Below are 115,343 nucleotides of genomic sequence, written 5' to 3' on the forward strand. Positions count from 1 at the left end.
TCGTCGGCGCCAATGCTGCTCGCATGGCCATCGGTCTTCGCGCGGATGTCACTATTCTTGATCGCAACGTTGATACACTACGTCGTCTAGACGAAGAATTCCAGGGTCAAGCAAAAGTAATTTACTCAACTGAAGATGCGATCGAAAAACACGTCCTTGATGCTGACTTGGTCATAGGTGCTGTGCTTATCCCTGGTGCAGCGGCTCCTAAACTTGTCACCAAAGAACACATTGCCAAAATGAAGCCTGGTTCTGCGGTCGTTGACGTAGCAATCGACCAAGGTGGCTGTTTCGAAACTTCGCACGCAACCACTCACGCAGAACCCACTTACATTGTTGACGATGTGGTTCACTACTGTGTTGCGAACATGCCAGGTGCTGTTGCACGCACTTCTACTTTCGCCCTTAATAACGCAACACTACCTTATATTGTCAAACTAGCCAACAAAGGTTATCGCGAAGCACTTCTTGAAGACAAAGGTTTCCTTGAAGGTCTGAACGTTATTCACGGCAAAGTGACGTGTAAAGAAGTCGCAGAAGGCTTTGGTCTGGAATACGTCGAACCGGAAGCTGCGATTGCAATGTTCAGCTAGTTGGGTTATCCATAAATGACAAAAGCGCCTTATTAAAGGCGCTTTTTTGTTTGCTTTGATAACACTCAGAACCAGCGTTCTAGAGATGATTTGTCGAGTTGTCTGAATGCGCTATTGAGAATGCGTGCCAACTCTTTGTATCGAGGGCGAGATTTAATCGGCTCAACCGCACTGCCACTTTCCACAATCTTTTGATGAATTTCTCGATACCAACCCGCTAATGATGGGGGTAACTGGGTGTTCGCCCTATTCCCTAGCCACCATATACCTTGAATCGGCATGCTGATCGCAAACAGGGCGATGATGACCGATTGAGGCATTGAGCTGTAGTTATCAAAAGCCATCTGAGTCAAAACACTGATGGCGGCGATCGCTGGCATTACTTTCACCCCAAAGCGAGTCGCTTTGATGATGCGCTGCTCAGGAAACAATAAGTTGAGCTCTTTACGCATAGGCCAGGTATCCATGTACTTCTGCCCATCTCGTAGGCTATGAACTAATCCGACTTTATTACTCATACGACTCTCTCACTTAATAGCTTCAGGTCTTAATTAAAATTTAATTGAAACATTCAACTTTAAACGCAAAAAAATGATAAAAGTTAATATTCTTTCAAATTTTTTTTGTTATCATTAGCGCTTATCGCTATTCTTTGCAGACCCACAATCTCATTGTTGCCGTTATTTACCAGATAAGCAACTCTTGAGACCTATCTGCAAGGATGCAAACGCGGTGATTTGGAGTCACCACGTTCATAATTATACGGAATTCGAAGTTTTTTTGACCAAGATTAGTACGCGCTATTTTCAGCATCGACTATTCTTGTGATTAATTTTCATCCTTACTGATTTTGTAATCAGACGAATAACAGGTAGTCACTCATGTCTAAGCTAGTTTTAGTTTTAAACTGCGGTAGTTCTTCTCTTAAGTTCGCTATTGTTGATGCAGCAAATGGCGACGAGCACCTAACAGGTCTTGCTGAATGTCTTCATCTTCCTGAAGCACGTATCAAGTGGAAACTTGATGGTAAACACGAAGCACAACTAGGCGAAGGCGCTGCACACGATGAAGCTCTATCATTCATCGTTGAAACTATTCTTGCTTCTAAGCCAGAACTTGCTGAGCAACTAAAAGCAATCGGCCACCGTGTTGTACACGGCGGTGAAAAATTCACTAAGTCAGTACTGATCGACGATGCAGTAATCAAAGGTATCGAAGACTGTGCAACTCTAGCACCTCTTCACAACCCAGCTGCAATCATCGGTATCAAAGCGGCTCAAAAAGCGTTCCCTGGCCTACCAATGTCTGCAGTATTTGACACTGCATTCCACCAAACAATGCCAGAAGAAGCGTACCTATACGCACTTCCATACAACCTTTACAAAGAGCACGGTATCCGTCGTTACGGCATGCACGGTACTTCTCACCTATTCATCGCTCGTGAAGCGGCTGAGCGTCTAGGTAAACCAGCAGATGAACTTAACATCATCAACTGCCACCTAGGTAACGGCGCATCTGTTTGTGCAATCAAGAACGGTAAATCTGTAGACACTTCTATGGGTCTAACTCCGCTTGAAGGTCTTGTAATGGGTACTCGTTGTGGTGACATCGATCCTGCGATCATCTTCCACCTACACGACGCACTAGGTTACTCTGTTGAGCAAATCAACACGATGCTAACTAAAGAGTCAGGCTTACAAGGTCTAACTGAAGTGACTTCTGATTGTCGTTTCGTTGAAGACAACTACGGCCAAAAAGAAGAAGCAACTCGTGCAATGGACGTGTTCTGTCACCGTCTAGCTAAGTACGTTGCTGGTTACACTGCGACTCTAGAAGGTCGTCTGGACGCTATCGTATTCACTGGCGGTATCGGCGAGAACTCTGGTCCTATCCGTGAAATGGTTCTAAACCGTCTTGGCGTATTCGGTATCGAAGTTGATGGTGAAGCTAACCTTAAAGCACGTTTCGGCGGCGAAGGTACTATCACAACTGCAGAGAGCCGTATCCCAGCAATGGTTATCTCTACAAACGAAGAGCTAGTTATTGCAGAAGACACTGCGCGTCTAGCAGCTCTTTAATTGACTCAACCGGTTGGCAGTGAGCCAGCCGGTTCTCTTTAGTGGGGCTTAACTCCTATTCCACGCCAAGGAATACGCAGTTGAGCTTTTATCCCAATAGCAAAAGGTACTCTACGAATGTCTCGTACTATTATGCTTATCCCTGCAAGTGCTGGTGTTGGTCTTACTAGCGTAAGCATGGGTGTTCTTCGCGCTATGGAGCGCAAAGGCGTTAAGGTTTCTTTCTACAAGCCTATCAGTCAGCCACGCAGCGGTGGCGATCAACCAGATCTCACTTCAACCATTATCGGCGTTAACAGCGATATTAAGATCGGTGAGCCTATGCCGATGTCAGTTGCAGATTCTCTAATCGGTAACGACAAAATGGACGAGCTGTTAGAGACAGTGGTTGAGCGTTACAACCAAATCAACAAAGATGCAGAAGTAACACTGATCGAAGGTCTTGTACCAACTCGTAAGCACCCATTCGCTAACCAAGTGAACGCGGAAATCGCGGCGACACTAGGCGCAGAAATCGTATTGGTTGCCACTCCGGGTACTGACAACCCAGCTCAACTTAAAGAGCGTATCGAAGTAGCTTGTTCTAACTTCGGTGGCACTAAGAACAAAAACATCTCTGGCGTTATCATCAACAAACTGAACGCTCCAGTCGATGAAGCAGGCCGTACTCGCCCTGACCTATCTGAAATCTTTGACGATGCAGATAGCGCGAAGCAGAACGAGATGAAAGTGATGGAGATCTTCAACACATCTCCAATCCGCGTTCTAGGTTGTGTGCCGTGGAGCATCGACCTAATCGCAACTCGTGCAATCGACATGGCGAAACACCTTAAAGCGGAAGTCGTTAACGAAGGTGAAATCAAAACTCGTCGTATCAAGAGCATCACATTCTGTGCGCGTTCTCTACCGCACATGATTGAACACTTCAAGCCGGGTTCACTGCTTGTAACTTCAGCTGACCGTCCAGACGTTATCGTTGCCGCTTCTCTAGCTGCAATGAACGGCGTAGACATCGGTGCAGTATTACTTACTGGTGGTTACGACATCCCTGAAGAGATCGCTGGTCTATGTAAGCCTGCTTTCGACACAGGTCTGCCAATTTTCAAAGCGCACGGTAACACATGGCAAACGTCTCTGAACCTACAGAGCTTTAGCCTAGAAGTACCAGCTGACGATAAAGAGCGTATCGAGTTTATCAACGAGCACGTGGCAAGCCACATCGACGGTAACTGGATCGAGTCAATGACGGAAGGCACTCAGAAGTCTCGTCGTCTAAGCCCACCAGCATTCCGTTACCAGCTAACTGAGCTTGCTCGTAAAGCTGGCAAACGTATCGTTCTTCCTGAAGGCGATGAGCCGCGTACAGTAAAAGCAGCGGCTATCTGTGCAGAACGTGGTATTGCAGAATGTGTGCTTCTCGGTAACCCAGCAGAAATCAAACGCGTTGCGGCGCAGCAAGGTGTTGAGCTAGGTGCTGGCGTGCAAATCATCGACGCTGATGCGATCCGCGAAAACTACGTTGCTCGTCTAGTTGAGTTACGTGGCGCGAAAGGCATGACAGAAGTGGTTGCTCGCGAGAAACTACAAGACTCTGTATTCCTAGGTACTATGATGCTTGAGAACGACGAAGTTGACGGTCTAGTGTCTGGTGCGGTTCACACCACAGCGAACACTATCGTTCCTCCGTTCCAAATCATTAAGACTGCACCTAACGCGTCTATCGTATCTTCGGTATTCTTCATGCTTCTGCCTGATCAAGTACTGGTTTACGGTGACTGTGCAATCAACCCAGATCCAACAGCTGAACAGCTGGCTGAAATCGCTATCCAATCTGCAGATTCTGCAGCGGCATTCGGTATCGAACCTCGCGTTGCAATGATCTCTTACTCTACTGGTGAATCTGGTAAGGGTGCAGACGTTGATAAAGTACGTGAAGCGACCAAACTGGCTCAAGAGAAACGTCCTGATCTAATCATCGACGGTCCTCTTCAATACGATGCTGCGATCATGGAAAACGTTGCTGCTTCTAAAGCGCCAAACTCTCCAGTAGCGGGTAAAGCGACTGTATTCGTATTCCCAGACCTAAACACTGGTAACACGACTTACAAAGCGGTACAGCGCTCTGCAGACCTCGTCTCTATCGGTCCAATGCTGCAAGGCATGCGTAAGCCTGTAAACGACCTGTCTCGTGGTGCACTAGTAGACGACATCGTATACACAATCGCGCTAACAGCAATCCAAGCGACTCAAGAGCAGAAGTAATTCTCTCGATTGGATAAATAAATTGAAAGCCCTCGACTCAGTCGAGGGCTTTTTGTATCACTTACATTAGTTAAACCATCAAAATAAACACCGCAGCCCCCGTCAGGACACTCAGCAGCATCGCAGGGGCAATTCTGCGCGCCAAAGACTTATCACCTAAAACCACCACCATCCCCATTTTGACTAAAGTATTTACCGAAGCGGCAATCACAATGCCTAGTGCTGCGGTAGATAGAGAGAGCGTTTGAGTACTCTGCCTCGCTAGCGCAAGTGAGATAGCATCCACATCGGTAATCCCTGAAAGCGCAGACAAAATCAGCGTACCGGCATCACCAAACCAATCAGATAACGCATGTGAGAGCAGCATTATCATCGCCAGCACAAGACCAAAAAACACCGCGGATTGCAGCGCAAGTGGGTTCTTCTGCTTATTGTCCGGCTCAATATTTTCGATATCGACTTCGCGCCATATCCGCCAGGCCATGAAATACATCGCCACCATCATAGATAAAATGATTGGCCACAGCAGTTTCACCAATGGCGGATTTAACACCGTCAGTACCACGATCAATCTTGGAAACATGGTGCCACAACTCAGCAAGATGCCACTCGCCAACAGCGGACTGATCCTTGGTTGTTCTTTGGATAGCTGAGAAAACTGCAAGGTAAGCGCGGTTGAGGAACTGAGTCCAGCGAAAACGGACGTGAAGAGAATGCCTCGCCGTTCACCACCGATTTTTATCGCAAAGTAACCAACAAACGAAATGCTGGCGATCAACACCACCATCCACCAGATTTCATAAGGGTTCAGCGCGTTCCAAGGCCCATAAGTTTGGTTGGGCAGCATTGGCAACAGAACAATCGAGATCAACAATAGCCTTAACGCTGCATCCAGTTCGTACTCTTGCAGCTTTTGCAGCGCGTCGTGCAGTTCTCGCTTGTTATCCAGCACTAAGGCCGTAATCACAGCAGCAGATGCCGCTAAGACCGCTTGCCCAGATGCGGCAAGGCTACCGATGACAAAGGTAATTAACAGGCTGACTATGCCGGTAATACTTAGATCTTCACTGATTCGCTGACGTACAACAAACGCGACCCCGGCGAGACAAACAAGTGCAATAAGGGCAAATCCGAGCAATAAAGGCGTATACAGCTGCGAAAGCACAGCAACTAAACCGCCAAGTAGTCCGACTAACGAGAAAGTACGAATACCAGCGACTCGGCTGCCTTCGACACCGTGACGCATCACCCAGCCCCGCTGAGTACCTATAATCGCGCCTAATAGTAGTGCGATAAGCAGATTCCAGATGTGATTGTCACCGCTGACAAACTCACTGATGTCCATGTTCCACCAAAAGTTATAAGCCTAATCATAAGTTTAAGCGCTTTTGGCTATTTATCTGTGAATCAGGCAAAACAATTGTGATTAAAAAAGCCCAAAGCAATTTTCGCTTTGGGCTTTCTCCAATTGGCTTTAAACCTTATCTCGGCCGTGCGGGGAATCGAGATCTAATTCCGGACCGACTGGCACAATTTGCGTCGGGTTGATTCCAGTATGGCTGTAATAATAATGACGTTTGATATGGTAAAAGTCTGTGGTCTGTTTGACCCCTTTCACTTGGTACAACTCTTTTAGATAGCCTTGCAAGTTGGCGTAATCCTGAATGCGTTGCTTATTACACTTGAAGTGACCGACATAGACTGCGTCAAAACGGATCAAAGTGGTGAATAAACGCCAATCGGCTTCTGTTAGCTTATCGCCTGCCAAGTAACGGTTTAGCGCCAAGTGGCTATCTAACTTATCGAGCGCTGAGAACAGGTCCTCAAACGCTTCTTCGTAAGCATCTTGAGAAGTCGCGAACCCACAACGATAGACACCGTTGTTAATGTTTGGGTAGATAAACTGGTTCCACTCTTCAATCAGACCATGAAGCTCTGCTGGATAGTAGTCATCCGTATTCCCAGTGATATGGTTAAACTCTGAATTGAACATGCGGATGATTTCTGACGACTCATTGCTGACAATCGTGTTGTGCTTTTTATCCCACAATACAGGCACAGTCACCCTGCCCGTGTAGTCCGGCTTAGCGTGTGTGTATAGTTGGTACAGGCGCTTATAACCAAACAGCGGCTCAGGCAGCCCCATTTGCCACCCTTCGCTCAACATGTCAGGACACACAACCGTAACATCAATGTGCTCTTCCAGACCTTTTAACGCACGAAAAATCAGCGTTCGATGCGCCCATGGACAAGCTAATGACACGTAAAGATGATAACGGCCTGATTCCGGTTGGAATTTGGCATTAGGTTCATTCTTAATCCAGTCACGGAAACCAGCATCTTCGCGAATGAATTTACCACCCGTGGTTTTTGTGTCGTACCAGACATCATGCCAGATGCCTTCTACTAACTTACCCATCTCGTTAACCTCGTTAGATTTTAATTTAGAGTAAGTATAAAAAATATCGTCGCGTTCTAGCCCCAAGTCTTTTGTCTTAGTTGTTCGAATTATCTGAATGACAAAAACACATTGAGCTCATCAATTTATTTTCATTGAAAAACAGTTAGTTAAAATAGTGCTTACACGAAGGCTAGAGGCATAAAAAAAAGCGCGGTCCCGAAGGATACCGCGCTTAAGCCCGTCACAGGCTGAATGATTTACACTTGTACGTGCAGACAAGATACCGCGTGTACATCGTTACCTTGGATTGTCGGTTTGGTTTTCGCACACTCTTCCGTTGCTTGTGGACAACGAGTACGGAATACACAACCCGACGGTGGGCTGATTGGTGATGGAAGATCACCTTCCAGCATTTGGATTTTCTTACTGCGCTCGATCTTTGGATCTGGAATCGGTACCGCCGACATCAACGCGCGAGTGTATGGGTGTTTTGGATCAGCAAACAGTGCTTCCGCTTCACCAAGCTCCACTGCGTTACCTAGGTACATAACCAGTACGCGGTCAGAGATGTGTTTTACCACTGACAAGTCGTGCGCGATGAAGACCAAAGAAAGACCTAGCTCTTTCTGGATTTCTTTAAGCAGGTTCACGACCTGAGCCTGAATCGAAACATCCAGTGCCGATACAGGTTCGTCACAGATGATCATCTTAGGCTTGAGGATAAGCGCACGTGCAATACCGATACGCTGACACTGACCGCCAGAGAATTCGTGTGGGTAACGGTTGATCACGTTTGGTAATAGACCAACTTTTGCCATCATCTCTTTAACGCGGTCTTTGACTTCCTGCTTCGATAGCTCTGGGTAAAAGGTCTCTAGCGGCTCAGCGATGATGTCACCGACAGTCATACGCGGGTTAAGCGACGCCAGTGGATCTTGGAAGATCATCTGGATTTCTTTGCGCGTTTCACGGCGCTGCACGCTTTTCATTTTCGTCAGATCTTGACCCAACCAAACAACTTGACCGTCGGTTGCTTCAACCAAACCAATGATGGCGCGGGCAAACGTCGACTTACCACAGCCTGACTCACCTACTACGCCTAGCGTTTCACCTTCGTAAAGACGAACGTTAACACCGTCTACTGCTTTAAGATTCGAAGGCTTAGACCAAGGCCATGCCGATTTTGATGCGATGCTAAAGTGAACTTTAAGATCTTTAACATCTAGTAGTAATGATTTATCTGCACTCATTTCTTCCAAGCCTCCCATTCAGAAAAACATGCGCGCTGACGACCATCACCAAATGGTGTCAGGATTGGCGCTTCTTGCTTACAACGGTCCATCACGCGATGGCAACGTTCCTGATAAGGACAGCCAGGTGGTAGGCGAAGTAAGTTAGGCGGGTTGCCCGGGATAGTTGGCAGAATTTCGCCTTCTGTATCAAGGCGAGGGATTGCTTTCAGCAGACCTTCCGCATATGGGTGGCTTGGGTTGTAGAAGATTTCATCAACCGTGCCGTATTCCATTGTACGACCTGCGTACATGACCAAGACTTTGTCACATGAACCCGCAACAACACCTAGGTCGTGTGTGATCATGATGATAGCCGTGTTGAATTCGTCTTTTAGCTCGTTCAGCAGGTCCATGATCTGCGCTTGAACCGTTACGTCTAGTGCCGTGGTTGGTTCATCCGCAATTAGCAGTTTAGGACGACACAGTAGCGCCATTGCGATCATTACGCGCTGACGCATACCGCCTGAAAACTCGTGCGGATACATAGTAATACGCTTACGTGCTTCAGGGATTTTTACCGCTTCCAGCATACGTACTGATTCTTCAAACGCTTCTGCTTTGCCCATGCCTTTGTGCAGCATTAGCACTTCCATCAACTGGTCACTGACTTTCATGTACGGGTTCAGCGACGTCATTGGGTCTTGGAAGATCATCGCGATTTGTTCAGCACGAACTTTGTTCAGTTCTTTTTCAGACAAATTTAAGATTTCTTTGCCTTCGAACTTCGCGCTACCAGAGATAATACCGTTTTTAGCTAGTAGACCCATGATAGCGAATACTGTCTGAGATTTACCTGAGCCCGATTCACCTACGATACCTAGGGTTTCACCTTGCTTCAGAGAGAAGTTCAAATCGTTTACTGCGGTGACGATACCATCTTGGGTGGTAAATTCGACACGCAGATCTTTGACATCTAATAAGCTCATCATTGCTTCCTTAATCTTATCTTTTAATTATCTGTCTTTTGGATCCAGCGCATCGCGCAGGCCATCACCAACGTAGTTGAAGCAGAATAGAGTCACAACCATGAACGCCGCTGGGAATGCCAGCTGCCAAATTGCTACTTCCATTGTCTGTGCACCTTCTTGTAGAAGTGCGCCCCAACTTGTCATTGGTTCCTGAACACCAAGACCAAGGAATGATAGGAATGATTCGGTCAGAATCATGCTTGGGATAAGCAGCGTTGAATAAACCGCTACGATGCCCAATACGTTCGGTACGATATGGCGAGTAATGATCTTCCAGTTACTGACACCACAAACGTGCGCCGCTTCGATGAACTCTTTACTACGTAGGCTGAGTGTCTGACCACGTACGATACGCGCCATATCCAGCCATGCGATTGCACCAATCGCAACGAAGATAAGAATAATATTACGGCCGAAGAAGGTGACTAGTACGATAACTAGGAACATGAACGGCACTGCGTAAAGGATCTCTAGGATACGCATCATAATGCGGTCAACTTTACCGCCAATGAAGCCAGATGCCGCGCCGTAAAGCGTACCAATCAGTACCGCTACGAATGCGCCCATCACACCCACCATTAGCGAGATACGACCACCGATTAGAGTACGAACGTACAGGTCACGACCTAAACTGTCGGTACCAAACCAGTGCTCTGCGCTTGGCGCCACGTGCATCGCGTACCAGTCAGTGTCGTCAAATGTGTACGGTGCAATCATCGGCAGAATAATCACTGCCAATGTCATTAAAACAAGAATGAATAAGCTCACCATCGCCGCTTTGTTACGCATAAAGCGGATACGAGCATCTTGCCAAAGACTACGACCTTCAATCTCCAAGTTCTCAGAGAATTTTTCAATCGCTTCTAGGTTTTCTTTTTTCGTCAACATAACCAAACTTCCCTGTTAGTAGCGAATTTTCGGGTCAATCATTGCAAGTAGAATATCTACAATCGCGTTGAATAAGATAAATAGGAAACCAATCAGAATGGTTACACCCATTACTAGCGAGTAGTCACGGTTAAATGCAGCGTTAACGAATAACTTACCGATGCCCGGTAAACCAAAGATGGTTTCGATAACAACTGAACCTGTGATGATACCTACGAATGCAGGACCCATGTAAGAAACAACAGGTAGTAGTGCTGGTTTTAGTGCGTGCTTAATGATGATGTAACGGTAGCTTAAACCCTTCGCACGAGCGGTACGGATAAAGTTACTGTTCATCGTTTCGATCATCGAGCCACGCGTAATACGTGCGAATGTCGCGACATAGAGTAAAGACATACCAATAACTGGCAGTACTAGGAACTTAGCACTACCGTCTTGCCAGCCACCCGCTGGGAAGATATTGAGATGCAGAGAGAATAGATAGATTAGCGCTGGCGCTAATACGAATGATGGCATTACCACCCCGAGCATTGCGGTAGACATGATCGTGTAGTCTACCCAGGTGTTTTGCTTCAAGGCGGCGATCGTCCCGACCGTTACCCCCATAATGACGGTAAAGATGAAAGCGATAAAGCCTACTTTTGCAGAAACTGGCAACGCCACTGAGATCAGCTCATTCACTGAGTAATCTAGATACTTGAATGATGGTCCGAAGTCACCTTGGACAACGTTAAACAAGTAAGTTGTGTATTGCTCGAATACTGGCTTATCTAGGCCGTATTTAGCTTCGATGTTCGCCATAACTTCTGGTGGAAGAGGACGCTCGGTCGAGAATGGGTTTCCCGGCGCAAAGCGCATGAGAAAGAAAGATACGGTGATCAAAACCAACATAGTTGGGATCGCCTCAAATATCCTTTTTGCGATGAATTTAAGCATAAACTCACTCTTTCAGTCTGTGACAATATAAATTAAAGAGAATAGTCCAAATTTGTTTGGACTGAACATAGGCGCTACATGCAATTTCTCACATGCAGAGCCTAATTTTTATAGTTCTATCGAGTTAAGAGTTACTCTGTGATGTAAAGATCTTTAGAGTAAATTTTCTCTTCTGGGTTGTTAGCTGGGAAGCCACCAACTTTCGGAGACAGTAGACGTGATTTCACGTACTGGTAGATAGGTGCGATAGGCATATCTTTAGCCATTAGCGCTTCTGCTTCTAGGTAAAGAGCGTTACGTTCTTCTTCAGAAGTAGAGTTAAGCGCTTTGTCGATGATCTCATCGTAAGCTTTGCTATCGTAATGGATACCGCCAGTGGTGTTGTTGCTCTTCATTAGAGTTAGGAATGAAGATGCTTCGTTGTAGTCACCACACCAACCTGCACGAGCAACTTCGAAGTCACCAGAGTCTTTCGTTGATAGGTAAGTTTTCCACTCTTGGTTTTCTAGAGTTACGTCTAGACCCAGTGTTTTCTTCCACATAGAACCTAGAGCAACCGCCACTTTCTTGTGGTTCTCTGAAGTGTTGTATAGAAGGTTGAATTTCAGTGGGTTGTCTTTACCGTAGCCTGCTTCTTCTAGAAGACGTGCCGCTTCCGCGTTACGCTCTTCCTGAGTCATCTTGCCGTATGCTGGCATTTCTGGGTTGAAGCCCGCTGTGATTTCAGGAGTTAGGAAGTAAGCTGGTTTTTGGCCTTGGCCCATGATCGCATCACTGACGATGTCACGGTCGATCGCGTAAGAGATCGCTTTACGTACACGTACATCATCAAATGGTGCTTTCTTGGTGTTGAAGATGTAGTAGTAAGTACATAGGTTACCCACTACTGAAAGTGATTCTGGGTGCTCTTTCTTCAGACGTTTGAAGTGCTCTACCGGCACGTCGTAGCTGATGTCGATTTCACCCGCTAGGAAACGGTTCATCTCTGCAACTTGGTTTTCGATCGGTAGGAACGTAACCTTGTTTAGAGTAGTGTTTTCGTTATCCCAGTATTGTTCGTTACGCTTAAGAACGAGACGCTCGTTCACAACCCAGTTGTCTACAACAAACGCACCGTTACCTACAAAGTTCTCTGGTTTCGTCCATTGATCACCGAACTTCTCAACTGTTGCTTGGTGCACAGGCTTCACTGTTGTGTGGCCCATCATCATCACGAAGTAAGGTACTGCTGTATCCAGCTCAACAACCAATGTGTGGTCGTCTACCGCTTTAACACCTAGCTCGCTCTTGTCTTTCTTACCAGCAACGATGTCTTTGGCATTCTTCATCTTGGTGTATTCCATATACCAAGCGTATGGAGAAGCGGTTGCAGGATCGACTGCACGCTGGAAGCTGTAAACGAAATCACCAGCAGTCACAGGATCGCCGTTTGACCATTTAGCATCTTTGCGTAGGTGGAAAGTAAAGGTTTTGTTGTCCGCAGTTTCCCAAGACTCAGCAACGCCAGGAACGGTATTACCGTTTTCATCTTGGTTCACTAGACCTTCTAGAAGATCACGAATTACGTGAGACTCTGGAACACCTTGAGATTTGTGTGGGTCAATTGTCGCTACTTCAGTACCGTTACCGCGCACAATTTCTTGAACTGCTGCTAGTTTTGGTGCTTGAGAATCAGACTTAGCTTCTGGTGCAGGAGCTGGGGCTGGTTGAGTTGCTTGCTTTTCTTCTGGTTTATCGCCACAACCAGTAAGAGCTAGAGAAAGGCCCGCGCCGATAAATAACGTGCGCGTGATTTTGTTCTTATACATGCGTAAAACTCCAAGTTTTTCATTTGCATCCATGACTTCTTTGCAGGTTCACTAGAACGGACAGTGATTTAGGTTTTTTTAGCACAAAAAGTAGGCATAAAAAGCTAAAACCATACAAAGATTGCGGCACACATTATCAATCATTGAAGCAATTTGCCATAAAAATGTAGCAAAAAGTCGTATAATCCACCGATAACTTCAACATTTTAGATGATAATGCTAATCAGGCTATAAAAGTTAGTATATCTGAGTAACTCACTCCCTAGAGATAGAGCGATATGCCACATTATCTAAAAAGACACCGCATTTTAGCATCTTGTGCTAGAAATTATGCAAAAAAATTAACAATAACTGTGCACAACCGCTAACAATTCGCGACATCCATCTCATCTGATGAGGCATTTTGTGACCTTAATCACTAGTATGGAACGGCGTTTTAATCTTTCCACTCAACAACAGAATTATCAGTAGATAGGCAGTTCATCTCACTATTTTCGTTGAGTAGATGGCAGAACTACATCAAAAATGGAATGACAAAAAGCGGATGATACGACCAAAGTCGTAGAGCTATTTCCTAGCGCTAATTTGCGGAAATGAAACAAGTTCGAACTGGTCGTTTGAGCAGGTTATTCTTTATCGAAGCTGTCTACCACGATTGCTCCCATCGACGCGGGCATTGAAATTACAATGATTCGTTTAAAAGCAACGAGAGGCTCACTAAACAAAGGGAGTTTGTCGAGGCAGAGCAAAACCAGCGCCACCACGAAAGTCGTCATTAGGTAGGCAATGACAATTCTGAATATGAACACCCATTGTCGAGACTCAATATTCTTCTGAAACACGCTTTCATAGGTATAAAGGCCAAGAAAGGTAATCGAAAGAATGAACAGAAGCGTAAGATTAGACGGAGCAAGGGTCTCCCCCAACTTCCACGCTTCTTCAGAAAATGAAATAGGCACAGCGAGTGCGAACGCACCAACAAAAATTTGGCTGGCATCTTCGATATTAAAACTTAACTTCATAAACGCACTCGCTTAATTTATCTGGCGATCAAACCCTACTGCTTCGCCTCCAGCGCAGGGCTAGAGGCTTGCGTTGACGGCTGAGCAACTAACTTAGTCACGCCTTTCTGTAGGATCAAGTTATTCGGGTAAGTAATGATGTTACCGCTACTATGACGAAGAATAACGTGGAACATTGTGATATCGATGATTACTCCACTAATGTCTTCGTCTTTTTCCGCAACTTTAACGCGATCCCCAATGCGATAAGGGAACACAAAGAAGATCAGTACACTTGCAGTCAAGTTGCTCAAGATTGACCACTGAGCAAACAACGCCACACCTAAAACAGCAAAAATCGACGAGAGGAATATCGATACATCCCCAAACCCAACATCCAAAATAATCAGGAAAAAGGAGATGAACAGACCAAATGCGATGACATTAAACGCCTTGACGACAAACTGAGTGCGCTTAAACGACACTCTTTTGTTGTCCGCCAAAGCTTCAATCCAGCGACGCCCTAGTCTCTTAATAACGAGATAACCGAGAATCAGCAAACAACCGAATAAAATCTGTTTAAACAGCATGTTGGTTTGAATAAACTCAACCATCAAATAAACCTTAACTTCTTAAGAATCACAACTTCAACCGCGACGATAGCCAACAAGCTTACACAAAATAGCGCAAACGCAAATGGGCTTTCTGTTCCAGGAATACCACCAATATTGACCCCAAGTAGCCCAGTAAAGAATCCCGCCGGTAAGAATATCCCGGCAATCACAGAGAACAGATACGTATTTCGGTTCATTTTTTCCGCTTGCTGCTGATTGAGGTTCATTAGATACACTTCAATCTGGTCAATGTAAAACTCTACCGACTCGTTAATACGCGCCATCATATCTAAACAGTTCTTTAGTTCATTCTGCTTGTTATCCATCACTTTAGGATGGGTTGCTAAGATATCTTCCAACACATACTTCTGCGGCTTTAGGTAACGTTTTAGACGCAGTAGGCGGGTGTGAACCGAGTTTAAGCTTTTCAGCTCAACGTCTGAATCCAAACTTAGCGAGTCCAGCATCTCTTCAACGGGAACAAGGAACTCAGAAATGTTGATGTTGATTCGGTTAACCATAGCCAGAATCAAATCTTGTAACGTACTTGGCCCCTGCCCTTGCTCAAGCTGATTGAGTAACGACGTCACCGCTCGTGAAGGCACTTTTCGAGTCGAGATCACCGCGCCTTTATACCAAAGGATACGCAGACTGAGCATATCGTCTGGCTCTGCACCTTGGTTAAAATTGATGCCGCGCAAGATGATCAGAAAACAATCTTCAGAGTATTTCTCAAAGCGTGGTCGAGTATCGTCCGCAAGCAATGAGTCAACAATAGCAGTAGAGACACCATTTCGGTTCAACCACTCCTTTAGACCTGACGCATCACGTTGGCAGTGATACCAAATCGCAGGCATGATCGAATCATCGCTTGGCTCATTTTTCTCCACCTTGTCGGTGTCGAAACGCCAACTCGTAATCAAAAACTCTTCCATATCCTGACCTTTATTTCTTTTGTTGTGCGTGAATACGACTTCACTTTTATATTAGCTTAATTTATCAGAGGCTTACGTAAAAGCACTCTATCGAATAAGCCGTTAAAGTTTCATACGGTACAAGCGTTACGCTCATACTCTGAGTGCGGCGAATAATCAACGAGCTTTCAGAGATTAGAAAGAAAAACATTGTGATGTTAACGATAGAAGAATTTTATGGAATGTAGACAAGATGATGCGACAGCGCTGTTAGGCTGCCGCGTCTTTGTGTTCGTTAATTTTCTCTTTAACTTGTTCAATCAAGGCTAACGCGCGGTCGAAATCATAACTTGAGACGGCATCAAGCAACTTACCGTTTAATTCCGGGCTGAGTTGCTCAAAACAATGCTGGTGCTGTGAATAGAAGTGCTCTGATTCTAAATCGCTTTCTTTTAGTAACACTTCCAACTGCAGCACTCTTTGTTCAAACTCTTGTAAATTCTCCGCATTGCATTCCATCACCTGGTGGACTTGGTGCACAGAGTCGCTCTCCGAAACTTCTTTGTTTCGCGCAGGCGCACGTACACCAGAATGATCGATGCTGAGTTCAATTGTGAATAAGAAAGTACTGCCAATCCCACATTCACTCTCAACTTCGACCGTCCCTCCCATAAGGGCCGCGATACGCTTGCATATAGTTAAACCTAAACCTGTACCACCATATTTTCGCGTTGTTGAAGCATCGGCTTGCTGGTAACTCTCGAAGATTTTAGCTTGCTCATCGAATGATAAGCCAATGCCTGTATCCGCGACACTAAATTGAATCCGAGCTTTGTCGTTAGACTGGCTCAGTAACTCTACATTCAGTGCGATTCCGCCTTCTTCGGTAAATTTAATCGCGTTGCTCACGTAATTGAGCAAGATTTGCTTAATTCGCAGCGGATCACCGACCAACACTGGAATATCACTTTCAACGCTGGCGACGAAGGAAATACCACGCATACTCGCTTTATAGTCAAACAAGTCGTACACATCTTGTATTAAGTGCTCAACTTCAAACGGGATGTATTCGATATCCACTTTACCTGCGTCCAGTTTCGATAAATCGAGAATGTCATTAATCAGAGACAACAGATGTTTGGCGGATTTATCGATCTTCAACAGATGACTTTTGTGTTCGTCACTGAGGTTAGAGTTGAGTAACACATGCGATAAACCCAAAATCGAGTTCATCGGCGTTCGTACTTCGTGACTGACATTCGAGATAAACTGACTCTTTGCGACGTTTGCTTTTTCAGCTTCAAGTTTCGCATGCTTCAGCTCTGCCGTGAGGGTATCTAACTCCTCCCCCATCAGTATGATTTCATTGGCAGTTTCGTTCAGCTCTTTGAGCCGAAAACCATCGTGGGAAAGCTTGAAATCACCGATACTCGCCCTATGTACCATGTCTTGAATCTGGCTAAGTGGCTCAGCGATAAAATTGCTCATCTTTTTCGATGATGTCCAGATAAAGATCAAGAACAGTGTATAGAACGCCACCAAGCCAGCAATCATCAAATAACCGATGTTCTGGTACTTCTGCTCCAACTGCCTGGACGCGGCGTACATCTTGTTCTCGTCGACAATCAATAGCAATCGCCATTGAGTTTCGGGAATGGTTGACCAAGCCACCAGTTTATTCGCGTTATCCAACTGTACTTGCATTAAACCATCGACACTTTGCAATAAGCTCTGGCTCAATGCTGCAGTGTCTTCACGTTTCATTAAGTTAAACGCTTCCGGTTTGAAAATTTCTTCAGTTATCGCCTGCTGGTAGCTGTAATCGGTTAACTCTTTTAGGCCAAAGTCCTGCTCCCCTTGGGGTGGCAAAGCCATGATGGTCCCGTTGGCGCTGGCGAGCACTGCATACCCTCCCCATGGCACTGCGAGACTTTGGATACTATCTACAATCGCGCTCACGGTAATGTCCAACCCAACCACACCTTCTAGTACATTGTTGTTGTACACAGGCGCTATCGATGAAGCCATCCAACCATTTCCTGCTGGATCAATATAGACATCAGTCCAAACGTTGTTCTGCTCTGGATTGTGTTGCGAGTCCGCGAGGTAATAGAAGTTATAGTCAGGGATAACCATATCCGTCGGATATTGCTCTAAGGTATTAAACCAAGGGTAGATTCGGTTATATGAGTCCCAACTGTTGAAGTACACCGATGCAACCAAGTCATTATTGTCAACCAGTTGCTTCATCAAAGGGTCAAGACGCGATAACTTGCCCACTTTGTCCCAATCTTTATTCTCAGTGTGAGCCGAATAAAACGACGCCGCACCACCTAAGTTTTGTTTAGAGTACATGACACCACTCTCGCTCACGGCAAGGTTGGCCTGCTCCTCAGTGGAGTTAGATAGCGGCTCTTGAAGAACTCTGGCGGTTTCGTTGCGATAAAGCATTGTCATACCCGCTACTGATTTGAGCTTCTCACGGATAACACCAGACTCTCTAAGCGCGGAAATTTTCAGTTCTTCATCCACTTGAGTACGAATGTACTGCATGTTGTCTCGGTTGATGAAATGGTTACTGAGCAAATAGGCAGCGATAAGCACCGATTCAACTAAGATCAGAGGAATAATTCCGGTTTTAACCATCGAGCGCCATACCCAAGCGCGGGTGGTTATCTTATTGGCTCGCATGTTTTGTCCAATCAATTTAACTAGCGTCATGCTCTTTTAGGCTCATGTTTTGCATCGCTATTTGATAAAGCTCATCAGCGATATCAACAAAGGCATCAATGATTTCGGGATCAAACTGAGTACCTTTGCCAGACAAAATGATTTGTACCGCATCCCGGTGAGTAAATGCGGGTTTGTAGATTCTTCGGCTAATCAAGGCGTCATACACATCTGCAATAGCCATTAAACGAGCCGAAAGGGGAATTTCATCACCGACAAGCCCTTGCGGGTATCCGTTTCCATCCCAATGCTCGTGGTGAGAATGGGCAATCTCTTTGGCGTATTTAAGAAAGTCCATCTGCTGACCACTAACTTTTTCCGCATTGCTGATCGCGTCATAGCCAATCGTGGTATGGGTTTTCATGATTTCGAATTCGTCTTCTGTCAGATTGCCTTTTTTCAGCAAGATATGATCGGGAATACCGATCTTGCCAATGTCATGCAGTGGCGCGGATTTACAAATTAGCTTAATAACATCATCGCATAACTGACTGGCATAACGTGGGTTTTGACGAAGTTTCTCGGCTAAGTGTTTTATGTAGGTTTGAGTACGTAAAATGTGATTGCCGGTGTCGTTATCTCGCGTTTCAGCCAGAGATATCATCGCATAGAAAGCCACATCCTGAATTGCATGCAGCTCTTCTTGTTGTTTTATGGCTTCGCAAGTTCGGCGCTGGACCTCTTTCTCCAACGCTTCGTTTTCGCCTTTTAACATCTCTGACGAGAGTTTAAGCGATACATGTGTTTTGACTCGAGCTTTGACGATTTCGGGATTGACCGGTTTGGTAATGTAATCTGCCGCACCTAGCGCGAGTCCTTTTTGTTCGTCGATTCGTTCAGATTTTGCGGTTAAGAAGATGACGGGAATATCACGGGTAGACGGCTGAGATTTGAGTCTTTTACATACCTCATACCCATCCATCTCGGGCATCATAATATCGAGAAGAATTAAGTCTGGCTTCGCAGACTCTGCTAAAGCGATCCCCCGAGCCCCACTGTTTGCACCTTTTACGCGATAATCATCTTTTAAGAGTTGATACATCAACGTCAGGTTTTCCGGGATATCATCAATAACAAGTAAGATTGGCTTGGAAGACGACATTGCGTACATCCTCTCCTCCTTGAACATCCAAAAGCATCCGTTTCAGATATCTAGCATTCACTATAGCTTCAAAAGCAAAAGGGCGTTCCTTTGCTTAATTATTATTTTTTTAGTCACTTCTAATATAGTAGACGCACATCTAAAAATCAGCGCATCAATCTAATCAGAGCAACTTTGTTGTTTACTGTCCAGATAACCTAATCTAATAATCTACTGAATTACAAGAACAAAATAGGGCTAATCAGAACTTTTGACTGCTTTCTCTTCGTTAAAGAACCATCGCTGAAAAAGTAAGACAAATATTTCGCTAGAATGTGACGAGAGAGTGCTCTACCCCGTTGTCATAGATTTCGGTACTGTGTATTGCGAGAACAAAAAAATCGCCCACAGGATGCAGGCGATTGAGAGTGAACTTACATAGAGCGATCGGTTGGTCTATCCATCTTGCCCGGCGTCTTGAGCGATACTCCAATCCCCGCCAAGCGATTTATACAACGCAATAGTCGCCTGTGCGGTTTGCAGTTTCGCCGCAACTCGTTGGTCTTGCATCATTCGTTGCTGGCGCTGTGCATCTAGTACAGACAAATGGTCAATTAGCCCTGCGCGATAGAGTGATTTTGCTTTGCTTACCGCTTTATCGGTCGCGATCATCGCTTCATCAATACGGCGCTGGTTTTCCTGGCTTCTACCATAAGCAAACAGCGTCGATTCCGTTTCCGCCAATGCAGCGTCAACCGTGTGTTGGTAAGACAATTTCGCCGAGTCAAAACGTGCTTGATTGATTGCCTCCATTGCATCCCCTCGACCACCATCAAACAGGTTCCAGCTAACCCCCGCTGCGCCCATCCAACCAAAAGAATCACTACTGAATAGGTCATCAAAGCTAGATGCAGAGAGATTAGGCGAACCCGTTAAGAAAAACTTAGGGTATTGGTCGGCAATACTCGCCGCCAGTTCTTCATTTAACGCGGCCATTTCACGCTCAGCCAAGCGAATATCGGTACGACGCTTTAGCAAATCTGACGGTAAACCCACCGGTACCATATCTTGCATCACTGGTACGCTCTGAGTCTGCGCCAAACGAATTTCTACTTTTGTTAGCGGCTCACCAAGCAATACCGCTAAACGATGCTTGTGTGTCTGCTGCGCGATCTCGAGTTGAGGAACGATCGATTCCATCGCCGCCAACGTCGCTTTTGCCTGTGCTAAGTCGAGCTCTGAGCCATAACCGCTGCGCACAACTTTCTCGACTAGATCGAGCGTACGTCTTTGGTCTTCCAGATTAGATTTCGCTATCTCAAGGCGCTCGCTCGCGCCTTGGTATTGCAGATAGTTGTGAATCAAATCAGCAGTAATCACCGTTGTTAAACCGCTTTGGTAAATCTCCGCTTGTTCGATACGAATCTGCGCTGCGTTTGCTTGACGGTCAATGCGACCAAACAAGTCGATTTCCCACGCAATACTTGCGCCTGCGAACACACCATCATGCTGGTTGTCCATCAACGTGATGTTACCCACTTGCGGCGGCAAACCAGAGACCGAATCGCTTAACGGGTTCAATATCGGGCCAAGCGAAGAGTCGTTCTTACTCATCTGATAGTTCACATAGCCAGCCCCTAAACTCACGGTTGGAACTTTGAATGACTCCACCATGGTCTTGTAGCTGTTAGCCATTTTTACGCGTTCCGTCGCGACTTTCAGTGGAATACTCTGGCTCTGCATATCTTGAATCATCTGATTCAGAACGGGATCATTAAATTCTGTCCACCAATATTCATTTTGTTGTGCTTCGGTACTAAGCCCGGATTCTTCCGCGTTCAAGTAAGTTTCTGCCATGCTGGTGCTTGGCTCTTGGTAATCAGGGCCAACCGCACAACCGGTTAAACTCAATGCCAGAACGATTGGCGCTAGGATGAACTTTTTCATGATGACGCCTCCTCTAACTTAGCGTTTGTTTCAGTTGATGGTTGTTCGTCTTTGTACGCTAAGCGATACAATGCTGGCATCACAAACAGAGACAATACCGTTGCCGCTGCTAAGCCACCGATAATGGTTGCTGCCATTTGGTCAAACAGCAGGTCTGTCAACAGTGGAATCATACCTAGTGCGGTAGTCAACGCGCCCATTGAGATCGCCATCGTACGGTTAACCGTCGCCTCTTTAATCGCATCAGACAAACTCATGCCATTGGCTCTTTCCAGCTCAATTTGGTCCATTAATACAATACCGTTTTTAATGATCATCCCCGTTAGCGTGATGGCACCGATGATCGCCATAAAGCCGAACGGTTTATCAAACCCAAGCAACGCAAAGGCTGCGCCTGACGCCGCTAGTGGCAAAGTCGACAAGATAATGATTGGCTGCTTAAAGCCGTTAAACATCGCCACCAAGATGATCACCATGATTAACATCGCTTTCGGCTGCTGCTTCATAATGTCAGTAACGGATTTGTTCTCATCATAATATTCACCACCCCACTCCATGCTGTAGCCCGCTGGTAGCTCAATCGCTTCAATTTGATCTTTAATCGCATTTCTTACGTTTGCTGGTGTCGTTTCGCGGCTTACACCTGCCTGTACTGTGATGGTTTTTACTCGGTCACGACGCCAGATCATGCTTTCTTCGGTCACCAGTTCAAATCCATCAACGACCTGACCTAGCGGTACACTGTTAAAGCCAATCAGAGAACGAACTGGCAATGTTTCCAGTGACGCCATGTTCTGTGACGTGCCACGCAGATGGATTGGGATAAGCTCATCATTGAGATTCATTTGCCCCAGTGGCATGCCGTCTGATGCGCGTTTCAGAGCAAAGGCGACATCGGCACGGTTAATACCCGCGTGGCGCATCTTGTCTTGGTTTAAGATTGGTTTGAGCACTTTGCTCTCTTGGCGCCAATCATCACGGATGTATTTCGCATCAGCTTGAGAAGCAAAGACAAGTTTCGCTTGTGCTGCTAACTCATGCAGTACGGCTTCGTCAGGACCAGAGAAACGAGCTTCAACCGCAAACTTGTCTTTTGTTGCCAACTTCAGAGCACGGAAGCGTGGCTCTGCGTCAGGAAACTCTTGCTTTAACCATTCATCACCACGGGCAACCAATTTGCTGATGCTCGGGTAGTCGACGGTATTGATCAGCACCTGACCGTATGCCGGATCTAGCGGTTCTGGTTCTACCGTTACCGAGAAACGTGGCGCACTCGTACCAACATAGCTAGAGATATTTTTTACCTCTGGCTGCGCGACTAACCATTCTTCAACTTTGCGCATGTCTGCTGAAGTTTGTTCTATTTTCGCGCCATTCGGCAGCCAGTAATCTAAGAACACGATCGCACGGTCTGATTGCGGAAGAAAGTTCACCGCAACAGAAGGGATGACCAACGCGGTAGCAACGATTAACGGAACCAAAGCCGATAGCGCTTTGCGCGGATTATCTACCGTCCAGAAAACCAGCTTCTTGTAACGGCTCGGTTTTACTTCTTCACTGCCCGCTTTAGGCTTAATAAACATCCAAGACATCAGCACAGTAAACGTCATCGCCACAATCCAAGAGAGCAGCAAGGACGACGCCATAATGTCGAATACTGAACTGGCAAATTCAGCCGAGTCTGTTTGAGAAAACAATACTGGGCTCGCACCCATGATCGCAATGACCGTTGCGCCAAGTAATGGAATGGCTGTTTCTTTGACTGAATCAATCGCCGCTCGTGTACGTTCGATACCCTTGTTGAGCTTCACTATCATCATGTCAGTGATAACAATCGCGTTATCCACCAGCATGCCGAGTGCCAAAATAAAAGTACCGAGTGAAACGCGGTGCAAATCGATACCCGCAATATTCATGTAGCTGAGCGTGAGCAAAATCGTTAGCAACAAGCTCGCGCCAACAATCGCTGCGCTCTTAAAGCCCATAAATACCAGCAAGACAACAAAGACGATCGCCACACTTTCAAGCAAGTTTCCGACGAAAGCGTCGATAGACTTTTGCACTTCCTCCGGCTGGTACGCAACCGTAGAAATATCCACACCTAGTGGTAGCGTCTGCTGAAAATTCGAGATAATTTCTTGAATTGTGTCACCCAGAGAAACAACGTTGATGCCCTGTACCGGACTGACCGCTAAGGTAACCGCAGGCTCACCGTTGTAACGGTTTTCCGATAATGCAGGCGTCTTGTAACCCATTGAGATATCTGCGATATCCCCTAAGCGAATCAAACCAGATCCAAGATCGCCCGAACCACCATTGATCACCAGATTACGAATATCTTCTAAAGACTGAAATTCACTGGTTTGCGCGATACGAATGCGCTCTGTACCCGCATCGAATTTACCCGCTTCAAACGTAGTATTTTGCGAGTTCAATTGGTTCCAAACTTGAGCGATAGACAGACCGTACTGCGCCAAGCGTTCATCTGGCATATCGATGTTGACTACGCGTGGTTGAACACCGTGCAACTCGATTTTCTTAATCCCATCTACAGCTTTGATTTGGCGTTGTAGTTCTTCCGCGTAACGACGCAACTCTTCTGGCGCGGCATCTTCACTGTGGATAGAGAAAAGCATGCCATACACTTCTGAGAACTCATCTTGAACGATGCTGATCTGCGCCGATGACGGCAGTTGCAGTTTCACATCGTCCACTTTGCGTCTTAGCAAGTCCCACTGTTGCGGCAATGCTTTCGAGTTGAGGCTCTCATTAAGATCGATAAACACCATCGACATACCTGGACGCGACAGGGAACGTAAACGCTCTAACTCGGCCATTTCTTGCAGTTTCGTCTCGACAGTGTCCGTCACTTGTTGTTCGACTTCTTCGGCGGAGGCGCCCGGATAGAGCGTCACTACCACCGCAGTTTTAACCGTAAAGCTAGGGTCTTCCAATTTACCCAGGTCAAAGTATGAATAAACGCCAGCAATCGCGCTAAGGACGATAAAGAACAATACGAACTTGCGCTGACGAATAGCGAATTCAGCTAAATTGATCATGGATTCGCACCTACAGGGTCTTAATGGTTAGATTTGGGGTGAAATCACCCTCACTCAGGTAGTGACTGCCGCTGATGACGACATAATCACCTTGAGCAAAATTGCCAGTCACGCAGGCTTGGTATGCATCGATAGACTCAAGGTTTACTGATTCTTCATGCACGACTTCGTCACGAACAACATTGACGTGTAAGCTGGCTTTTTCACCAAGCAGAGCAGAATATGGGAAACAGTGGCTAGACGCGTGCGGCGCGAACTGTGTATTGACCGTTACCGCTTTGCCGTTGAAGAGTTCAGCAGACGCAGAATCAACATCTAACGTCACGGTATAGGTTTGTTTTAATAGGTGTTTCTTAGGTGCAATTTCACTCACCACCGCTTGATACGGTTGATCTGAGCCGTACCAAGTCAATGAAGCTTTTTGACCGAGAGTGAAATCTTGGATCATGTTTTCTGGTACATCGATATCGACTTCCCAGTTGCCATCCTGTTGCAGCGTAACAACAGAGAAACCCGGTGAGGTTTGCTCAAACTGCTCGACATTCACTTCACCGATAATGCCTGAGAACGGCGCGCGAAGCTCGGTGTAACCCAACGCATCTTTTGCACGCTGGATATTCTTCTCGACAACTTTCACCGCCGATACACTGCGCTCGTAGCTGCTGATGGCACGATCTAAGTTCACGCTTGCAATCGCATCATCAGACGTCGCTTGCTTTACGCGCTTCAATTCGGCTTTCGCTAACTTATGAGAAGATCTCGCTTCTAACATACGCGCCTCAAGCTCATCAAGTGACACTTGATAATCATGCGGGTCCAAACGCGCAATGACTTGCCCGCGATCCACATGGTCGCCTTTGTTTACCAAGACGCTGGATAAAGTACCCGGTACACGGAAAGAGAGTTCGGCGATCTCTTTCGCTTCTACAATTCCACTGAATGATTTGTTTAGTGCGCGGTTGTCGCCATCAACTTCAATCACTTGGATTGGACGTGATGCCGTTGTTGAGTCTTCAAGAGGTTCTTGTGTTTGGTTACAACCAAACAAAGCGAGTGCAACGGTACTTAACGCTGCTGTTTTTATAATTTGATTCATAAGATAGCTCCATAAGTTCGGCGCTATCTTATAATTGTACAGTGTTCAAATAATTACTCTTCTACATGAATCACTGTCATGAATATTATGACAATAAATTTTAACCTAAACGAGTTTGGGGGTTTCTTCGATAAGCTTATTGATCAGCAAGCGGCTAGCTTGGCTAAGCGTTTTAGGTTGTGGGTAGAGTAACCACCCAGTCTCTTGTGTCAGGGTAAGTTCGGTAAGTATTTGCACTAACGCGCCACTTTCAAGCTCTTTGCGAATAAGCAGTTTGGGAATAAAACCAATACCACGGTCGAGCACCGTTGCGTTCTTTACAAAACCTATGTTGTTAGAAATCAGTTTAGGGTATAGCTCAACACTCTCATCCTGAAACTGCCAAACGTTGTCGATTTCACCGCTCGGCCAGCGAGAACAAACGATATGGTGATCTTTCAACTCTTGAACGGTTTTAGGTTCACCAAACGTTTTTAGATAGTTTGGCGAAGCAACGATGCATTTATCCAGCATCAAAAGTTTGCGGGCAACTAAGTCAGAATCGAAAAGCTCACCGCCATGAAACGCGATATCCAAACCCTGTTTGAACATATCGGTGAATCCATTATTGATATTACGGATATCGAGCTCGACATGAGGATACTTATCTTGGAAGTCGAACAATATCGGCTGCACCAGTTCATTAGTTTCTGGCAGTAGACCAATTTTAATCTTGCCACGAACTTCATTGTTTTTATTGCTCACTTGCTCATTGGCAAAGTCCAAAAGATCAACAGCTTTTTGCAAGTTCTCAACGTAGCCTTCTCCGCTAGTCGTTAATGACAAGCTGCGTGTTGTGCGGTGGAATAATGGCGTACCTAAGGATTGTTCCAGCTCACCAATACGTCGACTTACGTTCGCTCGAGGAAGATCCAGCGCGTTTGCCGCCGCGGTAAAACTTCCGAGTTCAACCACTTTCAAGAACAACTTGAGGTCATCTACTTTCATTTAATTATCAACCTGTAGATATAAGTTGGCATAAATGTGAACCATTCGTTTTGTTTTGGCAAGGTGATAGATCGAATGGTTTAGTGATTGGTGAAAAATGATACAGCGCGGCAATACAAACATTTTTTGATTTATGTATTCACCATTCAACTGACAGAGCAAGGGCAATAGTAGGCATTACACCTGCAATGGTTAACCAAAGCTCATTGTATATTCTGGTTGGCTGGTGTGCTCGTCGGCTTGCTCACTCATCACTTTGAAGCCCTGAGACAAATAGAACTGGTAGCTGGCGTGGTTTTGTTTGTAGACAGACAGCGTAAGCTGAACTCGTTGTTGCTTGGCATGGTCGAGTAGCTGCTTGCCAAACCCTTGCCCTTGACGCTCAGGCGACACGAATATCGCCGCCAAGTTGCTTTCATAAAGCGCATAAAAACCGATAACTTCACCCTGATGTTCAAACACATAAACATTAGAAGCAGGCAAATAGATATCGCGCATGCTACCTAGCTGCGACTGCCAAAAGTCTGCTGGCACAAAGTCATGCGCTTTCACTGACGCGGTTAGCCATATGTTTAAAACAGATTCAGTATCGTTCTCGGTATAGTTTCTAATCATGGTATCGCTCTGAATTATTTGTTGCCGTTAGGGCGCGTCGACTAGCTATAAAACACAGCCAACCAAACAGTAATCTGATCTGGTGCGGTGCTCTGCACTTTGTGTTTGACGCCAGCATTGATATTGATGTGGTCACCTTCGGAGAGCGTAATCGTTCGTCCATCCTCAAACTCTAAAACGCCTTGCCCTTTCAGTACCAGAACCCACTCATTTTCACTTTGGTCGTACCAACCAACTTCGGGCGAACTATGGCCATAAGAAAGAATGCGTTCTATACGAAGATTACTAGTAGAAACAATATCTTCAAACACCTCATTGGGCAGTGACTTTGGCAGATTAGCGTAGAGATTCGTCATTACGTCTTTCCTTGTGAACGACAGTTATTGCACATTTTTAATGCTAACGTCCTTCATTTCCTCGACATATTCACATGTCCCATCTTCCAAATAATGACCACATTTATAGAACTTATTATCCCAGAGAATTTTCTCTGGATTCCACATACGTTTGTTATTAAAAACACACGTACACGGCTTGTCTCCTGTTCTTTCTCCCACTTTTCGGCTAGTTTGTGAACGTTTCTTTAGCTGTTCAAGTTTGTTCTTAGCTTCCAGATAATTCAGCTCCGCGCGTTCAGCTTCTACTCGTAACTGTTCCACCTTCATCTCAAGCTGCTGTATTTCGTCACTGGAATTAGCTGAAACAAAAGTAGACATAGGAAGAAGAATTGATACCAAAATAAGCCATCGTTTCATTGCAAACCTCTACATTACTATGAGTCAACTGAAGAAACATCATATCAGTGCTAACCCACTCGTCGATTAATACACTAACTTTATACCGAATAAAACCTCGTCCACCCGACTAAAAGTAGGAACGCAAATGCGACCCAAACTGCGGATGCCAGCGATAGAGTCCAAGTTAGGCTGTACTTGTAACTGAAGAAATAGACCGCGATTAAATACGCCGCATAAGGGATCAAAGAATACAAACCAAATAACGCTGTGACACGCAAATCAGCCATTGTTCTTTCTGTCCCAACTATATAGTGGGCGATTAACGCAAAAGTAGGAAATAAAGGAACCAAGCCCGAGATAAAGAAGCTTCGGCTTTTTGACAACAGCGCAATCAACAACACCGCGAGTGCGCCAAGTAAACACTTCAAGAACAAAGAAATCATCAACCTATATCCCTACTGATGCGAAAGCGACCCACTCCAAATGCCGCTACTCAATTATCCTGCCATAAACCCTTTCACTAAACTTTGAACAAAGCCGCTGAAGCCAAAGAATCATGCAGTGATGGTCGAACGACTTAAACAATACGTTTTGAGTAACTCTCTCGCTCCATATCGACCACTTCGACAGTAAGAGAAGCATCAGTTAACCCAAGTGTTGCTAGCCCGCTCAGCACCGACTGAGACAATTTGAGTTTGGCGTCATCGTTACGGCCAGAAAGAATACGCAACGTTACGTGAATGAAATCTTGTCGCTGAGTACCAGTTTGAAAATGGTCATACGCAATGCTGCGAACTTTGATATCGCGGCCATCTGCTTCAAATAATTGAGATTCTAAAGCGCCTTGAAAGACAACTTGATTGAGTTCACCCGCGTTTAGAGAGGATGAGTGTTCGATAATACAATGAGGCATTTTTACTCCTTAAAAATACGCCACATTTAGGGAAAGTAACGTTGTCACTTAATGAAACCGCGTGCATTTAGACGCAATCGTTAAGATTAACAAACGTTGAGTATTCAACCTATCTGTTTTCTAAAACATTTTCTCAATTGAATTCAGCCAGTTCGGTACATTTTCTCTGTACCAGTTAATGTAAATTGATAACTCTGGCTTGTTACGGCGCACCAAGAGGTTCGTGACTTCTACCACAAGCCAGCTTTTAGCAATCATTAACTGCTTTTCCAAAATCTCTCCCGGCGATATCGAGCTGTGTCGAATATACTTTTCCACAATGGATGTATAGTCTGCAGGTGAACCCAGACGAGGAACTAACGGTGCTAGATCAATTGCAGGACTTCCATAACCGAAACGCTCCCAGTCAAAAAGTACTAACTCGCCATTTTGCCTTGTTCCCCAGTTCCCATCGTTCGAATCTCCAGAAATGAGATTGGAGTTTAGGAATAGCGGCTGGCTGAGCGATTGAATATGGCGCAAAGCCGCGTTGCTTACTTCTGGAAGCTTCAGACCAGAAAGGGCAAATTCTGTTGCGTTGGATGTCCAGCAGTGCTGTTTTACGGGGAAGTTAGGCCGATACGGAGAATGGTGAATACTCGCTAACTGTTCAAACGTGCTTTCACTCGCGAGTAATTCACTTAAACTTACACGGTTTGGAACATGTTCAATATATAAATCACGCCCTCGAACTCCAAGCAGTTTGGGAGTGTTTACTCCGCTTAAGTTTTGGGCTGCGTATTGATAGAAGTTGAGTTCTACCTCAGACGCATCTTGCTTATGAATGCAGGTGGATCCATTACATTCATAAACGGACACTTTGGCTGCGCCCATTTTAGTGAGTTCATTGCTCATACTAATCCCTAAATATGTAAATCCTTTTAATCCAAATAGTCAGGCGTTTCTAAGTAAGTACCGCATTGATTGCATTTGTAATCACCATTGGTTTGATTGGACAAAAATAAAGCCGACAGTACTCTCTCTATCAGTCCTTCATCTTTTGGTGACTGGACTTTTTGGCTAGCAAACATCGTATATCGATGTAGTGTGACGTCTTTGCAGTTACAACAAAATGCTCTAGTCTCGTCAGTGCCATACATTCGTTTATTCTCAGTTTGAAGATGATGTAAACATCATACCGTTCAATAATTTAAACCATTAGCATCACACATTAAGAATGATTATTTTATGTGACTTTTGAATTCTTCGATACACGAACTTGTTAGTCATATACCTAACGAAAAACGCCACAGCTGTTTAGCTGTAGCGGTATTGACGACGAGCTTATTTGTATCAAGCAGACACTTTAATGGTTGCTGTTTGCTCCTTACGCTGTGGATAGAGCACTAACCCGATACCGAGTAAAAACGCACTGCATGAAATCCACTGCGCCCACGATAGTTGCTCGTCGTAAATCACGTAGCCGCTCAGTAACGCGAATACAGAAACCAGCAATGTCATAGGGGCGAGTTGGCTCATCGGATACTTGAGGATCATTTTGTTCCATACCCAATAGCCAAATAACGTAGTTGGATACGCTTGAAACAATACTGAAATCCAAGCGTTGCGGTTCCACTCTTGGTAGGTTGTCGCCAATACGTCCCATCCGTTCATGCCGATACTCAGTGCAATCAAAGGCAGTGGCGCAAACAACATCCCCCAAATATTAAAAGCGAAAGCAGAACGTGTTCCGGACATCCGTACTATCACGCCCGCCAAAGGCCAACAAATGGCCGATATCATGATAAACACAACGCCAGTCAAGGTGACATTACCATTGGTGTAGATGATCGACACGACCAAGCCGACAACCGAAATGATGATACCTAATGCCATACGAGGCGAAATGACTTCCTTATAGAGCAGTACTCCAACTAATACAGTGGTTAATACGTCGGTTTGGAGCAACACCGACGCCATACCTGACGATAACCCGAACGTAATCGAACACGATGCCATCCCCCAGATACCCGTACCGAAAACTAGACCATAAGCCATTAAGTATCGCCATTTCACATCCGGCTTGCGGATAAAGAAAATAATTGGAAACGTCGCGCAAAAGAAACGAGCTGCCGCAATCAACAGCGGGTCCATCTCACTGACACCAAGTTTTATCATTGAAAAGTTGAAACCCCAGATCGCCATTACCACGACGATGAGGAAAATATCTCGTCCCTGCATGTTTCTCTCCTAGCACTTTGCATTCCTCATTAGTGTTGCTTGCAGGCACAAAACAGTACAGATACAATTTTTAACTAAATGACCAGTACAATTTGGACGTACTATGGCGCGATACAAACAATTAGCTGAAAAATTTATCCACGATATTGAGGCAGGAAAGCTGATCCCCGGAGATCGTATGTTGTCGCTACGGCAGTTCGCACAGCAGCACGGCATCAGTGTATCGACCGCGGTGAGTTGTTATTCAGAATTGGAATCGCAAGGCTGGCTTATCGCAAGGCCACAAGCGGGCTTTTTTATCGCAGAGCAACCCAGCGTTAACTCGCCTATTTGGCATTCTTTTGCCAGCCGTGTAACCACGCCGTCTCATCAACGTAGCGGGACAATTGCAACTGGTGGGCCACTAGGCACCTCACGACTGCAATTAGATAAACCAACCCAGCAAGCGCTTGAGCGCAGTCTGCGTCGAGCATTAAAGCGGGTCGCAGATAAAGTGACGTATTATCCAACGCCACAAGGAGAACCCATACTCTTACAAGCTTTGGCGAGCCATTTCACACACAACGGATTTCCACTCAATAGTGATGAACTAGTCATTACCCATGGCTGTATGGATGCAGTAAAAACCGCGCTACAAGTCTGTACTAAGGCAGGCGATACAGTGGCAGTCAGCTCGCCTTGTTATAACGGGTTGCTTGACCTACTCTCGCAGCTATCGTTACGGATCGTCGAAATTCCTTCTCTGGAGGACGGAATAGACCTCGACCAATTTGAACAGCACCTGCAGCAAGGCAATGTTCAGGCTGGCTTGTTCTGTACTTCGCACATGAATCCGCAAGGCATCACGTTATCCAGCACGCAAAAGCAGCGTTTGGCACAGCTAGCCAATCAGTACCAAACCCCAATTATCGAAGACGACGTTTACCTTGAACTTCCCCACCGCAATCAATCCCCGCTGCCAGCGGCATACTATGATGATGGTGGTTATATTCTTTGGTGCGGTTCAGCATCGAAAACGCTATCGCCAAGCTATCGGCTCGGTTGGTGTCGGCCGGGTCGCTATTTTATGCCTTACCTTAAACGTGCTTTGGGTGTCCCCACGTTAATCCAATACGCAATAGCTGATTTTATTGAATCTGGCGCCTATCACAGCCATCTCAAACGAACACGCTACCGACTGAGTCAAAACAAAGCGCAGTATCTCGCTTATCTCAGCCAGCATCTGCCTGAAGGAAGCTGCGTAACGCAGCCTGACGGTGGGTTAGTGTTGTGGATACAAGTTCCCAATTTAAACGCAACTGAATTAGGCAAGGCGGCTGAGAGCCAGAATTTGGATATTCGTATTGGACCGTGGTTTACTGAGTCAGAGCGATATTGCGATTGCCTACGAATCAATATTGGCTTTGCACCAGAAGCTGAGACGTTGGAATATCTAGAAAGATTGATGACGCTGATTAAGCAGCATTGTTCAAATTAAGCGGTGCTTACCACTCACAAAACAGAAGCGACCAAGGTCGCTTCTGTTTGTTCAAAACTTATGTGAACGTGCTTAGTCTTCTTGAGGCGCTTGATACGCTAAGGAGCCCGCCAGTTTCATCGCTTCGACACCTTTTTCAAATGAAATCATTGGTGTGATATGGAAATGACGTAATCCGCCACCAGCCATTGCTGCCATCGAAAACGCTTTGATGTGTACGTGGTCTGGCATTTCAATCACCGCGATTGAATCGTACTCACCAAATGAGATCCAACTGCCGATGAACTTACCGCCCATCTTTTCCACGATTGGAATCATACTGCTCAGACGATTCTCAGGATGTTTAACCAAGCCCGCCATCGCTTCAGCGGTAAAGGCCACTTGAACCAAATAGGTTTCTAACGCCATGGCTTACTCCTTCTCTTTCAAACTAAGCTCAAAAGTGCCTGACATACTGTTACTGATGGTACAAATCGATTTTGCATCTTTCAGCAACTTCTGGGCAACGTCTAAGTCTGGGTGAATATCGCGACTAAGCGCGATTTCGTAGTGAGCAAAATGCGCCGGAAGCTCGGTCCCTTTCTGACCAATCACTTCAAACTGAAACGGTTCGATCGCAATCTTTTTGCGCTTCGCAACCATCTGAAGCGACAACACCATACATGATGCAATCGAGTAGAGTAGCGTCATCGCTGGGCTTTCCAACGATGGCGTCGCAGTGAACTCGCTGTCAGCAGAAGCAAATACCAATGTGCCATCATCATCTGCTTTAGCGAACACCGGTCCGTAGCTGGCTGGTTTGACTTTGATTGTCATACAAATCCTCTAAAAAATCGCATTAGGTAAAATCAGCACCACACTTGGTACCAACGTAATGATGCCGATAGCCAATAATAAAATCCCCCAATACGGGATGGTGGCTATCGCGGTACGGCCTAAACTGATTTCACCATTAGTAATTGCCGTTAAGACAGAAAGGTTCAAGCCAACTGGTGGTGTAACTTGCCCTATTTCAATCAGGATGGTGATCATCACACCAACCCAAATCGGGTCAAAACCGAGTCCAGTTAGTAACGGAAAAACGATCGGTAGCGTCATCACCATCAGAGACAATCCATCGAACACGCAGCCGAACATAACGTAAATCAAAACGATCAGCAGGAAGATACCGTACTTACCTAAACCGCTGTCGATCGCGGCTTCAAGAATCGCCTGTGGGACACCGAGAATGCTAACCGACTGAGATAAAATGGCTGCGCCAAGGACAATAAAACCGATCGAAGCAAACATCAACGCGCTGCGATAGACCGATTCACCTAGCCCTTTTAGTGTTAGGTCACCCCAGATAAAAGAAATCACAATCGCAACGGCTACACCCACACCTGCCGCTTCCGTCGGGGTCGCCACACCAAACATGATGCTGCCCATGATCGCCAGAATCAGCAGTAAGATTGGCCACACGCGCAGCATGCCATGTACGATGAAACCTAAGCTGTATGCGGTATTGTCTCGTGGAGCAATCGAAGGGTTGTTCACACTGCGTAAAAAGATATACAGCATAAACAGCGCACTCACCATCACACCCGGAACAATGCCTGCAGCAAACAGTCTGCCGATCGAGGTTTCCGTCAGTGCGCCAAAAATCAGCAATGACAGACTTGGCGGGATCAATAACCCTAAAGTACCGGCGCCAGCCAAGCTTCCAACTACCGCTTCTTTGTTATAACCGCGCTTGCTGAGCTCTGGGTAAGCCACCGAGCCAATCGCCGCGGCGGTAGATAAGCTTGAACCACTGACCGCCCCAAACAAGGTACACACTGCAACGTTCGAATGTAATAGGCCGCCAGGGACTCGAGCGAAAATCGGCGTAAACGCAGCGTAAGCTCGTTCACTGATTCCGCTTCTTAATAAGATTTCACCCAGCAGGATAAACATTGGCACAGCGCTAAGGGTAAACGAGTTGAAGATGCCCCAAATGGTATCCACCGCCAGATAGGCAGAACCATAGTTAAAGAAATGCAGAAGAATCAAGCCGGTAAAACCGAGCGCAGCACCTAATGCAATGCCACTGCTCGCACTGGCCACTAATACAGAGACGAGGGTCGTCCAAAACATCTTAACGTTCCTCTAATTTGATAAAGCCGAGTAGTCTTGCGAAATAGATAATGCAGCACAGCGCCATCGATACCGGAACCACAGACATCAGTGGATACAGCAGAATTCGCGCGGTTTCAGATTTAAGCTCTCGCTTAATCGCAAACTCCATCCACGGAATCGCTTCCCAAAGGATCCAGCCACAGAAACCAAGCCCAACTAAAATGCCGAGCGTAGAAATCGCTTGCGCCACAAATGGGATGCGAGCTTTTAATGAATCAATTAGCAGCGTGACGCGAATGTGTTGCCCTTTGATTGTTGCCATCGGCAAGGCTAAGAATAGACTGGCGCTCATCAGCAAGCCGACCAGTTCTTCTGCGAAAAACAGGGGCGCATCAAAGAACTTACGCAAAACCACACTCGCCACAATGACGACAAGAATCGCCACTAACGAAAGTGCAGACAGAATGGCAAGAAAAAGGGCTGAACGTTTCAGCCCTTTATCAATAAATGTTGAAACTAAACTCATGTTGACGTCAGCAACTATCGACCAAGCGCTTTTAGCACACGCTCACGATATTCTGGTGCTTTGCCGCCAGCTTCTTTCGCCAGCTCGCCCCAAACTTCAGTGATCGCAGCGGTAAACTCTTGGCGGTCTTTTTCAGGGAAGTCATCCAGCCAAGTCACACCACCTTCAGCCAGTTTTGCACGCGCGTCGAGCTCTTTCTGGTGGTCGTCTTCGTATGAGTTAGTACGTTGCCACACCGCATCGCCTGCTTCGGTCAACGCTTGTTGGTGCTCTTTCGATAACGAATCCCATTTATCCTGAGACATACCAAGAATGTACGGACCTGACGCCATCGGGTACAGATACGCAGCGTACTTTGATACTTCTTGCAGCGACACTGTGTGAGCGTAAAGTGCTGGGTAAACCGCACAATCGACTACGCCTGTCTTCATCGCAACGTACATCTCTTCTTGAGGAATGATTTGCGCTGAAATACCAAGGCGACCAAAGGTATCTACTTGGTCTTTTGCCCAAACACGTAGCTTTTTACCACGTAGGTCGTCGAGAGAGTTGATTGGGTCTTCACGGCAGAAAATAGACGCTTCCAGCATAGGTAGCGCAACATAACCTGTGATTGCCACGTCCCAATCAGAGAACTCTTCTTGGTAGATTTTCTTCACTTCAGGCAGCGCAGCGTTCAACTCTTCTACTGAGCCAATCGTGCCCTGAACCATAACTGTACTCAAGCTTTCTGCATCACGACCTAAATAGTTCGCCCAAGCGAGGCTCATATCCACGGCGCCACGCGGTAGAAAACGCAACACGTCGGTGTTTTTCAGGCCTAAAGAACCACCACTGAAGACTTTGATATCGATTTCGCCATTGGTTTTGGCTTTCACGTCCGCCGCAAACTGCTCGAGCTCTTTTGTCTCTGGACGTGTTTCAGGTAGGAAGTTATTGAACCGCCACTCTTGAGCTTGAGCAACAGACATAGACAGCAAGCTTGCACTTACTCCCCCGAGGATAAATTTGGTCAGATTTTTCACTTAGAACAGTTCCGTGTTGTTATTTTTTTCGACGCTTAACTATAAATTAATCTATCAATTGCTCATAAACCAATTGGTTATAATCTATAACTGCGATGCACCACAATTGTGCAGACAAAAATCCGCTGCAGTTAAGCATAGTCAATCTTCGAGTATTCCCGCTTTGCGTGACGCCACAATTTTGCCACTGAAATGAAAAAGCCATGGCGCGATTCCATGGCTTGGTAAGCAATGAGCTGTGATTACCCCCACACACCTTGTGTTGGCTCAACGTCACTCTGACGATAGTTCAGTGCTGGCGACCTATCTTCTGAGAGCAGCAAAGGGCCATCAATATCCACCCAACGTGCTTGTTGGGCTAACAGCAGTGCAGGAGCCATCGCCAAAGACGTGCCAATCATGCAACCGACCATGACTTCAAAACCCATCTCTTGCGCGTCTTTAAGTAGCGCCAAGGCTTCGGTCATACCACCGGTTTTATCCAACTTAATGTTCACCGCTTGATAGCGACCTTTCAGCGCTGCTAAAGAACTGCGGTCGATACAAGATTCGTCAGCGGTGATCGGCAAGGCTGGCGTAATGGTTTCCAACAAATGCTCTTCTTCGAACGACAACGGCTGCTCGACCATTTCCACACCCAGCTCCGCCAATGCAGGCAAGTAATCAACTAGCTGGGCAAAGCTCCAACCTGTGTTGGCATCGATAACAAGGCGTGTATTGGGCGCGGCTTCACGAACTGCGCGTACACGCTCTAAATCACCATTTCGCCCGAGTTTAAGCTTTAAGATTGGACGATGTTTTTGCGCTGCAGCTGCTTTCGCCATGTTCTCTGCACTATCGAGTGACAAAGTAAACACGGTCGTCACAGGTTGTGGTTCGTCCGCAAAGCCCGCCATTTGCCAAGCAGGTTGCTGGTTTAGCTTGGCATCAAGTTCAAACAACGCGCAGTCAATGGCGTTGCGCGGCGCCGCCGATGGTAGCAATTCGCGCAGTTCTTCACGGCTGATGCCCGCTTCAACCGCTGCAACGGCCGACTGTACTGTCGCTAGCACGTCATATGGGTAGTCAGGCTCAAAGATATCCATGCGCTCGCACTCTCCGCGCCCGACATAGCCGTCTTGTTCAATCTCAACCACCACCACTTCACCGTGTAGCATAGGTTCCATACGAGAAATGACAAATGGCTCATGCAGCGGCCATTTCTCGACACGTACGCTCATTTTACGCATAGCACACCTCGGTAAGACCATCGACGATTTTTGACACACCAGTACGTACTGGGTCAACGACAGGTACACCAAATTGTTTCTCAATACGTGCGATCTCAGCCAGCGCTTCCTCTTCACTCAGATTGACCGTGTTTAAGGCGATCCCGCCCAGACGAATATCTGGATTGGTGACGCGTCCCATCGTTAGGTTGATATCGATGGTAGTCTGCAGATCAGGCACGCTGAAACCTTCCATTTCATCCATTTGAGTACGACCCGCTTCGTGACATACGATAATCACATCTGCTTGCGCGCCATGCAGTAGCCCCAAGCTCACCCCTGCGTATGCAGGATGAAGCAGTGAGCCTTGACCTTCAATGATGTCCCAATGATCAGGCGCGTTATCCGGAGACAACGTTTCAACCATACCGGAAATAAAATCCGACACGACCGCATCCACTGGCACACCGCTACCTTCAATCAGAATGCCAGTCTGCCCTGTGGCACGAAATGTGGCCGGAATACCGCGCAGTTCCATCTCGCGATGAATTGCCAAAGTCGTGAACATTTTACCCACGCAGCAGTCCGTCCCGACGCTAAGCAGGCGTTTACCACTACGAGGAAGCCCAGTTCCACACACCATCGGCCCTTGAGGTACGCGAACGTCCAGCAAGTTCTGACCTGTGCGCTGCGCCGCTGCAACCAGTTCAGGAATATCATTCAAGCGCATGTGCAAGCCGCTTGCGACATCCATGCCCGCTTCCATTGCTTCAATCAAAATATCAATCCAAGCCAACGGCAGTGTACCCCCAACCGGAGCCAGACCAAGAATAAAGGTTTTCGCCCCGCACGCTGCCGCTTCGCGCGGTGACATTTCTGCTAAGCCTAAATCGGCTTTTGCGCCTGGCAGTCGATATTGCGCCAGACATTTTTCTGGTCGCCAGTGCGCCACACCTTTGGCTACTTTTGCCATCAGAAGATCATTTGCATCGCCGAGAAACACCAAGTAAGGCGTTTTCAATTCAATCTTATTCATTATGTTGATCCTTTTTTAAGTCAAACGAGCCCACAAGAGCTCGAGCTCCTGTTGCCAACAGGTTGTGGTTGGGTTTGAAAACTAGGTTGCTGCGACCGTGACGGACTTAGCGCCCGACGTTCGCTGAATTTGGTGACGATATAAGTAACGTTCTACCTGACGCCATGCCATGACGAACAGAGTCGCGATCACTAGGTACATCGCAGCCGCCAAAAAGTAGGTTGAGATATCAAACGTCTGTGAGAAGGCACGACGAGTTTGTCCCATCAGGTCCATCACGGTAATCACGCTCGCGACCGCGCCACCTTTCAGCATCAAAATGCATTCATTGCCCAACGCCGGAAACGCGATTCGATACGCCAATGGCAGCACAATATGGCGATAAAGCAGACTGTTGCTCATACCCATCGACTTTGCCGCTTCAATTTCGCCCGCATCAACAGACTGAATCGCACCGCGCAGGATCTCAGTCTGATACGCCAATGAATTCAGGGTGAATACCAATAACGCGCAGTTCACCGGATCGCGGAAGAAGTGCCACAGCCCCATATCCATCAGCCAAGGACGGAACTGACCAGAGCCGTAGTAGAGCAAAAACAGCTGTGCGATCAGAGGTGTGCCGCGAAAGAAAGAGATAAACAGCTGCACTGGCCAACGGTAAACACGTGACGGCTGAATGCGCAGTATCGACATAGGTAGCGCCAATAACGCCGCCAATGAGACCGAGATAAAGGTAATTTTGAGCGTCATCCAAGTACCATCAAGCAACATCGGCGCCACTTTCGCAATAAAATCCGTCATTCACTTCTCCTTAGCGACTCACGCGAATGCCACGTTTCGAGTGTTGTTCCATTGCTGCCAACAACCTCTCGCAGCACACGCATACCGCCCAATAAGCAAGGCATACCGTTAGATAGAACAGAAACGGCTTTTTAGTCGCACCCACAGCTATGTTCGCTGCGCGCATCAAATCATCTAGCGCAATCACCGAGACCAATGCAGTATCTTTGAGTAAGTTGATCCATAGATTGCCCAAGCCAGGTAACGCCAAACGCAGCAATTGCGGACGTTCGATAAACCAAAATATCTGCAGTCGAGTCATCGCCAACGAATACCCTGCTTCACGCTGCCCCTTGTCCATCGTTTTCCATGCACCACGCAACACTTCGGCTGCATAGCCACTGAATACCAGACCTAGAGCGATCACACCTGCACCAAAGGGATTGAGTTCGAAGAAGCCATTGCTCGGGTCAATCCACTTAAGCGTTTTGTTAATCAAGAGACCGACGCCGTGATAAATGATGAACAATGTCAGCAACTCAGGTAAGCCTCGCAACACCGTGGTATACACATTGGCAAACCAGCGATAGCTTTTGTGGGCGCTGATTGACAACGCGGCCACACCAGTGCCTAAAATCAATCCCACGGGTAACGCGCAAAGTGCCAACCCTATCGTTACTGCTAAGCCTTTGAGCAGTTCATCACCCCAGCCGCTGTCACCCAAGCTTAAGTACGTCAGATAATCCATCGCGTCGCTCTCTCTTTGCTTTGCAACTCAGTGGCGACCATCGCCGCCACGATTAGCTAACTTATTTCAGTGTCAGCAAGTTGATCGAGAAGAACTCGTCGTTAATTTTCTGGTAAGTGCCATCTTTGATGATGTTCGCCAACGCCTGATCAATGCGCTGACGCAGTTCTTGGTCTTCTTTACGCAGTGCAATACCGACACCATCGCCAACGTAAGTGCGGTCAGTGATCAGTTCACCAGCTTTTTCGCAGCACGCGCCGTCTTCAGAGCTGAGCCAATCGGTCATTGGCATGATGTCACCGGCTTGGGCATCAATACGGCCACTGACCAAATCGAGATTTACTGCGTCTTGAGTCGGATAGAGCCGAATCTCTGAATCTGGATATTTTGCTAGTAGGTATTCAGCCTGAGTCGTCGAGCCTTGTGCGCCGATGATCATGCCTTTCATCGCTTCTGGCGACACATCCTTAATACCCGACTGTTTATCGACGACAAACGTCATCGCAGAGGCTTGATAAGGTTCGCTGAACGCCACTTGTTGTTTACGTGCATCGGTAATAAACATCGACGCGAGAATCATGTCGTATTTGCCCGCTAATAGCGCCGGAATAATGCCGTCCCAATCCTGCGCGACGAACTCACACTCCACTTTCATCTCACTACACAACGCTTTGCCAATTTCGATATCGAACCCAGCCAACTGACCGTCAGCGGTGTAATAGTTAAATGGAGGATACGCACCCTCGGTGCCAATTCTGATTGTTTCAGCTTGGACACTCGCCGAGGTAGCGACTGCAACTGAGGTAGCAAGCAAAGCACCTAATAGTTTTCCTTTTGCCATCATGGATTCCCTTCTACTTTTGTTATGGTTTATTTCGGTTTGTCGCTCGCCACGAAGACAACTCCCTTCGACCTCGGCAAACGATCACAAGGACACTATTGAGTATGTTAAAAATTGGTTAATACCCATAATGATGAATAAGTATGATATACATAGCCTGTCGCTATGGATAAAAGATTCAAGGAAAGAACTTCATGCTCAACGCCAAAGACCGACTGCTGCGTAATCTTGATTGGAACTTGTTGTACACGTTTTTAACCATCGTCAATGAAGGTGGGATAAGCGCCGCAGCACGTAAGCTATCGCTTAGTCAGCCAAGTGTGAGTAACGCACTCAAACGACTCGAAGAGCACGTCGACAAGCGACTTATCTTGCGTAAAAAAGGCGTCTTTTCTCTGACTCTGCACGGAATGCGAGTGTATGAATATGCGTCGTCGGTCAGCCGGATTATCGGCAATATGGCCGATCAATTTGTCGACCAAGCGGATAATATCCAAGGCGAACTCACAATAGAGATCGCCAGCCACCTGCAATGTCAGGCGTTCGACGCGACATTAACGCAGTACCACTCTCTGTTTCCCAACGTGATTTTTAACGTCAACACACACCCAAGCGCGGATATCGTCAGCCACGTGGCCGATGGTCTGTTGAGGATTGGATTGAGCAATAAAAAGATTACCAAAACCGGGATTCGTTGTGATTTCCTCGGCTACGAACAAATGGGCTTTTATTGCGGCCGGACGCACCCGTATTTTGGACGCGATGACCTAACCCTCGAAGAAATTAAAGGCTTGCCGTATATCTCATTTGAGAGCGATCAGCCCGGTGAGGGATTGGATGCGATTGCACACTTTCGCGAGCAGCAGCAGTTTTGGGGCAAGTTGGTCGCGGTATCGTCCAACCTCGAAGAAGTGCGCCGTATGATCATGGCTGGAATTGGATTTGGCGCGTTGACGGTAGAGAGCGCCAAGCCTTATGTTGCCCAAGGCATGCTGTGGCCTTTACCACCCTATGAATCACTACCCGTAACCGAAATGTATCTCGTCACACCTGATACCGTCGCGTTAAGTGATATCGAAGTTCACTTTGTCCGAATGCTTAAACAGCAAACTCAGCTGTTGGTACGTAACGCACTAAACGCGATTCAAAGCGCACACCACCAGCCGACTGGGGAGTGATTTGTGATGCAATAGGAAGGCTATTAAGAATGTCTAGATAGCAAAAAGCCGCTAATAAAAGCGGCTTTTTAAATGGGTGGAAGCCCCAGCCACATCCCGGCACACAAGTCACTCGCTGCGGCTGCTTCCTTCCGGACCTGACCGAGTTCACGAGCTATTGTTGCGGGAGGACCAGGGCCTCCATAGATTCGTTTTCCTTAGCATCGCTAAGGAGTGGGAGGATTATCAAGCATCCCTGTGAGTATTTCAAGCGATAAACCAAATAAAACTCGCGTTTTAGGTTTAACTGCTCAGTGAGTAACCATGAGCTCGGCAGTTTGTATAAATCACCGTCGCTCACCGCTACGCTTTTGTTTTTATACGTCTTGTTCTTCTTCGACGCTTTTCAGGATGTAATCCGTCATCCAAGCCGTGGTGAGCAAACATAGCCAAACGACAAATACCGGATTAGGCACGTCGATGTTTGGCGAAACAACCAACGCGGCGAAACCCACCGTCGGCAGTGTCCAACAAAGCAGTTTGCTCCACTTGAATGTTTTGAGCCGCGATAAGCTTTCCATGGAAGCGATAATCCCGGTGACCGACAATGCCACTAACGCTGCATAAGAAAGGTCCGCCAACCATAGAGGGAGAATCAGCCCTAATACCCACCAGCTGTGTTTGCTTGACGCTCGCCATTTGTTGGCTGTCCACCAAATCACCATCACCGCCAGAGTTTGCACTACTGTCGCGATAGGCTCACCGTCCAGTTTTCCACCAGATTGCGTCACCATGATGCCAACTTGAAGCGTTACGACGATCAAAGCGGCAATCGCCAAGACACCGATACTACTGCGTCTAGAGAACACGACCATCAACAGAGGGAACAATACCCATACGCTGACAGAAAGCGCGATAGGTTGATATGGCAAAGTTAATCCGTAGGTCACCATAGCGGCCATGAGGATAAGCCCTTTTACCCCACCTTGAGGAAGCACCCACAATGCAGGTATAAGTAATGCGAGGATTGGAATGTCACCTTCGCTCAAGCTGATAGCTCGCGCACAAACCACCGCGAGTAGAGTTGTCACTAAGAACTGAAATGTAGAAAATACCATGCCCTCTCCTTATCCCTTCCATGGAAAAATTCGAACTAGGACAACGTCATTATGGACCAGTTTTTAGCGCAAATCTTTGCTGTAATTCACCAAATTCCAGCTGGAAAAGTAACAACTTACGGTGAAATCGCCAAACTTGCGGGCTACCCAGGGTATGCACGTCATGTTGGTAAGGCGCTAAGCAACTTACCCCAAGGAACGCAATTGCCTTGGTTTAGAGTGATTAACAGTCAGGGAAGAATCTCTTTAAATGGAGAAGATCTGGTAAGACAGAGAGAAGAAATGATCGCTGATGGCATCGAAGTTACCAGAGACGGCAAAGTGAGCCTGAGAAAATACAAATGGCAGCCGTAGCTGCCATTGTAAACAAACCTTGAGGTCGGCTTATTGATTAACAGAGATTAAACGTAGGTTTACGTTGTCTGTGTTGTTCTCATCCGTAATCACGCCGTAGTTCATATCTGTAATGAAGCGAAGCTTGCCGTCAACTTCGATACGAGCACTGACGCTGTAGCGGTGACGCGGTTCAATCTTGTTTGCGTCATACGTTAATGAAAACTCAAAAGGAACTTGCGCACCATTGGTTTCGAAGCGATGGGTTGAAATCACTTTCGCTGGAGCATCTGCAAGTGAGATGTCTTGAAGTGATACTTCTACAACCGCGTTGTCTGGTAGAGCAATACGCTCACGGTACGCTACCGTACCTGTAATAGAGTCATTTTTCACTTCTTCAACTTTCTCTTCTGAAGCTTGGCAACCCATTAAAACCGCGCCTAATACAACTGACGTTACAAGTGCTAGTGCCTTTTTCATAAAGCCTCTCTTAAATCATTAAATTCACAATGATTATAGGTAGGGAATATGTAAATGTCATTGCAGCCAACCTAGTGTTGACAGGTTTTTTACGTACAGGGCGTTTAATGACATTACGCTTATACAGATGTTTAAATTATCGCTAAACCGCGTAGAATGACTAGAGCGTGTTGACCTAAGCAAAATAATAACGAAACTGGGGAGGATTAATGAGTAAAGCGCTGAGCGAGCTGTTAAATCTGCTGCAATTAGAAAAACTAGAAGAAGGCCTGTTTCGAGGTCAAAGTGAGAATTTAGGCTTGCCACAAGTGTACGGCGGTCAGGTGATTGGCCAGGCACTTTCTGCTGCTCGTTACACGGTTGATGCAGACAGAACCGTTCACTCATTTCACAGTTACTTCCTTTACCCTGGCGATCCAGAAAAACCGATTATCTATGACGTAGAAAACCTTCGCGATGGCCGCAGTTTCAGTACTCGCCGCGTCAAAGCGATTCAAAATGGTCGTCCAATTTTCTACCTCACCGCTTCTTATCATGGCGAAGCGCCAGGCTTTGAGCACCAAAACACCATGCCAGATATCCCTGGACCAGAAAACTTTGCTTCCGAATCTGAGTTAGCGGCGCGCATTGAACACGTTCTGCCAGAAAAGCTCAAACGTACTTTCTGTGGTGAAAAGCCGATTGAAATGCGTCCTGTCAATGTCGTCAATCCGCTCAAACCAGAAAAGACTGAAGCGAAGCAATATCTATGGATCAAAGCAAACGGCGCGGTGCCAGATAACCAATTGATCCACCAATACCTGCTTGGTTACGCCTCGGATTGGGGATTCTTGGTGACAGCATTGCATCCTCACAGCGTGTCGCTGATGACACCAAACTTCCAAGTTGCGACGATCGACCATTCGATCTGGTTCCACCGCCCATTCAAGATGGACGAATGGCTGCTTTACGCTATCGATAGCCCAACTGCCAGCAATACTCGCGGTTTGGTGCGTGGTGAAATTTACAACCGCCAAGGCCACTTGGTAGCGTCTGCGGTTCAAGAAGGCGTCATGCGCTTCACCAAATAAACAATATCAATTGGCGGAGCGCTATTCTCCGCCAATTGGTAGCGCGGTTGTGTACTTCAATGGTTCCATCGCAAACGTCGAAGTCACATTCGAAATACCCGCAACCGAGTTCACCAATTTTTTATAGAAACGGTCAAAACACGGCATATCTTTGACCAACACCTTCATCATATAGTCGTACTCCCCCGCCATACGATAAAACTCCATCACTTCCGGAAACTCGGCTGCTGTTGAAACAAAGTGGCTGTACCATTCATGGGAATGATCACTGGTCTTGATCATCACAAACGCAGTAAACGACAAATCGAGTTTTTCAGGGCTGAGTAGCGCGACACGTTTTTCAATCACTCCTGCTTCTTCAAGCTTTTTCAATCGTTTCCAGCACGGTGTAGTTGTCAGATTGACCGCGTCGGCTAAATCGTTCAGCGAAAGCGTTCCGTCTTGCTGCAACAGATTGAGCATTTTTCGGTCAATTTTATCAAGTTCAATTTCCATATATTTTATATCGTAGAAATATTTTCTCCAAATAAAGCAAATCGAAGCAAAAATAGCAAAGTTTTTCTCTAGGTGAAGCGCTACATTGTCAGCATAACAATTCTAAGGAGTTCCCTACCCATGTGTACTGACCACAATTGGATTAATGACGCGGTGCGTAAGATTGAAGCGGACTATCAGCGCAGTGCTGATACTCACCTGATTAAACTTGATCTACCCAGTGTCGATGGCGTCGATATCTATCTAAAAGATGAAAGTACACACCCGACAGGATCGCTGAAACACCGTTTGGCACGTTCACTATTTTTGTACGCGATCTGTAACGGTTGGGTTGGACCAAATACTCCAATTATCGAGTCTTCTTCTGGCAGTACCGCGGTTTCAGAGGCTTACTTCGCCCGTTTGCTAGGCTTACCGTTTATTGCTGTGATGCCAAAGTGCACCGCCCGTAAGAAAATTGAACAGATCGAATTCTATGGTGGACAGGCACATTTGGTTGACCGTTCAGACCAAATCTATGCAGAGTCTAAACGCCTCGCTGACGAGCTCAATGGTCATTACATGGACCAGTTTACTTATGCCGAGCGTGCGACGGACTGGCGCGGCAATAACAACATCGCTAACGCTATCTTCAGCCAGATGGAGCTTGAAGATCACCCAGTACCAACTTGGATTGTCATGAGTCCTGGCACAGGGGGGACGTCGGCAACGATCGGACGCTTTATCCGTTATCAGAAACACGACACCAAATTGTGCGTGGTTGATCCAGATAACTCGGTCTTCTTTGACTACTTTCAATCTCGTAATGCGGATTTAACCGGCGACTGCGGCAGTAAAATCGAAGGCATTGGCCGCCCACGTGTCGAACCAAGCTTTATTCCTGGTGTGATCGATGAAATGCGCAAGATCCCAGATGCAGCGTCTGTTGCGACCGCGCACTGGTTAGAGAAAATTCTTGGCCGCAAAGTTGGCGCATCGACTGGCACTAACTTATACGGTGTGTTGCAGCTAGCCAGTGAAATGAAACAGAAAGGTGAAACAGGTTCAATTGTCACATTGCTATGCGATAGTGGCGAGCGTTACTTGGATACCTACTACAACCCAGAGTGGGTAAAAGAGAATATTGGCGATTTACAACCTTATTTAGCCAAGTTAGAAGGCTTTGAAGCGACAGGTCATATCGCCTAACCAGATAATAAATAGCAACGTCAGCTAGAAAAAACGCCACCCACTTACTCAAAGTGGGTGGCGTTACTATATGCAGGATTATTTTTTGTTTTGGCGCGCTTCAAATGCCGCTAACTGCTCTGGTGTCGCCGCTGGCTGATGGTTTTGTTTCCATTCATCATAAGTCATGCCGTAAACACGCTCACGCGCATCGTCGATGTCCAGTTCCAAACCTTGGTTGTCCGCTTCCGCTTTGTACCATTTGCTGAAACAATTGCGGCAGAAGCCAGCCAGAATCATCAAGTCAATGTTTTGTACGTCTTTGTTGTCATCTAGGTGCGCAAGCAAACGACGGAACACCGCGGCATCTAACTTGTCTTGTTCTTCCTGAGATAAATTTTTGTATTTAAATTCAGCCACTTTACTTACCTTTTTATAGTGTTTGTTTTAAAGAATACTACCAAGTATACGGACATAGAAACAATACAAAAACGCCCGAGCATCTGCTCAGGCGTTTATTTCATTTCGGTTTATCTTAACCTTGAATACCAACAATCAACCATGGTGCATTTGGTGTTGTCAGATCGCGTTCTAGGTGCCAGATATCTTCGATGTTCTCTTCGATACCTTCAACCGCATCACGGTAGCGACCGCTAAACTGCAGGCTAAGCTGAGCTTTAGACGCATCGTAGTCTGCACGTACGATTTCTGCATCGACGTACATCACGTCAGTGTGTTGCTCACCATCCAGTTTTGCACGCTCTGCTTGCAGATCAGCAAACAGACTTGGAGAAACGTATTCTTCAATCGTATCTAGCTGGTTATGGTTCCAAGCACCTTGCAGGATTCGGTAGTGCTCACGCGAACCATTAATAAATGCTGCTTGGTCAAAACCCGGTGGGTAGTTGTGCGGAATGTCAGTTTGAGTACCGAAACCAAAACCACCTTGCGCAGTATTTTGAGGTTGCTCGAAATTATGAACATTTGGTTGTTCAAATTTAGGAGCTGAACCGCCGAATGCAGGCTGCTGACGCTGCTGGTTCATACTGCCTTGCTTCGCCCCGAGAAGCCCACGCATAAGCTTGAAGATAAGGAACGCCAGTAGACCAAGGATTAGGATATCCATAAATTGGATACCTTCGAATGCGCCGCCGAAGAAAGCCGCTAACAAACCACCAGCCAGCAAACCACCTAGCAAGCCGCCCATTAGACCTTTCTTACTTGAACTTTTCGCCGCTGCCGTCTGATCCTTGCCAACAGTGCTGGTATTTTGAGTTTGCTGCTTAGGCGCAGGTGCCGTCTTGTAGCTCTTACCAAAAGACTTACCGCCACCAAACTTCTTCGCTTCTGCAATCGGTGTGATCGCCACAGAAACCATCAGCAAAGCAACAAGTGAAAACAATCGCTTCATATTTATCCTTTAAGGGTTCTTTCGAGATGTTAGATTCTAGTTATACTTTCATAATAAAGGTTCATTCACCTTAAGCAAACTAATTACTCGTGTGCACTTGTATCAGAATATTGCAATTTCTCATTTGCCTAAGTTGACGGTACTCAGTGTCGCTCATAGAATATTGAACGTTGTTCATTTTATATTGATTACCATGGCCAGACGAAACGATCATACGAGAGAAGAGCTTATTGCCCTCACCCTAGATACGGTGAAGGAGTTCCTTAAAGAAAATTCATACCACGACCTAAGTTTGCGCAAAATCGCGAACATGATTGGCTATGTGCCAAGCACTTTGGTTAACGTGTTCGGCAACTACAATCTTTTGCTGCTTCACGCGGTGGCACAAACCTTAGATGAACTTTCTGCAGAAGCTCGCTCGTCTGTGTGCGAAAACGATGATCCAAAAACGGCGTTATTTAAACTCGCCTACTGCTACCACGACTTTGCACACAAGAACCCATACCGCTGGCAGTTGATCTTCGAGCACAACATGAACGGTGAAACGTTGCCTGAATGGCAAGCGGAGCGAATCAATAGAATGACGGGAATGCTCGAGTACCTACTTAAAGTGATGGCGCCTGAGCGCACAGACGTGGAAGTGTTAGAAGCAAGCCGCGTGCTTTGGTCTGGTGTTCATGGCGTGACGCTTCTGAGTGTCGACGATAAGTTCTTCGCTTCACTACCTATCGACGGTAAAGAGCTGATCGACAACCTATTGACCAACTACCTCGCCAACTGGTAATCGACGCCCGAAAGGAATTTAGGTAATCATGCCAAACAGCCAAACTTCTCTATTAGGGCAGAAACGTTTTCTGCCCTACTTTATCACCCAATTTTTCGGCGCATTTAACGACAATATTTTTAAAAACGTTCTTCTGCTCTTTGTTGCCTTTGCTGGCACGGGTTTACTGCCTGTCTCAAGCAATCTTTTCATCAACCTCGCTGCCGGCTTATTCATTTTGCCTTTCTTCCTTTTCTCAGCCACAGCGGGCGTCCTCGCCGACAAATACGAAAAGTCTTGGTTTATCCGTAAGGTTAAGTTGGCCGAAATCGGCATCATGTGCTTAGGCGCGATTGGCTTTATCACCGAGAGCTACTTAATTCTATTGTTACTGCTGTTTTTGATGGGCACACAATCGGCATTTTTTGGTCCGGTCAAATACGCACTGCTACCCCAACAGCTAAAACAAGAAGAACTCGTGCCTGGCAACGCGCTGGTCGAAACTGGCACTTTCCTCGCGATCTTACTCGGCACTTTGGGTGCGGGGGTGATTGCATCAGCAGAGAGCGCGAAATACTGGGCCGCTGGATCGGTCATTGTATTTGCGTTACTGGGTTATATTGCGAGCCGCTCGATTCCGGAAGCACCTGCCGCCGCGCCAGATCTTAAGTTCCGTTGGCAACCGATTCGACAAACGAAACAAACCATCGCTATCGCCAAGGCCGACCGCACCACATTTCAGTCTTTAATGGCGATCAGTTGGTTCTGGTTTTTAGGTGCGGCATACCTTACCCAGTTCCCAAATTTTACCAAGGTCTACCTCAATGGTAGCGAAAGTGCGGTGTCGTTCTTGTTGGCGCTGTTTTCTGTCGGTATTGCCGCCGGGTCATTAGCGTGTGACAAGTTATCCAACCATCGGATTGAAGTCGGTATCGTCCCTATCGGCAGTTTAGGTATTACGATCTTTGGTTGGCTAATGGCAAGCTCGGTGCCTGAAACGTTGCCTGAGTTTGAAAACTTTGCTGATTTTGTCGCCTACCAGCCGCTGTGGTCGGTGTTTACCTATCTACTGCTATTAGGGGCTTCAGGTGGGATATTTATCGTTCCTTTGTACGCACTGATGCAGCAGCGTGCCAAAGCTACCGAACGTGCGCAAGTCGTTGCCGCGCTAAATATTTACAACTCATCCTTTATGGTCGGCAGCGCTGTATTAGGCATTGTCTGCCTGAGCCTGATCGGCATGACGATTCCACAGCTGTTTACGTTGCTAGCAGCGTTGAACTTGATGGTTGCAGTGTATTTATTTATGCAACGACCAATCTTTGTTATCCGATTCTTGGTTTGGGTGTTAACTCATACTATGTATCGAGTGAACCACAAGAACCTGCATTACTTGCCGAAAAAAAGTGGTGCGCTGATTGTTTGCAACCATGTCAGCTATATGGATGCGTTGTTGCTTTCTGCCGTATGCCCGCGCCTGATTCGTTTTGTGATGGAAGAAGATTACGCCAACCTGCCACCATTACGTCGTTTCTTGAAACGTGCTGGTGTGATCCCTATTTCGGCGAGCAATCGTAACTCCATTCGCCGCGCCTTCAATGAAGTTGAGCAAGCGCTGGCGGAAGGCCATATCGTGTGTATATTCCCTGAAGGTCGATTGACGGCTGATGGCGAAATGAATGAGTTTATGCGCGGAATGGATATCATCCTGAGACGCAGCCCGGTTCCGGTCATTCCTATGGCACTGAAAGGACTATGGGGAAGTTACTTTAGCCGTTACAAAGGTCGTGCGTGTAAAGGCCTACCGACACGCTTCTGGTCCAAGCTCGAAATCGAAGCTGGCGAGCCCGTGTCTCCAGATATCGCCACTACGACATTGATGCACGAAAAAGTGTCCGCACTGCGCGGCGACTGGCGTTAAGTATATCGACACCTGTTCAGATTTTCTGAACAGGTGTTCAGTTGATTCAATTATCTTTATCAAACCAAGTCGCTTACACTATGGCCTCTTCTGGTATTAAGCTATTGCAATAATGAATAACCTAAAAAAGCAATTTCCTTTTTGGCTTGCGCTCGTTGTCTGTCTGTTTCCCTTTGTTTCTTCCCCGACCGCGCTGGTTATCGGCTTTTTCCTTGCTTCTTTAGGCTTTGTTCCGACGCACCTCAACTTAGCCAAAATCACCAAAAAACTGCTTGCTTATTCGATTGTAGGCTTAGGGTTTGGCATCCAATTTCAACAAGCGCTAGCTGTTACAGCCGATGGCATTGGCATCATCATTGTCACAATTTTAGGCACATTAATTGTCGGCTGGTGGGTAGCAAAAGCGATTGGGTTGAACAAACAAACCGGGTATTTGATCTCGGCCGGCACGGCGATTTGTGGCGGTAGCGCGATAGCTGCCGTATCGCCAGCGATCAAAGCCAGTGATGAGCAAATCGGTCTTTCTCTAGCAACGGTGTTTGTACTGAACTCAATTGCGCTGTTTATCTTCCCCGTGATCGGCCACGCGCTGAACTTAGACCAACATACTTTCGGTACTTGGGCGGCGATAGCGATTCACGATACTTCGTCAGTGGTTGGAGCGGCTTCGGCCTACGGTGAGGAAGCGCTTACAACAGCAACGACACTTAAACTGGCAAGAGCGTTGTGGATCATTCCGGTTGCGTTATTTAGCGCCTTTTTGTTCCGTAATGAGTCAAAGAAAGTCACCATTCCCTACTTCATTTTGTTTTACTGCGTTGCGATCGCATTTAGCGATTTATTGCCGCAATTCGAGATGGTTTATCAAGGGATTTTCGAGGTAGCGAAACGAGCACTGGTGGTGTGTTTGTTCTTGATTGGTTGCGGTATTTCTATCGAGAAGCTCAGAGCGGCAGGCGCTAAGCCGCTAATGTTTGGTGTAAGTTTGTGGGTGTCGATATCAACGCTCTCACTCGCGTGGCTGACGATAAGTTAAAGCTCTTCTGGTTCAAACGCGGCCTTTTTGTGTCGCGTTTTCTTTATGCTGAACACTAATCCCAGCACCAATAGAAACGCAGACAGCTCCGCTAATGAGCGCGTTAATCCTTCGCTCTGCGTCGCTAAAATCACCTGAAGCACAATCGCCAAAATCAGTATTGCTTTCATCGCTCCGTCTTATACCCATATCCATAATTGAACCAGAATATTATGAATTAGAGTTATAAGCGGGTTAAATTCTCTTTTGGACTATGAAATCGCGAATTTAACTAAGTTGGGAGCTTAGCCAGCGCACGACCTTACTTCTTGGCACTTTTATCCCTTCTGTCAGCAAGATTTCCGGCATCGAATAGTAGCCAATTGGCCATTTGAAGCGCGTCAATGATCCAAGCGCACTTTCTATCTCTGCTTGCGAGAGCTCTGTACGGGTTTGAATTACAGCAACGGGGCGGTGACCAAACTCGGCATCTTCGACAGGCACGACAATAGACTGAATGATCTCGGGGTGCTTGTTAAGCTCAGCTTCGATCTCTTCGCAATGGATGTTTTCTCCGCCTGAGATAAACAGGTTGTCCGCCCGACCGATAATTTTCAGCTCGTCGTTAATCCATTCCCCTAGGTCTTTGCTGTCAAACCAACCGTCTTGTAGCAATGGCGTCAATTGCCCTTGATAGTAGTAACCCGACGCCAGTGTTTCACCGCCAATGAAGATCCGCTGTCCTTTGAGCATCACTTTACGGTTAGGCAGCATGCTACCAGCGCTGTAATGTTGGTCGATTTGTTTCGCGGTCACCGTTGATGCGGCTTCCGTCATGCCATAGCCCAGCCAGGTTTCAATTCCTTGCGCTGCCGCCTGCTGACTGAGAGAAAGAGGTACATGGCTACCGCCAAGTAACACATGCGTGAGTGACAGAGCTTGCTTGCTTTCCAATAGGCGCTTTAGTTGCGTCGCGACCAAAGAAGCATGGCTAACGCCACAAATGTCATTGTGTAGCTCACCGCTGCCGACTTTTAAGCTCGCGCCCGCTTGTAGCCAGCGATAAATGATCGCTAAACCCGACACGTGATACATCGGCAAGCTCAGTAACCAAGTATCTCCTTGTTGAAAGCGAAACTTCTCCAATAAGCCCGATGCGGAAGCAAGGTGCTGCTCACTGGTGTGCGCGACCGCTTTTGGAACTCCCATTGAGCCAGAGGTAAATACGATGGAGGCAATGTTCTTCGGGTCGTAATCGGATTCAACTTCATTAGAGGATTGTTGTGAGAAATGAATCGTCGCAAGCTCGCTAAGCACATCGTTATCTTGGACTAACCACAATTTACGTGCATTCGCATCTGCGTAGAGCGCATCCAGTTTCGTTTCCAACTCAGCTTTGGTTTGCGGCATTGCCAGCGCGCATATGGCGCCAATTTCCATACAGGCGAGATAGGTAAAGACTAATTCAGCGCTATTCTTACCAACACAAGTCAGAACCTGATTTTTCGCTACGCCTTGAACGCGCAAAGAAGCAGCAACACACTCTACTTTCGCTGCTAATTGCTGCCAAGTGTATTGAGCCTGAGGAGTCGAAAGAGCTAACAAAGATGGGCTCTGCTGAGCCCATCTTTTAAGTGGTGAAACGCGACTTGTCATCAGCACTGCCAAATCAGCGCTTGGTCAGCTAAAGATGCAACTGGCAGTTCACAACCCGGCCATGCGACTTCAAGCTGCTGAGCAAACAAGCCAACAGTATCTAACCCTGGAACTTCTTCAGGTAGCTGCCATTGAGCCAATCTGGCAAGTTGGGTCAGACCTAAACTTGATTCAATACTTGAGCTGATTATCGCTTTGATTCCCAGCACCTTGGCTTTTTCCATCAGAGCAATACAACGCTCGACTGAACCAATCAGAGTCGGCTTGATGATGATCGCTTTAGCGCCGTTAAGATCTTGCAGAGCAAAGGCATCTTTACGAATCGCATGTTGCAGGGTTTCGTCCCAAGCAATCGCAATACCTGTATTGATGGCAAATGAGAAGCTGTCTCCTGGCACTTGGCAAGGCTCCTCAATAAACGCAATACGTTGACGCAAAGACGGCGCAATTTTCTTAGCAAACTGCTGTGCTTTTTCAGCAGTCCAGGCTCGGTTAGCATCCAAGCGAAGAGACAAGTCCGGAATGGACTCTAAGAATAGATTGACTAACATGCCGTCGCGAATCGGTTCATACAGGCCGACTTTGATCTTCGCGACTTTCTCACCTTGCATGGCATTGAGCTTCGGCAACAGTTCGTCTGGATCACCTGAACATAACGGCGCAGCTTGGTAACAGCCCTCTTGCGGCAAGATATTGTCCAATTCAAGTTGCGCCATCGAAATACCGAAGGCAACCGATGGGTAAAGCTCATCAAGCGCTAATTCTTCACCGCGCTGCCACTGAGCCAGTTGCTCAACCAACTGCGAGTAAACGTCATCCAACGACTCAATACTAAACCCTGGCAGCGGAGCGACTTCGCCTCTACCTAGTTGACCATCCTGTGCTAGCTCAACGATGAAACCCTCACGAACTTTCAATCGTTGTTCACGCAGTATCACGCCACTGTCCATCGGCAATTCATAGCGATACAGTTTGGCAGATCTCATACCAATATTCCCTTTCCGTTATCTAGATAAAATAAGCGTTGATTCAAATACGGATTCGATGTCAGGCAGCAATCACATCTTGCTGCCTAAATTGAATACGTGTGACGACGCTTTATGGGTTACGAGGGAACTTATTAAAGTCTGGGCGACGCTTCTCGTTGAATGCGTTGCGACCTTCCTGACCTTCTTCGGTCATGTAGAACATCATTGTCGCATTGCCCGCGAGTTCTTGCAGACCCGCCTGACCATCACAGTCCGCGTTCAATGCCGCTTTAAGACAACGCAGCGCCATTGGGCTGTGTTGTAGCGTTTCACGACACCAACGTACCGTTTCTTTTTCTAGATCTTCGAGAGGAACAACCGTGTTTACTAGCCCCATGTCTAACGCTTCTTGTGCGTCGTAGAAACGACAAAGGAACCAGATTTCACGAGCTTTCTTCTGACCAACAATACGTGCCATGTAGGATGCGCCCCAGCCACCATCAAAAGAGCCCACTTTAGGACCGGTTTGGCCGAACTGCGCGTTTTCAGCTGCGATCGTTAGGTCACACATCATATGCAGAACGTGACCGCCACCGACAGCCCAACCTGCAACTGAAGCAATCACAGGCTTTGGACAAGTACGAATCTGGCGTTGGAAATCCAACACGTTTAGATGGTGCGTACCTGAATCGTCTTGGTAGCCGCCGTAATCGCCACGGATTTTTTGGTCGCCGCCTGAACAGAAGGCTTTCTCGCCCAAGCCAGTCAGGATGATCACGCCAACGCCTTCATCATAGCGAGCATCTGCTAGCGCGTTGATCATCTCTTTTACGGTTTGCGGACGGAATGCGTTGTGCACTTGTGGGCGCGCAATTGTGATTTTCGCAATGCCATCTTCTGATTTGTGGTACTGAATATCTTCATATTCACCTGAGCAGTCATTCCAGTAGACTGGAGCGTAGAGTTCTTCTTCTGAGATACCGACTGTTTTTGACATGGTGATTCCTGTTTGTTTCTCTAGCTAACCCACCCAACTAAGGTGTTAAGTGAGTTTCGATTTGATTGGAAATAATCTTCGCGAACGCTTTGGGTTGCTCTCGGTGAGCATTATGACCCGCATGCGCCACTTGGCTAAAAGACAAGCCGCTTTGCTTTGCTAACAGGCTAAACTTGCTGTCTTGTTCGCCACAAATATAGTGTGTTCTTACACCCGCCTCTTTCATCGAGTCGAGTAAATATTCTTGTTTGGCGAGTGATGTTGCCATCAACATAGTCGCCACCGCAGGGCCAAGATTAGCACTGCGCTTAGCCACCAGTTCTTGTCTTTGCTCATGCTTTAGTGAGCTAAATACTGGTTGCTGATACCAATCGTTCAAAACCTGTTCAATTGGCTCCTTGCTGAATCTATCCGCCCAGTTTGCATCGTTTTTCAGGCGGGTTTGTTTATCCGCTTCTGTTTGCAAACCAAAATTGCCACCTTCAATGATCACTTGTTGAATATTCAACGAAGGGAAGTACTGTTTGGCAATGCCTGTCATGGCGATGCGGGCGCCAAGCGAATAGCCAACTAATACTATAGGACGATGCGGAGCAACTTGGGTAAGTAAGGTGTCAGATATTTGATTGCAACAATCTCGAAAGTTATTACACGACTGCAAAGCACTCAGGCCATGACCGGGTAAATCGATAGTGATGTTGGGTAAGTCACCGAGGTGTTGCAATGGCGCATCCCAATCTTCACTAGAGCCGAGTAAACCATGGAGGAAAACCACCACAGGTCCGGGTGTACTGTTGAGATTGGCGCTTGATCGACTATAAAGCATAAACTTGTTGGGTAAACTCTTTGAGTTGTTGAGACGCTTGCTCTGGAGGGGTTTGCACTTCGATGAGTAACGTCCCCTTGCCTTGTTCCAAATGCTCAGTCAGCAAGTGTTGATACTCAGCTAGGGTTTCAGGTTTTGCGTAAGCGAGGTTGAATTGCTTGGCGGCAAATTCAAATTCAAAACCGTGCGGCATTTGATACAACGCCTGTTTTTGTTGCTCTGGAACGGGCAGCAAGTCAAAGATCGCGCCGCCGTCGTTGTTGGTCACGACAATTGCTACCGGTACGGTAACTCGGCTTAGCAGCGCCAAGGAGTTCAAGTCGTACAATAGCGAAGTGTCACCAATGTATATAACCAGCGGCTGCTGATTGGCATTCACAACACCGCAGGCAGTCGCAATCAAACCATCAATTCCCGATGCGCCACGATTACTGTAAACCTCGTAACCATCGACTCGACTGAACATATCAACCAAACGGACAAACAAACTGTTGCCAAGGAAGATTTGTGTCTCCTTCGGCAGTTGGTTGAGTGTCAACGCCAACGCAATTTCGGTCAGCTTGGTATCGGTCGACAGATGCAGCGACGCTAACTCGCTCAACTGGTTTGCGAAAGGGATAAGTCCATCACTCCAACCAGACTGCGGCTCAGCCAGCACTGGCACAGCTTTGCTGAACGCATTTAGCCAAACCTCAATGTCACACACATGATGGGTTTGCATTAAGTGGGCTTGGTTATTACGGTCAACATTGTCTGCGACATAATGATAGTCAGCACCACGGTCTTCAACCTGTTTGAGCAACCATTGGTTTAGACGCTTCGAGACAATACGAGAGCCGAGCTGAACCACTAGTTCACATTGATTGAGTTGTTCAGCCTTGTCCGCGTTTTGTAGCCAAAGATCATAGTGCGCCCATTCAGAGGTTTGTCCTGATTGCGGATCACACAGAAGCGGCCAACCGAGTTTTTGTGCCAAACGCTTCGCTTTGGTTGCCTCTTCTAGCGTTACGCTACCAGCAATGATCACGCCTTTCTTATCGATAAAATCCGGAACTTGAATATTGGGCACACTCTGAGCAGATAGTTTGCGAGTGTAAGTCTCTGAACCCTGCCACCAGCGAGCGACACCGTCGAGATAGTCTTGATAGATAGCTTTTGATTCTGCGCTGTATAACGGCTCTGGAAACGGGCAGTTGATGTGTACTGCACTGCCCTTTTGCGCTTGCTCGAACATGACTTGATCGATTGACGTTAGCAGCCACTTTAGCGGCGTATGTAAACTCGGACTTGGTAGTTCAAGCGCGGCAGACACATGTTCAGAGAAAATACCTGACTGATTGATGGCCTGATTGGCACCGCAGCCGACTAACTCGATTGGGCGATCAGCCGTCAGCACCACCAGCTTTTCTCCGGTGAGCTTGGCTTCCGCAATCGCAGGTAATAAGTTCGCTACCGCCGTGCCAGAGGTGACGACAATCGCAACAGGTCGCTTTGAGGCTTTGGCCAAACCAAGCGCCAGAAAGCCTAAACCGCGCTCATCAAAATGGGGATGTAAGGTCAGTTTGCTGTTTTCGTCCGCTTCTAGTGTCAGTGGCGTCGAACGAGACCCTGGTGCAACACAAACATCAGTCACACCAAAACGGCTTAACTCTTCTAAAATCGTCTGACACCAAATTCGGTTGATTACAGCCTGATGAATTGGATGAGTACTCATTTATGATGCCACTCCAAGTGGCGCGTGGTCTGAGATCAGAGACAGTAGCGTCGACATTTTCTTATCCAGCTCTTGCCATTCATGTTCAGCCACCGAGCCAGGAACAATCCCCGCTCCAGCAAATAGCTGTACCTCGTCACCAAGCACTAATGCGCTACGAATCGCCACGCAAAACTCTGCACGTTGATGACTAATAAAGCCCATCGAGCCCGCGTACCAACCACGAGCAAAAGGTTCGTGTTTTTGGATAAACGCCATCGACTCTTTGCGCGGCAAGCCCGCGACTGCAGCGGTAGGTTGTAAAGCGCTTAACAATTGCACGCCATTGACACCCTGTTTTAAGTTGGCGTGAATGCTACGCTTGAGATGCTGCACTTTACGCAGGCGCACCAAACGCGCCTCTTCTTCCACGCACACATCGTCTGAATGCGGAGTCAGGCGCTCAACGATGTCATCAACCACGTATTGGTTTTCGTTGAGGTTTTTGGCGTCGTTCGCCAACCAGTTTGCCAGCTCCATATCGTGACTGGCGTTTTTACCGCGACCAATCGTGCCTGCAAGCGCCTCGGTATACAGTTCTTGGCCTTGTCTTGCGTACAATCTCTCCGGTGTTGAACCAATGAAACTATGCCCTTTATCGAGCGACAACATAAAGTGGAAGCTATGGTGATTCTGTAAGTAACTCGCTTTTAAAAACTGAGAAGCGCACAGAGACTCGTCCAGTATCACCGAGGTTTTACGCGCCAGCACCACTTTCTTAAATTCATCGTTTTCAATCCCTGTGAGCACTTTCTCAACCAACTCACCCCATTGTTGTTTACAAGGCGTGTGCTCGATGTGCTGCACATGCGCAGACACGGGAGAAAGCGTGCTAACGTCAAATTGCAGTTTGTAGAGTGCGGCAAGCGTGCGGTGCTTTTCGGCGGAAAGGTTCACCGCCAGAGATAGCTGGTCGTCAAATCGAATCAGTTCAATTTGCGGTAAGAAGAACAGCGAAGACATGCAACGACGGTTTTTGTCGGTATGACCGTCGAACGAGCGGCCACCCCAAATGCGTTGCTCGCCAGAAAGAATCGTATATGCGGGCGCAGGGTCGACAAACGTATGTAACTGACCCAGTGCGACAACTTCTTCACGAGTGTCACGAGACTGCCAATAAAACTTAGGAAATAGCGGCTGAGATTCCAGCCAATCGATAAATGTAAAGTCCGGTTTTTCCTCAAGAATTTGAACTAGACGGTGTTCTCCGTCTCCTGCATTCTTTACACGCTCAATCAGTTTCGTAACGGCTTGATGAAAATATGACAAATCAGCCTCGTATGCATGGGGATTGTTATTCATTTTAAACCGCTACTCTATTAATAGACCCTATCCAAATCAAGGTTGTCGCAAATGTTTTGCATAATCCTGTGATAATGCGCGTGCTACAAAGGTTAAATATCTTTATTCATTCCAGATTTTTATTCTAAAGAATCTATTTTTGATGTAGTTTAATAAAGAAATACAATTAAATTTAGGTTTTATTCAATGCAAAATATCGGGATGTCGTCAAAACTCGACAATGTCTGCTATGACATTAGGGGTCCTGTACTCAAACATGCTAAGCGCATGGAGGAAGAAGGGCATAAAATACTAAAGCTGAACATTGGGAATCCCGCCCCATTTGGCTTTGACGCCCCTGACGAAATCCTGGTCGATGTAATCCGTAACCTGCCTACTTCTCAGGGTTACTGTGATTCAAAAGGCATCTACTCGGCTCGTAAGGCTGTCGTTCAGCACTATCAACGTAAAGGTATCCGCTCACTGGATGTCGAAGACGTTTACATCGGTAATGGTGCGTCTGAGCTGATCGTTATGTCGATGCAAGCCTTGTTGAACAACGGCGACGAAATGCTAGTACCAGCGCCGGATTACCCACTGTGGACGGCCTCGGTGTCTCTGTCTGGCGGTAAAGCGGTGCATTATCTATGTGATGAAGAAGCAGACTGGTACCCAGATCTTGATGACATCAAAAAGAAAATCACGCCAAAAACGCGCGGCATTGTTCTGATCAATCCGAACAACCCAACAGGCGCGGTGTACAGCCGTGATTTCCTATTGGAAGTGATCGAAATTGCGCGCAAACACAAGCTGATCATTTTCGCTGATGAAATCTACGACAAAGTGCTTTACGACGGCGCAACGCATACCTCTATTGCGACGTTGACCGAAGACGTTTTGGTTGTGACCTTCAACGGTCTGTCCAAAGCGTATCGCGTGTGTGGTTTCCGTGGCGGCTGGATGTTCCTGACGGGTCCGAAACATCAAGCGCAGGGTTACATCAACGGCTTAGAAATGCTCGCCTCAATGCGTTTGTGTGCCAACGTACCAATGCAGCACGCAATTCAAACCGCATTAGGCGGCTACCAAAGTATCAACGAGCTGATTCTTCCGGGTGGACGTCTACTGGAACAACGCGACCGTGCATACGAGCTGATCACTCAGATCCCTGGCGTTTCTTGTGTGAAGCCAAAAGGCGCGATGTACTTGTTCCCGAAAATCGACACTAAGATGTACAACATTAAAGACGACCAGAAGATGGTGCTTGATTTCTTGATTCAAGAAAAAGTGTTGTTAGTACAAGGCACTGGCTTCAACTGGCCAAAACCAGACCACTTCCGTATCGTGACATTACCGCACGTTGAAGATCTGGAAATGGCGATTGGACGCTTCGAGAGATTCTTGTCTACTTACAGCCAGTAGTAATTAGCGTCTAACTTTCATATGCTTAAAGGGTACTCATTGAGTACCCTTTTTCGTTTTCAGGGAGCCGTTTATGTCAGAAGAAAAGCCAAAAGAAAGTCACTTTTTTGCCCATCTAGCACGTATGAAGCTCATTCAACGCTGGCCGTTGATGCGTTCGGTGTCGACAGAAAACATTTCCGAGCACAGCTTACAAGTCGCCTTTGTCGCCCACGCGTTAGCCGTAATAAAAAATAAAAAATTTGGCGGTGATTTAAATCCAGAAAGGATTGCACTGCTTGGCATGTATCACGATACCAGTGAAGTGCTCACTGGGGATTTGCCAACACCAGTCAAATACTTCAACCCGGAGATTGCTAAAGAGTATAAAAAGATCGAAGCAATCGCCGAAAAGCGCCTGCTCTCGATGCTACCGGAAGAACTTCACGAAGACTTTGCACCATATTTAGTTTCTGATGCCACACATCCGGAAGACGCCGCGATCGTCAAACAAGCCGACACGATTTGCGCCTACCTAAAGTGCTTGGAAGAACTGAGCGCAGGTAACCACGAGTACGCATTGGCGAAAAAGCGCCTTGATGTCACTCTCAAGGAGCGCCATTCGCCAGAGATGGAGTACTTTTTAACGATATTTGCCCCAAGCTTTGAGTTATCTTTAGACGAAATCAGTTAATCATGTTCAACTAGTGGCGGATAATAAAAAGTAAATCAACGCCATCTCTGACATGTAACCACGTAAAAATTTACGCACACACATGTATTTTAAAGAGTAAGTAATTAGAGTATTTCTGGAAGCCTGTTTATGACGTTTAATATCAGCGATTTATGGCACGAGCGCCACGACGACGAGCATAAGATTCGTCGTGACGACCATCGAAGCCCTTTTCAGCGCGACCGAGCGCGTATTCTTCATTCCGCTGCGTTTCGTCGTCTACAAGCCAAGACACAAGTTCACGGCAACAGCTTTGACGACTTTCACCGCACCCGCTTGACTCACTCGCTTGAAGCCGCACAACTTGGCACGGGTATCGTCGCGCAAATCAAAAAGAAGCAACCTGAGTTTCGTGACTTATTGCCGAGTGACAGTCTGATTGATTCCATTTGTCTGGCGCACGATATTGGCCACCCGCCTTACGGTCACGGCGGTGAAGTCGCGCTGAACTACATGATGCGTGACCACGGTGGATTTGAAGGCAACGCACAGACATTTCGTATTGTGACCAAGCTTGAGCCGTACACAGAAAACTTCGGTATGAATTTGGCGCGTCGCACTTTATTGGGCTTGGTGAAGTACCCTGCCCTGATCAGCCAGACTCGCGCAAAAATCATCCCAAACAGTGTCTCGCACCAGCGCAAGTTACGCGCTCGAGAATGGATGCCAGCCAAAGGTTTGTATGATTGCGATAAAGAGCTATTTGACTGGTTGCTCGCACCGCTAAACGACAATGACAAAACCTTGTTTAGCCTGATGCGTGAAGATACGCTCGCCGATCATCAACACCGAAAAACTCGTTATAAGTCGATCGACTGTTCAATCATGGAGTTGGCAGACGATATCGCTTACGGCGTACATGATTTGGAAGACGCATTAGTACTGGGCATGGTCAACCGCCATCAATGGATTGAAGGCGCGGCGAGTAAGTTGGCGGAATGTGGCGACCCTTGGTTTGAAAAACACATCGCTTCGATTACCGAAATGCTGTTTTCCGGTACTCATTTCCAGCGTAAAGACGCGATTGGTGGAATGGTTAACGCGCTACTGACGAGTATTTCTATCAAGCCCGTCGACGCGCCATTCGAGTGCGAGCTGCTGGCATTCAATGCGTATCTTGAACCGACGATGGATAAAGCATTAGAGATATTGAAGCACTTCGTCAGTGAGTATGTGATTCAAGTGCCACACGTTCAGGTTGTCGAGTACAAAGGGCAGCAAATCATTATGGATATCTTTGAAGCGTTAAGCGCCGATCCAGAAAGGCTACTGCCAATACAAACTCGTCAGAAATGGCTCGAGCGCAAAGATGAAAGCGCGGGATACCGAGTGATTGCCGACTACATTTCGTCAATGACAGACGGACACGCGCAGCGACTCCACCAGCAGCTCTTTTCTTCTCATTAAACGCAACCGTCATTCCTGCAAGCAAGTTGGAATGACGGTATCTCACAAATGTTTTGCGTTACGCGGTCGCGACAAAGTCATCCAGCTTTTCACGCAACACACACTTCTCCGCTTCGCTGATAAAACTGGCGTCAATGGCATTGCACGTAAATAGTGCCAGCTCTTCTCGGCTTAACGCATGACTTTCCGCGACCGCGCGGAAGTTATCGGTCATGTAACCACCAAAATAAGCTGGGTCATCTGAGTTGATGGTGACGCACAAACCTCGGCGCAGCAGCTCAACAATATTGTGGTCACGCATTTCATCAAACACTTTCAGCTTGGTATTCGACAACGGGCACACGGTCAACGGCATTTTACTTTCGGCTAACAGGGCGACCAGTTGCTCGTCGTCTGCGCAGCGTACCCCGTGGTCAATGCGAGACACATTAAGCAACTCCAGACTGTTGTAAATATTGCTGACTGGCCCTTCTTCGCCAGCATGCGCCACCGTTATAAAGCCCTCGTCACGTGCTTTACTGAACACACGTTCAAACTTCTCTGGTGGATGGCCTAACTCAGACGAATCCAGCCCCACCCCGATAATCTTATCTTTATGAGGCAACGCCATCTCTAACACTTCAAACGCGCTCTCTTCATCTAAGTGACGTAAAAAGCACATGATGATGCGGCTAGTGATACCCAACTGCTCAAGGCCGTCTTTCATTGCTCTGTCGATACCAGCAATCACAGTATCAAAATGAATACCACGCGCGGTATGCGTTTGTGGATCAAAAAAGATTTCCGTGTGAATGACGTTGTCTTGTTGGCACTTGAGCAAGTACGCCCACGTCAGGTCGTAGAAATCTTGCTCTTCAATTAACACATTCGCACCTTGATAATAGATATCTAAAAACGACTGCAAGTTGGTAAATTCATACGCGGCTTTGACTTCTTGTGGTGAAGCAAAAGGCAGGTCGATTTGGTTACGCTGCGCGAGTTGGAACATCATTTCCGGCTCTAATGTGCCTTCGATGTGCAGATGGAGTTCAACTTTGGGTAGTTGACGAATAAAAGTAGCTTGGTTCACGCTTGTCTCCTCATTAGATGATTATGAACAAACGCTTTTCTCGAGATGAATTTGTGGCATACAAAGAGAAAAGCGCAGTGCACTTAACTCTTCGTAATCTGGAGTTTACGGTTCCAGGTAGAGACTCCCACACCGTATCAGTGGGATTATACGAAGCACGCATGGCGGATATCCCAGCCAAACGTTTTCGGCGGCATTATATTCAGACAAGTTGCCCGATGGCAACGATGCGCTTGAAATTAATTTTAGACGCTATTGTTATTACTGTAGATAATTTTTCTCAAACACACCGGGTGGCATCTGCTTGATTTGAAACTCGATCATCTGATTAAACGATTCGATCAACGGAGAGAAGTCGTGCTCAGGTTGCAACAATGACAGGATGTGATAACCCGCCTCTACAGTAGATAAACTGTTATCACTCGGCGCTTTGCGAATCCGATAGTTGCCTTGCAGATTTTCCGGTAACTTAATTAACGGCAAGGTGTGCAAGTTGCTCGACAACTGCCACATTTTATAAGCCTTCTTCCAGGTTCCATCGAGTAAGATAACACGCACTTTCTCACCGTTATCGAGCTTGTCTGCCACTTGATTGTGGGTCAACGCCCCTTCTCCGGGATAAAGGATAAAATGGTGGTATTGGTGATCGCTGAGTAGTTGATTCAGCGCTTCGTGCTCACTGAAATCCTCACCGACAAAGTAGTGGCTGTTCGCCAAGGAGAGTTTTAAGATCCGCGCCGTTCCCATGGGTCTGTTTGTTTCACTCGGATGTTGTAAGATGACCAACTCAACATTCGATGTTAGTCTTTGTATCCATTTACAAATACAAGCTTTTTGTGACTTTCCACATTGAGAACAGTATCGGGACATAGTGTGCGCTTATTTGTTTTGTTAATCGCTATCAGCTTGCTGTGCTTAGGACTCCAGTTTGAGCCTATGCTTTCACTTGCTGAATGGCATCGCCAATTAATTTTAGATGGTCAGTGGTGGCGAATCCTATCAGGAAACTTTACCCACACCAACTTTGCGCATCTCGGCATGAACCTCGCCGCACTTTGGATCATCAGTTTTATTTTCAAGCCGACGGCGAAGTTGTGGCTTTTCAGCTTAGTAGTAATCAGCATATCGGTCGGGTTACTCAACTTCTTCAGCGATATGACCACTTACGTTGGCTTATCTGGCGTATTGCACGGTTTGTTTGCCTGCTTTGCACTGAAAGAAGCCCTAGACGGAAGAAAAAGCAGTTGGCTGCTGGTAGCAGGTGTTATCGCCAAAGTGACTTGGGAGTTGACCATGGGCGCCTCGCAATCCACTAGCGAACTTATCAACGCACGTATTGCGGTAGAGTCGCATTTGTTTGGTGTAATCAGTGGTTTCTTATTTGCACTGATGCTTCGCTATGCGCCTCAACTCAACATCTTGAAAAACTCTCAGCGTTAATTTCAGTTGATGTTCCTACCTAAAGGGCGCAGAATGGCGCCCTTTTCTCAGTAAGTAAATTGTCTGAGAACATCCCCCCCAATTTATACAGAGATCAATTTATGGGTTTTACCTCTTTAGGCCTTTCTGCCCCAATTCTTAAAGCTATTGAAGAACAGGGTTACGACAAACCGTCTCCGATTCAGGAGCAAGCTATCCCAGCCGTATTAGAAGGCAAAGATGTGATGGCAGCAGCGCAGACAGGCACAGGTAAAACAGCAGGCTTTACACTGCCGATTCTTGAACGCCTCGACAACGGCACTCGTGTAAAAGGCAATCACGTACGCGCTTTGATCCTAACGCCGACTCGTGAGCTAGCGGCTCAGGTTCAAGAGAACGTGTTCAAATACAGTCGATACCAACGCCTGACTTCCACTGTGGTTTTTGGTGGGGTGAAGATTAACCCGCAAATGATGAAACTGCGTAAAGGCTGTGATGTACTGGTGGCGACACCGGGCCGTTTGTTGGACCTATACCAACAAAACGCGATTAAGTTTGAGCAACTTGAAGTGTTGGTTTTAGACGAAGCTGACCGCATGCTTGACATGGGCTTTATCCGCGATATCCGTAAGATTCTGGCGCTGTTACCAGAAAAACGTCAAAACCTACTGTTCTCTGCGACCTTCTCAGCCGAGATCCGCGAGTTAGCAAAAGGCTTGGTGAATAACCCAGTAGAAGTATCGGTTAACCCAGAAAACTCAACCGCAGTTACGATTGAGCAGTCCATTTACCCAGCAGACAAGCGCAAGAAAGCGCCAATGTTGGTTAAGCTGATCAAAGACGGCGATTGGAAACAGGTATTGGTTTTCTGCCGCACCAAACACGGCGCAAACCGCCTTGCCTTCTTCCTAGAGAAAGAAGGCATTACCGCTGCACCGATTCACGGTAATAAAAGCCAAGGCGCTCGTACTCGTGCATTAGCCGATTTTAAATCAGGCGATGTTCGCGTTTTGGTTGCTACCGATATCGCCGCGCGTGGTATTGATATCCCTCAGTTACCACAAGTGGTTAACTTTGAACTGCCGCACGTTGCTGAAGATTACGTACACCGCATTGGTCGTACAGGTCGTGCGGGTGAAGTTGGCCGAGCATTCTCTCTTGTTGAAGCAGACGAAGCTGGCGAACTATTTGCGATTGAGCGTTTGATTCAACAAGTATTGCCTCGTTTAGAAATTGAAGGTTATAAGCCAGCGAACGAGTTGCCAGAATCCAAACTGGATACTCGTCCAATCAAACCGAAAAAACCTAAGAAGCCGAAGAAACCAAGAACCGACCACGCGGACGGTCAACGCTCTGGAGACAATGCACGCGGTCATAAACCAGCGGGCAAAAACAAGCGCCACTTTGGTCACAACAAAGCTAACGGCGAAAACTCAAATAAAGGCAACCAAGGTAAACGCGGAGACAGTAAGTCCGGTGCAGGTAACGCCAAAAGCCCTGCAGCGAACAACGGTCAAAAACGTCGTCGCCCAGCTAACCGCAAGCCGAGTAACGCTCAACCAAAAGCATAGCTTCGACAATTTTTATGATTGATACAAACCCCACCAATGCGTGGGGTTTGTTTTATTCTAGTTATCTTGAAAATTTCCCTAAGTCTCAAATAATACCAATCACAGTAAGTAAATGGTCAGAAATAGCGTAGGAAAAATGCTTGAGAACAAGGCAAAATTTTTCGATAAGTAGTTATTCTACAATCAAAAATTTTAACGCAGTTATCGAGTATTTTAACAAGCTAGAATGAACAGTTATTTACTACGATTGGTATAAATAGATTCAACTTCGAATCACGTTTGGTTAAAGTTGCCATTACGAATCCTTGAACAGCTGACGCCATGCTCTCGACCGCTCAACGCAGAAACGAAATCCTGCAATACATCCAAACCCACCAGAAAGGTGAGGTGTCCTATTTTGCTGAGCAATATGGCGTGTCAGAAGTCACCATCCGCAGTGATCTAAACCAATTAGAGCGCCAAGGCTGCGTTACTCGTTGCTATGGTGGCGCGTTGCTAAACTCTCAATTCGCGTTCGAAAAACCACTCAACGACAAAAAGCAGCTCAATAGCGATATCAAAGCGAAGTTAGGCCAATACGCGGCGTCATTGATCCAAGATGGCGATAAGATCATCCTTGATTCTGGCTCGACGACAGAACAAATTGCCTACCACCTAAAAGGCAAAAGCAACATTACCGTGATGACTAACGGCATTAACATCGCCTACCACCTTGCGAATCAAGCCAATGTGGAAGTGATGGTTACAGGCGGTTTAATGAGGAAAAACTCTTATTCGTTGTATGGTGCTGGCGGCGAGGCGTTTCTCTCAGGTTTTCGTTTCAACAAACTGTTTTTAGGCGTCGATGGCTTCGACAAATTGGCTGGAGTAACCACACCGCACCAAGGTGAAGCGGACATTAACCGCCAAATGGTGGAAGCCGCACAAAACATCATTGCGATTACCGATTCATCCAAGTTTAACCGCCAAAGCTTTTGCTTAATCGCTCGTCCAGAGCAACTCAATATCCTGATTACCGATAGCGGAATTCCTCAAGACTACGTTGAAGAACTCTCTGCACTCGGCTTAGAAGTGCATATCGTTGAATAAGTTAGAATGACAACTTCGTCATCTATCGACTCGAAAATAACTTTTCCAACGACCCATTCAGACCACCAATAATTCACCCAAATATAAAAACTGTGAAGTCACGCAGTTTGCATTTCGAAACCCCTACTTTTTCTACTATTTGTTTACAACTTTCACTGTGAAAGATCGCCAACCTTTGATTTACGTCGATTTCGGCACAGCGTTTCAGCTTTAGAGTGAAAGCTTCACCTTTCACTTTCATTCAAACGAAAGGTTTTTCACTCCCAAACCGAAAGAAAAGCGAATGTGATCTCGCGTTTAATTTCGCTTTCTGACACCTGCTTTAATACCAATCAAAAGAAATCGAAACATTTCGTCCAACAACCGAAATGTAGCGAAAGAGGAATTGGTAATGACAAATGCAGAACGAAGACAACACATGATGGCACATATTCGTGCTCATGGATCAGGCAAGGTCGATGAGTTTGCAAACCAGTACAAGGTGTCCGCCGTCACCATTCGCCATGACCTCAACTTACTTGAGAAAGAAGGTTGCGTATTCCGCTGTTACGGCGGGGCAACACTTAACCCAAATTTTGCTTTCGACCAGCCTTTGTATCGCAAAGACCAACTCAATCGAAGCGCGAAACAGAGCATTGCTCAAGCGGCTGCAGCACTGGTGAAAGATGGTGAGGCGATCATCTTAGACTCAGGGACCACTATCGGCCTCATGCCTCAGTACCTCGCTTCAAAACAGCAATTGGTGGTAATGACCAACGCGCTCAATACCGCTTATCAGCTCAACAACATAGAGAACATCGATTTGCACGTCGTCGGCGGCAGTTTACGTCGTGCGTCTTGTTCTCTGATTGGTCACCACGGCGAGCAACAAATCCGCTCCTATTTGTTCGACAAGCTGTTTCTTGGCGTCGATGGATTTGACCTTCAATCAGGCATCACCACGCCAGACAACCATGAAGCGCAAGTCAACCGTGCAATGTGCGATGTCGCGAGACAAATCATTGCGGTAACCGACTCCAGCAAGTTCGGCCGCAAAAGCTTTTGCATGATCCGCCCAGCGAGCCAAATCGACGTTCTGGTGACCGATAGTAATATCCCCCATGCCACCCATCAGGCTCTACTTGATATGGGTGTCGAAGTCATTCTTGCTGACCAAACCATTAACTAGGAATTCCCATGAAATCGTTACTTTCGCTTATCGAACAACACAAACAAGGACACACCAAGGGGATTTACTCTGTTTGCTCTGCGCACCCACTCGTGCTTGAAGCGGCGATCCAACAAGCAGCAAATGACAACCAGTTGGTGTTGATTGAAGCGACGTCTAATCAGGTCAACCAATTTGGCGGCTACACCGGCATGACACCGCAAGACTTTGCTAGCTACGTTTTCCAGCTCGCAAACAGCCTCAACTTTCCAGTCGACAACATCGTGTTAGGCGGTGACCACTTAGGCCCAAACTGCTGGCAACATCTTAACGTGAAGCAAGCGATGGAATATTCCGCCCAGATGATTCACGACTATGTCTCCGCTGGCTTTAAGAAAATCCACCTTGATTGCTCTATGCCTTGTGCCGATGACCAACTGCCGTTGAGCGAAACCATCATGGCGGAACGCGCAGCGCAGCTTTGTCTAGTGGCAGAAAACGCTTGGCAAAGTATTGGCGGTGAAGCGCCTGTTTATGTCATCGGTACCGAAGTACCAACGCCTGGCGGTGCGCTGGAATCGTTAGAAGACGAAGGTATTGAAGTCACCAAACCAGAAGAAGCGCTTGCGACGTTAAACGCCCATCACCAAGCATTCAGCGATATCGGTATCGCTAACGTCTGGTCACGCGTGATCGGTTTGGTTGTTCAACCCGGCGTCGAGTTTGACCACCATAACGTTCACCACTACGACAGTGCCAAAGCTCAGGCTTTAAGTCAGCTTATTGAACACCAGCCAAACATTGTGTTTGAAGCGCACTCCACCGATTACCAAAACCCGCCCGCTTATCACCAGCTAGTGCGTGACCACTTTGCGATTCTAAAAGTCGGTCCAGCTTTAACCTTTGCCTTGCGCGAAGCCCTTTACGGCTTAGACCGAGCGGAAAAAGAGTGGCTCGGCACGCATCACGCCTCTCACCTACGCGAAACCATCGAACAGGTTATGCATGAACAGCCTAACTACTGGCGCTCACACTACTCGAGCAAAGGACACCAACAATTTTTAGATTGTAGCTACAGCTTGAGCGACCGCATTCGCTACTACTGGACACATCCAGAAGTGAAAGCGGCGCAACAGGCTCTGTTTGACAATCTGCTAGCAAAACCGCTGCCCGTGACTCTCCTTAGCCAATATTTGCCAAATCAAGCTAAGGCTATCTCTCAACATAAAATTCAAAATCTGCCCGCTGAAATTGTGATGCACAAGATCATGGAAGTCACCGAGGTGTACTCCAAAGCCTGTTATTCCAACGCAGTGGCGCAAAAGGAGACTATTCAATGACTGCTTTTTTAGGCTACGAACGCTCTTGGTTAGAGCAGCACAATGGTATTCACACCGCGCAAGAAATCAGCCACCAACCTCGTTTATGGCGTGCTCTCGCGACGATTCTCGAACAAAGCTACAACCAGTTAAGCGCATTCATTGACCCATTACTCGCTCGCGAAGATCTGCGCATCATCCTAACCGGCGCAGGTACATCCGCTTTTGTCGGAGACGCCGCAGCTCCCTTTATCCAAGCGGGATTACGTTTCCAAGTAGAGTCGATTCCGACCACCGATTTGGTATCGAATCCAGAGCAATATTTAGACCCGAGCCGCCCGACGCTTTTAGTCTCCTACGCTCGTTCAGGTAACAGTCCAGAGAGTGTTGCCGCAGTCGCACTGGCCGATCAATTGGTCGAAGATTGCTACCACCTCTTTTTGACCTGTAACGGCGACGGTGAACTCTCTCGCTACGCAGAAAACGCCAAGAATGCGTGCTGTCTACTAATGCCGGAAGGCTCAAACGACAAGAGCTTTGCCATGACCTCAAGCTTCAGTTGCATGTTGATGTCGACGTTGACGCTGCTTGGTGGTGGAACTCCGCAGCAATGGCAACACCAAATCAACGCCACCGCCACATTATGTGAAGCCAAAATTGAACAGTGGCAAGCGAGCATCAAATCCCTTGCAACTTTGCCTTACCAACGTTTGGTGGTTCTAGGCAGCGGCGGTTTTGCCGGACTCGCCCGTGAAGCCTCTCTGAAATCATTGGAGCTGAGCGCGGGCAAAGTGATGACAACCTTCGACTCTTCTTTGGGTTTTCGTCATGGGCCTAAGTTCTCCATCAACGAACAGGCACTCGTGATTCAACTGCTTTCCAGTGACAGCTACACCCGTCAGTACGATTTAGATCTGTTTCATGAGATTCGTCGTGACAACCAAACGCTCGCTCACGTGGCGATCAGCGAATTCGCCATGAGTGAAAGCGATGTGTTTGAACTCGGCCAGCTTGGCTTGGGCGACCAATGGCTCTGCTTCCCATTCATCCTGTTCTGCCAAATGTTGGCGTTTGAAAAGTCACTCCAATTGGGATTAGGGCCGGATAACCCGTGCCCAACAGGTGAAGTTAACCGTGTGGTGCAAGGTGTCACCATCTACCCATTCAATTACTCATTTTAAAAGGAATAAACCATGCCAAATATCGTTTTAAGTCGCATTGATGAGCGCCTTGTTCACGGACAAGTAGGTGTGCAATGGGTAGGTTTTGCCAACGCCAACATTATCGTCGTCGTTAACGACGAGGTGGCTGAAGATTCCATTCAGCAAAACCTGATGGAAATGGTGCTCGCCGACGGTATCGCAATCCGCTTTTGGACGGTGCAGAAAACCATCGACACCATTCATAAAGCCGCTGATCGCCAACGCATTCTGTTGGTATGCCGCACGCCAAAAGACTTCCGTCAATTGGTGGAAGGTGGCGTACCAATTAGCAATATCAACGTAGGTAACATGCACTACGTGGAAGGAAAAAAACAAATCTCCAAAACGGTTTCAGTTGATTCTGAAGACCTGGCGGAATTTGCACAATTAAAAGCGCGAGGAGTGACCTGCACGATCCAAGGTGTGCCCACTGAAAGCGCAACTGACCTCTTTACTCTTATCTAAATAATTAAGGACACCAATCATGGAAATAGGACTATTTCAGGCGTTGATGCTCGGCATTTTAGCCTTCTTCGCCGGCCTAGATTTATTTAACGGTCTCACCCACTTCCACCGTCCAGTTGTACTCGGTCCACTTGTCGGCCTAATTTTAGGCGACTTACAAACCGGTATTTTGGTCGGCGGTACTCTAGAGCTGATCTGGATGGGTCTTGCTCCTCTAGCAGGTGCACAACCGCCAAATGTAATCATCGGTACGATCGTCGGCACAGCCTTCGCTATCACAACCAAAGTAGAGCCAAATGTCGCGGTTGGTGTCGCGGTGCCATTCGCTGTCGCGGTTCAGATGGGTATCACCCTACTCTTCTCAGCGATGTCTGCGGTGATGTCTAAATGTGATGAATATGCGCAAGCCGCCGACACCGACGGTATCGAACGTGTCAACTACATGGCTCTTGCAGTACTAGGGACGTTTTACTTCTTATGCGCATTTTTACCTGTCTACCTTGGTGCAGAGCATGCTGGCAAAATCGTTGAAGTTCTGCCAAAAGACCTCATCGACGGCTTAGGCGTTGCTGGTGGCATCATGCCAGCAATTGGTTTTGCAGTGCTGATGAAAATCATGATGAAGAACGCTTACATCCCATACTTCATCCTCGGCTTTGTTGCAGCGGCGTGGCTACAACTACCAATCCTAGCGATTGCTGCCGCAGCGACTGCGATGGCGATCATCGACTTTATGCGTAAATCAGAACCTACCCCAGCAACAACAGCATCAGCAGAGGACTTTGAAGATGGAATCTAATGTAAGTAATGAACTCGACCTACGTCGTCAGAGCGCTGATGTGCAACCTGCACCTGGAGTGTCTCCTGACGAGTACGAGAATAAAGAGATTGGTGCTGAGTTAACCAAAGCCGACATCAATCGTATGGCGTGGCGCTCACTCCTATTACAAGCGTCTTTCAACTACGAACGTATGCAAGCATCGGGTTGGCTATACGGCCTGATCCCAGCATTGAAAAAGATCCACACCAACAAAGCGGACCTATCCAAAGCGATGCAAGGCCATATGGGTTTCTTCAACACCCACCCATTTTTGGTGACATTCGTTATGGGCATCGTGCTGGCGATGGAACGCTCAAAACAGAACATCAACAGTATTCAAAGCACCAAGATTGCAGTAGGTGCCCCAATGGGCGGTATCGGTGACGCGATGTTCTGGCTCACGCTATTGCCAATTTGTGGTGGTATCGGTGCGGACTTAGCGTTGCAAGGCTCCATCATGGGCGCGGTGTTCTTCTTCGTACTGTTTAACGTGGTGCACTTTGGTTTGCGCTTTGGTCTTGCTCACTATGCCTACCGTATGGGTGTTGCAGCGATTCCGGTCATCAAAGCCAATACCAAGAAAGTCGGACACGCGGCTTCTATGGTCGGTATGACCGTGATTGGCGCACTGGTTGCGACTTACGTACGCCTGTCTACAACCGCTGAAATCACCGCAGGCGACGCCGTGGTGAAACTGCAGGGCGATGTTATCGACAAGTTGATGCCAGCGTTTTTACCTCTGGTGTACACCCTGGCGATGTATGCCCTTGTTAAGCGCGGTTGGAGCCCTCTCAAGCTTATCGGTATCACGGTTGCTCTTGGTGTCGTTGGTCGCTTTATGGGCTTCCTATAACTCTTATTTCCACATGCAGTATTGGGGCTGTTAAGTCAGCCCCTGTAAGGATAAAAACATGATTGCAGTTATTCTTTCTGGCCACGGTGGGTTTGCATCAGGCATTGAGAAAGCAATTCACCAAGTGATTGGCGAACAGCAACAATTTATCGCATTGGACTTTCCTGAAGAGTCCACCACGCAGCAACTTGAAGCGCAGATGCGCCAAGCGATCCAAGAGATCGACTCAGACGAAGGGATTGTTTTTCTGACTGACTTGCTCGGCGGCACGCCTTTTCGTACCGCATCACTACTCAGCCAAGAGCGCGAGGATATTCAAGTCGTGACAGGCACCAATCTGCAAATGGCGGCCGAGATGCTGCTAGAGCGCGACGAACTCAAGCTTATCGAATTTCGTGACCAAGCGATTGAATGTGGTCATCGCGGCATTACCTCACTCGCTGCTGAAATGGCGTTGAAAGAAAAAACAACCACAGCGGAAGAACATGATGGTATCTGATACTCACCGCTACCGAGCCCAAAGAGTGTTGCACGGCGAGCATTGGCTAGACGACGCCGTGGTCACCGTTGTTGATGGCATCATTGACGCCATTGAACCTTTTGACCAACAGCAACACGACAACACTACCGATTTAGGCCAAGTCAGCCTGATGCCAGGTCTAATTGACACCCATGTGCACGGCGCAAAAGGCTGTGATGTGATGGATGCAGAGCACAGCAGCTTAGACACCATGTCTCGCTTTTTTTCCAGCCAAGGAGTCACCGCTTTTGTTGCAACAACAGTAACAGCTCCGGTCAGTAAAATTCGCGCAGCATTACAGCAAGTCGCCAAAAGCAAGCAATGCGGCGTACAAGGCGCTGAAATTCTTGGTGCGTATTTGGAAGGCCCTTATTTCACCGAGAAAAATCGCGGTGCTCATCCAACCGAATGGTTTAGAGAACTGTCTGTTGAAGAGTTGGAACAGTGGATTTCATACAGCGATAACCAGCTGATCACATTCGCACTTGCACCAGAAAAACAAGGTGCTCTAGACGCGATTCGCTACTTAAAAAAGCAAGGCATCAAAGTCATGTTAGGGCATACCGATGCCAGCTATGACCAAGTTCAGCAGGCACTCGATGCGGGCGCGAGCGGCATCGTGCATTGCTATAACGGCATGCGTGGACTCCACCACCGAGATCCGGGCGTCGTGGGCGCTGGCTTGTGTCATCCCAACAGCTACGTCGAGATGATCGCCGATGGCCATCATGTGCACCCTTGCGCGATTGATATTGCCCATCGCTGCTGTGGCTCGCGCATGACTTTGATTACTGATGCGATGTGCGCCGCAGGTATGCCTGACGGTCAATATACTCTTGGTGAGTACACCGTAGAAATGAAAGGCGGCGTGGTCACTACCGATACCGGTAGCCTCGCGGGCAGCACTCTGACTTTGCTCAACGCCGTCGCCAATATTCAGAACTGGCTCAATTTACCGCTTGAGCAAGCGTGGTTGATGGCTTCTTTGACTCCCGCACAATCACTCAATTTACAACATCAACTCGGCACTCTGGAAGTAGGCAAACACGCTTCTATAGTGGCGATTCACTCAGATTTCTCAATTGCAAAGACTTGGGTTAACGGACGTCTAGTATTCGACCGCGACGCAGTATCCAGTCAGGAGGCTTTATGTATCTAATTTCTTCTCGTGAAATGCTTAAACGTGCTCAACAAGGCGGCTACGCTGTACCGGCATTTAATGTTCATAACCTTGAGACAGTGCAAGTCATCGTCGAAACCGCCTCTGAATTAGGTTCACCCGTTATCTTGGCTGGCACACCGGGAACGTACGACTACGCAGGTATCGACTACCTAGTCAGCATCTGTAAAGAAGCGGCGCACAAACACTCAATTCCATTAGTACTGCACCTTGATCACCATGAAGACTTGCAAGACATTCGCAATAAAGTCGAACACGGTATCCGCTCAGTGATGATTGATGGCTCTCACCATGCGTTCGAGCAGAACATCGAGATTGTTCGCTCTGTAGTCGAATACTGCAGCCGATACGACGCCAGCGTTGAAGCCGAGCTTGGTCGCCTTGGTGGTCAGGAAGATGATCTGATTGTCGATAGCGCAGATGCGTTGATGACAGACCCAGCCTCTGCGGCTGAATTCGTTCGCCGCACTGGTATCGATTCGTTAGCAGTCGCAATTGGTACCGCGCACGGCCTCTACAAAGCAGAACCTAGACTGGACTTTGCTCGCCTAGAGCAGATCCGCGCAGTGGTCGATATTCCATTGGTACTGCATGGAGCGTCAGGCGTACCGGATGAGATGGTGCGTCGTTGTATTGAGCTAGGTGTATGCAAAGTGAATGTGGCGACAGAGCTGAAAATCGCGTTTTCGAATGCCGTCAAACAGCACTTCTCTGAAAACCCAGATGCTAACGATCCACGTAAATACATCACGCCGGGCAAAGCAGCAATGAAACAGGTCGTGATGGATAAGATTTATATGTGTGGCAGTGAAGGAAAGTTATAACGTTTAAATACCATTCCCCCTATAGATGGTATTAAGGAGCCTTAGTCAGGCTCCTTTTTTTACATTAATTTTGTGATCAAACAATCGGGCGCTGGCCGCGGTCGATCAGTTTCATCAGCACGTTGTCTGCGGCTTCGCCAGCAATGCCTGCCAGTTTAGACGCCAATTTTTTCTTCTCAACGTAATGAATCGCCAATACGGTTTTGTCTTTACACGCTTCCACGACGATGTCGTCTGAAGTTTTGATTTCATCGACTAAGCCTAGCTCGTGTGCTTGAGTACCAAACCAGTGCTCGCCTGTTGCGACTTTATCCAAGTCCAGCTCTGGGCGGTGGTCACGGATAAAGTTCTTAAACAGGCCGTGTGTTTCTTCTAGCTCTTGCTTAAACTTCTCACGCGCTTTATCGGTATTTTCACCAAACATAGTTAGGGTACGCTTGTACTCGCCAGCGGTCAGCTGCTCAAATTCAATATCATGCTTTTTCAGTAGCTTATTGAAGTTTGGTAGCTGCGCAATCACGCCGATTGAGCCGACAATCGCAAACGGTGCAGAGACAATTTTGTCTGCGATACATGCCATCATGTAACCGCCACTTGCCGCGACTTTATCCACCGCAATCGTCAAAGGAAGACCAGCGGCTTTGATGCGGTCTAGCTGAGAAGACGCTAAGCCGTAGCCGTGAACCATACCGCCGCCAGACTCAAGACGTAGTAGCACTTCATCACCTTCACGAGCGACCGCGAGAATAGCCGTCACTTCTTCACGTAGCGAAGCCACTTCTTTAGCGTCGATACTGCCTTTGAAGTCCAGAACAAACAGGTGGGGCTCGCGCTGTGCGTCTAGGTCGCCCTCTTTCGACGCCTTTTTCACTTCTTTCTCACGCGCTTTGGCTTTTTCTTTCTCTTGTTTCTTCTCTGCTTTATCACGCGCTTTTAAGAACGCGTCGTCATGCAGGTGGTGCTCCAACTGATCAACGGTGTGTTTGTGTTGCTCAGTTAGGTTAGTAATTTCCAATTCACCTTTCGCGGCACCACTCTTTCCGCCCACAGCTTTAACAATCACTAAGATCGCAATCACTGCGACTACAAAAGTCACAATCTTGGCTAAAAACAGCCCATAGTCCAACAAAAATTCCAATGTGATATCCCCTCATATGCGAATTAGTGTATTGTAACCACCTTGTCACGAAGACTTAAAGCAGAACATTACAAAAGGATACACATCGTGGAATATGCTGTTTCTTCAGATGCCCTGAAAGGTAAAGTTATTCTCGTTACCGGTGCTGGTGATGGTATTGGCAAACAAGCCGCAATCTCTTACGCGCAGCACGGTGCAACGGTTATTTTGCTCGGCCGCACAGTGAAAAAGCTGGAAGCAACCTACGACGAAATCGAAGCGGCTGGTTACCCACAACCAGCAATTATCCCTCTGGATATGAAAGGCGCAACTAAGCAGAATTACATCGACATGGTCGATACGATCGAAAGTCAGTTTGCTCGTCTTGACGGCGTACTTCACAACGCAGGTCTACTTGGTGTGCTTAGCCCATTTGATCAAATCGGCGAAGATACTTACGACGATATCATGCAAGTGAACGTTAAAGCTCAGTTCCTAATGACTCAAGCGGTGCTCCCTCTGCTACATAAGTCGGAAGACGCACGTATTGTCTTTACCTCATCAACCGTTGGTCACAGTGGCCGTGCTTATTGGGGTACTTACGCTATGTCTAAGTTTGCCACTGAAGGCATGATGCAGATCCTAGCGGATGAACTAAGCGACACTACGATCCGTGTTAACGCGATTAACCCAGGCGGTACGCGCACCAGTATGCGTGCAAAAGCTTACCCTGCTGAAGACGCAGAGCTACTAAAAACACCACTGGATATCATGCCACTTTACCTCTACTTGATGGCGCCAGAAGGCAAAGCCGTCAATGGTCAGTGCATCGACGCGCAACCAAAATAATCGCCATACAATAAGATTATTTAGAATCAACGCCTTGTGAGCTAACTCTCAGCTGACAAGGCGTTTTTTTATTCGTCTGATATACCGATCTCTTGCCGTCGTTCTATAATAATTTATACTGTACATATATACAGGTATTTTGTTATGTATGAATTGATAGAACATCTTAAGCAGAAACAATGGCTTTGGCAGGGTAGCCAAACTCCTGAGTCAGATGAGCACTACTCGACTGGCTACGAGCTTCTCGATCGTAAATTACAGGGCGGCTTTCCAAAACATGGCGTAGTCGAGCTACAAACACCACAAGGTATTGGCGAGCTGCGCTTATTGACACCGCACTTAAAGCACACCAGCAACGAGCGTTTGTCTGTTTTTATTCAGCCTCCGGGCTACCTCTCTGCTGAACAGTTGTCAGCGGAAGGACTCGACGCGAATAAGATCCTATTGATCTACCCAAAAACAGCGAAAGAAGCACTTTGGGCTGCCGAGCAATGTCTAAAAAGCGGCGCGTGCAGCAACGTATTGTTGTGGCAAGCCGACTTGGAAGTTCATCAGGCACGGCGCTTACAAGTCGCGAGTGAAACGGGGAATTGCCTCTCTTTCCTCTTCAAAGCAGAGCGAAAGAGTCTGTTTTCTTTACCTGTCAGTTTGAGCATGACACTACTGCCTCACGCCTTGGGAGTTGAAGTAACCATCACTAAACGCAAAGGCGGCTGGCCGCACGCCAGTTTTGTGCTCGATATGCGCGCGTTATGGCCATCTTTGACGCTACAGCAGCCCGATCCGGTTGTGATTCCTTTTCCGGCGCGTAAACAAGGTTAAGCATGCAAGTTTGGATCTATCTTCACTTCCCAGCGTTACAACTCGACGCGCTCTATTCTGACGAGTCCGATAAACCTTTGGCTATCGTCGAATCAGCACGCTTTAAGGTGGTGCAATGTAATACGCTGGCCGAAGAACAAGGAATTCAGCACGGCATGGGATTGGGCAGTGCCAGCGCCCTATGCCACCAGCTTCAAGTCCACCCGTATGATGAGAAGATTGAACAACAAACACTGCATGATATTGCCCAATGGCTGTATATGGTCACCTCCGATATTGCTCTGTTTCCACCTCAAGGCTTGCTGCTTAAAGCGACGGATATGTTGTCGTTATACGGCGGGTTAGAGACGTACTGGCAACGAGTCTCGCAGCACTTAAATCAACTCGGTTTTCGCTATTTTTATTCGAGCGGCTTTTCTCCTTTTTCGGCCATGTTGCTGGCAAAGTCAGGACGAGCGTTACTCAGCCAAGATAAAACGCAAATCCGTAATACCATTAATCATTTCCCGTTGACCGCTACCGAGCTAGAAGACAAGCAAGTTGAAAAGCTGTCGCGTGTCGGAGTTAACACGCTACAGGACTTACTCAGCCTGCCGATGCAAGACATTGCGCGCCGCTTTGATATTGAACTGGTGAACTATGTAGGCCGCCTCTTGGGGCAATTTAAGCACCCGATTGAGTTTTATCATCCGCCGGAAAAATTCCACAGTTACTTAGAGCTGCTGTTTGATATAGAGAATATTCAGTGGTTAGAAAAGCCGTTGAACAAACTACTCGACAAATTGGAGCTGTTTTTAACTCTGCGTAACCAAGTCGCTTATGAGTTAGAGCTCACTCTGCACCAACGAGATTATCCAGACGGCAAGATTCGTTTTACTTCTGCTTGTGGCGACTACTACGCCGAGCGCTGGCTGCGTCTATGCCAGTTGACGATGGAATCACTCAAACTGGATGCGCCTGTACACGGCTTGACGCTGAAGTTAATACGCGGTGGTGAACTGGAAGCTACCAGCCAAGATATATTTGCTGGCCACAGAGGTCAGCAAAGTGAGTTGGAATTGATTGGTTTATTGCAAGCCAAACTGGGCAAAGACAGCGTACGAAAAGTGGCGTTAACTGGCGACCCAAGACCTGAAAAATCGACCCTACTTTGTCAACCGGACTCTTATCAGCCGGGTACGTCCATCCCAATCACGCCACAAGTGAAACGTCTGCGTCCATTTATGATGCTGCCGACACCAGAACCTTTGGCCGAGCAAATCTCGATCATCCAAGGCCCAGAGCGCTTTGTAACGGGCTGGTGGGACGGCGATGAAATGACGCGTGATTACTTTATTGCCCGCAGTCAAACAGGCCGCTGGCTTTGGGTATTCAGAAACCAGCAAAGGCAATGGTTTCTGCACGGGCTGTTCAGTTAGCGGAGCGCAATAATGAAATACGCCGAACTGTTTTGTCAGACCAACTTTTCTTTTCTCAGCGGAGCATCACACGCAGAGGAGCTGATCCTGCAAGCCGACTTTCTCCGCTATCATTCATTAGCGATGACCGATGAGTGCTCGGTCGCAGGCGTGGTTCGCGCCTATACCGCGATGAATCAACATCAATTAGCAATAAAGTTGATCATCGGCAGCATGTTTTGGCTCAATCAGGAGTGTCAGGTCGTGCTGCTTTGCCCAAACCGTGAAGCTTATGCTGAGTTATGCCGGATTATCACCAATGCCCGTAGACGCTCTGAAAAAGGCCAATATCAGCTTTCTGAATGGGATTTGATGTCGGTAAAACATTGTTTGTTACTCTGGCTTCCGAGTGATAAACCCAGCGATAGAAAGTGGGGACAGTGGCTCGCACAGCATCATAATCACCGCCTATGGCTCGGCGTACAGCGCCATTTGGATGCTAAAGACAAAGCCTACTTACAGCATTGTGAGCGTCTTGCACAGGAACTTTCTCTGCCAATCACCGCGTGTGGTGGCGTACTGATGCACACTGCCACGCGGCTGCCTCTGCAACATGTGCTTACCGCAATCAAGCACGGCAACAGTGTTGACCACATGGGAGCCGACTTACTCACCAATACCGAACGCACGTTACGCAGTAAAGACAAACTCGCCAAGCTGTTTAAGCCAGAGTGGCTCGACGAAAGTGTGCGTATCGCTGAGCGCTGCCAATTCTGTTTGAGTGAGCTGAAATATGAATACCCAAGCGAGTTAGTCCCAGACGGTGAAACGCCGATGAGTTACCTGCGCAAGCTGGTAGAGAAAGGCAAAGCGATTCGTTTTCCAGAGGGAACATCTGCTCTGGTAGAAGGCACCATTCATAAAGAGCTTCAACTTATTGAAGAGCTGAACTACCCGTTTTACTTTTTGACCATTCACGACATTGTGATGTTCGCCAAGCGAAACCGGATTCTCTACCAAGGACGCGGCTCTGCGGCGAACTCTGTGGTTTGTTACTGTCTTGAGATTACCGCTGTCGACCCACGACAGATCTCAGTATTGTTTGAACGTTTCATCAGTAAAGAGCGCGATGAGCCGCCGGATATTGATGTCGACTTCGAGCACGAACGCCGCGAAGAAGTGATTCAATACATCTATCAAAAATACGGTCGTGAACGCGCCGCATTGGCTGCGACAGTGATCTCGTATCGCTTTAAAAGTGCGGTACGTGATGTTGGCAAAGCGCTGGGGATAGAAGAAAGCCAACTCGATTACTTTATTAAGAACGTTAACCGCCGTGACCGTTCCCTTGGCTGGCAAGCACAGATTACCGAGCTTGGCTTAGAGCCATCTTCGATGAAGGGCGAGCAGTTTATTTCACTGGTTAACGAAATACTCGGCTTTCCACGTCACCTTTCCCAGCATGTCGGTGGCTTTGTTATTGCCGCTGGGCCACTCTATGAACTAGTCCCCGTCGAGAACGCCGCGATGGCCGACCGAACCGTCATCCAATGGGATAAAGACGATTTAGAGAGTTTAAAACTGCTCAAGGTTGATGTCTTGGCCCTTGGCATGCTGACCGCTATTCGTAAGTGCTTTGACTTGGTCAAACGACTGCATAACACCGAATTATCCATTGCGGAAATTACCCGCAAGCAGGATGACAAAGACGTATACGGCATGATTCAAAAAGCCGATACCATCGGAGTGTTTCAGATTGAATCGCGCGCACAAATGAGCATGCTGCCACGGCTAAAGCCCAAAACATACTACGACTTGGTGGTGCAAATTGCGATAGTCCGTCCTGGCCCAATCCAAGGCGATATGGTGCATCCGTTTTTAAAACGCCGTGATGGTATCGAACCTGTCACCTACCCTTCTAAAGAAGTCGAAGAGGTGCTTGAACGCACCATGGGCGTACCTATCTTTCAGGAACAGGTGATCAAACTGGCGATGGTTGCGGCGGGTTTTAGCGGTGGTGAAGCAGACCAACTGCGCCGCGCCATGGCCTCATGGAAGAAAACCGGAGACTTGGTCAAATTTAAGAACAAGCTGATCGATGGCATGCTCAGCCGTGGCTACGAACAAGAGTTTGCCGAGCGGATTTTTGACCAAATTATGGGCTTCGGCGAATACGGCTTTCCTGAGAGTCATTCCGCTTCTTTTGCGGTTCTGGCTTATTGCTCGGCATGGCTGAAATACTATTATCCTGAAGCCTTTTACGCCTCACTGCTTAACAGCTTACCTATGGGGTTTTATAGCGCCTCACAGTTAGTACAAGACGCCCGCCGCCACAATGTGTTAATACTGCCCGTTTGCGTAAACCAGTCTTTACACGATCATCAGGTAGTGCAATGCGGGAAACAGCTCGCGATTCGTCTTGGCTTTAGACAAGTCAAAGGCTTTAGCCCTGACAGCAGCCGACAACTGATAAAGGCCCGCGCGGGCAAAGGGTTCAGTCATCCCTCGCAACTGAAACATATTGGTCTGAGCCGCCGTGATATTGAACTGCTCGCTTCCGCTGATGCGATGCAGTCTATCGCTAATAACCGTTACCAAACTCGCTGGTCGATGATGGATTCGTTATCCGATTTGCCATTATTCAGTCAGGTAGAAGAACCTGAGCCTTATACGGTGCAAGCGCCGTCAGACATTCAGACCTTATTGGAAGACTACGCTGCAACGGGACTCTCTTTGAATCAACACCCGATCACTTTGCTCGACCAAGCAGGTCAACTCGGCCGTTTTTGCCGTATGCAAGAGCTGATAGAAAAACCGCACCAATCGTTAGTTACAGTTGTTGGCGTCGTGACAGGTAAACAAGCACCAGGCACCGCCGCAGGCGTGACGTTTTTTACTCTTGAAGATGACACCGGCAATATCAATGTGGTGGTGTGGCAAGCCACCGCCAGAGCGCAAAAGCAAGCCTATTTGACGGCTAAAGTGCTTATGGTGAAAGGCATTTTAGAACGTGAAGGCGAAGTCACACACATTATCGCCGGACGGCTAATTGATATGACAGAGAAGCTGCAAGGACTACAAAGCAAATCGCGGGATTTTCATTAATGTGCGTTGATTCACTTACGCTCAAACGGCATTTTCAAAAATTGGTTGGGGACAGAAACGTGTTTCAAGTTGGCCTAGTGAATGCCAGGAAATGGCATAGAATTACCGCCTTTAGCAACTAAATTTCTACTACGCTCTGCATCTGATAGTGATAGAATCCTCGCATCAGAATTATCGAGCAACTCTATGTTTATCCATCATGTTAACGGCATCGACTGGCTGGTGATTACAGCTTTTGAAGAACTGAAACCTATATTCATCGAAGACGCTGGTAAGATCCCCTCTTGCTTCTCTATCGACAGCGAATTGAACCTGATTGATCAAGCCAAGCGCGCTTATGGATATTTGCCTACACTCAGCGGCGTGATCACAGATACCGGCACGTTTCAAAGCCAAGATAACGAAGAAGATTTGAACCCACAGCTAGCATGCCTAGTCGAGGGGCGCGGTCGGGTGTTTATCTATCACGGCGGCTTTGTCGCTTTTGTGGATGATGATCAAACCTTTATTACCCGTATGGACTGAAAATGATTCAATAAGTTGAAATCGACGAATTGGAATACCTAGCAAGGAATAGGGCTTTCTTGAGCTAGAAAGTGCCACGGGTAAAGATTCTGCTATGAAGGTTCTGGACAAAACCTTGTTAGATCAATCACGTAAATTAGAGAAATACGGATTACTTGTGGTATCAGAAACCGCCACACGATGCACCCAGTCTAAGTGGCACAGACCAAAGTCACATGAGCCATGTAACAGCGTCATCGATAATCAATATCGATACCAGTAACGACTTCGTCGTTATTTTTGGGAGGGTACACAACAAACATCTTTGTGCGAGTGAGCTTACTCGAATTTCTATTGAAAGGTAGTAACGTTGAAATGACAGGTTTGTTGTTTAGGAACACAAAAGGGAGACCTGTGGTCTCCCTTTGTGGTACATCATTCTAGATAGTGTGTGTAGGTTTCCCTACTCCGAACTCCGAACCAAGCAGCATTTGCGATACCAATTGGCCTTGCATCCAGTAAAGATAGGTCAAGCCTATCTAAAGCTTCAGCGAGAACGTATTGTTTTCACTGAACCAGTGTTAGACATATAGTACATCTGAAGGATACACTTAATCATATACTCGCTTCAACAACTTCTTCTCTAACAGGTTGAATAAGTTGACTTTATCCCAATGAACAAACCAAGGATTTTTTACGGCATACTTAACCACATTCGGGAAATCAGACACCTTTATGCCAAGCGAGGCTCTTTCGTTGAGCTTTCTAAGAAGTTTGATTCGATCGTTCTCTTCAATATAAGGGCAACTTATTGTATCAAGAACCAAATGAATTTCAGATGAATTCTCAGAAAATGAATCTACATTTTGAATCTGATTTCTTATTTTACTTATAAGTTTTTTATGAAGGATCCTATATTTAGGGAACTTTTTAATGTAGTAAAGTAATGTGACAGCATTAAAGTAAGTTATGTCACTATCTTCTTTAAGAAACAGATTGGTTAAGTAGTCCTCTGAAAGTTGATACTCATAGCCAAACTCTGAGCTAACTAATATAAGATTGATTACCTCAAGTGGTAAGTGCTTATCTCTTTCATTTGAAACGTATGTGTTGATAAACTCGATGATATTGTGGTAAATAAACTCATCTATGCTTGCCTTATAATCTGAGCTAATATCGTTTAGGAATGATGATATTAGTAAGCAGCAACGACTCACTACATATGATGAAGTAACAGAGCACGACACAGAATACATGTGAAACATAATGTTAATGAAAACTAGAAGTACCTTATATAGCTTTGCTTGTTCTTCAAAGTCAATGTTTATATAACGAGGCCCACTTTTTTCATCATTTTCTTCGTTCTCGAAGCTAAATATTAGCTTTCTTACTCTCTGATCTAATGCTGAAATTGTGTAGTTTGAAATGTCATCATATGAAGATGATGTGTCTGCACATATAGTTTTTAATCTATCTATAAACCTATTGGACAGGTTGTAGTGGCTGTATACATTAGAAATCTCGACTCTATCTTCTATTACTTTAAACAGAGAATCAGAGAGGTTATTTAACTCAATATTCAATTTGTTTATTGTTCGAGATTTTGATGTAATAAATGGTCTCGATAGTTTTTTTGTTTTACTTTCATTTACATGAAGGTTGTATTTAATTAGCTCATCAGAGAATCGGTTAAAAACTTTTCTTGCTATGTCTTCACTCTTTGAAAAAATGAATATATCGTCAATATATCTACAAACTTCATAATCTTTACCTAGTTCATATCCACTATTTGAAAGTGAATTAACTACCTTTAGATCTATATCTTGAAAGATAATCTCTGCGAATATTCTGCTGAATTCAGGGCCAATAATAATACCATTTGTTTCGTTTTTGTTGGACTTCTGCATCAAAGTATCTAACTTTTGACCGAATAAAGCGTCAATTGAATAATTATTATCAGATTTTATGATTTTTTTGCTCTTGGTTGCCCAAGGTAAACTGTGCGTGTATATACTCTCAAAACACTTGCTTACATCCATGCTCCAAAATACAGGGAATTTTTTTTCTAAGGTATAATATTTTCCAGATGAGAAAAACTTATATACCCTGTTAAATCCTTTGTATTTAAAGAAAGAAATATTGTGCTTGAATCTGAAGTCAGTCTCATCTCGCTCAATATTATCGCCTTTGTATCGACTTTCCAAATGATTGCCGCCTAGGTAGTATGTGCTGGACTTCTTCTGAGGATATCTTATGGAAAGAGGGCTTAGAGATGTATAGTAACATATCAGGTCTGAATACTCTTCATAGAACTCACACATCTTGTATTGAATGCTTGGATGCGGTAGCGATAAGTTACGTACAGATTCTTGAGTTTTACTGATGCTATATTCAATTGGATTAGTCTTATCAAGCTTGCAGCTAATCAATTTATTAATAATTGGAAGGTACGGGTTGTCTTCACTTTTTATAAGGTTTTTATATAACCCTTCATTGTTGATTATAATCGGAAGATCAAATGGAGAGGTATCTGTAATTAGTGCTCTGAGATAATTTTCTTTATGTATTTTATTATCTATCATCTTTCCAAGTTCTCTGGAGTTTATTTTGTCTATTTGGTGAAAAATGAACCTTAATTCGCCTCTTAAATCCATTGGAAAATGAATACTTTAATAGTTCCTGCCGTTGTTTTTTTGACAGATTTAGTGAACCTGAAGATGAAAGGCTTTTATTGTTGTAAATTATTCTCTTTAGTAATAAGTCAAGTTCTAGTAGTGACTTCGACTCGTTATCATCGATGCATTTGTAGTTATAATAAATGCCAGACATGACTTGTATTCCCTTCTTTTTATCAAGAAGACTATAGTTGGATGTTAAGAGCTTTACTCTATCAAGCAAGAGTTTGAAATCATTATTTCTCTCAAAGTTAATGAAGGATTTTATAAGTCGGGTTTTTATTCTTTTCGTTTTTGATTGAGCGATATCTAGCTTTATAACTTTGTCTTTTTTATTGGATTTTTTTTGCTCATCAATTAAAAACTCATAACCCAAATATGTGAACTTTTGAGCTTTAGTATGGGAAGGGGTTGCTTTTACTATACTGATCTTATCTGAGCCGTCTTCTCTATTGTTGAATCGTAAACCACTAGGGAGGATTTCCTCTAACTCAGCAATAAAGCTTTTGCTTTCTTTAGTGCTAGTAACAATAACAATGTCGTCTACAAATCGTGCATAATAAAATACATCTAGATGTTGTTGTACATCGTGGTCAAATTTACGCATTAATAACTCAGATAGAGTCGCACTAAGTGAAATCCCTCGAGGAAAACCTCTAGCTTCCTCACTACTGAAAGCCTTCAAAAAGTTAGTTATAAAATTCTTAGTTCTGTAGTTGATAGCTGTATTGTTATGGATATGGTCAAGCACGACATCGTGTCGAACTGACTCATAGAATTTGTGTATGTCAAGGCGATACAAATGATAAGGCAGTTGTTCTTTTAGTAGGCTTTTTAATTGATTGACTATGACATCTCTATCTGTCTGTTTCAGCTTATACAGTCTTTTTAGGTTGCTGTTTGCTTTTCTTAAAACTAGTTCTTTAGGTAAATCACTTAAAGTGTAGACAGGGTTACCTTTAGTTATCTTCGAGTTGAAGTCTTCTCTCACGAAGTGACAAGTTTCCGAGAAGTTAACAGCTTCAATAATTGTCGAAGCTTTAACCATATCATGTCTTAATTCTGGCGAGCTAATGAAATCTGACTTCCGCAATTGCCTTGAAATATTTTTGTTGGTGAATGACTGATCAAACATAGTTTTCAAAGAGTTACCTGTTTAAGTCAATATCATACATTGCTAGTGCAAATGAGCAACTGATACCATAAATTTATGGCTTAAGATGATCTTTTTGTTAACAAGGAGGCCTGCCAGCCAGAAAACGATAAAGCGCTGTTCAGGGAATCTGGAAGCAAAATGAAAGGGCACGGATAGCAAAGTAATATCCCGCCACAAGTGAGCACATCTATGAGCCAATTAAGAAAGGGAAGATCCTGTAGGGTTCGAGCCTATGAGCTGTCCCTTCGGCGAGACATCTGGCCTAGCTGTTGTGGATTAGCAAATTTGGCCACAAAGTTTTAATTCTAGGCATTAGGAGTAGTAAGCCAAAACTCAGATATTTGAAATCAGGTCCAATCCTGATCCGGCTCACTATGGGGCAAAAATGAGTTTCAGAAGCTCCAACTCCAACATTTATGTATCATAGGACTTGGGAGCCTATGCTCTAAATTAACGAATTCACCGAATGACCCAAGCTGCTCACGTTGGACAAAATTTCCAGTCCACAGCACTGGCAGACTTACGATAAATACAGATAAGGGATTACGATGGCTGACCCACATATCGAATCACCAATGGACCAATGGGATCACCTTACGGTCATCATTTACCGCTTAGGTTTTACCCTTGCATTCCCTGCTATCGCGCTTCTTCCTTGGGGTCTCGATTACCCCGTTGAGAACTTTGTGTTTTTATCTGCTGCCATGTGTGCGTCATCTCTGCATATCTACAGTAAACCAATTCGCTTATTGCTCCAGTTCGCCACATGGGTAGGTCTACTATGCTTTGTGTTTGGTTGGCCGACTATAGGTATGGGTGGTGCTTTTATCACTTTGGGCGGGCTATGCTACAAAGAATATTTCTGTTTCAAAGTTCCAGGGTTGCGATTTCAGCCACTGATTCTGGCTGCGTTGTGGTTCTGCCTGATGTTTGATGCGGGTATCGCAGCAAAGGTTCTTGCTACCATATCTGCCCTGCTTTTTCTTGTTACTAGTATCTACAAATGGCGAATGCCAAGACACTTCGATATCGGTGATAAAACAAAACACGACGTCTAGCAAAGCTCACTAATGGGTTAAGTAAAAACAACAAAGGGAGCCTTAGCTCCCTTTGGTTTATTTGTTTGCGCGTTATTTCTTCAGAACTTCTCTTAATCGGTCCTGAGCGACTTCGACTAGCAGATCCGGTTGGAACTTAGAGATAAATCGGTCACAGCCGACTTTCTTCACCATGGCTTCGTTAAAGCTGCCGCTTAACGAGGTGTTTAGTGTGATGAACAAATCTTTCATACGCGGATCGTTGCGCACTTCGTGTGTCAGCTTGTAGCCGTCCATTTCTGGCATTTCGGCGTCGGTAATCATCATCAATAGCTCTTTAGCTACGTCTTTACCGCTGTCACACCATGCTTGTAGCTGGCGGAACGCTTCTAAGCCATCACGACATTCAATGATATTCAAACCAAGCTGAGACAAGGTGCCTTTCACCTGAGAGCGCGCCGTTGAGGAATCATCGACGATCAATACATTACGGCCAACCATTTGTGCCGCTAGTTCTTCGTCTAGCACACCGTCTGAAATCGACACATCGTAATCAATGATTTCCGCCAACACTTTTTCAACATCGATAATCTCAACTATTTGTTGAGAGTCACCTTCTTTCAGGCGTGTAATCGCGGTCAGGTAGTTAGAGCGGCCAACGGTTTTTGGTGGCGGCTGAACTTCTGTCCACGCGGTATTGATGATGTTACGCACTTGCCCAACCAAAAAGCCCTGCACCGTACGGTTGTACTCGGTGATGATCAGGTTTTGCTCTTGGTTCTCAAGGCGAGAAGGTGGGAAGCCAATCGCAGCACGTAAATCGATGACTGGGACCGATGCTCCGCGGATAGACGCCACACCCGAAATGTTATGGTGTGAGCCCGGCATTTTGGTCAGTGGCGGAACTTTAATAACCTCGCGTACTTTGAACACGTTAATGGCAAAGATTTGTCGGCTGTTAAGACTAAATAGCAACAACTCCAAGCGGTTTTCGCCAACCAGGTTAGTTCGTTGATCGACCGTATCTAAAACTCCAAACATACTACTTCTCTACCATTAGGTTATAAACAGAATAGTTAACTAAAAGACTAAAACAAAAACTAAGAATAAGCCTAGTAAATTTAGCTTAAAACTACTCAATTATAGACAATCATCAACTCAAGTAGTCACTATTGGTACTAAAAACGGGTATACCGAATGGGATGTTTCATATTGACGCATGGTAACGCCAATATGAATATCATTGATTTGAATAAGAAAGGATGGTTAACCTTCGATCACTTTCATCAGTAGCAAGCCGTCATACAACGCTTGCTTGATAAGCGCGGCACCTGGCATGGTTGCTTGTTTATAAAAGCGAGATTCCACCAGCTCAAGGTCTTGGTGGTAAACTGGCAGGCTTTGCTCTTCAATACACTTTTGAACCGCAGGATAAAGCACTTCTTTGGCTTGGTTAATCGCGCCGCCAATGAGGATTTTCTCTGGGTTAAACAGGTTGATTACGATAGAGATCGCCGAACCCAAATAGCGGCCAAGCTTCTGGATCACATCTACTGCCAGTGGGTCACCATTCGCTGCGGCTTCACAAATATCTTCAACTGAGATTTCTTCAATTTCAGACAGCGAAGATAGCTCACCATTGCGAATACGCTCGGTTACTTCGTCACGGATCGCTTGTGAACTGGCAACTGTTTCAAGACAGCCACGATTACCGCAATGACATTGCTTACCGTTAGGGTCGATTTGGATATGGCCGAGTTCGCCGATATTACCGTGGCGACCTTGAAGCACTCTCCCGTCTAATACGATACCAGCGCCCAAGCCGTGGTGAATCGAGATAAGAACTGAGTTTTCGTTCTCTTGCGAGTGACCAAACAGCTTCTCTGCCAATGCCCAAGCGCGGGTGTCATTGGCGATAAACACAGGCAGACCCGTCGCTTTGTAGATTTCAGGGCCAATCGCTAAGTTTTCAACGTTGTAGTGCGGCATTTGCAGCACAATACCCTGCTCTGAGTTCACTAAGCCCGGTAACGTCAGTGCAATACTGGTGACACGGTCAAGTTGGTCAGCGTAGGTTTGGAAGAATTCGTCGATTTCGTGCAGCAGACGCGCCATTACGTCTTCTTGATCAATCTCGTGGATATCAATCTTGGTATCGATCAGTACCTCGCCACCCAATTCATGCAGTGCGATGGTCAAATAACCGCGTCCTAAACGCATTGAAAGGAATTGCCAGCCTTCATTGTTCACTTGCAAACCCACAGCAGGACGCCCACGACTGGTGGCTTCCTGAACCGTAGTTTCATGAACTAGATGTGCTTCTATTAGCTCGCGAGTGATTTTGGTAATACTTGCAGGCGCAAGTTCACTCTCTTTCGACAAGTCGATGCGAGAAATAGGACCTTTTTGATCAATGAGTTTATATACACGGCCAGCATTGACCTGCTTGATGTGATCAATATGGCCAGGTTGAGCCATGTACATAGGGTGCTCCGAATATCAACAACCAACCAATTTTTTTACTTTGCGAAGTAATTGTGAAGAGCTTTGATACATCGCCGTGACAAGGGTCACGTATAAACATAATTGTTTGTGTTCCGAGTCAAATCGCGGCGACTACATCACATTTAATTCCGCATTTTTTTGCATAAATAAATATGTATTTTTGTCATCAGACTACACTAAAGTTTTTACCTAAGCGTTGCCAGATCAAGGAGATCAGAATGGGTTCAACTCAAAGAAGAACAAAAATTGTCTCAACATTAGGGCCATCAACCGACGAACCGGGCGTTTTAGAAGCAATACTTGAAGCGGGCGTTAACGTCGTGCGCATGAACTTTTCTCACGGCACAGCGGACGATCACCGTCAACGAGCAACCAAAGTGCGCAACATCGCGGCAAAACTTGGTACTCACGTAGCGATTTTAGGTGACCTACAAGGGCCTAAGATTCGTGTTTCTACATTTGAAAACGGCAAGATTGAGCTCAAGGTTGGCGATGTCTTCACGCTAGATAGCACTTTAGAAAAAGGCAAAGGTAACTCAGACGCAGTCGGCTTAGACTACAAAGCGTTGCCACAAGACGTCACCAGTGGTGACATTCTGCTGCTTGACGATGGACGTGTTCAGTTGCAGGTGATTGGCGTAACCGACACCACAGTCAGAACCAAAGTGCTCATTGGTGGGCCGTTATCTAACAACAAAGGCATCAACAAAAAAGGCGGCGGTTTATCGGCTGACGCGTTGACCGAAAAAGATAAAAACGACATTAAACTGGCCGCCGAAATACACGTCGACTACCTTGCGGTTTCCTTCCCTCGTAACGGCGAAGACATGAAATACGCAAGACGCCTAGCTCGTGATGCAGGACTTGAAGCCAGACTCGTAGCCAAAGTAGAACGCGCTGAGACCGTCGCGAGTGCTGAGAGCATCGACGATATTATCCTTGCCTCAGACGCTGTTATGGTTGCGCGTGGTGACTTAGGGGTGGAAATTGGTGACCCTGAGTTAGTCGGTGTGCAGAAGCAACTTATCCGCCGAGCGCGCTCATTAAACCGCACTGTGATTACTGCGACGCAGATGATGGAGTCGATGATTTCAAGCCCAATGCCGACACGGGCAGAAGTGATGGACGTGGCAAACGCGGTGCTCGACGGTACCGATGCGGTCATGCTGTCTGGTGAAACTGCGGCAGGTAAATACCCAGTGGAAACCGTGCGCTCCATGGCAGAAGTGTGTTTAGGCGCAGAGAAAATGGCGGCGATTAACCGTTCTAGCTACCGTATGGAGTCAGTGTTTGAAAGCAGCGAAGAAACTATTGCGATGTCGACCATGTACGCGGCAAACCACATGCGAGGCATCAAGGGGATCATCACGCTGACAGAATCTGGTCGCACCGCTCTGATGACATCACGCTTGAGCTCGGGCTTACCGATCTTCGCCCTGTCGCGTAATGAAAGAACGCTAAATCTCTCTGCACTGTACCGTGGCGTGTTCCCGGTTTACTTCGACACCAAGTGTAATACAGGTTTAGAAACCGCTCAGGAAGCCGTAGAAACGCTTAAACAGCGCGGTTTACTCAATGATGGCGATCTTGTGATCATTACTCAAGGCGACATCATGGATGTGGTGGGTTCGACCAACTGCATGCGTATATTGCAAGCTTAAGTACAAAAGAGTAGCTACATCAGAAAAGATTAAGGGAGCTAACGCTCCCTTTTTATTTGGCGAGATTGAGAGGTTTCTGCACATTGGTCGCGTACATATCGATAAATCGATAGCCCGCATCTAGCCCAACTTGGTAATCATGCAGCAAGTCCTCTTTACTGCTCATCAACGAGCTGGACTGCAATGGCTTGTCCGGTTTGATCTGCACAATGAAGCAATCATCAGGTGGAGAATGCAAGAAATCCTGCGTCAACGCATAGGTTTGGTAATGCACCATCAACATGTCCGCGAGCCCTGAGTCGAACTTGTCTCCAAGCAAGTGGCTTAAACGGTATATTTCATCCGCACCAAACAGCCAACGCCCACCATTAAGCGATTCAAAATGGCCTTGTTCAGCTTTTTGTAGCCTAGCCTGAGCGACTTTTTCATTCAAAAATGCGCCCCAGTCAGTTTTCCACTGCGCCATTTTAAACTGCCACTGCTCTTGCAGTGAATTAAACGAATCCCTAAACCACTCAACGCGGGTTTCTTGTGGAATAATCTCGGGTTCTGCAGCTAAGTCGTCCCCTTCGGTACGAATCACCACAATACAACGCGCCTCTTTCCGCCACGCTTCCTGCACGGGAATTGACGCAGAGACGCCGCCATCGACGTAAGTTCCGTGATCGAATTCTACCGCCTGGTGATAAAGCCGAGGAATCGCACAAGTGGCGATTAGGACTTTCTTCCAGTCGTCTCGCAGCATAGGCAGGTAAATGTCGATAAGGCGTCGCGTATCCGTGACCGCCGCGTATGCTTCACGATTGCCAAGCACCTGACGGCCTAAATCGATATCCAGCTTGTATGGGAAGTCACTGATTTGATCCAGTGCCCAATCTAAGCCGAGGAATTGCCTGCGTCGAATGTAACTGAACAGATTGAAAAACGTCGGGTCAGTGGTCAAATCGAGGATGAATGACTTACCAATCCCCCGCTGACGACAAAGAAACGCACTCAGATTTAGTGCGCCCGCCGATGTGCCATAAAAGGCATTGAATGGATCGAAGTTTGAAAGGATGAATGCATCTAGCACTCCGGCAGTAAAAATACCTCTTTGTCCCCCACCTTGAGCGACTAACGCATTTTTACCACCAGTGTACTTTTTAAACCTATGGACATCTAACTGGACAGCAGTATTGGAAACGACACCGCTATTAGTCATTTGCAGAATTCCTTAGGCGGAAGTGATTGCAATTAAGCCATAACCAATCAGCACAGTGAAAATGATGCCGGTAACGGTAAGAGCAAATTTTAGATCGCGTTCCATAGATACCTCCTAAAATATGTAACAAAGTAATAACACCACTGTGAAATATGTTCAAACTATGCCTTTTTTTTCTGCGTAATTATGGCGTTAGCATCACAATTAGTAGGTTTACTTTTTGTTTAGGGAAATGGACGATGAAATACCTCAGTAAAGCTGCTATTGCGCTTACCTTTTGTGGTTTGAGTTTATCGGTATCCGCACAAGTTTTTGTCACACCATGGTTCGGTTATACCGTTGGCGGAAGCGTCGAAAACCAAGAAGGTGAAGAGTTTGATTTAGAAGCCGCCGCGAACGTGGCACTCAGTATTGAAACCACCGTAGACAACGGCCGAGTTGGCTTTTTCTACGCTCGTCAGTCTAGCGATGTGGAAACCATCGATTCGGACTTGGACATCCATTACCTACACTTTCAAAGCAGCTTAGCGTTCCCTTTTAGTGAAAGAGCATCGTCTTATCTTGGTGTCGGTATTGGCGGCTCTTACATAGACGCCGACTGGGTTGACGACGAATGGGGATTTTCTGCTTCGATCATGGGTGGCGTTGAATATCGCCTTAGTGATTCTTTGTCACTCAACACTCAGTTGCGCTGGTTGGGCACCGCCGTTGATAACGACACACGCGGCGTATGCAACCTGCCGACCACTCACAGCGACGGCTGTATCATTCAATTTAAAACATCCTGGATGAATCAGTTCTCTGCCAACGCGGGTGTGACATGGAGATTCTAAAAAATAAGGCAGCGTCACTGCGCTGCCTTATTAGTATACCTTGTGCGGTACGAGCGTTGACTTAAAACGACATTGCTTTAAAACGAATAAGTTACGCCAAACGCCGCGCCGATTTGCAGTTCTGGGCCCGAGTATAAATCGAGCTCTGGGTGAACTTGACCGTACATATTCCAGCCTTGACTAAATTCCCAATCGACACCGAGAGGAATACGAGCACCAAATTCATCGTGGTCCCATTCACTCCAAGCGCCCGCGCCGACATACCAAGTAAACGGCGTGTCAGCGTTAAATTGACCTCGTGCGAAAATGTAATCAAACGCAGCGCCATCGTTACCCGCAGTGAAACGGTACTGATCATCGATCTCAAGCACTGCACTTAATCCTTGGTCCCAAGCCATACCCGCAGACAGTCCTTGTTCAGCAAAAGAGGAAAACGAACTAAGGGCAAACAGGGAACAAACAGCGGTAGGCACGATGATTTTCTTCATCTTAATCTCCTAAGACAATGCATATTTAAGATTCATAAAATTATCAGCACTTGTAAGAATAGGATGTCAGAACAAGGTTAACGTTTGAACAACATAAAATGAAACCACAAAGCTGAATAAACAAAAAGGAGGCGCTTGGCCTCCTTTTGTTATCGTGGGGAATGAATGAGATTAGCCGTGGTTACGAATCCACTCATCCATTTCTGTCTTAAGGTTGTCAGACTTAGTACCAAAGATAGCTTGAACACCACCTGATACTACAACTACGCCTGCCGCACCTAGTTTCTTAAGCTTGTCTTGGTCAACTACTTCAGTATCTGCTACTGATACACGTAGACGAGTGATACAAGCATCTAGGTTAGTGATGTTAGCTTTGCCACCGAATGCCGCAACGAGTTCGCCCGCCATTTCGCTGCCTTCTGCAACACTTTCGTCTGAGCTCTCGTCTTCACGACCTGGAGTTTTTAGGTTCATAGTGCGGATAACGAAAGTGAATACTACGTAGTAAAGTACAGCGTAAGCGATACCAAGACCAACTAGAAGTAGCATGTTCTCTGCACGTGGTGATTGAACTACGAAGTCAATGAAACCGTTTGAGAACGTGTGGCCGTGTACAACGCCTAGAGCGTTAGTTAGTACGTAAGCTAGACCTGCAAGTACCGCGTGGATTGCGTAAAGTACAGGAGCAATAAATAGGAATGAGAATTCGATTGGCTCTGTGATACCTGTTAGGAATGAAGTCAGAGCTGCAGAAGCCATGATACCCATTACTTTCGCGCGGTTTTCAGGTTTAGCACAATGCGCGATTGCAAATGCTGCTGCTGGTAGACCGAACATCTTGAATAGGTAACCACCAGCTAGCTGACCGAAACCGTTACCCGCTGCGCGAGAAGCGTCGTCAGCAGTTAGGAAACAAGTCATGATGCCGTGTACAGTTTCACCATTACCGTTTACACAAGTACCCGCTTCGTAGAAGAATGGTACGTTCCAAATGTGGTGTAGACCGAATGGGATCAGTGAACGTTCAACAACACCGTAGATACCGAATGCTGCTACTGGGTTTTGATGTGCAGCCCAGTCAGAGAAAGAACGGATTAGATCACCCACTGGTGGCCAAATGAATGACAATACAACACCAAGGATAATAGATAGGAAACCAGTGATGATTGGCACTGCACGCTTACCAGCGAAGAAGCCAAGGTAATCTGGTAGCTGAATCTTGTAGAAACGGTTGAATGACCAAGCTGCCACACCACCCGCTAAGATACCACCTAGTACACCAGTATCGATTTTGTCTGCACCCATTGCTGTCGCCATTACTTTTAGCGTAGCAACCATGATGCCGTAACCAACGATAGCTGATAGACCTGATACACCATCATTGTTAGTAAAACCAAGGGCAACACCTACTGCAAATAGAAGTGCCATTTGGCCGAATACAGAACCACCCGCTTGTTCCATCAGATTCGAGACGATTTCCGGTAGCCAACTGAAGTTAGCGGCACCGACACCAAGCAAGATACCTGCAACAGGTAGGACCGATACTGGAAGCATCAGTGCCTTACCTACTTTCTGCAGGTTAGCAAAAGCGTTCTTAAACATGTTTATGCTCCTGAAAAGTTTATTAGAATTATTGGGTTCTAACGGCACACCCCCGTAGCCTAAATGTTAGCACCCAGCAAAAATGTAACCACATATGTCATTATATTTTCCGGCTCTAAATATATATTGATGCTGAACAGTGTTACTAGAGACTTACGGAATTAAATTTCAAACTAGTAGATAGATCACAGTAAAAGCCTATTGATGAAATGCTTTACAAACACATTAACACACTGTTTTTATTACATAAATATTTCAACCGCATTAATTTTTAGGAGTAAATAAAATAAAGTCGATTGTTATTTTGTGTAACAAAATTACATTTTGACGATATTATCCTCTCGTTTACAACATTTTTGGTAAACAAGACTAAGAAATCGTTTACATCCAAAATTGAGACATGAAAAAAGGAGCTTTCGCTCCTTTTACATCCAATGTTTAGTTTCTATCTCAAAAAAAGATTTCGGAAGTTTTGAGTGGTTTGTATGCCGACCTCACCTAAAGAAACCCCTTTAAGCTGAGCAATATAGGATGCGACCTCTACCACGTAAGCAGGTTGGTTCTGTTTGCCGCGGTGTGGCACTGGTGCCAAGTATGGTGAATCGGTTTCGATTAACAATCTCTCTAGCGGCAATGCCTTAACCACTTCTTTTAATTCTGTCGCTTGACGGAAGGTGACAATCCCTGAGATCGAGATATAAAAACCCAGCTCCATTGCCGCTTCGGCAAAAGGTAAGTCTTCGGTAAAGCAGTGGATCACGCCACCACACTTATCTGCCCCGCCCTGCTTTAAGATATCCAACGTATCTTGTCTCGCGTTACGGGTATGGATAATCAAAGGCTTGTTTAGATTCACCGCCAAATCAACTTGCTGCTCAAAGCGCAGCTTTTGCAGTTCCGCCGTTTCAGGTTGGTAATGGTAATCGAGGCCAGTCTCACCGATCGCGACGACTCGAGGGTTAGCGGCGTATTGGTGTAGCTTCTCAAGAGAAAAATCGCTCTCTACATCCAATGGGTGAACCCCACAAGAAGCGTAGATGTTCTCATAAGGCTCAATCATCTCAAGCATGGAAGGAAAAGAGTCTAAAGTCACACCAACAGACAGCATTTCAGTGACGTTGACCGCTTTTGCTTTAGCGATAACGTCTTCAATCCCATTATGTAACTCTTGATAATCCAGTTTGTCCAAATGGCAGTGAGAATCTACAAACATGTTTCCTCGTTAAACTTAAATAACCAATCTAAAATAAGCAGTTCGCTGTTCAATCCGGTGTGCTCACGCAGTTGCTCTATCAACGAGCCAAGTGCTTCGGCCTGCTCGTACAACTTGGTATAGCTCACCACCGCCGCTAATTTTGCTGCACCCGGTGTAAAGAATGGCGCATCAACACCAAAATGCACTTTCTGCGCATCGGACAACAAATACCATAACCAAGCTAAGCGCTCGGCTGGTTTTGCCGATAGCTCTTTGGCGAGCTTCATCACATCACCTTGACCAACTACGGCTTGCAGCAACTGTTGCTCTATCGCTTGATACGTGTCCGCTTCGCCCTCTTTGGCAAATGCGAGCGTTTTTAGTGGCGAGTTGTTGTTAATATGCGCGGCGTAAGGTGGCACAGAGACTGAATCCTGCTGTGCAATCCACTCGCTGATGGTTGCTGAATTAGGTGCGGCTAAGGTCCATTGCTGACAACGGCTGGTAATGGTTGGCAGAAGCAAACTAGGACGATGAGTCACCAACAAGAACATACAGTTCGAAGACGGCTCTTCAAGTGTTTTTAACAATGCGTTGGCGGCAGATTCATTCATCGCTTCCGCAGGTTGAATCACAAATAGACGCACACCAGCCAGTTGAGATGACTCTTGCGCTTGGCGATTACAGTGGCGAATTTGTTCTACGGTGATCGATTTGCCTTCTTTCTCCGGTTCGACAATGTGGTAGTCGGGATGACTACCAGAATTCATCAGCTGACAGCTGTGACAGAAACCACAGGCTTCGCTGGCGTAGTTGCTACACATCACCGCTCGACTGAATGCGTCTACCAACTGCTCATGCCCTAAACCATAGTCGGCAGTCAGAATCGCCGAGTTAGAGAAGCGCCCAGCGTCTAAGCTGTCTCGCCACTCTTGCCATAACTCGTCTAACCAAGGATAAAGCTGAGCCATAATTACGCTTCCAACCAAGACTCTAAAGCAGTTTTGATATCAGACGCCACTTGCTCAATCGCTTGTTCAGCATTAATGATAAGCACGCTGTCGTCCTGATTTGCTAATTCTAGGTAACGTTCACGGGTACGGTCAAAGAAGCCCATGTCCATCTTCTCGATACGATCTAACTCACCGCGCCCACGTGCGCGCTCCAACCCAACTCTTGGGTCGATGTCCAAGTACAGCGTCAAGTCCGGTTTAAAATCGCCCAACGTAGTTTGTTTCAGCGCTTGCATCGTCTCTCTAGCGATTTGACGACCACCGCCTTGATAAGCCTGAGATGACATATCGTGGCGATCTCCAACCACCCAAGTACCGCTGTTTAGTGCCGGTTTGATAACATTTTCAACCAATTGAACACGCGCTGCGTACATCAGCAGCAGCTCGGTCATATCTTGCAGCTCTTCGCCTTCGTGTTCTTGCTTCACTAACTCTCGTAGCTTTTCCGCTAACGCTGTACCACCCGGCTCGCGAGTATTACGAATATTCTCGATGCCCGCTTGCTTAAGGGTTTCTAACACAGCGTTGATAGCCGTACTTTTACCGGCCCCTTCCAGACCTTCTATAACGATGAATTTAGCTTGTTTCATTGGTTACTTCTTAATTGTTTTAAATAGGCTCTTACCGCGCGATTGTGCTCATTCAATGTTTTTGAGAACACGTGCCCCCCTTTACCACTGGCAACAAAATACAAGTAGTTGCTAGCTTCTGGGTTTAGGGCAGCTGCGATCGATGCTTCACCCGGCATCGCAATCGGGGTTGGCGGTAAGCCAGAAATCACATAGGTATTGTAAGGCGTTGGGGTACGTAAGTCTTTCTTACGGATATTGCCGTCGTACTTGTCACCCATGCCATAAATCACCGTCGGGTCAGTTTGCAAGCGCATACGCTTGTTCAGGCGATTGACAAACACCGATGCAACTCGCTCGCGCTCTTCTTCGACAGCGGTTTCTTTTTCAATTATCGATGCCAGAATCAACGCTTCGTAGGGTGTCTTCAGCGGTAACTTGTCTTGGCGGGTTTGCCATTGTTGGTCGAGTACCTGCTGAAGCTTTTGCGCGGCACGCTTTAGGATATCCAGATCCGAGGTACCAAAGGTGTAATGATAGGTCTCTGCCAGCAAAAGGCCTTCCAGCTTCTCATGCTCAATACCCAGCAACTTGGCGATCTCAGCTTCACTCAGTCCGCTAATCTCGTGCTCTAGATGAGAGGCATTCACTAACGCTTCGCGCCATTCTTTAAATGTAGAACCTTCCACAAAGGTAATCGAGAACTGGTGCTCTTTACCTTGCTTGAACACTTCCAGTGCTTGAGTCAGGTTCAGACCCGGTTCTAATAAGTAAGTGCCTGCTTTGAGCTGAGTCAGCTCTGGATGTAAGCGTCTAACCAGTTTGGCAATATCGCTTTGGGCAATGTATTGCTCTTCTGTCAGATCCGCGAGTACGCGAGAAAAACTGGTACCAGGCTTGATAGTAAAGATTTGCTCTTGCTCGATTTGCAAAGGCTGGGTGATGTACTGTTCGACTTGCTTGGTAATGTAGATATAACCTGCCGCAGCGATCAGTGCGACCAAGGCTAAGAAAAAGGTGATCTTTTTAATCACGAGAGTACAGTCTCCTGAATTGTTCTTGTTAGTTTTCCTATCGAAAAGCGCTGCTCGCCGATCGCAATAATCGGGGCGACCCCAAGTATTGAATTTGAGATGAACACTTCATCGGCATTGAGTAACTGTTCGAGCGTAAACTGCCCTTCCACCACTTGCCATGAATGTTCTGCGGCGTAAGACATAATGACGCGGCGCATCACACCGGCCACTCCCGCATGACTCAACTCAGGGGTGTACAAAACGCCATCGCGAAGCCAAAAGATATTCGCCATCGTGGTTTCAACCACATGGTCTTGGCAGTCAAGAGCGACACCGTCGCTAAAGCCCTGACGTTCAATATCCGCTTTCAGCAGCACTTGCTCTAAACGATTGTTATGCTTATGGCCTGCGAGTAACGGGTTCAGACCCAGTCGAGGCTCGCAGATGCCGAGTTCGATACCGTCACGGCACCATTGTTCATAATGAGACGGAAATTGAAAGGCGCTAATAGTAACATTTGGTGAGGTCACTTGAGTAGGACTATATCCTCTGCCCCCCTCTCCTCGACTGATATGTAGCTTAACACCCGCTTTGCCTTTCGAGCGTATAGCTTGAGTCAACCAAGCTTCAACGGTGTGCCAATTTGGGATCTCGATTCCTAACACATTCAGACAACTTTCCATCCGCTGAATATGTTTGTCCCAATGCACTATTTTGCCGTCGATGGTCAACATGGTAGTGAAGCAACCATCGCCGTATTGAAACGAGCGATCGCTCAGAGAGACAGAGTCGGTTAATTGTCCATTTAGCCAATACACTTTTATTTCCACTTTAGATAACAAAACGGCTTAATGCCGGAGCATTAAGCCGTTTTAACATATTTCGTAGCTGGACTCTTTAGATCTTTTTAAATACTAGCGAGCCGTTTGTACCACCAAAGCCAAATGAGTTACAGATTGCGTACTCCATATCAACTTTCTTAGCGGTGTGCGGTACAAGGTCGATGTCATCAAGACCTTCGTCACGGTTGTCTAAGTTGATCGTTGGTGGAACGATTTGGTCAACAAGAGACATTACAGTGATGATAGCTTCAACAGAACCTGCTGCACCTAGTAGGTGACCGGTCATAGATTTGGTTGAAGATACTTTCACTTGTTTCGCGCCTTCTTCACCTAGAGCACGACGTACGCCTTTAATCTCAGCTACGTCACCCGCTGGTGTAGAAGTACCGTGAGCGTTTACGTAACCCACTTGAGTACCAGTAATGCCTGCATCACGCATCGCCGCTTCCATCGCTAGTGCGCCACCTGAACCATCTTCGCTTGGCGAAGTCATGTGGTAAGCGTCACCAGACATGCCGAAGCCAACTAGCTCAGCATAGATCTTAGCGCCACGAGCTTTTGCATGCTCGTACTCTTCAAGAACCATGATGCCTGCACCGTCACCTAGAACAAAACCGTCACGGTCTTTGTCCCATGGACGAGATGCTTTTTGTGGCTCATCGTTGCGAGTTGAAAGTGCTTTTGCTGCACCGAAGCCAGCCATACCCAGTGGAGTAGATGCTTTTTCAGAACCACCGGCAACCATTGCGTCCGCATCGCCGTATGCGATCATACGAGCTGCGTGACCAATGTTATGAAGACCTGTCGTACACGCCGTCGAGATCGCGATGTTTGGACCGCGAAGACCACGCATAATAGATAAGTTACCTGCAACCATGTTTACGATGGTTGACGGTACGAAGAATGGGCTAACTTTACGAGGGCCTTTATCAACAAGCGCAGTGTGGCCTGTTTCAATAAGATCTAAACCGCCGATACCTGAGCCAATCGCTACGCCAACACGAGGGGCGTTTTCTTCGGTAATTTGTAAGCCAGAGTCATCTAAAGCTTGAATACCTGCTGCAATGCCGTATTGGATAAATAGATCCATTTTACGAGCATCTTTTTTCGACATGTACTCAGTGCAATCAAAGTCTTTTACAAGACCTGCGAAACGAGTAGAGAAGTTTTCAGTATCGAAATGGTCAATATTTACAATACCACTTTGACCTTCTAGCAGGGCTTTCCAAGATGATTCTACAGTGTTGCCTACCGGTGACAACATACCCATGCCAGTGACAACAACACGACGCTTGGACACGATTTTATTCTCCGGGATTGAAATGATTCTATGAGAGGATAGAAGAGTTTAAAAAACTCAGGCGGCCAGAAGGCCGCCTGGGGGAGATATTACTGAGCGCTGTTCACGTAGTCGATAGCAGCTTGAACAGTAGTGATCTTCTCAGCTTCTTCGTCTGGGATCTCAGTGTCGAATTCTTCTTCTAGAGCCATTACTAGTTCAACAGTGTCTAGAGAATCAGCACCTAGATCATCAACGAATGAAGCTTCGTTTTTAACTTCAGCTTCGTCTACACCTAGCTGTTCAACAATGATTTTCTTTACGCGTTCTTCGATGTTGCTCATTTTTTCTTTTCCTTTACAGATTTCGCCTAATGCGATGATTCCGTAGTTTATTCGAACTATTGAAAGTTGCAAGGGGCTCCTTGCTGGTCAAACCACAATTTTAGCGAATTTAACCGAAATTCAATACATTTTTGACCTATATCATGCACAAATGTTGCGCAAGTTAATGTCATTTATCACCAAATATAGGACATTTTAGTGACAATCCCTAACAAGATTGATGACATTATAAGTGAATTGACCAATTATGCAGATATTTGGGCGCACCTTCACGAAAAATTGCACCAATTCTGCCTAATAAGCCAATTACACCATGTACATACCACCATTTACATGCAAAGTTTCGCCTGTAATGTATGCCGCTTCTGGTGAAGCTAGGAATACAACAGCCGATGCAATTTCACGTGGGTCACCAAGACGACCTGCTGGAACGTTTGCCAATGTTGCCGCACGTTGGTCGTCATTTAGCGCTTTAGTCATGTCAGTTTCGATGAAACCTGGCGCTACTGTGTTAACCGTTACACCACGAGAAGCCACTTCACGCGCCATTGATTTAGTAAAACCAATAACACCCGCTTTTGCTGCTGCGTAGTTTGCTTGACCAGCGTTACCCATAGTACCAACAACTGAACCAACGTTAATGATACGACCTGCACGTTTTTTCATCATGCCACGCAATACTGCTTTAGACATGCGGTAAATAGGTGTCAGGTTCGTGTTGATGATGTCGTTCCACTCATCATCTTTCATACGCATTAGAAGGTTATCGCGCGTGATACCTGCGTTGTTCACTAGGATATCGATAGCACCAAACTCATCGTTGATGGTTTTTAGCGTCGCTTCAATTGACTCAACGTCTGTTACGTTCAGTGCTAGGCCTTTACCGTTTTCGCCTAGGTACTCACTGATTGCAGCAGCGCCGCCTTCTGATGTCGCAGTACCGATTACTGTCGCGCCACGCTCAACAAGAAGCTCAGCGATAGCACGACCGATGCCGCGGCTTGCGCCAGTTACTAGGGCAATTTTGCCTTCTAGATTCATCATGATTGTTGTTCCTTAAAGTTTACTTAGCAGCGTCTAGTGAAGCGATGTCGTTCACTGCCGCGCCACTTAGTGTCTTCACAATACGTTTAGTTAGGCCAGTTAATACTTTACCTGGACCAAGCTCTAGTAGTTTCTCAACGCCTTGCTCGCTCATTAGCTGAACGCTCTCAGTCCAACGAACTGGGCTGTATAGTTGACGTACTAGCGCATCTTTAATTTTTGCTGGGTCTGTTTCAGCAGCAACGTCTACGTTGTTGATAACAGGCAGCTGAGGTGCATTGAATTGAATCTCTTCAAGTGCAATAGCAAGCTTGTCTGCAGCTGGCTTCATTAGTGCGCAGTGAGACGGTACAGAAACAGGCAATGGCAGAGCACGTTTCGCGCCCGCTTCTTTACATAGTGCACCCGCACGCTCTACTGCATCTTTGCTACCCGCGATAACCACTTGGCCTGGCGAGTTGAAGTTGACTGGAGAAACCACATCACCCTGCGCAGCTTCTTCACACGCTTTTGCGATCGCGTCATCGTCAAGACCGATGATTGCGTACATTGCGCCTGTACCTGCTGGTACTGCTTCTTGCATTAGTCGACCACGTAGTTCTACCAGTTTGATCGCTTCTTTGAAGTCGATAACGCCAGCACATACAAGTGCTGAGTACTCACCTAGGCTGTGACCTGCTAGGTTTGCTGGTTGTTCTAGACCTAGCTCTTGCCATACACGCCAAATAGCAACAGAAGATGCAAGCAGAGCTGGTTGAGTGCGGAATGTTTGGTTTAGATCTTCAGCAGGGCCATCTTGAACCAATGCCCAAAGATCGTAACCTAGTGCGTCAGACGCTTCCGCGAAAGTTTGTTTAACGACTTCATACTGTTCGCCAAGCTCAGCAAGCATGCCTACAGCTTGAGAACCTTGACCTGGAAATACGATAGCAAACTTGCTCATATACTTTTCCTTTAACCAAAGTAAGAAAGAAAAGATGCCTCAAAAGGCACCTTAATTTTAAAATTCTGTTGGGTTTAGAACTTAACTAGTGCAGAACCCCAAGTGAAACCACCACCGAATGCTTCCAGCAGAAGATTCTGACCGCGTTTAATACGGCCGTCACGTACCGCTTCATCAAGTGCCGTCGGTACCGTCGCTGCCGACGTGTTACCGTGCCTATCCAGCGTTATCACCACTTGATCAAGAGACATCGACAGTTTTTTCGCCGTCGCTGAAATAATGCGGTAGTTTGCTTGATGCGGAACTAACCAATCGAGTTCAGATTTGTGCATGTCGTTTGCTGCTAGCGTATCTTTAACTAGCTTCGACAATTGCGTTACCGCGACCTTGAATACTTCGTTTCCTGCCATGTGAAGCCATTTGTCGGCATCTTTACCGCGCTCAGGCACTTCTAGGCTTAATAGCTCACCGAAACGGCCATCTGAATAGATGTGAGTCGATAAAATACCAGGCTCTTCGCTTGCGCCTACGACAACCGCACCCGCGCCATCACCAAATAGAATGATAGTCGAACGGTCCGTTGGGTCACATGTTTTTGACAATGCATCAGCGCCAATCACAAGCACGTTTTTACACATGCCCGATTTGATGTGCTGGTCTGCTACTGAAAGAGCGTAGACAAAGCCAGAACAAGCCGCCGCCAAATCAAATGCTGGGCAGCCTTTGATCTCAAGCTTAGCTTGCACCTGACACGCAGATGAAGGGAACGTATGGCTACCGCTGGTCGTTGCCACAATGATCAGATCGATATCGTTCTTATCAATACCCGCCATTTCAATAGCGTTTTTAGCTGCGATATACCCCATATCTGCAACGGTTTCATTCTCAGCAGCAATGCGACGTTCTTTAATACCTGTGCGAGTTACGATCCACTCATCACTTGTATCTACCATTTTCTCTAGATCTGCGTTAGTACGCACCTGAGATGGCAGGTAGCTGCCAGTACCTAAAATTTTGCTATACATGAAGACTAATAGTGCCTCTCGAGTAAAACCGCTTCCAAACGATCGCTAATACGGCTTGGTACTTGTCGTTTGACCTCGTGCAGAGCTTCACCAATCGCGTTGGTAACCGCTTCTACGTCAGCGCTTCCGTGGCTTTTTATGACAATGCCGCGCAATCCTAGCAAACTTGCGCCGTTATACTGGTCGGGGTTCAATGTTTTTAGCTCATTAAATAGCCCAGAAAATAATTTTCTTGCAATCCAACCCTTTATAGATGAGGAGATCATGCTTGATTTCAGCTTATCTATGAAAAGCTGGGCTGTACCTTCACAGGCTTTTAAGCACACATTACCCACAAACCCATCACAGACTACAACATCTGCGGCATCGTGTAATAACTGATTACCTTCAATATAGCCGACAAAGTTAACAGATTGGGTGCTAGAAAGCATTTCTGCGCAGCGCTTGACAAGATCATTGCCTTTTATTTCTTCCGCGCCAATATTGAGAATCGCGACTCTAGGCGGGCGTTGCAAGTATTGTTCTGCAAGCGCACTCCCCATCACAGCAAACTGGAATAACGAGTCAGCATCACTGGACACATTCGCGCCCAAATCAAGCATCCAAGTCTTATTTCCTGAAATCGTCGGCAGTGCTGATATCAGTGCTGGTCTTTCAATCCCCGGTAGGAGCTTAAGACGAAAACGAGATAGCGCCATCAATGCACCGGTATTACCGCCACTGACACAAGCGTCTGCTTTGCCCTGTGCTACAGCATCAATCGCTGAGCCCATAGATGTGCCGTTACTGTTTCTTAATGCGAGAGAAGGTTTTTCTGAGTTGGAGATCACTCGGTCACAGTGTTCAATACTCAAGCGAGTATCTGGCTTACAACCAAGGATAGATAATTGAGTTGTGATCGCAGTTTGATCACCTAATAGGACCACTTTTAGCTCTGGGAAATGCGACAGTGCCTGCACGGCGGCAGGCACTGTAACGCGAGGACCGAAATCCCCGCCCATTGCATCAAGTGCAACGGTTATATTTTGCAAAGGTCAACCTTACTTGTTGATAACCTTCTTGCCGCGGTAGTAACCTTCAGCAGTCACGTTGTGACGTAGGTGAGTTTCACCTGAAGTTGCGTCAACAGAAAGTGCAGCTGTAGTTAGGGCATCGTGTGAACGACGCATACCACGCTTAGAACGTGTTTTACGGTTTTTCTGTACGGCCATGGACCCTACTCCTGTGTTAATCCTTAAAGAATTACTTCTTTAAGCTTTTTAAAACGTCGAATGGATTCGGTTTCTCTTCCACAACTTCTTCGGGAAGTTCGCCAAACACCATATTATCTGAATTAACGCTACAGTCCGCTTCATCATGCATCGCAATTTGAGGCAAGTTTAGAATGAACTCGTCTTCAACCAACTGTACTAGGTCGATTTCACCGTACTCGTTCGGATCTACCAAATCGTACTCTTCCGGTGCGTCTTCTTCACTTTTTTCGCTGTAATATGGCGTATAAGTGAATTCGACTTCACACTCATGTGTGAAAACCTCGTTACAGCGTTGACACTCTAAATCAACTTCGATGTTAGCTTTACCAGAGATAACAACGAGTCGCTGTTCATCCAACCCAAATGACAATGACACTTGAGCGTCGCGTTTAACGCCTTCGACCGATTCCTCTAAGCGCTTAAAAAGACTAACTTGAATGATACCATCAAAATCAAGTCGCTTTTGAGCCGCTCTTGCCGGATCAACCGTTCGCGGTATTTTTACCTTTTGCATAGGGCGCGAATTCTATCTTCCAAATTGTTTAGAGTCAAAGGAAAAGGACAAAAAGTTGTACTTTTTTTCCTTACCACTGAGAGAGGTAGGCACTCCACCACCAGATCGATTAAGCTAATGCCAATCGACCTTTGATTGTAAATAAAAATGCCAAATTACCAACTAGTTTTAGCGTCTACCTCGCCTTATCGTAAGCAGCTGCTCAATAAACTAGCACTTCCCTTTATCACTTTGTCGCCGCAATGCGATGAAACACCTTTAGAGCACGAAACACCTCTCGCATTGGTTGAACGCCTAGCGAAAGGCAAAGCGGAGTCTTGCCCAACCGATAAACCAAGTTTGGTGATTGGTAGTGACCAAGTTTGCGTGATTGACGGTGAAATCATCGGCAAACCGCTCAACAAGCAAAACGCAATCAAACAACTCAGCTCACAAAGCAGCAAATCGATTCAGTTTTACACCGGACTCGCGCTACACAACACAGAAACTGGCGAAACTGATGTCAAAGTGGATACCTTTTCGGTTCACTTCCGCTCACTCAGCCAACAGCAGATTGAACGCTATGTAGATAAAGAGCAGCCCTATTACTGCGCAGGCAGTTTCAAAAGTGAAGGTTTAGGCATTGCGCTGTTTGAAAGGCTTGAAGGAAAAGATCCCAACACCTTGGTCGGCTTACCACTGATTGACCTTGTCGATATGCTCGAAAAGCAAGGGATGCACGTGCTTTAAAAATAAAACGCCGCGATAGTGTCGCGGCGTTTTTGTAGGTCGTTGCCCTAACCTAGCTTTAACCTTGCTTTCTCAGCCCAGCTAAGGTCTTTTCAAGTTTGGCTTCCATCGGCGCATTAATTTCCATCCACTCGTCTGTCGCTGGGTGGATAAACTTGATGTTAGCCGCATGAAGGAACAGTCGATCGAGGCCTAACTTACCCGTATAGGCGTCAAAACGTCTGTCGCCATAGCGGTCATCCCAAGCGATCGGGTGGCCAGTGTATTGAGTGTGTACGCGAATTTGGTGAGTTCGACCAGTAATCGGGCTCGCCTGAACTAAGGTCGCTTCAGCAAACTTCTCAATTATCTTAAAGCGGGTTTCCGACGGCTTACCCTGCGGATTAACACGCACAATGCTGTTTACTTCATTTTTCAACAGCGGCGCATTCACCACTTTGCAACTGCTCTTCCACTGCCCCATCACTAACGCGAAGTAAAACTTCTTAACCGTTTTCTCACGAAATTGAGCTTGCAGGTGACGCAGTGCCGAGCGCTTCTTAGCGACGAGCAAGATACCCGATGTATCGCGGTCAATGCGGTGCACCAACTCTAGGAAGCGCGCTTGTGGACGCAACGCACGCAAAGCTTCAATCGCACCGAACTTCAAACCACTACCACCGTGTACAGCAGTTCCTGATGGCTTATTCAGGATCAAGACGTGATCATCTTCGTAGATGATTTTATCTTCCAGTTCTGCCACTTTATTTAACTTAGTGCTTGGCGCGACTTCTTCTGCTTTCTCCTCGATTGTAACCGGAGGGATACGGACTAAGTCACCCGCCTGAAGTTTGTATTCGGCTTTCACGCGCTTCTTATTTACACGCACTTCCCCTTTACGCAAGATACGATACACCATGCTTTTAGGGATGCTTTTCAATTGGTTACGCAGAAAATTATCAATTCGCTGGCCAGCCATATCGTCATCGATATCAACAAACTGGACTTTTGTTCTAATTTCGCTCATGTCGCCATTCTAACATTCAACCTTGCGTAGAATCACATTTTCTACGCAACAAGCTGGCAATTTTATCTTTAAGAGTGAGTTTCTGTTCAACTACGAACAAAATTCAATCAACTCATTTACTAATTCGAAATAAAGCTTTTCTAAACACTTAAAATACAGTCACTTAACAAAAATAAAATTGGATTTTTTAGCGTTTTATAATAAAGCAGATTGCTGACTTTATTGGGTACTGCTATAGTTCTCACCTGCAATATTTGATTTGGTTGCATTTTAAACAAAGCCAATCAATTTAGAGCAAATTAATGAGTAGCCCGCTAATTTACCAAAATGCAGCACACGGCGTAAGACATTTTCGAACTTAGCAATCTTGTTGCCCTACTCATGATGCGAATGCCATTGATCTGATGATCAATCAATTGCGCAGTAAAATTATCGACCACACAGCGTAAATTGCAGCTAACTAGTTACTCTAATTGCATGATTCATTACGCCGCAATCGATAACTTTAACTAGCAAGACTGAACAACTCGTCGATGACATTGGCATTAACTTTCATGTTGAGTATTTTCCGCCATCATTGCGGCTTACAAGCCTAAAACAGCTTGTAAGGCTGACGTGCCCAAAGAGCATCCCTCCAGCCGGGAGGCTGCACCGAAATAAGCCATGGGATCAGGCACCGTGAAAGTAACCAGCGGCAACAAGCAAAAACACAGAATGACAACGAGATTTATCAATGAAAAGAATGTTAATCAACGCAACTCAAAAAGAAGAGTTGCGTGTTGCTTTGGTTGATGGTCAGCGCTTGTACGATTTGGATATCGAAAGCCCTGGTCATGAATCTAAAAAAGCAAATATCTACAAAGGACGTATCACTCGCATCGAACCAAGTCTGGAAGCAGCCTTCGTTGACTACGGTGCAGAACGACACGGTTTCCTTCCCCTCAAAGAAATTGCCCGCGAATACTTCCCTGAAGGTTACACTTATCAAGGCCGTCCAAGCATTAAAGAAGTGCTAACTGAAGGTCAAGAAGTCATCGTACAAGTAGAGAAAGAAGAACGTGGCAGCAAAGGCGCTGCTTTAACGACTTTTATCTCTCTTGCAGGTAGTTATCTTGTTCTTATGCCTAATAACCCTCGTGCTGGCGGTATTTCTCGCCGAATCGAAGGTGACGAGCGTACTCAACTTAAAGCTGCACTGAGCACTTTAGAACTGCCACAAGGCATGGGTCTGATTGTTCGTACAGCTGGCGTTGGTAAGAGCGCAGAAGAACTTGAGTGGGATTTAAACGTACTCCTAAACCACTGGGGTGCTATCAAACAGGCATCTGATGCCAACCCAGCACCATTCCTAATTCACCAAGAAAGTAACGTAATTGTACGTGCAATTCGTGATTATTTGCGTCGTGATATCGGCGAAATTCTTATCGATAGCAACACAATCTATGAACGCGCTCTTGACCACATTCGCCTAGTACGCCCTGATTTCGTTAACCGAGTGAAGAAGTACGAAGGCGAAGTACCGCTGTTCAGCCACTACCAAATTGAAAGCCAGATCGAATCTGCGTTCCAACGCGAAGTTCGTCTACCTTCAGGTGGTTCAATCGTTATCGACCCAACTGAGGCGCTAACGTCTATCGATATCAACTCTGCTCGTGCAACAAAGGGCGGCGATATCGAAGAAACAGCACTAAATACCAACTTAGAAGCAGCAGATGAAATTGCACGTCAATTACGCCTGCGTGACCTAGGTGGCCTAGTGGTTATCGACTTTATCGATATGACACCAGTACGCCACCAGCGTGAAGTTGAAAACCGTCTGCGTGATGCTGTCCGTATGGACCGTGCTCGCGTACAGATTGGTCGTATCTCTCGCTTTGGTCTATTAGAGATGTCTCGTCAGCGCCTAAGCCCTTCATTGGCTGAAGCAAGCCACCATATTTGTCCTCGCTGTACAGGTACTGGTGTGGTTCGTGACAACGAATCTCTTGCGCTTTCTGTACTTCGTCTGATTGAAGAAGAAGCGCTGAAAGACAACACTGCACAAGTACTTGCGGTAGTGCCGGTGCCAATCGCATCTTACCTTCTGAACGAAAAACGTCGCTCTGTGAACCACATTGAACGTATTCAAGAAGTGAAGATCACGGTTGTACCTAATTCAGATATGGAAACTCCTCACTTCGACGTTATTCGTGTGCGCGAAGGTGAAGAGTTCGACCTACTCTCTTACTTGTTACCTAAGAAACTGGAAGCAATGAAAGAGGCGGAAGGTCGTGAAGCGCCTGAAGCTGAAGCGAAACCTAAGAAACTGGAAGAACCAGCGCTAAAAGGTTTTGCCGCTCCTGCGCAGTCTGCTCCAACACCAAAACCAGCACCAAAAGTTGAGAAGAAAGTTGAAACCACTGAATCTCAGCCAGGTCTGGTAAGCCGTTTGTTTAAAGCACTAGGTAGCTTCCTATTTGGCTCTAGCTCTGATTCTTCTAAAGAAGAAGAGAAACAGAATAAGCCAGAGAAGAAAGAAGGCCAACGCAACAACCGCAACCGTCGCAACCGTAACGACCAACGTCGTCGTAACTCTCGCGATAACCGCAACGAGAACCGTGATGAGAAGCGCGATAACAAGCGTAAACCTCAACAACGTGATCGTGACGAAGCTGCGACTGACAACAAGCAAACGAACGAGCGTAAACAACAAAACCGTAAGCCTAAGCAAGAGCGTCGCAACAAACGTGACGATGCGAAAGCAAGTAAGGTCGCGGAAGAAGGTCTAAAACTAGCAGCTGACGCGCAACAGACGGAAAAACCAAACCGTGCTGAAGAGAAAGCAGCGAAAGTGAAAGAGCGTCGTCAACGTCGTAAGCTGACGAAGCAAGTTCGCGTTAAAGACCAACAAGCTCAAGCGGAAGCGCAAGAAGTTGCGAAAGAAGCTAAAGCAGAAGCCGTTGCAGAATCGACAGAGCAAAACGTTGATACAGAAGCACAAGAAGGTGAACAATCGAAGCAACGTCGTAACCGTCGTTCTCCTCGTCACCTACGTGCAAGTGGTCAACGTCGTCGCCGTGGTCGTGACCGTCGCCCTAACCCATTCCGCCTACGTAAAGGTGGTGTAGCCTCTCCAGAGATGGCGATGGGTAAAGTGATGCCAAGTTACGGTATTACTAAACCAGCGCCTAAGTCGAAACCTAAAGCAGAACAAGCAGCTGTTGAACAAACAGAAACTAAAGTTGCATTTGGTGGTTTCGCTTGCCCTGAGATGGCGATGGGTAAAGTGATCATTCGCCGCGAACAGCCAGTGGTTGAAGCGGTAGAAACTGAAGTGACAACGCCTGCAGTTGAAGTAGCACAACAACCTACTGAAACAGTCGAAGCACCAGTGGTTGCACCTGTTGAAACTGTTGAAACCGCAGAGGTAGTGGAAGCTGCTGAAGAGATCGTTACTGAAGCAACACCAGTTGAAGAACTAGCAGCGGTTGAAGCTGTTGTTGAACAAGTTGAGGAAACCGTGGTTGAAGCAGCGAAGCCAGAATTCAAAGGCCAAGCTTCAGCACCGATGACCAAGGCATCAGGTTCAGCAGAGATGAAAGAAATCACTGTCGTCGCCGCTCCATTCCGCGAAGAACGTTACCAGCCGAAAGGTGCAGGTAGCCAAGTCGCGAAGAGCCAAGCTGGCGCTGCAATGACGAAGCCTCAAGGTTTCTAATCTAAGCAGAAAATGAAAGCAGCCCCTCTTGTTAGGGGCTGCTTTTTTATTGGCGAAATATTTGTGCTTCATTCATTTATCACAAATATTGGTCAATATTTGGTTCATTCTTGAACTTAATCACACTTTTCGGTAGCATTCGCCGACTCGATCTGAAACAAACGCTTTGTTTTATCCGCTCTTTTATATCGCATTTTTGCTCATGGAATTTCAGGGCCGTTTTTCAGAATACATTTAAATACTTAGCAAAACTGAGCAAGCATGTTTGAATTTCCACAATTTTCTAAGCACTCTGTAAAAAATGATGTGCTTTCAGGTCTAACCGTTGCACTCGCATTGGTTCCTGAAGCGGTAGCATTCGCCTTCGTCGCTGGCGTCGACCCTATGGTTGGCCTATACGCGGCTTTCATTGTTGGTCTTGTCACTTCTATTTTCGGCGGTCGCCCAGGCATGATTTCTGGTGCAACAGGCGCTATGGCTGTTGTTATGGTATCGCTGGTTGCGAGCCACGGCGTTCAATACCTATTCGCAGCAATCATGCTGGCGGGTATCTTGCAGATTGCAGCGGGCATATTCAAACTGGGTAAATTCATTCGCATCGTGCCACACCCAGTAATGATCGGCTTTGTAAACGGTCTAGCGATCGTTATCTTCCTTGCTCAGCTAGGACAGTTTAAAGCCCCTGACATCAATGGCATGCTTACTTGGCTACCTCAAGACCAAATGATGCTGATGCTAGGTCTTGTTGCTCTGACAATGGCAATCATCCACTTTTTACCTAAGTTCACTACCGCAGTGCCATCATCACTGGTTGCGATTGTGACTGTCACTGCACTGGTTGTGGGTCTAGACCTTGAAACACGCACGGTTGTCGACTTCTTGCGTACTATGTCTGGCGATGAAGCGGCAACGCTTGCTGGCTCACTGCCAACGTTCTCTATTCCAGCAGTACCGCTATCACTAGAGACACTGCAAATCATTCTGCCTTACGCGATCATTCTTGCGGCAATCGGCTTGATTGAGTCACTACTAACGCTGACGGTTCTAGACGAGATGACTAACACTCGTGGTCAGTCTAACCGCGAATGTATCGGTCAAGGCATGGCGAACATGACTTGTTCGGTATTTGGCGCTATGGGTGGTTGTGCGATGATCGGTCAATCGATGATCAACGTAAACTCAGGCGGCCGTGGCCGTTTGTCAGGTATCGTTGCAGCAGTAATGCTACTGATGTTCATCCTATTTGCTTCAGCGCTAATTGAGATGATTCCACTAGCAGCACTGGTTGGTGTGATGTTTATGGTTGTTATCGGCACCTTCGAATGGGCAACATTCAAACTGGCGCGCCGCGTACCAAAGCAAGACTTCTTTGTAATCGTATTGGTAACCGTAGTAACGGTTATGACTGACCTTGCTATTGCAGTATTTGTTGGTGTTATCGCATCGGCATTGATGTTCGCATGGCAACACGCGAAGCACATCTATGCAGATACGCGTATCAATGAAGAAGGTTCAAAAGAATACAGAATCCACGGCCCAGTATTCTTTGGTTCGGTGGCAAACTTCCTAGAGATTTTTGATGCTCAAAATGATCCAGCAGACGTTATTGTCGAC

General features: G+C 46.6%; 108 protein-coding genes, 1 other RNA gene and 1 riboswitch (1 of these 110 running past the window's edge). Of the genes, 37 read left to right on the forward strand and 72 right to left on the reverse strand.

Going from position 1 to position 115,343, the window contains the following annotated elements; genetic code table 11:
• Nucleotides 1-593 (forward strand): alanine dehydrogenase (locus AKJ31_RS05335; RefSeq protein WP_425425072.1); only part of this gene is annotated, 593 nt, incomplete at its 5' end.
• Nucleotides 594-658: 65 nt separating this feature from the next.
• Here AKJ31_RS05335 and yfbV read toward each other — a convergent pair.
• On the reverse strand, nucleotides 659-1,111 hold the full coding sequence (yfbV, locus tag AKJ31_RS05340; protein ID WP_053408077.1) for a terminus macrodomain insulation protein YfbV: 453 nt from the start codon (nucleotides 1,109-1,111) through the stop codon (nucleotides 659-661).
• A gap of 363 nt (nucleotides 1,112-1,474) precedes the next feature.
• Here yfbV and AKJ31_RS05345 point away from each other — a divergent pair, with 363 nt between their 5' ends.
• Nucleotides 1,475-2,671: an acetate kinase gene (locus AKJ31_RS05345; protein WP_053408078.1), complete on the forward strand. Its 1,197-nt coding sequence runs from the start codon at nucleotides 1,475-1,477 to the stop codon at nucleotides 2,669-2,671.
• A gap of 117 nt (nucleotides 2,672-2,788) precedes the next feature.
• On the forward strand, nucleotides 2,789-4,933 hold the full coding sequence (pta, locus tag AKJ31_RS05350; RefSeq protein WP_053408079.1) for a phosphate acetyltransferase: 2,145 nt from the start codon (nucleotides 2,789-2,791) through the stop codon (nucleotides 4,931-4,933).
• 70 nt (nucleotides 4,934-5,003) lie between these two features.
• On the opposite strand, the gene AKJ31_RS05355 is transcribed toward pta, so the two are convergent.
• The 23 genes from AKJ31_RS05355 to AKJ31_RS05465 form a co-directional block, all read right to left on the reverse strand.
• A complete protein-coding gene (locus AKJ31_RS05355) occupies nucleotides 5,004-6,278 on the reverse strand; it encodes an MgtC/SapB family protein (RefSeq protein ID WP_053408080.1) in 1,275 nt (424 codons plus the stop codon).
• A 129-nt stretch (nucleotides 6,279-6,407) separates the two neighbouring features.
• Nucleotides 6,408-7,352, reverse strand: coding sequence for a glutathione S-transferase family protein (locus tag AKJ31_RS05360; RefSeq protein WP_053408081.1), 945 nt, complete (start codon nucleotides 7,350-7,352; stop codon nucleotides 6,408-6,410).
• A 239-nt stretch (nucleotides 7,353-7,591) separates the two neighbouring features.
• Nucleotides 7,592-8,584 (reverse strand): murein tripeptide/oligopeptide ABC transporter ATP binding protein OppF, encoded by a 993-nt coding sequence (gene oppF, locus AKJ31_RS05365; RefSeq protein ID WP_053408082.1) that lies wholly within the window; start codon nucleotides 8,582-8,584, stop codon nucleotides 7,592-7,594.
• Complete coding sequence (gene oppD, locus AKJ31_RS05370; protein ID WP_053408083.1) at nucleotides 8,581-9,552, reverse strand: ABC transporter ATP-binding protein; 972 nt, start codon at nucleotides 9,550-9,552, stop codon at nucleotides 8,581-8,583. The genes oppF and oppD overlap by 4 nt, the downstream gene beginning before the upstream one ends.
• A gap of 27 nt (nucleotides 9,553-9,579) precedes the next feature.
• Nucleotides 9,580-10,482: an oligopeptide ABC transporter permease OppC gene (oppC, locus tag AKJ31_RS05375; RefSeq protein WP_025542499.1), complete on the reverse strand. Its 903-nt coding sequence runs from the start codon at nucleotides 10,480-10,482 to the stop codon at nucleotides 9,580-9,582.
• Between the two features lie 15 nt (nucleotides 10,483-10,497).
• Nucleotides 10,498-11,418 (reverse strand): oligopeptide ABC transporter permease OppB, encoded by a 921-nt coding sequence (oppB, locus tag AKJ31_RS05380; RefSeq protein ID WP_053408084.1) that lies wholly within the window; start codon nucleotides 11,416-11,418, stop codon nucleotides 10,498-10,500.
• Between the two features lie 131 nt (nucleotides 11,419-11,549).
• Nucleotides 11,550-13,226, reverse strand: coding sequence for an ABC transporter substrate-binding protein (locus tag AKJ31_RS05385; RefSeq protein WP_053408335.1), 1,677 nt, complete (start codon nucleotides 13,224-13,226; stop codon nucleotides 11,550-11,552).
• A 626-nt stretch (nucleotides 13,227-13,852) separates the two neighbouring features.
• Nucleotides 13,853-14,248 carry a DUF2391 family protein gene (locus AKJ31_RS05390; RefSeq protein WP_053408085.1) on the reverse strand — a complete coding sequence of 132 codons (396 nt, stop codon included), beginning with the start codon at nucleotides 14,246-14,248 and terminating at the stop codon, nucleotides 13,853-13,855.
• A 35-nt stretch (nucleotides 14,249-14,283) separates the two neighbouring features.
• On the reverse strand, nucleotides 14,284-14,841 hold the full coding sequence (locus AKJ31_RS05395; protein ID WP_053408086.1) for a mechanosensitive ion channel domain-containing protein: 558 nt from the start codon (nucleotides 14,839-14,841) through the stop codon (nucleotides 14,284-14,286).
• A complete protein-coding gene (locus tag AKJ31_RS05400; RefSeq protein ID WP_053408087.1) occupies nucleotides 14,841-15,776 on the reverse strand; it encodes a CorA family divalent cation transporter in 936 nt (311 codons plus the stop codon). The genes AKJ31_RS05395 and AKJ31_RS05400 overlap by 1 nt, the downstream gene beginning before the upstream one ends.
• A 249-nt stretch (nucleotides 15,777-16,025) precedes the next feature.
• Nucleotides 16,026-18,446, reverse strand: a complete 2,421-nt coding sequence (locus AKJ31_RS05405) for a sensor histidine kinase (protein WP_053408336.1) — start codon at nucleotides 18,444-18,446, stop codon at nucleotides 16,026-16,028.
• A 16-nt stretch (nucleotides 18,447-18,462) separates the two neighbouring features.
• Nucleotides 18,463-19,596 (reverse strand): response regulator, encoded by a 1,134-nt coding sequence (locus tag AKJ31_RS05410; RefSeq protein WP_053408088.1) that lies wholly within the window; start codon nucleotides 19,594-19,596, stop codon nucleotides 18,463-18,465.
• Between the two features lie 426 nt (nucleotides 19,597-20,022).
• Complete coding sequence (locus tag AKJ31_RS05415; RefSeq protein ID WP_053408089.1) at nucleotides 20,023-21,513, reverse strand: efflux transporter outer membrane subunit; 1,491 nt, start codon at nucleotides 21,511-21,513, stop codon at nucleotides 20,023-20,025.
• Entirely contained in the window at nucleotides 21,510-24,572 is a 3,063-nt protein-coding gene (locus tag AKJ31_RS05420; protein WP_053408090.1) for an efflux RND transporter permease subunit, read from the reverse strand. Before AKJ31_RS05420 ends, AKJ31_RS05415 begins: the two co-directional genes overlap by 4 nt.
• Before the next feature lie 10 nt (nucleotides 24,573-24,582).
• Complete coding sequence (locus AKJ31_RS05425; RefSeq protein ID WP_053408091.1) at nucleotides 24,583-25,668, reverse strand: efflux RND transporter periplasmic adaptor subunit; 1,086 nt, start codon at nucleotides 25,666-25,668, stop codon at nucleotides 24,583-24,585.
• 105 nt (nucleotides 25,669-25,773) lie between these two features.
• Nucleotides 25,774-26,655, reverse strand: a complete 882-nt coding sequence (locus tag AKJ31_RS05430) for a LysR family transcriptional regulator (RefSeq protein ID WP_053408092.1) — start codon at nucleotides 26,653-26,655, stop codon at nucleotides 25,774-25,776.
• A gap of 192 nt (nucleotides 26,656-26,847) precedes the next feature.
• On the reverse strand, nucleotides 26,848-27,270 hold the full coding sequence (locus AKJ31_RS05435) for an N-acetyltransferase (RefSeq protein WP_053408093.1): 423 nt from the start codon (nucleotides 27,268-27,270) through the stop codon (nucleotides 26,848-26,850).
• 41 nt (nucleotides 27,271-27,311) lie between these two features.
• Nucleotides 27,312-27,626, reverse strand: coding sequence for a cupin domain-containing protein (locus tag AKJ31_RS05440; protein WP_053408094.1), 315 nt, complete (start codon nucleotides 27,624-27,626; stop codon nucleotides 27,312-27,314).
• A gap of 24 nt (nucleotides 27,627-27,650) precedes the next feature.
• Nucleotides 27,651-28,025: a hypothetical protein gene (locus tag AKJ31_RS05445; RefSeq protein ID WP_053408095.1), complete on the reverse strand. Its 375-nt coding sequence runs from the start codon at nucleotides 28,023-28,025 to the stop codon at nucleotides 27,651-27,653.
• Nucleotides 28,026-28,105: 80 nt separating this feature from the next.
• On the reverse strand, nucleotides 28,106-28,450 hold the full coding sequence (locus AKJ31_RS05450) for a GlpM family protein (protein ID WP_053408096.1): 345 nt from the start codon (nucleotides 28,448-28,450) through the stop codon (nucleotides 28,106-28,108).
• A gap of 134 nt (nucleotides 28,451-28,584) precedes the next feature.
• Complete coding sequence (locus AKJ31_RS05455) at nucleotides 28,585-28,920, reverse strand: 5-carboxymethyl-2-hydroxymuconate Delta-isomerase (RefSeq protein WP_053408097.1); 336 nt, start codon at nucleotides 28,918-28,920, stop codon at nucleotides 28,585-28,587.
• A 120-nt stretch (nucleotides 28,921-29,040) separates the two neighbouring features.
• Complete coding sequence (locus AKJ31_RS05460; protein ID WP_053408098.1) at nucleotides 29,041-29,814, reverse strand: phosphotransferase family protein; 774 nt, start codon at nucleotides 29,812-29,814, stop codon at nucleotides 29,041-29,043.
• 438 nt (nucleotides 29,815-30,252) lie between these two features.
• A complete protein-coding gene (locus tag AKJ31_RS05465; protein ID WP_053408099.1) occupies nucleotides 30,253-31,140 on the reverse strand; it encodes an EamA family transporter in 888 nt (295 codons plus the stop codon).
• A gap of 103 nt (nucleotides 31,141-31,243) precedes the next feature.
• Here AKJ31_RS05465 and AKJ31_RS05470 point away from each other — a divergent pair, with 103 nt between their 5' ends.
• On the forward strand, nucleotides 31,244-32,617 hold the full coding sequence (locus tag AKJ31_RS05470; RefSeq protein WP_053408100.1) for an aminotransferase-like domain-containing protein: 1,374 nt from the start codon (nucleotides 31,244-31,246) through the stop codon (nucleotides 32,615-32,617).
• Between the two features lie 72 nt (nucleotides 32,618-32,689).
• Here AKJ31_RS05470 and AKJ31_RS05475 read toward each other — a convergent pair whose 3' ends face one another.
• From AKJ31_RS05475 to AKJ31_RS05520, 10 genes are all read right to left on the reverse strand, one after another.
• A complete protein-coding gene (locus AKJ31_RS05475) occupies nucleotides 32,690-33,025 on the reverse strand; it encodes a GYD domain-containing protein (protein ID WP_053408101.1) in 336 nt (111 codons plus the stop codon).
• Nucleotides 33,026-33,028: 3 nt separating this feature from the next.
• Nucleotides 33,029-33,433 carry an OsmC family protein gene (locus tag AKJ31_RS05480; RefSeq protein ID WP_053408102.1) on the reverse strand — a complete coding sequence of 135 codons (405 nt, stop codon included), beginning with the start codon at nucleotides 33,431-33,433 and terminating at the stop codon, nucleotides 33,029-33,031.
• Nucleotides 33,434-33,442: 9 nt separating this feature from the next.
• Entirely contained in the window at nucleotides 33,443-34,732 is a 1,290-nt protein-coding gene (locus AKJ31_RS05485) for a TRAP transporter large permease (protein ID WP_053408103.1), read from the reverse strand.
• A 1-nt stretch (nucleotide 34,733) separates the two neighbouring features.
• Nucleotides 34,734-35,240 carry a TRAP transporter small permease gene (locus AKJ31_RS05490; RefSeq protein WP_053408104.1) on the reverse strand — a complete coding sequence of 169 codons (507 nt, stop codon included), beginning with the start codon at nucleotides 35,238-35,240 and terminating at the stop codon, nucleotides 34,734-34,736.
• A 14-nt stretch (nucleotides 35,241-35,254) separates the two neighbouring features.
• Complete coding sequence (dctP, locus tag AKJ31_RS05495) at nucleotides 35,255-36,265, reverse strand: TRAP transporter substrate-binding protein DctP (protein WP_211263043.1); 1,011 nt, start codon at nucleotides 36,263-36,265, stop codon at nucleotides 35,255-35,257.
• A gap of 242 nt (nucleotides 36,266-36,507) precedes the next feature.
• Nucleotides 36,508-37,494: an N-acetyl-D-Glu racemase DgcA gene (gene dgcA / locus AKJ31_RS05500; protein ID WP_053408106.1), complete on the reverse strand. Its 987-nt coding sequence runs from the start codon at nucleotides 37,492-37,494 to the stop codon at nucleotides 36,508-36,510.
• Nucleotides 37,487-38,509, reverse strand: a complete 1,023-nt coding sequence (gene dgcN, locus AKJ31_RS05505) for an N-acetyltransferase DgcN (protein WP_053408107.1) — start codon at nucleotides 38,507-38,509, stop codon at nucleotides 37,487-37,489. The genes dgcA and dgcN overlap by 8 nt, the downstream gene beginning before the upstream one ends.
• An 81-nt stretch (nucleotides 38,510-38,590) precedes the next feature.
• Nucleotides 38,591-39,310, reverse strand: coding sequence for an ABC transporter permease (locus AKJ31_RS05510; RefSeq protein WP_053408108.1), 720 nt, complete (start codon nucleotides 39,308-39,310; stop codon nucleotides 38,591-38,593).
• Between the two features lie 10 nt (nucleotides 39,311-39,320).
• Nucleotides 39,321-40,037, reverse strand: coding sequence for an ABC transporter permease (locus AKJ31_RS05515; protein ID WP_053408109.1), 717 nt, complete (start codon nucleotides 40,035-40,037; stop codon nucleotides 39,321-39,323).
• Between the two features lie 61 nt (nucleotides 40,038-40,098).
• Complete coding sequence (locus tag AKJ31_RS05520; RefSeq protein ID WP_053408110.1) at nucleotides 40,099-40,878, reverse strand: ABC transporter substrate-binding protein; 780 nt, start codon at nucleotides 40,876-40,878, stop codon at nucleotides 40,099-40,101.
• A 194-nt stretch (nucleotides 40,879-41,072) separates the two neighbouring features.
• Here AKJ31_RS05520 and AKJ31_RS05525 point away from each other — a divergent pair, with 194 nt between their 5' ends.
• Nucleotides 41,073-42,056 carry a LysR family transcriptional regulator gene (locus AKJ31_RS05525; RefSeq protein ID WP_053408111.1) on the forward strand — a complete coding sequence of 328 codons (984 nt, stop codon included), beginning with the start codon at nucleotides 41,073-41,075 and terminating at the stop codon, nucleotides 42,054-42,056.
• An 80-nt stretch (nucleotides 42,057-42,136) separates the two neighbouring features.
• Here AKJ31_RS05525 and ffs read toward each other — a convergent pair.
• Nucleotides 42,137-42,233, reverse strand: an RNA gene (gene ffs / locus AKJ31_RS22520) — signal recognition particle sRNA small type.
• 179 nt (nucleotides 42,234-42,412) lie between these two features.
• Nucleotides 42,413-43,153 (reverse strand): VP0952 family biofilm-associated protein, encoded by a 741-nt coding sequence (locus AKJ31_RS05530; RefSeq protein ID WP_053408112.1) that lies wholly within the window; start codon nucleotides 43,151-43,153, stop codon nucleotides 42,413-42,415.
• Nucleotides 43,154-43,204: 51 nt separating this feature from the next.
• Here AKJ31_RS05530 and AKJ31_RS05535 point away from each other — a divergent pair, with 51 nt between their 5' ends.
• The gene (locus AKJ31_RS05535) at nucleotides 43,205-43,507 is read left to right on the forward strand and encodes an MGMT family protein (RefSeq protein ID WP_053408113.1); all 303 of its coding nucleotides are present in this window, start codon (nucleotides 43,205-43,207) and stop codon (nucleotides 43,505-43,507) included.
• 30 nt (nucleotides 43,508-43,537) lie between these two features.
• On the opposite strand, the gene AKJ31_RS05540 is transcribed toward AKJ31_RS05535, so the two are convergent.
• A complete protein-coding gene (locus AKJ31_RS05540; protein ID WP_053408114.1) occupies nucleotides 43,538-43,966 on the reverse strand; it encodes a YbaY family lipoprotein in 429 nt (142 codons plus the stop codon).
• 209 nt (nucleotides 43,967-44,175) lie between these two features.
• On the opposite strand from AKJ31_RS05540, the gene tesB reads away from it, so the two are divergent.
• Nucleotides 44,176-45,036, forward strand: coding sequence for an acyl-CoA thioesterase II (gene tesB, locus AKJ31_RS05545; RefSeq protein ID WP_053408115.1), 861 nt, complete (start codon nucleotides 44,176-44,178; stop codon nucleotides 45,034-45,036).
• A gap of 21 nt (nucleotides 45,037-45,057) precedes the next feature.
• On the opposite strand, the gene AKJ31_RS05550 is transcribed toward tesB, so the two are convergent.
• On the reverse strand, nucleotides 45,058-45,531 hold the full coding sequence (locus AKJ31_RS05550) for an Lrp/AsnC family transcriptional regulator (RefSeq protein ID WP_211263044.1): 474 nt from the start codon (nucleotides 45,529-45,531) through the stop codon (nucleotides 45,058-45,060).
• Nucleotides 45,532-45,651: 120 nt separating this feature from the next.
• On the opposite strand from AKJ31_RS05550, the gene AKJ31_RS05555 reads away from it, so the two are divergent.
• Nucleotides 45,652-46,719 (forward strand): PLP-dependent cysteine synthase family protein, encoded by a 1,068-nt coding sequence (locus tag AKJ31_RS05555; protein WP_053408116.1) that lies wholly within the window; start codon nucleotides 45,652-45,654, stop codon nucleotides 46,717-46,719.
• 78 nt (nucleotides 46,720-46,797) lie between these two features.
• Here the strand turns inward: AKJ31_RS05555 and AKJ31_RS05560 are convergent, their stop codons facing one another.
• Both AKJ31_RS05560 and AKJ31_RS05565 read right to left on the reverse strand, forming a co-directional pair.
• Entirely contained in the window at nucleotides 46,798-47,118 is a 321-nt protein-coding gene (locus AKJ31_RS05560; RefSeq protein WP_053408117.1) for a DUF1244 domain-containing protein, read from the reverse strand.
• Nucleotides 47,119-47,233: 115 nt separating this feature from the next.
• On the reverse strand, nucleotides 47,234-48,109 hold the full coding sequence (locus AKJ31_RS05565) for a Tim44 domain-containing protein (protein WP_053408118.1): 876 nt from the start codon (nucleotides 48,107-48,109) through the stop codon (nucleotides 47,234-47,236).
• 193 nt (nucleotides 48,110-48,302) lie between these two features.
• On the opposite strand from AKJ31_RS05565, the gene AKJ31_RS05570 reads away from it, so the two are divergent.
• The 3 genes from AKJ31_RS05570 (at nucleotide 48,303) to AKJ31_RS05580 (ending at nucleotide 51,829) form a co-directional block, all read left to right on the forward strand.
• Nucleotides 48,303-48,893 (forward strand): TetR/AcrR family transcriptional regulator, encoded by a 591-nt coding sequence (locus AKJ31_RS05570; protein ID WP_053408119.1) that lies wholly within the window; start codon nucleotides 48,303-48,305, stop codon nucleotides 48,891-48,893.
• Between the two features lie 28 nt (nucleotides 48,894-48,921).
• Nucleotides 48,922-50,793: an MFS transporter gene (locus AKJ31_RS05575; RefSeq protein ID WP_053408120.1), complete on the forward strand. Its 1,872-nt coding sequence runs from the start codon at nucleotides 48,922-48,924 to the stop codon at nucleotides 50,791-50,793.
• A gap of 112 nt (nucleotides 50,794-50,905) precedes the next feature.
• Entirely contained in the window at nucleotides 50,906-51,829 is a 924-nt protein-coding gene (locus AKJ31_RS05580; protein WP_053408121.1) for a YeiH family protein, read from the forward strand.
• Here the strand turns inward: AKJ31_RS05580 and AKJ31_RS23195 are convergent.
• From AKJ31_RS23195 to AKJ31_RS05610, 7 genes are all read right to left on the reverse strand, one after another.
• The gene (locus tag AKJ31_RS23195; RefSeq protein WP_167419012.1) at nucleotides 51,826-51,999 is read right to left on the reverse strand and encodes a hypothetical protein; all 174 of its coding nucleotides are present in this window, start codon (nucleotides 51,997-51,999) and stop codon (nucleotides 51,826-51,828) included. The genes AKJ31_RS05580 and AKJ31_RS23195 overlap by 4 nt on opposite strands.
• A gap of 97 nt (nucleotides 52,000-52,096) precedes the next feature.
• Entirely contained in the window at nucleotides 52,097-53,464 is a 1,368-nt protein-coding gene (gene menE, locus AKJ31_RS05585; protein WP_053408122.1) for an o-succinylbenzoate--CoA ligase, read from the reverse strand.
• Nucleotides 53,464-54,450, reverse strand: coding sequence for an o-succinylbenzoate synthase (gene menC / locus AKJ31_RS05590; RefSeq protein ID WP_053408123.1), 987 nt, complete (start codon nucleotides 54,448-54,450; stop codon nucleotides 53,464-53,466). The genes menE and menC overlap by 1 nt, the downstream gene beginning before the upstream one ends.
• A 112-nt stretch (nucleotides 54,451-54,562) precedes the next feature.
• A complete protein-coding gene (gene menB / locus AKJ31_RS05595) occupies nucleotides 54,563-55,429 on the reverse strand; it encodes a 1,4-dihydroxy-2-naphthoyl-CoA synthase (RefSeq protein ID WP_053408124.1) in 867 nt (288 codons plus the stop codon).
• A 37-nt stretch (nucleotides 55,430-55,466) separates the two neighbouring features.
• On the reverse strand, nucleotides 55,467-56,255 hold the full coding sequence (gene menH, locus AKJ31_RS05600) for a 2-succinyl-6-hydroxy-2,4-cyclohexadiene-1-carboxylate synthase (protein WP_053408125.1): 789 nt from the start codon (nucleotides 56,253-56,255) through the stop codon (nucleotides 55,467-55,469).
• A complete protein-coding gene (gene menD / locus AKJ31_RS05605; protein ID WP_053408126.1) occupies nucleotides 56,245-57,969 on the reverse strand; it encodes a 2-succinyl-5-enolpyruvyl-6-hydroxy-3-cyclohexene-1-carboxylic-acid synthase in 1,725 nt (574 codons plus the stop codon). Before menD ends, menH begins: the two co-directional genes overlap by 11 nt.
• Nucleotides 57,970-59,310 carry an isochorismate synthase gene (locus tag AKJ31_RS05610; protein WP_053408127.1) on the reverse strand — a complete coding sequence of 447 codons (1,341 nt, stop codon included), beginning with the start codon at nucleotides 59,308-59,310 and terminating at the stop codon, nucleotides 57,970-57,972.
• Between the two features lie 186 nt (nucleotides 59,311-59,496).
• On the opposite strand from AKJ31_RS05610, the gene AKJ31_RS05615 reads away from it, so the two are divergent.
• The 3 genes from AKJ31_RS05615 (at nucleotide 59,497) to AKJ31_RS05625 (ending at nucleotide 62,830) form a co-directional block, all read left to right on the forward strand.
• Complete coding sequence (locus AKJ31_RS05615; protein ID WP_053408128.1) at nucleotides 59,497-60,711, forward strand: pyridoxal phosphate-dependent aminotransferase; 1,215 nt, start codon at nucleotides 59,497-59,499, stop codon at nucleotides 60,709-60,711.
• Between the two features lie 73 nt (nucleotides 60,712-60,784).
• The gene (gene yfbR, locus AKJ31_RS05620; protein WP_053408129.1) at nucleotides 60,785-61,384 is read left to right on the forward strand and encodes a 5'-deoxynucleotidase; all 600 of its coding nucleotides are present in this window, start codon (nucleotides 60,785-60,787) and stop codon (nucleotides 61,382-61,384) included.
• A gap of 129 nt (nucleotides 61,385-61,513) precedes the next feature.
• On the forward strand, nucleotides 61,514-62,830 hold the full coding sequence (locus AKJ31_RS05625; RefSeq protein WP_053408130.1) for an anti-phage deoxyguanosine triphosphatase: 1,317 nt from the start codon (nucleotides 61,514-61,516) through the stop codon (nucleotides 62,828-62,830).
• Between the two features lie 58 nt (nucleotides 62,831-62,888).
• On the opposite strand, the gene AKJ31_RS05630 is transcribed toward AKJ31_RS05625, so the two are convergent.
• Nucleotides 62,889-63,899 (reverse strand): adenosine deaminase, encoded by a 1,011-nt coding sequence (locus tag AKJ31_RS05630; protein ID WP_053408131.1) that lies wholly within the window; start codon nucleotides 63,897-63,899, stop codon nucleotides 62,889-62,891.
• A 74-nt stretch (nucleotides 63,900-63,973) separates the two neighbouring features.
• Nucleotides 63,974-64,073: riboswitch (purine riboswitch) on the reverse strand.
• Between the two features lie 87 nt (nucleotides 64,074-64,160).
• Nucleotides 64,161-64,769 (reverse strand): tRNA-uridine aminocarboxypropyltransferase, encoded by a 609-nt coding sequence (locus tag AKJ31_RS05635; RefSeq protein ID WP_053408132.1) that lies wholly within the window; start codon nucleotides 64,767-64,769, stop codon nucleotides 64,161-64,163.
• Between the two features lie 3 nt (nucleotides 64,770-64,772).
• On the opposite strand from AKJ31_RS05635, the gene rrtA reads away from it, so the two are divergent.
• From rrtA to AKJ31_RS05695, 12 genes are all read left to right on the forward strand, one after another.
• Entirely contained in the window at nucleotides 64,773-65,339 is a 567-nt protein-coding gene (rrtA, locus tag AKJ31_RS05640) for a rhombosortase (protein WP_053408133.1), read from the forward strand.
• Nucleotides 65,340-65,440: 101 nt separating this feature from the next.
• On the forward strand, nucleotides 65,441-66,889 hold the full coding sequence (locus AKJ31_RS05645) for a DEAD/DEAH box helicase (protein ID WP_053408134.1): 1,449 nt from the start codon (nucleotides 65,441-65,443) through the stop codon (nucleotides 66,887-66,889).
• A 321-nt stretch (nucleotides 66,890-67,210) separates the two neighbouring features.
• On the forward strand, nucleotides 67,211-67,978 hold the full coding sequence (gene agaR, locus AKJ31_RS05650) for a transcriptional repressor AgaR (protein WP_053408135.1): 768 nt from the start codon (nucleotides 67,211-67,213) through the stop codon (nucleotides 67,976-67,978).
• Between the two features lie 391 nt (nucleotides 67,979-68,369).
• Entirely contained in the window at nucleotides 68,370-69,146 is a 777-nt protein-coding gene (gene agaR, locus AKJ31_RS05655) for a transcriptional repressor AgaR (RefSeq protein ID WP_053408136.1), read from the forward strand.
• Between the two features lie 8 nt (nucleotides 69,147-69,154).
• Nucleotides 69,155-70,465, forward strand: coding sequence for a D-tagatose-bisphosphate aldolase, class II, non-catalytic subunit (locus AKJ31_RS05660; RefSeq protein ID WP_053408137.1), 1,311 nt, complete (start codon nucleotides 69,155-69,157; stop codon nucleotides 70,463-70,465).
• Nucleotides 70,462-71,625: an SIS domain-containing protein gene (locus AKJ31_RS05665; protein WP_053408138.1), complete on the forward strand. Its 1,164-nt coding sequence runs from the start codon at nucleotides 70,462-70,464 to the stop codon at nucleotides 71,623-71,625. The genes AKJ31_RS05660 and AKJ31_RS05665 overlap by 4 nt, the downstream gene beginning before the upstream one ends.
• Before the next feature lie 12 nt (nucleotides 71,626-71,637).
• Complete coding sequence (gene agaV / locus AKJ31_RS05670; protein ID WP_025522671.1) at nucleotides 71,638-72,111, forward strand: PTS N-acetylgalactosamine transporter subunit IIB; 474 nt, start codon at nucleotides 71,638-71,640, stop codon at nucleotides 72,109-72,111.
• A gap of 19 nt (nucleotides 72,112-72,130) precedes the next feature.
• On the forward strand, nucleotides 72,131-72,910 hold the full coding sequence (gene agaW, locus AKJ31_RS05675) for a PTS N-acetylgalactosamine transporter subunit IIC (protein WP_053408139.1): 780 nt from the start codon (nucleotides 72,131-72,133) through the stop codon (nucleotides 72,908-72,910).
• Nucleotides 72,900-73,784: a PTS N-acetylgalactosamine transporter subunit IID gene (gene agaE / locus AKJ31_RS05680; RefSeq protein WP_025522675.1), complete on the forward strand. Its 885-nt coding sequence runs from the start codon at nucleotides 72,900-72,902 to the stop codon at nucleotides 73,782-73,784. Before agaW ends, agaE begins: the two co-directional genes overlap by 11 nt.
• A 58-nt stretch (nucleotides 73,785-73,842) precedes the next feature.
• The gene (agaF, locus tag AKJ31_RS05685) at nucleotides 73,843-74,283 is read left to right on the forward strand and encodes a PTS galactosamine/N-acetylgalactosamine transporter subunit IIA (RefSeq protein WP_053408140.1); all 441 of its coding nucleotides are present in this window, start codon (nucleotides 73,843-73,845) and stop codon (nucleotides 74,281-74,283) included.
• Entirely contained in the window at nucleotides 74,273-75,463 is a 1,191-nt protein-coding gene (nagA, locus tag AKJ31_RS05690) for an N-acetylglucosamine-6-phosphate deacetylase (protein WP_053408338.1), read from the forward strand. Before agaF ends, nagA begins: the two co-directional genes overlap by 11 nt.
• Nucleotides 75,454-76,308 (forward strand): tagatose bisphosphate family class II aldolase, encoded by an 855-nt coding sequence (locus AKJ31_RS05695; protein WP_025522681.1) that lies wholly within the window; start codon nucleotides 75,454-75,456, stop codon nucleotides 76,306-76,308. Before nagA ends, AKJ31_RS05695 begins: the two co-directional genes overlap by 10 nt.
• 76 nt (nucleotides 76,309-76,384) lie before the next feature.
• On the opposite strand, the gene sohB is transcribed toward AKJ31_RS05695, so the two are convergent.
• On the reverse strand, nucleotides 76,385-77,446 hold the full coding sequence (sohB, locus tag AKJ31_RS05700; RefSeq protein WP_053408141.1) for a protease SohB: 1,062 nt from the start codon (nucleotides 77,444-77,446) through the stop codon (nucleotides 76,385-76,387).
• Between the two features lie 87 nt (nucleotides 77,447-77,533).
• On the opposite strand from sohB, the gene AKJ31_RS05705 reads away from it, so the two are divergent.
• The 5 genes from AKJ31_RS05705 (at nucleotide 77,534) to AKJ31_RS05725 (ending at nucleotide 84,123) form a co-directional block, all read left to right on the forward strand.
• A complete protein-coding gene (locus AKJ31_RS05705) occupies nucleotides 77,534-78,274 on the forward strand; it encodes a YciK family oxidoreductase (RefSeq protein WP_053408142.1) in 741 nt (246 codons plus the stop codon).
• 144 nt (nucleotides 78,275-78,418) lie between these two features.
• The gene (imuA, locus tag AKJ31_RS05710; RefSeq protein WP_053408143.1) at nucleotides 78,419-79,096 is read left to right on the forward strand and encodes a translesion DNA synthesis-associated protein ImuA; all 678 of its coding nucleotides are present in this window, start codon (nucleotides 78,419-78,421) and stop codon (nucleotides 79,094-79,096) included.
• A 2-nt stretch (nucleotides 79,097-79,098) separates the two neighbouring features.
• Nucleotides 79,099-80,514: a Y-family DNA polymerase gene (locus AKJ31_RS05715; RefSeq protein WP_053408144.1), complete on the forward strand. Its 1,416-nt coding sequence runs from the start codon at nucleotides 79,099-79,101 to the stop codon at nucleotides 80,512-80,514.
• A 12-nt stretch (nucleotides 80,515-80,526) separates the two neighbouring features.
• On the forward strand, nucleotides 80,527-83,598 hold the full coding sequence (locus AKJ31_RS05720; RefSeq protein ID WP_053408145.1) for an error-prone DNA polymerase: 3,072 nt from the start codon (nucleotides 80,527-80,529) through the stop codon (nucleotides 83,596-83,598).
• 186 nt (nucleotides 83,599-83,784) lie between these two features.
• Entirely contained in the window at nucleotides 83,785-84,123 is a 339-nt protein-coding gene (locus tag AKJ31_RS05725; RefSeq protein ID WP_053408146.1) for a hypothetical protein, read from the forward strand.
• A gap of 590 nt (nucleotides 84,124-84,713) precedes the next feature.
• Here AKJ31_RS05725 and drt3b read toward each other — a convergent pair.
• Together drt3b and drt3a are read right to left on the reverse strand one after the other, a co-directional pair.
• Complete coding sequence (gene drt3b / locus AKJ31_RS05730; protein WP_245639028.1) at nucleotides 84,714-86,756, reverse strand: antiviral reverse transcriptase Drt3b; 2,043 nt, start codon at nucleotides 86,754-86,756, stop codon at nucleotides 84,714-84,716.
• Entirely contained in the window at nucleotides 86,674-87,912 is a 1,239-nt protein-coding gene (drt3a, locus tag AKJ31_RS05735; RefSeq protein WP_053408148.1) for an antiviral reverse transcriptase Drt3a, read from the reverse strand. The genes drt3b and drt3a overlap by 83 nt, the downstream gene beginning before the upstream one ends.
• 569 nt (nucleotides 87,913-88,481) lie before the next feature.
• On the opposite strand from drt3a, the gene AKJ31_RS05740 reads away from it, so the two are divergent.
• Complete coding sequence (locus AKJ31_RS05740; RefSeq protein WP_053408149.1) at nucleotides 88,482-88,991, forward strand: DUF2301 domain-containing membrane protein; 510 nt, start codon at nucleotides 88,482-88,484, stop codon at nucleotides 88,989-88,991.
• Between the two features lie 72 nt (nucleotides 88,992-89,063).
• On the opposite strand, the gene AKJ31_RS05745 is transcribed toward AKJ31_RS05740, so the two are convergent.
• Nucleotides 89,064-90,011: a chemotaxis protein CheV gene (locus AKJ31_RS05745; RefSeq protein ID WP_053408150.1), complete on the reverse strand. Its 948-nt coding sequence runs from the start codon at nucleotides 90,009-90,011 to the stop codon at nucleotides 89,064-89,066.
• Between the two features lie 225 nt (nucleotides 90,012-90,236).
• Nucleotides 90,237-91,454, reverse strand: coding sequence for a sugar metabolism global transcriptional regulator Mlc (gene mlc, locus AKJ31_RS05750; RefSeq protein ID WP_053408151.1), 1,218 nt, complete (start codon nucleotides 91,452-91,454; stop codon nucleotides 90,237-90,239).
• A gap of 239 nt (nucleotides 91,455-91,693) precedes the next feature.
• Between mlc and pyk the strand changes: the two genes are divergently transcribed.
• Nucleotides 91,694-93,136 carry a pyruvate kinase gene (pyk, locus tag AKJ31_RS05755; RefSeq protein ID WP_053408152.1) on the forward strand — a complete coding sequence of 481 codons (1,443 nt, stop codon included), beginning with the start codon at nucleotides 91,694-91,696 and terminating at the stop codon, nucleotides 93,134-93,136.
• Nucleotides 93,137-93,188: 52 nt separating this feature from the next.
• On the opposite strand, the gene AKJ31_RS05760 is transcribed toward pyk, so the two are convergent.
• Together AKJ31_RS05760 and cydH are read right to left on the reverse strand one after the other, a co-directional pair.
• A complete protein-coding gene (locus AKJ31_RS05760) occupies nucleotides 93,189-94,337 on the reverse strand; it encodes a patatin-like phospholipase family protein (RefSeq protein ID WP_053408153.1) in 1,149 nt (382 codons plus the stop codon).
• 12 nt (nucleotides 94,338-94,349) lie between these two features.
• Complete coding sequence (gene cydH, locus AKJ31_RS22975) at nucleotides 94,350-94,442, reverse strand: cytochrome bd-I oxidase subunit CydH (protein WP_157052321.1); 93 nt, start codon at nucleotides 94,440-94,442, stop codon at nucleotides 94,350-94,352.
• A gap of 134 nt (nucleotides 94,443-94,576) precedes the next feature.
• Between cydH and AKJ31_RS05765 the strand changes: the two genes are divergently transcribed.
• Nucleotides 94,577-95,170, forward strand: a complete 594-nt coding sequence (locus AKJ31_RS05765; protein WP_053408154.1) for an outer membrane protein — start codon at nucleotides 94,577-94,579, stop codon at nucleotides 95,168-95,170.
• A gap of 77 nt (nucleotides 95,171-95,247) precedes the next feature.
• On the opposite strand, the gene AKJ31_RS05770 is transcribed toward AKJ31_RS05765, so the two are convergent.
• The 15 genes from AKJ31_RS05770 to yceD all read right to left on the reverse strand — a co-directional run bounded on the left by AKJ31_RS05770 (nucleotide 95,248) and on the right by yceD (nucleotide 108,297).
• On the reverse strand, nucleotides 95,248-95,658 hold the full coding sequence (locus AKJ31_RS05770) for a hypothetical protein (RefSeq protein WP_053408155.1): 411 nt from the start codon (nucleotides 95,656-95,658) through the stop codon (nucleotides 95,248-95,250).
• A 171-nt stretch (nucleotides 95,659-95,829) separates the two neighbouring features.
• Nucleotides 95,830-97,260 carry a PTS glucose transporter subunit IIBC gene (gene ptsG, locus AKJ31_RS05775; RefSeq protein WP_053408156.1) on the reverse strand — a complete coding sequence of 477 codons (1,431 nt, stop codon included), beginning with the start codon at nucleotides 97,258-97,260 and terminating at the stop codon, nucleotides 95,830-95,832.
• Between the two features lie 445 nt (nucleotides 97,261-97,705).
• Nucleotides 97,706-98,473, reverse strand: coding sequence for a TatD family hydrolase (locus tag AKJ31_RS05780; RefSeq protein WP_053408157.1), 768 nt, complete (start codon nucleotides 98,471-98,473; stop codon nucleotides 97,706-97,708).
• Entirely contained in the window at nucleotides 98,464-99,426 is a 963-nt protein-coding gene (locus AKJ31_RS05785) for a DNA polymerase III subunit delta' (protein ID WP_053408158.1), read from the reverse strand. Before AKJ31_RS05785 ends, AKJ31_RS05780 begins: the two co-directional genes overlap by 10 nt.
• A gap of 2 nt (nucleotides 99,427-99,428) precedes the next feature.
• Nucleotides 99,429-100,058: a dTMP kinase gene (gene tmk / locus AKJ31_RS05790; RefSeq protein WP_053408159.1), complete on the reverse strand. Its 630-nt coding sequence runs from the start codon at nucleotides 100,056-100,058 to the stop codon at nucleotides 99,429-99,431.
• Complete coding sequence (mltG, locus tag AKJ31_RS05795) at nucleotides 100,055-101,071, reverse strand: endolytic transglycosylase MltG (protein ID WP_053408160.1); 1,017 nt, start codon at nucleotides 101,069-101,071, stop codon at nucleotides 100,055-100,057. Before mltG ends, tmk begins: the two co-directional genes overlap by 4 nt.
• Nucleotides 101,068-101,871 carry an aminodeoxychorismate lyase gene (gene pabC / locus AKJ31_RS05800; RefSeq protein ID WP_053408161.1) on the reverse strand — a complete coding sequence of 268 codons (804 nt, stop codon included), beginning with the start codon at nucleotides 101,869-101,871 and terminating at the stop codon, nucleotides 101,068-101,070. Before pabC ends, mltG begins: the two co-directional genes overlap by 4 nt.
• A 79-nt stretch (nucleotides 101,872-101,950) precedes the next feature.
• Nucleotides 101,951-103,195 (reverse strand): beta-ketoacyl-ACP synthase II, encoded by a 1,245-nt coding sequence (fabF, locus tag AKJ31_RS05805; RefSeq protein ID WP_053408162.1) that lies wholly within the window; start codon nucleotides 103,193-103,195, stop codon nucleotides 101,951-101,953.
• An 89-nt stretch (nucleotides 103,196-103,284) separates the two neighbouring features.
• The gene (gene acpP, locus AKJ31_RS05810) at nucleotides 103,285-103,518 is read right to left on the reverse strand and encodes an acyl carrier protein (RefSeq protein ID WP_004406112.1); all 234 of its coding nucleotides are present in this window, start codon (nucleotides 103,516-103,518) and stop codon (nucleotides 103,285-103,287) included.
• Between the two features lie 306 nt (nucleotides 103,519-103,824).
• The gene (gene fabG, locus AKJ31_RS05815) at nucleotides 103,825-104,559 is read right to left on the reverse strand and encodes a 3-oxoacyl-ACP reductase FabG (protein ID WP_053408339.1); all 735 of its coding nucleotides are present in this window, start codon (nucleotides 104,557-104,559) and stop codon (nucleotides 103,825-103,827) included.
• Nucleotides 104,560-104,581: 22 nt separating this feature from the next.
• Nucleotides 104,582-105,505 (reverse strand): ACP S-malonyltransferase, encoded by a 924-nt coding sequence (fabD, locus tag AKJ31_RS05820; RefSeq protein ID WP_053408163.1) that lies wholly within the window; start codon nucleotides 105,503-105,505, stop codon nucleotides 104,582-104,584.
• A gap of 74 nt (nucleotides 105,506-105,579) precedes the next feature.
• Entirely contained in the window at nucleotides 105,580-106,530 is a 951-nt protein-coding gene (locus AKJ31_RS05825; RefSeq protein ID WP_053408164.1) for a beta-ketoacyl-ACP synthase III, read from the reverse strand.
• Between the two features lie 5 nt (nucleotides 106,531-106,535).
• Complete coding sequence (plsX, locus tag AKJ31_RS05830) at nucleotides 106,536-107,561, reverse strand: phosphate acyltransferase PlsX (protein ID WP_053408165.1); 1,026 nt, start codon at nucleotides 107,559-107,561, stop codon at nucleotides 106,536-106,538.
• 9 nt (nucleotides 107,562-107,570) lie between these two features.
• Nucleotides 107,571-107,741, reverse strand: a complete 171-nt coding sequence (rpmF, locus tag AKJ31_RS05835; protein ID WP_014232495.1) for a 50S ribosomal protein L32 — start codon at nucleotides 107,739-107,741, stop codon at nucleotides 107,571-107,573.
• A 31-nt stretch (nucleotides 107,742-107,772) separates the two neighbouring features.
• Nucleotides 107,773-108,297 carry a 23S rRNA accumulation protein YceD gene (gene yceD / locus AKJ31_RS05840; protein WP_053408166.1) on the reverse strand — a complete coding sequence of 175 codons (525 nt, stop codon included), beginning with the start codon at nucleotides 108,295-108,297 and terminating at the stop codon, nucleotides 107,773-107,775.
• A 147-nt stretch (nucleotides 108,298-108,444) separates the two neighbouring features.
• Here yceD and AKJ31_RS05845 point away from each other — a divergent pair, with 147 nt between their 5' ends.
• Nucleotides 108,445-109,026, forward strand: a complete 582-nt coding sequence (locus AKJ31_RS05845; RefSeq protein ID WP_053408167.1) for a Maf family protein — start codon at nucleotides 108,445-108,447, stop codon at nucleotides 109,024-109,026.
• A 58-nt stretch (nucleotides 109,027-109,084) separates the two neighbouring features.
• Here AKJ31_RS05845 and rluC read toward each other — a convergent pair whose 3' ends face one another.
• Nucleotides 109,085-110,032: a 23S rRNA pseudouridine(955/2504/2580) synthase RluC gene (rluC, locus tag AKJ31_RS05850; RefSeq protein ID WP_053408168.1), complete on the reverse strand. Its 948-nt coding sequence runs from the start codon at nucleotides 110,030-110,032 to the stop codon at nucleotides 109,085-109,087.
• A gap of 733 nt (nucleotides 110,033-110,765) precedes the next feature.
• On the opposite strand from rluC, the gene rne reads away from it, so the two are divergent.
• A complete protein-coding gene (rne, locus tag AKJ31_RS05855; RefSeq protein WP_053408169.1) occupies nucleotides 110,766-113,729 on the forward strand; it encodes a ribonuclease E in 2,964 nt (987 codons plus the stop codon).
• A 261-nt stretch (nucleotides 113,730-113,990) separates the two neighbouring features.
• Nucleotides 113,991-115,343 carry the 5' portion of a SulP family inorganic anion transporter gene (locus tag AKJ31_RS05860; protein ID WP_053408170.1) on the forward strand. The gene runs 207 nt beyond the window's last position, so 1,353 of the gene's 1,560 nt are visible here — the first part of the coding sequence; it begins with the start codon at nucleotides 113,991-113,993; its stop codon lies off the right edge, out of view.

It is taken from the genome of Vibrio hepatarius (assembly GCF_001274785.1).
In the GTDB taxonomy this organism is placed as follows: Bacteria; Pseudomonadota; Gammaproteobacteria; order Enterobacterales; family Vibrionaceae; genus Vibrio; species Vibrio hepatarius.

Coding starts and splice junctions, on each gene's coding strand:
- yfbV (WP_053408077.1), bottom strand. CDS start 1,111: ATGAGTAATAAAGTCGGATTAGTTCATAGCCTACGAGATGGGCAGAAG.
- AKJ31_RS05345 (WP_053408078.1), top strand. CDS start 1,475: ATGTCTAAGCTAGTTTTAGTTTTAAACTGCGGTAGTTCTTCTCTTAAG.
- pta (WP_053408079.1), top strand. CDS start 2,789: ATGTCTCGTACTATTATGCTTATCCCTGCAAGTGCTGGTGTTGGTCTT.
- AKJ31_RS05355 (WP_053408080.1), bottom strand. CDS start 6,278: ATGGACATCAGTGAGTTTGTCAGCGGTGACAATCACATCTGGAATCTG.
- AKJ31_RS05360 (WP_053408081.1), bottom strand. CDS start 7,352: ATGGGTAAGTTAGTAGAAGGCATCTGGCATGATGTCTGGTACGACACA.
- oppF (WP_053408082.1), bottom strand. CDS start 8,584: ATGAGTGCAGATAAATCATTACTACTAGATGTTAAAGATCTTAAAGTT.
- oppD (WP_053408083.1), bottom strand. CDS start 9,552: ATGAGCTTATTAGATGTCAAAGATCTGCGTGTCGAATTTACCACCCAA.
- oppC (WP_025542499.1), bottom strand. CDS start 10,482: ATGTTGACGAAAAAAGAAAACCTAGAAGCGATTGAAAAATTCTCTGAG.
- oppB (WP_053408084.1), bottom strand. CDS start 11,418: ATGCTTAAATTCATCGCAAAAAGGATATTTGAGGCGATCCCAACTATG.
- AKJ31_RS05385 (WP_053408335.1), bottom strand. CDS start 13,226: ATGTATAAGAACAAAATCACGCGCACGTTATTTATCGGCGCGGGCCTT.
- AKJ31_RS05390 (WP_053408085.1), bottom strand. CDS start 14,248: ATGAAGTTAAGTTTTAATATCGAAGATGCCAGCCAAATTTTTGTTGGT.
- AKJ31_RS05395 (WP_053408086.1), bottom strand. CDS start 14,841: ATGGTTGAGTTTATTCAAACCAACATGCTGTTTAAACAGATTTTATTC.
- AKJ31_RS05400 (WP_053408087.1), bottom strand. CDS start 15,776: ATGGAAGAGTTTTTGATTACGAGTTGGCGTTTCGACACCGACAAGGTG.
- AKJ31_RS05405 (WP_053408336.1), bottom strand. CDS start 18,446: ATGCGAGCCAATAAGATAACCACCCGCGCTTGGGTATGGCGCTCGATG.
- AKJ31_RS05410 (WP_053408088.1), bottom strand. CDS start 19,596: ATGTACGCAATGTCGTCTTCCAAGCCAATCTTACTTGTTATTGATGAT.
- AKJ31_RS05415 (WP_053408089.1), bottom strand. CDS start 21,513: ATGAAAAAGTTCATCCTAGCGCCAATCGTTCTGGCATTGAGTTTAACC.
- AKJ31_RS05420 (WP_053408090.1), bottom strand. CDS start 24,572: ATGATCAATTTAGCTGAATTCGCTATTCGTCAGCGCAAGTTCGTATTG.
- AKJ31_RS05425 (WP_053408091.1), bottom strand. CDS start 25,668: ATGAATCAAATTATAAAAACAGCAGCGTTAAGTACCGTTGCACTCGCT.
- AKJ31_RS05430 (WP_053408092.1), bottom strand. CDS start 26,655: ATGAAAGTAGATGACCTCAAGTTGTTCTTGAAAGTGGTTGAACTCGGA.
- AKJ31_RS05435 (WP_053408093.1), bottom strand. CDS start 27,270: ATGATTAGAAACTATACCGAGAACGATACTGAATCTGTTTTAAACATA.
- AKJ31_RS05440 (WP_053408094.1), bottom strand. CDS start 27,626: ATGACGAATCTCTACGCTAATCTGCCAAAGTCACTGCCCAATGAGGTG.
- AKJ31_RS05445 (WP_053408095.1), bottom strand. CDS start 28,025: ATGAAACGATGGCTTATTTTGGTATCAATTCTTCTTCCTATGTCTACT.
- AKJ31_RS05450 (WP_053408096.1), bottom strand. CDS start 28,450: ATGATTTCTTTGTTCTTGAAGTGTTTACTTGGCGCACTCGCGGTGTTG.
- AKJ31_RS05455 (WP_053408097.1), bottom strand. CDS start 28,920: ATGCCTCATTGTATTATCGAACACTCATCCTCTCTAAACGCGGGTGAA.
- AKJ31_RS05460 (WP_053408098.1), bottom strand. CDS start 29,814: ATGAGCAATGAACTCACTAAAATGGGCGCAGCCAAAGTGTCCGTTTAT.
- AKJ31_RS05465 (WP_053408099.1), bottom strand. CDS start 31,140: ATGCAGGGACGAGATATTTTCCTCATCGTCGTGGTAATGGCGATCTGG.
- AKJ31_RS05470 (WP_053408100.1), top strand. CDS start 31,244: ATGGCGCGATACAAACAATTAGCTGAAAAATTTATCCACGATATTGAG.
- AKJ31_RS05475 (WP_053408101.1), bottom strand. CDS start 33,025: ATGGCGTTAGAAACCTATTTGGTTCAAGTGGCCTTTACCGCTGAAGCG.
- AKJ31_RS05480 (WP_053408102.1), bottom strand. CDS start 33,433: ATGACAATCAAAGTCAAACCAGCCAGCTACGGACCGGTGTTCGCTAAA.
- AKJ31_RS05485 (WP_053408103.1), bottom strand. CDS start 34,732: ATGTTTTGGACGACCCTCGTCTCTGTATTAGTGGCCAGTGCGAGCAGT.
- AKJ31_RS05490 (WP_053408104.1), bottom strand. CDS start 35,240: ATGAGTTTAGTTTCAACATTTATTGATAAAGGGCTGAAACGTTCAGCC.
- dgcA (WP_053408106.1), bottom strand. CDS start 37,494: ATGCGTAAAATGAGCGTACGTGTCGAGAAATGGCCGCTGCATGAGCCA.
- dgcN (WP_053408107.1), bottom strand. CDS start 38,509: ATGAATAAGATTGAATTGAAAACGCCTTACTTGGTGTTTCTCGGCGAT.
- AKJ31_RS05510 (WP_053408108.1), bottom strand. CDS start 39,310: ATGACGGATTTTATTGCGAAAGTGGCGCCGATGTTGCTTGATGGTACT.
- AKJ31_RS05515 (WP_053408109.1), bottom strand. CDS start 40,037: ATGGATTATCTGACGTACTTAAGCTTGGGTGACAGCGGCTGGGGTGAT.
- AKJ31_RS05520 (WP_053408110.1), bottom strand. CDS start 40,878: ATGGCAAAAGGAAAACTATTAGGTGCTTTGCTTGCTACCTCAGTTGCA.
- AKJ31_RS05525 (WP_053408111.1), top strand. CDS start 41,073: ATGCTCAACGCCAAAGACCGACTGCTGCGTAATCTTGATTGGAACTTG.
- AKJ31_RS05530 (WP_053408112.1), bottom strand. CDS start 43,153: ATGGTATTTTCTACATTTCAGTTCTTAGTGACAACTCTACTCGCGGTG.
- AKJ31_RS05535 (WP_053408113.1), top strand. CDS start 43,205: ATGGACCAGTTTTTAGCGCAAATCTTTGCTGTAATTCACCAAATTCCA.
- AKJ31_RS05540 (WP_053408114.1), bottom strand. CDS start 43,966: ATGAAAAAGGCACTAGCACTTGTAACGTCAGTTGTATTAGGCGCGGTT.
- tesB (WP_053408115.1), top strand. CDS start 44,176: ATGAGTAAAGCGCTGAGCGAGCTGTTAAATCTGCTGCAATTAGAAAAA.
- AKJ31_RS05550 (WP_211263044.1), bottom strand. CDS start 45,531: ATGGAAATTGAACTTGATAAAATTGACCGAAAAATGCTCAATCTGTTG.
- AKJ31_RS05555 (WP_053408116.1), top strand. CDS start 45,652: ATGTGTACTGACCACAATTGGATTAATGACGCGGTGCGTAAGATTGAA.
- AKJ31_RS05565 (WP_053408118.1), bottom strand. CDS start 48,109: ATGAAGCGATTGTTTTCACTTGTTGCTTTGCTGATGGTTTCTGTGGCG.
- AKJ31_RS05570 (WP_053408119.1), top strand. CDS start 48,303: ATGGCCAGACGAAACGATCATACGAGAGAAGAGCTTATTGCCCTCACC.
- AKJ31_RS05575 (WP_053408120.1), top strand. CDS start 48,922: ATGCCAAACAGCCAAACTTCTCTATTAGGGCAGAAACGTTTTCTGCCC.
- AKJ31_RS05580 (WP_053408121.1), top strand. CDS start 50,906: ATGAATAACCTAAAAAAGCAATTTCCTTTTTGGCTTGCGCTCGTTGTC.
- AKJ31_RS23195 (WP_167419012.1), bottom strand. CDS start 51,999: ATGAAAGCAATACTGATTTTGGCGATTGTGCTTCAGGTGATTTTAGCG.
- menE (WP_053408122.1), bottom strand. CDS start 53,464: ATGACAAGTCGCGTTTCACCACTTAAAAGATGGGCTCAGCAGAGCCCA.
- menC (WP_053408123.1), bottom strand. CDS start 54,450: ATGAGATCTGCCAAACTGTATCGCTATGAATTGCCGATGGACAGTGGC.
- menB (WP_053408124.1), bottom strand. CDS start 55,429: ATGTCAAAAACAGTCGGTATCTCAGAAGAAGAACTCTACGCTCCAGTC.
- menH (WP_053408125.1), bottom strand. CDS start 56,255: ATGCTTTATAGTCGATCAAGCGCCAATCTCAACAGTACACCCGGACCT.
- menD (WP_053408126.1), bottom strand. CDS start 57,969: ATGAGTACTCATCCAATTCATCAGGCTGTAATCAACCGAATTTGGTGT.
- AKJ31_RS05610 (WP_053408127.1), bottom strand. CDS start 59,310: ATGAATAACAATCCCCATGCATACGAGGCTGATTTGTCATATTTTCAT.
- AKJ31_RS05615 (WP_053408128.1), top strand. CDS start 59,497: ATGCAAAATATCGGGATGTCGTCAAAACTCGACAATGTCTGCTATGAC.
- yfbR (WP_053408129.1), top strand. CDS start 60,785: ATGTCAGAAGAAAAGCCAAAAGAAAGTCACTTTTTTGCCCATCTAGCA.
- AKJ31_RS05625 (WP_053408130.1), top strand. CDS start 61,514: ATGACGTTTAATATCAGCGATTTATGGCACGAGCGCCACGACGACGAG.
- AKJ31_RS05635 (WP_053408132.1), bottom strand. CDS start 64,769: ATGTCCCGATACTGTTCTCAATGTGGAAAGTCACAAAAAGCTTGTATT.
- AKJ31_RS05645 (WP_053408134.1), top strand. CDS start 65,441: ATGGGTTTTACCTCTTTAGGCCTTTCTGCCCCAATTCTTAAAGCTATT.
- agaR (WP_053408135.1), top strand. CDS start 67,211: ATGCTCTCGACCGCTCAACGCAGAAACGAAATCCTGCAATACATCCAA.
- agaR (WP_053408136.1), top strand. CDS start 68,370: ATGACAAATGCAGAACGAAGACAACACATGATGGCACATATTCGTGCT.
- AKJ31_RS05660 (WP_053408137.1), top strand. CDS start 69,155: ATGAAATCGTTACTTTCGCTTATCGAACAACACAAACAAGGACACACC.
- AKJ31_RS05665 (WP_053408138.1), top strand. CDS start 70,462: ATGACTGCTTTTTTAGGCTACGAACGCTCTTGGTTAGAGCAGCACAAT.
- agaV (WP_025522671.1), top strand. CDS start 71,638: ATGCCAAATATCGTTTTAAGTCGCATTGATGAGCGCCTTGTTCACGGA.
- agaW (WP_053408139.1), top strand. CDS start 72,131: ATGGAAATAGGACTATTTCAGGCGTTGATGCTCGGCATTTTAGCCTTC.
- agaE (WP_025522675.1), top strand. CDS start 72,900: ATGGAATCTAATGTAAGTAATGAACTCGACCTACGTCGTCAGAGCGCT.
- agaF (WP_053408140.1), top strand. CDS start 73,843: ATGATTGCAGTTATTCTTTCTGGCCACGGTGGGTTTGCATCAGGCATT.
- nagA (WP_053408338.1), top strand. CDS start 74,273: ATGGTATCTGATACTCACCGCTACCGAGCCCAAAGAGTGTTGCACGGC.
- AKJ31_RS05695 (WP_025522681.1), top strand. CDS start 75,454: ATGTATCTAATTTCTTCTCGTGAAATGCTTAAACGTGCTCAACAAGGC.
- imuA (WP_053408143.1), top strand. CDS start 78,419: ATGTATGAATTGATAGAACATCTTAAGCAGAAACAATGGCTTTGGCAG.
- AKJ31_RS05715 (WP_053408144.1), top strand. CDS start 79,099: ATGCAAGTTTGGATCTATCTTCACTTCCCAGCGTTACAACTCGACGCG.
- AKJ31_RS05720 (WP_053408145.1), top strand. CDS start 80,527: ATGAAATACGCCGAACTGTTTTGTCAGACCAACTTTTCTTTTCTCAGC.
- AKJ31_RS05725 (WP_053408146.1), top strand. CDS start 83,785: ATGTTTATCCATCATGTTAACGGCATCGACTGGCTGGTGATTACAGCT.
- drt3b (WP_245639028.1), bottom strand. CDS start 86,756: ATGGATTTAAGAGGCGAATTAAGGTTCATTTTTCACCAAATAGACAAA.
- drt3a (WP_053408148.1), bottom strand. CDS start 87,912: ATGTTTGATCAGTCATTCACCAACAAAAATATTTCAAGGCAATTGCGG.
- AKJ31_RS05740 (WP_053408149.1), top strand. CDS start 88,482: ATGGCTGACCCACATATCGAATCACCAATGGACCAATGGGATCACCTT.
- AKJ31_RS05745 (WP_053408150.1), bottom strand. CDS start 90,011: ATGTTTGGAGTTTTAGATACGGTCGATCAACGAACTAACCTGGTTGGC.
- mlc (WP_053408151.1), bottom strand. CDS start 91,454: ATGTACATGGCTCAACCTGGCCATATTGATCACATCAAGCAGGTCAAT.
- pyk (WP_053408152.1), top strand. CDS start 91,694: ATGGGTTCAACTCAAAGAAGAACAAAAATTGTCTCAACATTAGGGCCA.
- AKJ31_RS05760 (WP_053408153.1), bottom strand. CDS start 94,337: ATGACTAATAGCGGTGTCGTTTCCAATACTGCTGTCCAGTTAGATGTC.
- cydH (WP_157052321.1), bottom strand. CDS start 94,442: ATGGAACGCGATCTAAAATTTGCTCTTACCGTTACCGGCATCATTTTC.
- AKJ31_RS05765 (WP_053408154.1), top strand. CDS start 94,577: ATGAAATACCTCAGTAAAGCTGCTATTGCGCTTACCTTTTGTGGTTTG.
- AKJ31_RS05770 (WP_053408155.1), bottom strand. CDS start 95,658: ATGAAGAAAATCATCGTGCCTACCGCTGTTTGTTCCCTGTTTGCCCTT.
- ptsG (WP_053408156.1), bottom strand. CDS start 97,260: ATGTTTAAGAACGCTTTTGCTAACCTGCAGAAAGTAGGTAAGGCACTG.
- AKJ31_RS05780 (WP_053408157.1), bottom strand. CDS start 98,473: ATGTTTGTAGATTCTCACTGCCATTTGGACAAACTGGATTATCAAGAG.
- AKJ31_RS05785 (WP_053408158.1), bottom strand. CDS start 99,426: ATGGCTCAGCTTTATCCTTGGTTAGACGAGTTATGGCAAGAGTGGCGA.
- tmk (WP_053408159.1), bottom strand. CDS start 100,058: ATGAAACAAGCTAAATTCATCGTTATAGAAGGTCTGGAAGGGGCCGGT.
- acpP (WP_004406112.1), bottom strand. CDS start 103,518: ATGAGCAACATCGAAGAACGCGTAAAGAAAATCATTGTTGAACAGCTA.
- fabG (WP_053408339.1), bottom strand. CDS start 104,559: ATGAATCTAGAAGGCAAAATTGCCCTAGTAACTGGCGCAAGCCGCGGC.
- fabD (WP_053408163.1), bottom strand. CDS start 105,505: ATGAGCAAGTTTGCTATCGTATTTCCAGGTCAAGGTTCTCAAGCTGTA.
- AKJ31_RS05825 (WP_053408164.1), bottom strand. CDS start 106,530: ATGTATAGCAAAATTTTAGGTACTGGCAGCTACCTGCCATCTCAGGTG.
- rpmF (WP_014232495.1), bottom strand. CDS start 107,741: ATGGCCGTACAGAAAAACCGTAAAACACGTTCTAAGCGTGGTATGCGT.
- yceD (WP_053408166.1), bottom strand. CDS start 108,297: ATGCAAAAGGTAAAAATACCGCGAACGGTTGATCCGGCAAGAGCGGCT.
- AKJ31_RS05845 (WP_053408167.1), top strand. CDS start 108,445: ATGCCAAATTACCAACTAGTTTTAGCGTCTACCTCGCCTTATCGTAAG.
- rluC (WP_053408168.1), bottom strand. CDS start 110,032: ATGAGCGAAATTAGAACAAAAGTCCAGTTTGTTGATATCGATGACGAT.
- rne (WP_053408169.1), top strand. CDS start 110,766: ATGAAAAGAATGTTAATCAACGCAACTCAAAAAGAAGAGTTGCGTGTT.